The 115,343-nt window shown below is 41.4% G+C and carries 98 protein-coding genes and 3 pseudogenes (1 of these 101 running past the window's edge); 43 read left to right on the forward strand and 58 right to left on the reverse strand.

Translation table 11 applies throughout. The features are described 5' to 3' along the window. Nucleotides 1-332: 332 nt before the first annotated feature. Both V7K84_RS32765 and V7K84_RS32770 read right to left on the reverse strand, forming a co-directional pair. On the reverse strand, nt 333-512 hold the full coding sequence (locus tag V7K84_RS32765; protein ID WP_334844473.1) for a hypothetical protein: 180 nt from the start codon (nt 510-512) through the stop codon (nt 333-335). Between the two features lie 89 nt (nt 513-601). Beyond that, entirely contained in the window at nt 602-1,282 is a 681-nt protein-coding gene (locus tag V7K84_RS32770) for an SDR family oxidoreductase (RefSeq protein WP_334844475.1), read from the reverse strand. A 564-nt stretch (nt 1,283-1,846) separates the two neighbouring features. On the opposite strand from V7K84_RS32770, the gene V7K84_RS32775 reads away from it, so the two are divergent. Further along, nucleotides 1,847-3,436 (forward strand): DUF1565 domain-containing protein, encoded by a 1,590-nt coding sequence (locus tag V7K84_RS32775; protein ID WP_334844477.1) that lies wholly within the window; start codon nt 1,847-1,849, stop codon nt 3,434-3,436. 253 nt (nt 3,437-3,689) lie between these two features. Here the strand turns inward: V7K84_RS32775 and V7K84_RS32780 are convergent, their stop codons facing one another. Beyond that, complete coding sequence (locus V7K84_RS32780) at nt 3,690-3,884, reverse strand: hypothetical protein (protein ID WP_334844479.1); 195 nt, start codon at nt 3,882-3,884, stop codon at nt 3,690-3,692. Between the two features lie 95 nt (nt 3,885-3,979). Between V7K84_RS32780 and argZ the strand changes: the two genes are divergently transcribed. Together argZ and V7K84_RS32790 are read left to right on the forward strand one after the other, a co-directional pair. Then, nucleotides 3,980-6,091 (forward strand): bifunctional arginine dihydrolase/ornithine cyclodeaminase, encoded by a 2,112-nt coding sequence (gene argZ / locus V7K84_RS32785; protein ID WP_334844481.1) that lies wholly within the window; start codon nt 3,980-3,982, stop codon nt 6,089-6,091. A 34-nt stretch (nt 6,092-6,125) separates the two neighbouring features. Further along, complete coding sequence (locus V7K84_RS32790; protein WP_334844482.1) at nt 6,126-6,659, forward strand: DUF2085 domain-containing protein; 534 nt, start codon at nt 6,126-6,128, stop codon at nt 6,657-6,659. A 130-nt stretch (nt 6,660-6,789) separates the two neighbouring features. Here the strand turns inward: V7K84_RS32790 and V7K84_RS32795 are convergent, their stop codons facing one another. The 10 genes from V7K84_RS32795 to V7K84_RS32840 form a co-directional block, all read right to left on the reverse strand. Beyond that, a complete protein-coding gene (locus tag V7K84_RS32795; RefSeq protein ID WP_334844483.1) occupies nt 6,790-7,245 on the reverse strand; it encodes a pentapeptide repeat-containing protein in 456 nt (151 codons plus the stop codon). Between the two features lie 121 nt (nt 7,246-7,366). Further along, nucleotides 7,367-7,744: a type II toxin-antitoxin system VapC family toxin gene (locus tag V7K84_RS32800; protein WP_334844485.1), complete on the reverse strand. Its 378-nt coding sequence runs from the start codon at nt 7,742-7,744 to the stop codon at nt 7,367-7,369. After that, the gene (locus V7K84_RS32805) at nt 7,734-7,958 is read right to left on the reverse strand and encodes a hypothetical protein (protein WP_334844488.1); all 225 of its coding nucleotides are present in this window, start codon (nt 7,956-7,958) and stop codon (nt 7,734-7,736) included. Before V7K84_RS32805 ends, V7K84_RS32800 begins: the two co-directional genes overlap by 11 nt. Nucleotides 7,959-8,084: 126 nt before the next feature. Continuing rightward, nucleotides 8,085-9,362: a glycosyltransferase gene (locus V7K84_RS32810; RefSeq protein ID WP_334844489.1), complete on the reverse strand. Its 1,278-nt coding sequence runs from the start codon at nt 9,360-9,362 to the stop codon at nt 8,085-8,087. A gap of 835 nt (nt 9,363-10,197) precedes the next feature. After that, on the reverse strand, nt 10,198-11,457 hold the full coding sequence (locus V7K84_RS32815) for a glycosyltransferase (RefSeq protein ID WP_334844492.1): 1,260 nt from the start codon (nt 11,455-11,457) through the stop codon (nt 10,198-10,200). Nucleotides 11,458-11,637: 180 nt separating this feature from the next. Beyond that, entirely contained in the window at nt 11,638-12,105 is a 468-nt protein-coding gene (locus V7K84_RS32820; protein WP_099103171.1) for a DUF2141 domain-containing protein, read from the reverse strand. 10 nt (nt 12,106-12,115) lie between these two features. After that, nucleotides 12,116-13,123: a glycosyltransferase family 2 protein gene (locus V7K84_RS32825; RefSeq protein ID WP_334844494.1), complete on the reverse strand. Its 1,008-nt coding sequence runs from the start codon at nt 13,121-13,123 to the stop codon at nt 12,116-12,118. Between the two features lie 321 nt (nt 13,124-13,444). Further along, a complete protein-coding gene (locus tag V7K84_RS32830) occupies nt 13,445-14,449 on the reverse strand; it encodes an NAD-dependent epimerase/dehydratase family protein (RefSeq protein WP_334844496.1) in 1,005 nt (334 codons plus the stop codon). A 157-nt stretch (nt 14,450-14,606) separates the two neighbouring features. Continuing rightward, nucleotides 14,607-15,785, reverse strand: a complete 1,179-nt coding sequence (gene devC / locus V7K84_RS32835) for an ABC transporter permease DevC (RefSeq protein ID WP_334844873.1) — start codon at nt 15,783-15,785, stop codon at nt 14,607-14,609. Between the two features lie 74 nt (nt 15,786-15,859). After that, complete coding sequence (locus V7K84_RS32840) at nt 15,860-17,068, reverse strand: ABC exporter membrane fusion protein (RefSeq protein ID WP_334844498.1); 1,209 nt, start codon at nt 17,066-17,068, stop codon at nt 15,860-15,862. 1,459 nt (nt 17,069-18,527) lie between these two features. Between V7K84_RS32840 and V7K84_RS32845 the strand changes: the two are divergent. The 7 genes and pseudogenes from V7K84_RS32845 to V7K84_RS32875 all read left to right on the forward strand — a co-directional run bounded on the left by V7K84_RS32845 (nt 18,528) and on the right by V7K84_RS32875 (nt 36,268). Further along, nucleotides 18,528-18,805, forward strand: a pseudogene (locus V7K84_RS32845) (hypothetical protein). A gap of 224 nt (nt 18,806-19,029) precedes the next feature. Beyond that, nucleotides 19,030-24,456, forward strand: coding sequence for a beta-ketoacyl synthase N-terminal-like domain-containing protein (locus V7K84_RS32850; protein WP_334844501.1), 5,427 nt, complete (start codon nt 19,030-19,032; stop codon nt 24,454-24,456). A gap of 323 nt (nt 24,457-24,779) precedes the next feature. Next, the gene (locus V7K84_RS32855) at nt 24,780-26,507 is read left to right on the forward strand and encodes an SDR family NAD(P)-dependent oxidoreductase (protein WP_334844503.1); all 1,728 of its coding nucleotides are present in this window, start codon (nt 24,780-24,782) and stop codon (nt 26,505-26,507) included. A gap of 221 nt (nt 26,508-26,728) precedes the next feature. Further along, a complete protein-coding gene (locus V7K84_RS32860; RefSeq protein WP_334844506.1) occupies nt 26,729-31,477 on the forward strand; it encodes a PfaB family protein in 4,749 nt (1,582 codons plus the stop codon). 227 nt (nt 31,478-31,704) lie between these two features. Further along, nucleotides 31,705-33,381, forward strand: coding sequence for a PfaD family polyunsaturated fatty acid/polyketide biosynthesis protein (locus V7K84_RS32865; RefSeq protein ID WP_334844508.1), 1,677 nt, complete (start codon nt 31,705-31,707; stop codon nt 33,379-33,381). A 2-nt stretch (nt 33,382-33,383) separates the two neighbouring features. Beyond that, nucleotides 33,384-34,898, forward strand: coding sequence for a thioester reductase domain-containing protein (locus V7K84_RS32870; protein WP_334844510.1), 1,515 nt, complete (start codon nt 33,384-33,386; stop codon nt 34,896-34,898). Between the two features lie 566 nt (nt 34,899-35,464). Then, nucleotides 35,465-36,268 carry an SDR family NAD(P)-dependent oxidoreductase gene (locus V7K84_RS32875; protein ID WP_334844512.1) on the forward strand — a complete coding sequence of 268 codons (804 nt, stop codon included), beginning with the start codon at nt 35,465-35,467 and terminating at the stop codon, nt 36,266-36,268. 83 nt (nt 36,269-36,351) lie between these two features. Here V7K84_RS32875 and hetI read toward each other — a convergent pair whose 3' ends face one another. Continuing rightward, nucleotides 36,352-37,071, reverse strand: coding sequence for a 4'-phosphopantetheinyl transferase HetI (hetI, locus tag V7K84_RS32880; protein WP_334844515.1), 720 nt, complete (start codon nt 37,069-37,071; stop codon nt 36,352-36,354). A 492-nt stretch (nt 37,072-37,563) separates the two neighbouring features. On the opposite strand from hetI, the gene V7K84_RS32885 reads away from it, so the two are divergent. Next, on the forward strand, nt 37,564-37,731 hold the full coding sequence (locus V7K84_RS32885) for a hypothetical protein (RefSeq protein WP_180277755.1): 168 nt from the start codon (nt 37,564-37,566) through the stop codon (nt 37,729-37,731). Nucleotides 37,732-37,825: 94 nt separating this feature from the next. Here the strand turns inward: V7K84_RS32885 and V7K84_RS32890 are convergent, their stop codons facing one another. Next, nucleotides 37,826-38,890, reverse strand: a complete 1,065-nt coding sequence (locus V7K84_RS32890; protein ID WP_334844517.1) for a YheT family hydrolase — start codon at nt 38,888-38,890, stop codon at nt 37,826-37,828. A 157-nt stretch (nt 38,891-39,047) separates the two neighbouring features. Here V7K84_RS32890 and V7K84_RS32895 point away from each other — a divergent pair, with 157 nt between their 5' ends. Together V7K84_RS32895 and V7K84_RS32900 are read left to right on the forward strand one after the other, a co-directional pair. After that, nucleotides 39,048-39,791 (forward strand): response regulator transcription factor, encoded by a 744-nt coding sequence (locus V7K84_RS32895; protein WP_104905330.1) that lies wholly within the window; start codon nt 39,048-39,050, stop codon nt 39,789-39,791. A 433-nt stretch (nt 39,792-40,224) separates the two neighbouring features. Then, nucleotides 40,225-40,689 carry a hypothetical protein gene (locus V7K84_RS32900; protein ID WP_334844519.1) on the forward strand — a complete coding sequence of 155 codons (465 nt, stop codon included), beginning with the start codon at nt 40,225-40,227 and terminating at the stop codon, nt 40,687-40,689. A 97-nt stretch (nt 40,690-40,786) separates the two neighbouring features. On the opposite strand, the gene V7K84_RS32905 is transcribed toward V7K84_RS32900, so the two are convergent. Beyond that, nucleotides 40,787-41,629, reverse strand: coding sequence for a methyltransferase domain-containing protein (locus V7K84_RS32905; RefSeq protein ID WP_334844521.1), 843 nt, complete (start codon nt 41,627-41,629; stop codon nt 40,787-40,789). A 263-nt stretch (nt 41,630-41,892) separates the two neighbouring features. On the opposite strand from V7K84_RS32905, the gene V7K84_RS32910 reads away from it, so the two are divergent. Next, nucleotides 41,893-43,227, forward strand: a complete 1,335-nt coding sequence (locus tag V7K84_RS32910; RefSeq protein ID WP_334844523.1) for a TrkH family potassium uptake protein — start codon at nt 41,893-41,895, stop codon at nt 43,225-43,227. A gap of 153 nt (nt 43,228-43,380) precedes the next feature. Beyond that, entirely contained in the window at nt 43,381-44,076 is a 696-nt protein-coding gene (locus V7K84_RS32915; RefSeq protein WP_322639626.1) for a potassium channel family protein, read from the forward strand. Between the two features lie 215 nt (nt 44,077-44,291). On the opposite strand, the gene V7K84_RS32920 is transcribed toward V7K84_RS32915, so the two are convergent. Beyond that, nucleotides 44,292-45,386, reverse strand: coding sequence for a tetratricopeptide repeat protein (locus tag V7K84_RS32920; protein WP_334844528.1), 1,095 nt, complete (start codon nt 45,384-45,386; stop codon nt 44,292-44,294). 111 nt (nt 45,387-45,497) lie between these two features. Continuing rightward, the gene (queA, locus tag V7K84_RS32925; protein WP_442941028.1) at nt 45,498-46,712 is read right to left on the reverse strand and encodes a tRNA preQ1(34) S-adenosylmethionine ribosyltransferase-isomerase QueA; all 1,215 of its coding nucleotides are present in this window, start codon (nt 46,710-46,712) and stop codon (nt 45,498-45,500) included. A 272-nt stretch (nt 46,713-46,984) separates the two neighbouring features. On the opposite strand from queA, the gene V7K84_RS32930 reads away from it, so the two are divergent. Next, nucleotides 46,985-47,374, forward strand: coding sequence for a hypothetical protein (locus V7K84_RS32930; RefSeq protein WP_012412259.1), 390 nt, complete (start codon nt 46,985-46,987; stop codon nt 47,372-47,374). A 70-nt stretch (nt 47,375-47,444) separates the two neighbouring features. Here V7K84_RS32930 and V7K84_RS32935 read toward each other — a convergent pair whose 3' ends face one another. After that, nucleotides 47,445-47,942, reverse strand: a complete 498-nt coding sequence (locus tag V7K84_RS32935) for a YraN family protein (protein WP_334844529.1) — start codon at nt 47,940-47,942, stop codon at nt 47,445-47,447. A 23-nt stretch (nt 47,943-47,965) separates the two neighbouring features. On the opposite strand from V7K84_RS32935, the gene V7K84_RS32940 reads away from it, so the two are divergent. Then, entirely contained in the window at nt 47,966-48,562 is a 597-nt protein-coding gene (locus V7K84_RS32940) for a pentapeptide repeat-containing protein (protein WP_442941030.1), read from the forward strand. 78 nt (nt 48,563-48,640) lie between these two features. Here the strand turns inward: V7K84_RS32940 and V7K84_RS32945 are convergent, their stop codons facing one another. Then, on the reverse strand, nt 48,641-49,018 hold the full coding sequence (locus V7K84_RS32945) for a hypothetical protein (protein ID WP_334844530.1): 378 nt from the start codon (nt 49,016-49,018) through the stop codon (nt 48,641-48,643). Between the two features lie 163 nt (nt 49,019-49,181). On the opposite strand from V7K84_RS32945, the gene V7K84_RS32950 reads away from it, so the two are divergent. The 3 genes from V7K84_RS32950 (at nt 49,182) to V7K84_RS32960 (ending at nt 50,612) form a co-directional block, all read left to right on the forward strand. Continuing rightward, nucleotides 49,182-49,961 carry a Uma2 family endonuclease gene (locus V7K84_RS32950; protein ID WP_334844532.1) on the forward strand — a complete coding sequence of 260 codons (780 nt, stop codon included), beginning with the start codon at nt 49,182-49,184 and terminating at the stop codon, nt 49,959-49,961. 211 nt (nt 49,962-50,172) lie between these two features. Next, a complete protein-coding gene (locus V7K84_RS32955) occupies nt 50,173-50,415 on the forward strand; it encodes a DUF1902 domain-containing protein (protein ID WP_322718975.1) in 243 nt (80 codons plus the stop codon). Then, entirely contained in the window at nt 50,415-50,612 is a 198-nt protein-coding gene (locus tag V7K84_RS32960; protein WP_229456128.1) for a type II toxin-antitoxin system HicA family toxin, read from the forward strand. Before V7K84_RS32955 ends, V7K84_RS32960 begins: the two co-directional genes overlap by 1 nt. 3 nt (nt 50,613-50,615) lie before the next feature. On the opposite strand, the pseudogene V7K84_RS32965 reads toward V7K84_RS32960, so the two are convergent. Next, nucleotides 50,616-50,765, reverse strand: a pseudogene (locus V7K84_RS32965) (PucC family protein); the annotation flags it as partial. A 168-nt stretch (nt 50,766-50,933) separates the two neighbouring features. On the opposite strand from V7K84_RS32965, the gene V7K84_RS32970 reads away from it, so the two are divergent. Continuing rightward, the gene (locus V7K84_RS32970) at nt 50,934-51,530 is read left to right on the forward strand and encodes a hypothetical protein (protein ID WP_334844535.1); all 597 of its coding nucleotides are present in this window, start codon (nt 50,934-50,936) and stop codon (nt 51,528-51,530) included. A gap of 92 nt (nt 51,531-51,622) precedes the next feature. On the opposite strand, the gene V7K84_RS32975 is transcribed toward V7K84_RS32970, so the two are convergent. From V7K84_RS32975 to V7K84_RS32985, 3 genes are all read right to left on the reverse strand, one after another. After that, nucleotides 51,623-53,290 (reverse strand): tetratricopeptide repeat protein, encoded by a 1,668-nt coding sequence (locus V7K84_RS32975; RefSeq protein WP_334844537.1) that lies wholly within the window; start codon nt 53,288-53,290, stop codon nt 51,623-51,625. A 296-nt stretch (nt 53,291-53,586) separates the two neighbouring features. Continuing rightward, complete coding sequence (locus tag V7K84_RS32980) at nt 53,587-53,904, reverse strand: helix-turn-helix domain-containing protein (RefSeq protein ID WP_334844539.1); 318 nt, start codon at nt 53,902-53,904, stop codon at nt 53,587-53,589. A gap of 18 nt (nt 53,905-53,922) precedes the next feature. Continuing rightward, nucleotides 53,923-55,677 (reverse strand): N-acetylmuramoyl-L-alanine amidase, encoded by a 1,755-nt coding sequence (locus V7K84_RS32985; RefSeq protein ID WP_334844540.1) that lies wholly within the window; start codon nt 55,675-55,677, stop codon nt 53,923-53,925. An 84-nt stretch (nt 55,678-55,761) separates the two neighbouring features. Between V7K84_RS32985 and V7K84_RS32990 the strand changes: the two genes are divergently transcribed. Both V7K84_RS32990 and V7K84_RS32995 read left to right on the forward strand, forming a co-directional pair. Continuing rightward, nucleotides 55,762-57,399: a CTP synthase gene (locus V7K84_RS32990; protein WP_334844541.1), complete on the forward strand. Its 1,638-nt coding sequence runs from the start codon at nt 55,762-55,764 to the stop codon at nt 57,397-57,399. Nucleotides 57,400-57,537: 138 nt separating this feature from the next. Beyond that, nucleotides 57,538-57,960, forward strand: coding sequence for a hypothetical protein (locus V7K84_RS32995; protein ID WP_334844543.1), 423 nt, complete (start codon nt 57,538-57,540; stop codon nt 57,958-57,960). A gap of 38 nt (nt 57,961-57,998) precedes the next feature. Here the strand turns inward: V7K84_RS32995 and V7K84_RS33000 are convergent, their stop codons facing one another. From V7K84_RS33000 to V7K84_RS33015, 4 genes are all read right to left on the reverse strand, one after another. Further along, complete coding sequence (locus tag V7K84_RS33000; protein WP_334844545.1) at nt 57,999-59,468, reverse strand: sugar ABC transporter substrate-binding protein; 1,470 nt, start codon at nt 59,466-59,468, stop codon at nt 57,999-58,001. A gap of 254 nt (nt 59,469-59,722) precedes the next feature. After that, a complete protein-coding gene (locus tag V7K84_RS33005) occupies nt 59,723-60,643 on the reverse strand; it encodes an ROK family protein (protein ID WP_334844547.1) in 921 nt (306 codons plus the stop codon). A 138-nt stretch (nt 60,644-60,781) separates the two neighbouring features. Further along, a complete protein-coding gene (locus tag V7K84_RS33010; protein WP_442941029.1) occupies nt 60,782-61,018 on the reverse strand; it encodes a hypothetical protein in 237 nt (78 codons plus the stop codon). Nucleotides 61,019-61,049: 31 nt separating this feature from the next. Continuing rightward, complete coding sequence (locus V7K84_RS33015) at nt 61,050-61,946, reverse strand: ABC transporter permease (protein WP_292726601.1); 897 nt, start codon at nt 61,944-61,946, stop codon at nt 61,050-61,052. A 330-nt stretch (nt 61,947-62,276) separates the two neighbouring features. Here V7K84_RS33015 and V7K84_RS33020 point away from each other — a divergent pair, with 330 nt between their 5' ends. Next, a complete protein-coding gene (locus V7K84_RS33020) occupies nt 62,277-62,564 on the forward strand; it encodes a hypothetical protein (RefSeq protein WP_334844549.1) in 288 nt (95 codons plus the stop codon). Between the two features lie 467 nt (nt 62,565-63,031). Here V7K84_RS33020 and tnpA read toward each other — a convergent pair whose 3' ends face one another. Further along, complete coding sequence (gene tnpA, locus V7K84_RS33025; RefSeq protein ID WP_334844550.1) at nt 63,032-63,433, reverse strand: IS200/IS605 family transposase; 402 nt, start codon at nt 63,431-63,433, stop codon at nt 63,032-63,034. 75 nt (nt 63,434-63,508) lie between these two features. Between tnpA and V7K84_RS33030 the strand changes: the two genes are divergently transcribed. Then, the gene (locus V7K84_RS33030) at nt 63,509-64,807 is read left to right on the forward strand and encodes an RNA-guided endonuclease InsQ/TnpB family protein (protein ID WP_334844551.1); all 1,299 of its coding nucleotides are present in this window, start codon (nt 63,509-63,511) and stop codon (nt 64,805-64,807) included. Nucleotides 64,808-64,972: 165 nt separating this feature from the next. On the opposite strand, the gene trxB is transcribed toward V7K84_RS33030, so the two are convergent. Continuing rightward, on the reverse strand, nt 64,973-66,343 hold the full coding sequence (gene trxB / locus V7K84_RS33035) for a thioredoxin-disulfide reductase (RefSeq protein ID WP_334844880.1): 1,371 nt from the start codon (nt 66,341-66,343) through the stop codon (nt 64,973-64,975). Between the two features lie 309 nt (nt 66,344-66,652). Between trxB and V7K84_RS33040 the strand changes: the two genes are divergently transcribed. From V7K84_RS33040 to V7K84_RS33050, 3 genes are all read left to right on the forward strand, one after another. Next, a complete protein-coding gene (locus V7K84_RS33040) occupies nt 66,653-67,102 on the forward strand; it encodes a Uma2 family endonuclease (protein WP_334844882.1) in 450 nt (149 codons plus the stop codon). Between the two features lie 191 nt (nt 67,103-67,293). Next, entirely contained in the window at nt 67,294-67,845 is a 552-nt protein-coding gene (locus tag V7K84_RS33045) for a type IV pilin-like G/H family protein (protein WP_334844553.1), read from the forward strand. A 187-nt stretch (nt 67,846-68,032) separates the two neighbouring features. Next, nucleotides 68,033-70,252, forward strand: a complete 2,220-nt coding sequence (locus tag V7K84_RS33050; RefSeq protein ID WP_334844554.1) for an O-linked N-acetylglucosamine transferase, SPINDLY family protein — start codon at nt 68,033-68,035, stop codon at nt 70,250-70,252. A 133-nt stretch (nt 70,253-70,385) separates the two neighbouring features. On the opposite strand, the gene V7K84_RS33055 is transcribed toward V7K84_RS33050, so the two are convergent. The 12 genes from V7K84_RS33055 to V7K84_RS33110 form a co-directional block, all read right to left on the reverse strand. Beyond that, the gene (locus V7K84_RS33055; RefSeq protein WP_334844556.1) at nt 70,386-71,018 is read right to left on the reverse strand and encodes a transposase; all 633 of its coding nucleotides are present in this window, start codon (nt 71,016-71,018) and stop codon (nt 70,386-70,388) included. A 131-nt stretch (nt 71,019-71,149) separates the two neighbouring features. Then, nucleotides 71,150-77,677 (reverse strand): glycosyltransferase, encoded by a 6,528-nt coding sequence (locus V7K84_RS33060; protein WP_334844557.1) that lies wholly within the window; start codon nt 77,675-77,677, stop codon nt 71,150-71,152. A gap of 105 nt (nt 77,678-77,782) precedes the next feature. Next, a complete protein-coding gene (locus tag V7K84_RS33065; protein WP_334844558.1) occupies nt 77,783-79,921 on the reverse strand; it encodes a phytanoyl-CoA dioxygenase family protein in 2,139 nt (712 codons plus the stop codon). A 17-nt stretch (nt 79,922-79,938) separates the two neighbouring features. Further along, nucleotides 79,939-80,991 carry a pseudaminic acid synthase gene (gene pseI / locus V7K84_RS33070; RefSeq protein ID WP_334844559.1) on the reverse strand — a complete coding sequence of 351 codons (1,053 nt, stop codon included), beginning with the start codon at nt 80,989-80,991 and terminating at the stop codon, nt 79,939-79,941. 20 nt (nt 80,992-81,011) lie between these two features. Next, nucleotides 81,012-82,502, reverse strand: a complete 1,491-nt coding sequence (gene pseG, locus V7K84_RS33075; protein WP_334844560.1) for a UDP-2,4-diacetamido-2,4,6-trideoxy-beta-L-altropyranose hydrolase — start codon at nt 82,500-82,502, stop codon at nt 81,012-81,014. Between the two features lie 112 nt (nt 82,503-82,614). After that, on the reverse strand, nt 82,615-83,373 hold the full coding sequence (gene wbuZ, locus V7K84_RS33080) for a glycosyl amidation-associated protein WbuZ (RefSeq protein ID WP_334844562.1): 759 nt from the start codon (nt 83,371-83,373) through the stop codon (nt 82,615-82,617). An 8-nt stretch (nt 83,374-83,381) separates the two neighbouring features. Beyond that, complete coding sequence (gene hisH / locus V7K84_RS33085; RefSeq protein ID WP_334844565.1) at nt 83,382-83,999, reverse strand: imidazole glycerol phosphate synthase subunit HisH; 618 nt, start codon at nt 83,997-83,999, stop codon at nt 83,382-83,384. Between the two features lie 7 nt (nt 84,000-84,006). Next, nucleotides 84,007-85,221 carry an N-acetyl sugar amidotransferase gene (locus V7K84_RS33090; RefSeq protein WP_334844567.1) on the reverse strand — a complete coding sequence of 405 codons (1,215 nt, stop codon included), beginning with the start codon at nt 85,219-85,221 and terminating at the stop codon, nt 84,007-84,009. A gap of 41 nt (nt 85,222-85,262) precedes the next feature. After that, nucleotides 85,263-86,012 (reverse strand): glycosyltransferase family protein, encoded by a 750-nt coding sequence (locus tag V7K84_RS33095; protein WP_334844568.1) that lies wholly within the window; start codon nt 86,010-86,012, stop codon nt 85,263-85,265. Continuing rightward, a complete protein-coding gene (gene pseC / locus V7K84_RS33100; protein WP_334844569.1) occupies nt 86,009-87,214 on the reverse strand; it encodes a UDP-4-amino-4,6-dideoxy-N-acetyl-beta-L-altrosamine transaminase in 1,206 nt (401 codons plus the stop codon). The genes V7K84_RS33095 and pseC overlap by 4 nt, the downstream gene beginning before the upstream one ends. Continuing rightward, nucleotides 87,172-88,200: a UDP-N-acetylglucosamine 4,6-dehydratase (inverting) gene (pseB, locus tag V7K84_RS33105; RefSeq protein ID WP_334844572.1), complete on the reverse strand. Its 1,029-nt coding sequence runs from the start codon at nt 88,198-88,200 to the stop codon at nt 87,172-87,174. Before pseB ends, pseC begins: the two co-directional genes overlap by 43 nt. Before the next feature lie 19 nt (nt 88,201-88,219). Continuing rightward, on the reverse strand, nt 88,220-88,645 hold the full coding sequence (locus V7K84_RS33110) for a tetratricopeptide repeat protein (RefSeq protein WP_334844573.1): 426 nt from the start codon (nt 88,643-88,645) through the stop codon (nt 88,220-88,222). Nucleotides 88,646-89,552: 907 nt separating this feature from the next. Between V7K84_RS33110 and V7K84_RS33115 the strand changes: the two genes are divergently transcribed. After that, nucleotides 89,553-89,771 (forward strand): DUF4327 family protein, encoded by a 219-nt coding sequence (locus tag V7K84_RS33115; protein WP_012407469.1) that lies wholly within the window; start codon nt 89,553-89,555, stop codon nt 89,769-89,771. Nucleotides 89,772-89,855: 84 nt separating this feature from the next. Here V7K84_RS33115 and V7K84_RS33120 read toward each other — a convergent pair whose 3' ends face one another. The 3 genes from V7K84_RS33120 to V7K84_RS33130 all read right to left on the reverse strand — a co-directional run bounded on the left by V7K84_RS33120 (nt 89,856) and on the right by V7K84_RS33130 (nt 94,450). Beyond that, a complete protein-coding gene (locus V7K84_RS33120; RefSeq protein WP_334844575.1) occupies nt 89,856-91,142 on the reverse strand; it encodes a protein kinase domain-containing protein in 1,287 nt (428 codons plus the stop codon). 179 nt (nt 91,143-91,321) lie between these two features. Then, nucleotides 91,322-93,307: a serine/threonine phosphatase gene (locus V7K84_RS33125; protein ID WP_334844578.1), complete on the reverse strand. Its 1,986-nt coding sequence runs from the start codon at nt 93,305-93,307 to the stop codon at nt 91,322-91,324. 303 nt (nt 93,308-93,610) lie between these two features. Then, the gene (locus tag V7K84_RS33130; protein ID WP_334844580.1) at nt 93,611-94,450 is read right to left on the reverse strand and encodes a basic amino acid ABC transporter substrate-binding protein; all 840 of its coding nucleotides are present in this window, start codon (nt 94,448-94,450) and stop codon (nt 93,611-93,613) included. A gap of 131 nt (nt 94,451-94,581) precedes the next feature. Between V7K84_RS33130 and V7K84_RS33135 the strand changes: the two genes are divergently transcribed. Continuing rightward, entirely contained in the window at nt 94,582-95,784 is a 1,203-nt protein-coding gene (locus V7K84_RS33135) for an aminotransferase-like domain-containing protein (protein WP_334844581.1), read from the forward strand. A 64-nt stretch (nt 95,785-95,848) separates the two neighbouring features. Here the strand turns inward: V7K84_RS33135 and V7K84_RS33140 are convergent, their stop codons facing one another. The 4 genes from V7K84_RS33140 to V7K84_RS33155 all read right to left on the reverse strand — a co-directional run bounded on the left by V7K84_RS33140 (nt 95,849) and on the right by V7K84_RS33155 (nt 98,986). After that, nucleotides 95,849-96,364 (reverse strand): hypothetical protein, encoded by a 516-nt coding sequence (locus V7K84_RS33140; protein ID WP_334844582.1) that lies wholly within the window; start codon nt 96,362-96,364, stop codon nt 95,849-95,851. Between the two features lie 365 nt (nt 96,365-96,729). Then, nucleotides 96,730-97,353 carry a J domain-containing protein gene (locus V7K84_RS33145; protein ID WP_334844583.1) on the reverse strand — a complete coding sequence of 208 codons (624 nt, stop codon included), beginning with the start codon at nt 97,351-97,353 and terminating at the stop codon, nt 96,730-96,732. Between the two features lie 251 nt (nt 97,354-97,604). Beyond that, nucleotides 97,605-98,216 (reverse strand): ATP-dependent Clp protease proteolytic subunit, encoded by a 612-nt coding sequence (locus V7K84_RS33150; protein ID WP_334844584.1) that lies wholly within the window; start codon nt 98,214-98,216, stop codon nt 97,605-97,607. Between the two features lie 107 nt (nt 98,217-98,323). After that, on the reverse strand, nt 98,324-98,986 hold the full coding sequence (locus V7K84_RS33155) for an ATP-dependent Clp protease proteolytic subunit (RefSeq protein WP_334844585.1): 663 nt from the start codon (nt 98,984-98,986) through the stop codon (nt 98,324-98,326). Nucleotides 98,987-99,224: 238 nt separating this feature from the next. Between V7K84_RS33155 and V7K84_RS33160 the strand changes: the two genes are divergently transcribed. From V7K84_RS33160 to V7K84_RS33180, 5 genes are all read left to right on the forward strand, one after another. Then, nucleotides 99,225-100,481 (forward strand): vWA domain-containing protein, encoded by a 1,257-nt coding sequence (locus tag V7K84_RS33160; protein WP_334844587.1) that lies wholly within the window; start codon nt 99,225-99,227, stop codon nt 100,479-100,481. Further along, nucleotides 100,478-101,758 carry a vWA domain-containing protein gene (locus tag V7K84_RS33165; RefSeq protein ID WP_334844589.1) on the forward strand — a complete coding sequence of 427 codons (1,281 nt, stop codon included), beginning with the start codon at nt 100,478-100,480 and terminating at the stop codon, nt 101,756-101,758. The genes V7K84_RS33160 and V7K84_RS33165 overlap by 4 nt, the downstream gene beginning before the upstream one ends. A gap of 144 nt (nt 101,759-101,902) precedes the next feature. Then, entirely contained in the window at nt 101,903-102,127 is a 225-nt protein-coding gene (locus V7K84_RS33170) for a hypothetical protein (protein WP_334844590.1), read from the forward strand. Beyond that, nucleotides 102,124-102,276, forward strand: a complete 153-nt coding sequence (locus tag V7K84_RS33175) for a type II toxin-antitoxin system VapC family toxin (protein ID WP_334844592.1) — start codon at nt 102,124-102,126, stop codon at nt 102,274-102,276. The genes V7K84_RS33170 and V7K84_RS33175 overlap by 4 nt, the downstream gene beginning before the upstream one ends. Before the next feature lie 418 nt (nt 102,277-102,694). Then, complete coding sequence (locus tag V7K84_RS33180) at nt 102,695-103,675, forward strand: hypothetical protein (protein WP_334844593.1); 981 nt, start codon at nt 102,695-102,697, stop codon at nt 103,673-103,675. 153 nt (nt 103,676-103,828) lie between these two features. Here V7K84_RS33180 and V7K84_RS33185 read toward each other — a convergent pair whose 3' ends face one another. The 3 genes from V7K84_RS33185 to V7K84_RS33195 form a co-directional block, all read right to left on the reverse strand. After that, nucleotides 103,829-104,029: a hypothetical protein gene (locus tag V7K84_RS33185; protein ID WP_334844894.1), complete on the reverse strand. Its 201-nt coding sequence runs from the start codon at nt 104,027-104,029 to the stop codon at nt 103,829-103,831. A 90-nt stretch (nt 104,030-104,119) separates the two neighbouring features. Then, nucleotides 104,120-104,761 carry a restriction endonuclease subunit R gene (locus V7K84_RS33190; protein ID WP_334844595.1) on the reverse strand — a complete coding sequence of 214 codons (642 nt, stop codon included), beginning with the start codon at nt 104,759-104,761 and terminating at the stop codon, nt 104,120-104,122. Between the two features lie 215 nt (nt 104,762-104,976). Then, the gene (locus tag V7K84_RS33195; RefSeq protein WP_334844597.1) at nt 104,977-105,198 is read right to left on the reverse strand and encodes a DUF433 domain-containing protein; all 222 of its coding nucleotides are present in this window, start codon (nt 105,196-105,198) and stop codon (nt 104,977-104,979) included. 160 nt (nt 105,199-105,358) lie between these two features. Here V7K84_RS33195 and V7K84_RS33200 point away from each other — a divergent pair, with 160 nt between their 5' ends. The 5 genes from V7K84_RS33200 to gloA2 all read left to right on the forward strand — a co-directional run bounded on the left by V7K84_RS33200 (nt 105,359) and on the right by gloA2 (nt 107,315). Then, a complete protein-coding gene (locus tag V7K84_RS33200) occupies nt 105,359-105,562 on the forward strand; it encodes a hypothetical protein (protein ID WP_334844599.1) in 204 nt (67 codons plus the stop codon). Continuing rightward, nucleotides 105,563-105,754 carry a hypothetical protein gene (locus V7K84_RS33205; RefSeq protein ID WP_334844601.1) on the forward strand — a complete coding sequence of 64 codons (192 nt, stop codon included), beginning with the start codon at nt 105,563-105,565 and terminating at the stop codon, nt 105,752-105,754. A 48-nt stretch (nt 105,755-105,802) separates the two neighbouring features. Next, on the forward strand, nt 105,803-106,048 hold the full coding sequence (locus V7K84_RS33210; protein ID WP_334844603.1) for a type II toxin-antitoxin system RelN family antitoxin: 246 nt from the start codon (nt 105,803-105,805) through the stop codon (nt 106,046-106,048). Next, nucleotides 106,041-106,163: a hypothetical protein gene (locus V7K84_RS33215; protein WP_334844604.1), complete on the forward strand. Its 123-nt coding sequence runs from the start codon at nt 106,041-106,043 to the stop codon at nt 106,161-106,163. The genes V7K84_RS33210 and V7K84_RS33215 overlap by 8 nt, the downstream gene beginning before the upstream one ends. A gap of 765 nt (nt 106,164-106,928) precedes the next feature. Further along, entirely contained in the window at nt 106,929-107,315 is a 387-nt protein-coding gene (gloA2, locus tag V7K84_RS33220; protein WP_334844606.1) for an SMU1112c/YaeR family gloxylase I-like metalloprotein, read from the forward strand. 109 nt (nt 107,316-107,424) lie between these two features. On the opposite strand, the gene V7K84_RS33225 is transcribed toward gloA2, so the two are convergent. Beyond that, nucleotides 107,425-107,919 (reverse strand): hypothetical protein, encoded by a 495-nt coding sequence (locus tag V7K84_RS33225; RefSeq protein WP_334844609.1) that lies wholly within the window; start codon nt 107,917-107,919, stop codon nt 107,425-107,427. A 78-nt stretch (nt 107,920-107,997) separates the two neighbouring features. Further along, a pseudogene (locus V7K84_RS34380) lies at nt 107,998-108,087 on the reverse strand (toxin-antitoxin system HicB family antitoxin); the annotation flags it as partial. Between the two features lie 186 nt (nt 108,088-108,273). On the opposite strand from V7K84_RS34380, the gene bioU reads away from it, so the two are divergent. Continuing rightward, the gene (gene bioU, locus V7K84_RS33230; protein ID WP_334844611.1) at nt 108,274-109,293 is read left to right on the forward strand and encodes a (S)-8-amino-7-oxononanoate synthase BioU; all 1,020 of its coding nucleotides are present in this window, start codon (nt 108,274-108,276) and stop codon (nt 109,291-109,293) included. A gap of 140 nt (nt 109,294-109,433) precedes the next feature. Continuing rightward, a complete protein-coding gene (locus V7K84_RS33235; protein ID WP_334844613.1) occupies nt 109,434-110,387 on the forward strand; it encodes an alpha/beta fold hydrolase in 954 nt (317 codons plus the stop codon). A gap of 45 nt (nt 110,388-110,432) precedes the next feature. Here the strand turns inward: V7K84_RS33235 and V7K84_RS33240 are convergent, their stop codons facing one another. Then, nucleotides 110,433-110,798, reverse strand: coding sequence for a BON domain-containing protein (locus V7K84_RS33240; RefSeq protein ID WP_334844616.1), 366 nt, complete (start codon nt 110,796-110,798; stop codon nt 110,433-110,435). A gap of 270 nt (nt 110,799-111,068) precedes the next feature. Here V7K84_RS33240 and ilvN point away from each other — a divergent pair, with 270 nt between their 5' ends. Further along, entirely contained in the window at nt 111,069-111,587 is a 519-nt protein-coding gene (gene ilvN / locus V7K84_RS33245; RefSeq protein ID WP_069069184.1) for an acetolactate synthase small subunit, read from the forward strand. 107 nt (nt 111,588-111,694) lie between these two features. Here the strand turns inward: ilvN and V7K84_RS33250 are convergent, their stop codons facing one another. The 3 genes in view from V7K84_RS33250 to V7K84_RS33260 are tightly spaced (at most 50 nt apart) and all read right to left on the reverse strand, a layout consistent with a single transcriptional unit that may run on beyond the window. Continuing rightward, on the reverse strand, nt 111,695-112,828 hold the full coding sequence (locus V7K84_RS33250) for a YbjN domain-containing protein (RefSeq protein ID WP_334844618.1): 1,134 nt from the start codon (nt 112,826-112,828) through the stop codon (nt 111,695-111,697). Between the two features lie 50 nt (nt 112,829-112,878). Next, complete coding sequence (locus V7K84_RS33255) at nt 112,879-113,607, reverse strand: hypothetical protein (protein WP_334844621.1); 729 nt, start codon at nt 113,605-113,607, stop codon at nt 112,879-112,881. Continuing rightward, nucleotides 113,604-115,343, reverse strand: the final stretch of a protein-coding gene (locus tag V7K84_RS33260) for an eCIS core domain-containing protein (protein ID WP_334844622.1). It continues 3,663 nt past the right edge of the window; only the last 1,740 of its 5,403 coding nucleotides appear in the window; its start codon lies beyond the right edge, outside the window; its stop codon occupies nt 113,604-113,606. The genes V7K84_RS33255 and V7K84_RS33260 overlap by 4 nt, the downstream gene beginning before the upstream one ends.

Raw genomic sequence — 115,343 nt, forward strand, 5'->3', positions numbered from 1 at the left:
AGGGGGCAGGGGGCAGGGGGCAGGGGGCAGGGGGCAGGGGGCAGGGGGCAGGGGGCAGGGGGCAGGGGGCAGGGGGCAGGGGGCAGGGGGCAGGGGGCAGGGAGGGGGGAATGATTCCTTCCCCCTCTCCCTGCCCAAGAGCCTGTTCCTCGATGACTAGGCGGACAGAACAATACCATCCAACGAAGCTGCTTGTTTGTAAAAGTTAGCTTGCTGTAACCACACAAGAGTTGCTAACAGCCCTTACTGTGGTTGATGTAGCGTGAGTTCGACGAAGCTCTCTCTCCCAGCGCCTCCCTCTCAGAAACGGCTACAGCGTACACACAAGTCTTTTAAAGTTGCTGTGTAACGTAGGATGGGTTAATTTTTGCAGGGCGATGCAATAAAGGTGCAGGGCAATGCATCAAAGGTGCAGGGCAATGCAATAAAGGTGCAGGGCGATGCAACAAAGGTGCAGAGCGATGCAACAAAGGTGCAGGGGGATGCATCAAAGGTGCAGGGCGATGCAACAAAGGTGCAGATCAATAGACTTGTGTGTACACCGTAGCTCCGACACGGAGAGGAACTGGGGGAGAGGTCAAATAGACTTGTCGAACTCACATTAATGTACAGTCAAGGGAATCCCGTTATCTTTGGGTTTCAACTTGAGAATAAATGGCACAGCTTTCAATACCCAATCGGATACAGGTGTATAATTAGCAGCTTCTTCTCCAAAGCTAATAGAGAGCATATCTGTATGAATAATCCCTGGATTGAGGGGTATAGCTGCCATACCAGTCGGCAATTCTTGTGCCAAAGAACGAGTTAATCCTTCTATTGCCCACTTGGAAGCACAGTATGGTGCAACTTGGGCTGAAGTAGAACGTCCCCAGCCAGAACTAAAGTTAACAATAATACCCCGTTTGTTTTTCACCATTGCTGGTACGAAATGGCGAATTATATTCGCTACTCCTTTGATATTGATATCTATTAGATCGGAAAATTCTTCGGATGGTATTTCCCACAAAGGTGCTGGGTAATTAGTAATTGCCGCATTATTAATCACTATATCTGGTGGTTCATATTTGTGAAGTATATGTTCTGCCCATTTTTCTACTTGCTGTTCATTTGCCACGTCTACAGATGTGAAATCGTTGGGCGCACTAAACTTCTGGCTTATTTTCTGGATAGCATCTGATGAACGAGCGCAACCAATAACAGTATGTCCCTCTTGAATAAAACGCTCGGTCATTGCATAACCTAGACCTTTGCTTATGCCTGTAATTAAGATGAGCTTAGTCATATTTTTCTGCTATTAAACGTATCATTTGCAAACTTTTCGTGGGGAGCTATTTTGACCAAATGCCCTGCATATTGTAAACCAATAACAAATGCACAACCCGGCTTTGCGTCTTCTCTTAACCCTACTGCTAGGATCGTTATGCAAATTGCAGCCGTACGTCAATAAGAAGCAAGTGCGATCGCTGCTTCTAACACTTTGCTAATATGACCTGCTGAAATTAGCAATTTTGGGCTAGGGCGTGTTTTAAAAGTCTTAGATCCCCCCAACCCCCCTTAAAAAGGGGGGCTAAAAATCTCTTCAAGTCCCCCTTTTTAAGGGGAGCCAGTGCGGTCTTGGGGGTTTCCCCCATGAGCAACTGGCGTGGATTTAGGGGGATCTAAAAAATTAGAAGGCTAAACGAGTAGTTTGAAAACACGCCCTAGTCGAGTACTAATGAAACTCAAAAGCATTTGGATAATTTTTTAACTTTGCAGTGAGAAGTACTTAAAGTTACTTAATGCATCAAACGCTACCCACTTTCATGGTTAGCGCTAGGATAGCTATGTATTTTATTAAAGTATAAATATGGCTCAAACTTTTTACGTAAATCCAGTATCAGGCAGCAATACTAATCCAGGTACTCAACAAGCCCCCTTCAAAACTATTACGCAAGCCCTGAAGGTAGCTACTGTTGATACCAAGATTCAACTGGCAGATGGTAATTACAATGCGGCTAGCGGTGAAGTCTTTCCGTTAACGATTCCATCTGGCGTAACAGTGGTGGGTAATGAAGCCAATAAAGGCAATGGTATTTTAATTGAAGGAAGTGGTAGTTACCTGAGCCGTACTTTTGCTGGTCAGAATGTCACATTTGTACTGCTGGATAAAGCTGAACTGCGGGGAGTGACTGTAACAAATTTGGCTAGTCGTGGTAGTGGTGTCTGGATTGAATCAACTGCCCCTACTGTTGCTAATAGCACCTTCATCAACAATAAGCGGGAGGGAGTATTTGCTACAGGCGATGCTAACCCAGTGATTCTAGGTAATGCGTTCAGTGAGAATGCAGCTAATGGAATTGCGATCGCTAAAAATTCTAAAGGTCAAATTGAAAATAATACCTACTTCAAAACAGGTTTTGGCATTGCCATTAGTGATACTGCATCACCCATCCTTCGAGATAACAGAATCTATGAAAACCGTTCTGGGATTGTCATCTCTGGTAGTGCCCGTCCCGTATTACGTAATAATGTCAGTGAAAATAATACTGATGATGGGATCACAGTAATTGGAACTGCTCTACCGGATATCGGCAGTATCAATAGTCCAGGGGGCAATACTCTACGCAATAACGGTAAATTTGATTTGCAAAATGTCAGTTCCAATAAGCTGATTTCTCTAGGAAATAAAATAGATGCGTCTAAAGTCGCCGGAAACATAGAGTTTGCAGATAGTTCGGTTCCAACACCGACACCAACGCCAACTCCAACGCCAACTCCAACGCCAACTCCAACGCCGACACCAACACCAACACCAACGCCAACTCCAACTCCAACGCCGACACCAACGCCAACGCCAACACCAACGCCAACACCTACTATTGAATTAACAGATATTGCGAATCATTGGGCAGGTGGGTTTATTCGGGAATTAGTCAAATTGGGGATAGTTAATGGTTTTCCCGATCGCACATTTAAACCCGATGCGACGATGACACGCGCACAATACGCGGCAATACTGGTAAAAGCTTTCAACCCACAACCAAACCGTGCAGCAATCAAATTCAAAGATGTACCAGCAGACTTCTGGGCATCCAAGGTAATTCAGCAGGCATATCAAGGTTCATTTCTCTCTGGTTTTCCCGACAATACCTTTAGTCCCAACAAAAATATTCAGCGCGTGCAAGTGATTGTCTCTCTGGTAAATGGATTGGGGTTATCTAGTGATGGTACGGCAACTATTAAAGTTTTCGATGACCAAGCCAACATTCCTGAATATGCCAAGGATGAGGTAGCAAAAGCTATAGATAAGGAAATTATTGTCAATTACCCAAACCTGAAACAACTTAATCCTACCCGCGATGCTACACGCGCTGAGGTAGCGGCGATCGTGTATCAAGCATTGGTAGATGCTGGGCGTGTAGCAGCGATCAATTCGTCTTATATAGTGACTGCTTGAGGGAGGCAGGAGGCAGGGGGCAGGGGGCAGGGAGCAGAGGAGCAGGGGGGCAGGGGAGCAGAGGAGCAGAGGAGCAGAGGAGCAAATCATTTATAGGACAATGAGTTCAGTTAAGTATTTTTTCCTTCTCTTCCTTTGCGTTCTTCTCTACGAAACCTAATGCGTAGCCTGCTTCTGCGTAGGAGTATGCGTTCTTTGTGTTGGCCTACGGTAGTTTTGCGTCTGCGTTAAAAAAATTGACTTTGATAAAAAGTTAAGCTTTAATCCAAGTGTATTTAGCGATCGCCACCAAATATTGACTGCTTTTAACGGTGTTTTCACCTGCCCCACTTTCCTGGAAACCCAAATTAAATGAGGCTTTCTTAATTTGGAATTTTGAATTGGTATTATTACTATGTTCCAGTAATAGAATTGATAACGAAGGCTTGGTAAAGTCTTCAACTCTCAAAAGATAGAAGCTTTAGTAGCAGATTTTACCTCTAAAAAAACAAAAATCTGTATTCAAAGTAAGCTTGTAGCATATAAAACGCTTGTAAGATTTTTATGACTTCCCGGATTCGCTTTTTAATGTGCCCTCCTGACCACTACGATGTGGACTATGTGATTAATCCTTGGATGGAAGGGAATATTCACAAGTCATCGCGCGATCGCGCCGTGGAACAGTGGCAGGGACTACACCAAATCCTCAAACAACACGCCATTGTAGACTTAGTACCACCTGAAAAAGGCTGGCCTGATTTGGTTTTTACCGCCAATGCGGGCTTAGTTCTGGGCGATAATGTCGTCCTCAGTCGCTTTTTACACAAAGAACGTCAGGGAGAGGAGCCTTTCTTCAAACAATGGTTTGAGGCAAATGGTTATACAGTCAATGAACTTCCCAAAGATTTGCCCTTTGAGGGAGCAGGAGACGCACTACTAGATCGGGAAGGACGCTGGTTATGGGCGGGATACGGTTTCCGTTCGGAATTAGATTCTCACCCTTATCTGGCTAAATGGCTGGATATTGAGGTGCTATCCCTGCGATTAATAGACGAACGTTTCTATCACCTGGATACTTGCTTTTGTCCTTTAACAAATGGCTATTTGCTTTACTATCCCGGTGCTTTTGATTCTTACTCCAATCGCTTAATTGAAATGCGAGTCGCACCAGAAAAGCTAATCGCAATTGAAGAAGCCGATGCAGTCAACTTCGCTTGTAATACGGTGAATGTGGATAGCATCGTCATCATGAACAAGGCGAGTGATGCTTTGAAAACCCGCCTTGCAGATGTAGGTTTCCAAGTGCTGGAAACACCTCTAACGGAATTTCTCAAAGCTGGTGGTGCGGCTAAATGCTTAACTCTGCGGGTTACAGAACCAGTTCGAGATGAAATTCACGCCAATGTCTCAGTAGAAAGCCGCGTCATTCGCATGGAAGGACATTTGCTAGATGCTGGCTTAATCAACCGCGCCTTGGATTTGATTATAGATGCCGGGGGAAGTTTCCAAGTCCTGAATTTCAACTTGGGAGAACAACGGCAAAGTACCTCAGCCGCAGAGGTGAAGGTATCAGCACCATCTCATGAGGTGATGGAAGAAATCATCTCAATGTTGATTGATTTGGGTGCAGTAAATTTACCTCATGATGAGCGAGATGCTATCTTGGAGCCGGTAATCCAAGATGGTGTTGCACCTGATGATTTCTACGTCAGTACAATTTATCCCACCGAAGTGCGAATTAATGGTTACTGGGTGAAGGTAGAAAATCAGCGAATGGATGGCGCGATCGCTATTACTCAAACTCCTACAGGTTTAGTTGCTCGGTGTAAAATACTACGCGATTTAAAAGTTGGCGAACAGGTAATTGTAGACGTTTTAGGTATCCGCACCATCCGCAAAACCGAATCGCGGGAACTCCGCAGCACCCAAGAATTCAGCTTTATGTCGGCGGGAGTTTCCAGCGAACGGCGCGTGGAATTAGTCGTTGAACAAGTGGCTTGGGAATTGCGTAAAATCCGCGATGCTGGTGGTAAAGTAGTTGTCACGGCTGGGCCTGTGGTGATTCACACTGGTGGCGGCGAACACTTGGCGCAACTGGTTCGGGAAGGATATGTACAGGCGTTGCTGGGTGGGAATGCGATCGCAGTTCACGACATCGAGCAAAATATCATGGGCACTTCCTTGGGTGTGGACATGAAGCGGGGTGTCGCCGTTCGTGGTGGACACCGCCATCACCTGAAGGTAATTAATAGTATCCGCCGTTATGGCAGCATTCCCAAAGCTGTGGAGGCGGGAGCAATTAAAAGTGGCGTGATGTATGAGTGCGTCCACAATAATATACCTTTTGTGCTTGCGGGTTCGATTCGGGATGACGGGCCTTTGCCTGATACCCAAATGGATTTGATTCAAGCACAGGAGGAATATGCCAAACACCTAGAAGGCGCGGAGATGATTTTGATGCTGTCATCAATGCTGCACTCAATTGGTGTGGGGAATATGACTCCGGCTGGGGTGAAGATGGTGTGTGTCGATATTAATCCAGCTGTGGTGACTAAGTTAAGCGATCGCGGTTCTGTAGAATCGGTGGGTGTGGTGACAGATGTGGGATTATTCTTGAGTCTGTTGATTCAGCAGTTGGATAAGTTGACAAGTCCTTATGTGAATAAGGTAGGTTAAGAAAACGTAGACGCAAAGACGCAGACAAAGGGAAATGACAAGAGTAGCTTTTAGTGAAGAGTTGCAGATTAATTGGGTCAGTTTTATCGCTGATTTCTTGTTGGTAGGAATGGTTTTTGGCCCGCCTATCGCTCCCTTTTTGGCTGCGTCTGGAGTGTCTTTGCTTCCTGGAATTGCGGACATCATTTATTTCATGGGTAATCATGTATGTCCGCAACCAGATATGGGGTTAGATTTAGCACCACCGTTTATTATGGCTGTGTGTATGCGCTGCTACGGCACTGTCACGGGTTTGCTAATTACTCGTCTACTATATGGGGTGACTGGTGGTAAGGGATTTTACTGGTTAAGTCAGTATGGCTGGAGTGGTGTGGCGTTAGCTAGTGTGCTAATGATGGCTTATCCTTTGGAATTAGCAGCACAAGTTTTTGGTTTGTGGAGTTTCAATAACTATCTGGTTACGCCTTTTGGGTTAATTACGGGTTTGGCGTGGGGATTATTTACCATGCCTATATTGCATGGGTGGCGGGTTGCCAGCCGATGCATTAATAATGAGGCTTCAGCATAACTTTTGCGTAGGCGTAGCCCGTCGTAGACATCGCTTAGTCAGCATTGCCTAAATTGCTGCTTTGACAGTAGTTAGCCGCTTATGATAGGACTGACTTTTTGCGGCCGGGACGCTTGTGTTCTGATTTTTGCTAGTTGAACCGGAAGCTTCCACGTTGCCACAGATCAACATAATCACACCCATTGTTTCGGAAACTACCATCTGGCAGGATAGTATCGCAGAACAAAGTACTATCCAATTTAGTACCATTCATGGAAGAGGCACGCAAACAAGTGCCATGCAAGTTAGCAAAACTCAAATTCGCATTGTCCAAAGTGACGTTTCTGAGTCCGGCCTCAGCAATATTAGCCCCACTGAGGTTAGCTCCAAGAAGATTAGCCCCGTCCAATCCAGCTTGAAACAAATAGCTGTTACTCAAGTCAGCTCCAATCAAGTTGGCACCTTCCAAAATAGTTTGATTGAGGATGGCTCCACTCAAGTTAATTCCACTCAAGTCAGTCAAGCTTAAATCTTCATCAGACAAGTCAACCCCGATGAAATCTCTCTCCCCAGCAGCGTAACGTTGTAACAATTCCTCAGCAGTCATACTTCCTTTTTATTACTCAAAAACATAATCTTTACTCGCAGCAGAGCTGCAATGAGGAGCAATGGATTCCGATAAAATCCCTGTCATGGCTGCGGTGGTGAAGAAGATAAAAGAGCGATCGCTACCAGCCAATAACTGCTAATGTTGATACTTTCGCAAATTCCCGATCCGCCGTTACTAGGTTCGCAATTGCCTGAAGCGCCATCGCTGCGATGATTGCGTCAGGTAGTTTGAGCCGATATTGCTGACGAAGTTGGATAATTTGGTCAATTAACATCGTATCACTAGCCGTTAGACTAACAACTTCGACTCGTTGGATAAATTGCTCAAAAAGTTGGCGATCTCCCTGACTCAACCCAGAAAAAGCTAGAAATTCAATTTTACTAATAATTGAAATCCCGATCCAATCAGCATTTTGTAACAGTTGCAGCAGTTTTGAATTACCTTGTAGCAGTGCTACGATCGCATTTGTATCCAACAAGTAGCGACTACCACTCATCCCGCATCACCTTTTGCATGGTTAATGCATCTCCCTCCCAGACCAATTTCCCTGCAAGATCGGAAAAATCATAATCAGATTTTTGTGTTTTGTCTGATGCAACTGGATTCAGAACAACCACAATATTGACCTGTCCAGGCGCTAGCTGTGTTGGGATATCAATATGCAAATGTCCCGACGCATCAACAATTGTCGTCAGTTGAAAAACTTCCATTATTATCCCTAGCTATTGAACCTGGTTTTATTTTAATGCGATCGCACCCTTTAACTAATAGCCTTAGCCAAAGTCACTAATTAGCGATCGCTAGTATTTACAGTACTAGCGATCTGTTTGTGATTCTTATCGTTTTATACTGCTTGTACCTACTTCCACCTTCTGCGCTCCTTCAACGATTTGGTAAAGTTTGTGTTCAAATTTTTGCATACATGCCGACCAATCAAATTCGAGTATAGAGGGGCGAGCGTGTCTAGTCATATCTGCTTTCAAATCGGGATTTTCCAGAATCGCAATTACCTTTTGGGCGAAATCTGTAGGATTGTTAGGTTGGGCAAGGAAGCCGTTACGACCAGGAAATACCTGTTCTGAGGTTGATGGTGCAACAACAGCAACTAGAGGGGTTCCAGACGCTAATGCTTCGTTATTTGTCGTGCAGAAGTTCTCGGTGACGGAGGGGTTAACAAAAACATCCGCTCTGGCAAACCAACCTAGAAGTTCTGTACCATGAGACTCGCCCCATACAGTAATACCCGATCCAAACTTTTTAGCACGTTCGCGGATCTCTTCATCTAGCGGGCCACTACCAACAATTACCAGATGAACATCAGGAATTTTGGCAGCTATGACTGGAAAGATATCAAGTAATTGGTTGACATTCTTTTCGGGTGTGATGCGTCCGACAAACAACAGAGTTGGTCGGTTATCGTTAGGAATTGGGTTATAACAAATGTTTCGCGGGTGGAATTTTTCGCAATCGATACCTTGATAAGCGACATATTCAGCGCGTTGGCATTTCAGCTCTTCGTATTTAGTCAGTTGCTCTTTAGAAGAGAAGTAATTGAAGTCATAAGACTCACTAAATTGCTTGACTAAAACGGGAACGATGGGACGAACTAAATTGAAGAACCTGTCTCCAAAGTAATATTTGATATACGCAACGATATCTGTATGGAAGAGCGATATTATTGGCGTGCCTGTTCGTTTTGCGTATTGAGTGCCGATAGGGCGACCATAACCTTGCAAGAAAAATGAGTATAAACCTCTCATTTGTGCTGCTTCTTCAACCACGATAATATCGGGTTTGAATTTCTCCAGCAACTTGGTATCGCTCCAATGTCGATAGTTCAACGGTTGAGGAAGAGACTTATAGAATAGCAGTGGTTCTGTGGGGAATGCGTAAGCAGAGAAGTTGGGGAAAGACTGAATTTCCTCTAAACCTACCATAGGGCGATCGCCGACATTTTTGGGGTAGCGATCGTTGATTTGCGGATGGATTAGAAAAACCTCATGTCCCTGCTCTAGCAACCAACGAACTCGTTGGTGAACTGCAACGGAAACACCAGTTAAGAAAGGAGCGTACAATCCTGTAAACAGTGCAATGCGAAGTTTTTGCTTAGTCATAATAAAGGGGAATATTTCACAAAATTGCTGGTTTTTAACTTAGGATTTACGCAGCAAATGTTTGATGAACATCCTGATTATTTGGCTCAGAAATTCCCACTAATACAGTTAGACTAAGGATTTACGCATTGTCAAATAGCTGATATTTTCGATTTTGAAGTGGATGTTTATAGTGCTTCTAGTTTGTGTGCAATAGAGTCCGCTCTCTCTGTTTATAGAAGAGATGCTTTGAGGCACTCCCCTGACAGTAACGCTTTCCTATCTTCTTAGGCTACGGTAACAAGTCCTTCTGACCCACTCTAACTGCCTCGATGTTTTGGGCTACAGTGTACACACAAGTCTGAAAGCTGATTAAGCAGGGTTTTACCCCACCCTAACCCTCCCCTTATAAAGGGGAGGGAACTAGATTTGTTTTTCCCCCCTTTATAAGGGGGGATTAAGGGGGGTAATTCGACTTGTGTGTACAACCGGGGGTAAATTCAGGGTTTGGGCTTCATTACCAAGATGTGTGTACACCGTAGCTTCTTAAGAGAGAGTTAGAGAGAGGTATGGAAAAGGTTGGAGATTAAGTAGACTCAATTGCAAACACGTATATAAACCTGGGTTATAAGCTCTAAAAACATCCAAAATGCTAAGTCAAAATTCCCCTTAATATATTTGTCTAAACCCTTGTAAAAAATGTAAATTCGTTTTGATAATCAACAAGTAAAAACGTATATTTTTACAAGGGTTATAGCTAATATACTTCTACTAAATATAAGATAATATAATTTGAAGACTAGGGAATGTTTAGTGTAATAACTTTCATGCCCTAGTTGATATTTAGCGATTTAATTCAAAGAGAAACCTTGCTATTAATAGGCTGATCCAACCATTGATAAGGGCGATATTCCACTAAGCGGATATTCCAAGGCCCTTTAACGCGATAGCTGACACCGCGCCAGGTAACTGTTGATGTCCACAGGGATGATAGCATCGCTAACCCATAAACCCACTGTGTCAACGGAATCCCAATCAACATTTTAATGATTGTAGCAGCTGATAATTTGGCGATCGCCTGGTCATTAGAGCGAACCACTCGCTGTATCTCTAATTCCAACACCAGCATTATCAAGAGTAATCCAACAGTGTAAACTCCATAGCAGACTAACAACAGAGCCGCAGCTTCCCATTTTGCCTCTAACAGCGACTCTAGAACTAACACACTCAGTAGAGTCGGAAACAAAATGCTAGAAACAGCTTCACTAACAAGAGCTAACCAACGGGGATGATACAGTCGAGAAAAAAGGATAAGGCGCTTGAGATAGTCTATTAAGTTGAATAAATCAGTCTCTTCACGATTGACTATTAACAGTGAAGGCACAAACTTTACCTGAAAACCATGTTTTTTCAGGATGTCGTGCATCATAAAATCTTCGCCTAAAGCTTGTCCCCACTTATCTAGCAGTTCTGTTTGGCGAAGCACTTCTGTTTTCACAGCCAAAGTTCCACCCCAAGGAATCTGGAAGATAAACATTTGCACTACTGTGGAGACATTGCCGACGTACCGCACTAAAGAACCCCAATATCTACCTGTTGGTACGTACCACCGATTGCCGGTTGTTGCTCCGACTTTCGCATCGCCTAGAGGACTGACTAATTCTCTGAGCCAATTCAGATGAACTATAGTATCAGCATCGACTAAAGCAACCACTTTGTAGGAGTCGTCCAACTCTCGGACAGCTTGGATTAAAGAACTGCATTTGAGACTACAATTGTTGCGTACTATTCTCAAAGGGCTGATTTGAACGTTGGTTGCTTCTTGCTCTGTGATGGTTTCACTAGCAATTTTCCAGGCAGGATCTTCGTGACTATCAACGATTAATTTTAAATCATACTGTGGATAGTTTTGATTTAGGAGCGATCGCAAACATCTAGGCAAAAACGGATCGGCTCCGCGTAAGCAAAGAATTACTGCTGTTTTGGGTAGCTGGTCATCTGGTAATAAGTTTTTTTTAGACGAGCGCAGATACCATATAAAGACAAGCGTAAAACACACCTGAATAACCAGCCAACCCATCAAAGACTTAGACAGAAATATTGCCAAATCTTCCATTAAATTTTTAATCTCCGACAGAATGAAGGATTGGGCATTGGGGATTAGGCATGGGGCACAAGAGGCAGAGGGGCAGAGGGGCAGAGGGGCAGAGGGGCAGAGGGGCAGAAGGGCAGAGGGGAAAACTTACTACAACTTCTCCCCTGCTCTTTTGCCTCTTCCCCCAATCTCCAGGCGCTTTTACGAATCAAGCGAATATTTCATGATGATGTTGACTGTTGTATTTTTGTTGACAGCAAAACTGGCATCACGAAACTTTGGTGTACCTGTTTGTATGGACACAGTTGGATTTTTGGAAATCCCAAAACCTTCTTTGGGAATACCGAAAAAGTCTTTATTGAGTTTGCGATCGCCATTTTGATCGTCAACCACAGCGACAGCATAAGTTCCAGGTTTCAAACCGGAGAATTCTTTTTTTACAGAAGTGCCATTAATCTTAGCGCAGCCACTTTGAGCTTCACTAGTACTACTCATCGGAAATCCTTTTTCGTTTGCATAAACTCGGAAGCAAATCTCACCTTTTTGGTGATGTATTCCATTTACTACAACATTAAGTGTTGCAGTTGGCTCTGCGTTCACTGTTTTAGCAAAGCTGATGCTCACTAAAGTAGCAAGCAAAACATGAGATAGTTGAGATAGTTTCAGCATAGTTTTGTAGTCAGAATAGGTGATTTTGATTCGTTAAAAGTGTGGATTGTTGGTTTTTTATTGATGCTTTTTGCCAGCTTTTCCAAAGTCTTGGCAGCACTATTAGCAAATCTTTCAGCAAAAGATATTCTGTCCCTTTTAACTGCTGATGTAGACTTATATGACAACATAGCCGCTCATTCAAACTCAGGCTACTACGCCATATAGAGAGTATATACTCCCAGGTTATTCTCCAATGGGGCAATAAAATTCGTCCTTTCTTTGCTGAATCAAACCATACTGCATACCCATAAAAATCGGGGAGCATACTCAATAATGGTTTTTTGGTTTTGTCAGCAAACACCAAGTAATTTGGAAAGAACATACTCATTGATTGTTGCGGATGACTTCTGATGAAAAACAGGTATTCAGGGATTTCATAAAACCTACCGAGAATACCAAGTCTTAACAAGAGAATTCCATCTGCATTACCATAACCACCCATAGGTGGTATCTTTTTCAAAACACTAGCGCGAATTACCCCGTAACATTGATAACATAAATGCTTGGTTAGCAATTCGTGAAAACGCTCCTGTGGCTTTAGTGCATCGGCCTTGACTTTGATATCGTAATTTTGGATAAAATTCCCCTGTTCATCAATGAAATATGCCTGGGAATGACACAAGATTATAGTAGGATCTTGGTCAAGCACCTCGACACACTTCTTGATAAAATCTGGAGAATGTAGATCGTCATGGGCTGCCCATTTAAAATACTCACCCGAAGACAGTTTCAAGACGCGATTAAAGTTACCAGCACAACCGATATTCGTGTCATTGCGGTAGTAACAAATACGTTGGTCTTGCTCGGCATAAGCTCTACAAATTTCCTCAGTTTTATCTGTCGATGCGTTATCTGAAATAATAAGTTCAAAATCTTCAAAGGTCTGAGCCAAGAGTGAATCTATAGCTTCTTTGATAAATTTTTCACCATTGTATACAGGTAATCCGATGCTCAATCGTGGCTGATTGCTACTCATAGAAAACAAGTATTCGGAAAATCTGTGGATTAGTTTACGCTTAATCGTAGTTAGGTAGATGCAACGTAATAATTCAGAATTCAGGAGTCAGAATCCAGGAGTCAGAATCCAGGATACTTTGATACCAAGCTGAATCATTTCAAGTAAATCAAGAGTCTTCTAGCTTCTTAATTTTGCAATCATTCTGTTAGCGGTAGGGGGGTGTTTAGCCCATTTTGACTCACCTCTCCTGCCGGAGACGCTGCGCGTAGCTTGCTTCCCCGGAGGGGTACGACTGCGCTCGGCGACCACCTGACTCCTGAGTTTTCAAAAATCTATGAACTATTTCATCAAGCTTTGAATATCTGTTTTTTGCAGCCATTCATGTGTTTGCTGCATTCCTAATTCTAGGTCAACTGCTGGTTTGTAATTTAACAGATTTTGGGCTTTAGCAATGGAACAAGCATAAGGACGAGTCATAAAATCTATGGACTCTGGTAAAATATCAACTTTTTTCCGAAAAAGTTTTTGTCCTTGAACGCGTAGCTTTAGAAACAACTTGATTTCATCTTTCGATAATGAAAGGGGTGCTTGCAAATCTTCCATTGCTGCTAAACGCATAAAATACTCTTTCCACGAAGTTTCTTGTCCATCGGTGATATTAAATATTTCACCGTAGATTTCTTTTTCTATCGCGAGAAAGATGCCATCAATCAGGTTATCTATATATACATGATTGATTACTCCTTTAGCATCATTGGCACAAGCAAATAATTTTTGGCGCATCATCAGAATTGGTCTGACTATCCAGGGAATACTTCCTGGGCCGTAAACATCTCCGGCTCGAATAATGATGATCCCAAAATCTGAGGGATTATTAAGTTCTAAAAGTGCTGTTTCGGCTTCTATTTTCGTTAGACAGTAGGGATTATTGTCGCCAGAGAGGGGGCCGGATTCTGTAACACCATCAGGATAGTTAAAACCGTAAACCATCACACTAGATAGATGCACAAATGTTTTGACACCAGCTTGTTTAGCGGCTTTAGCCATGTTGACAGTCCCGCCAACATTCACATCACGAAAATGCTTAATTGCACCAGCTTCTTCGGCAATTTGCTCTGTATGTAAAACGATATCTACTCCCTGACAAGCCTTTTGAGCAATCGCAGAATCGGTGATACTACCAATAATTACTTCTACACCTAAATTCTGTAATTGTTTGTTTTGTTCTGTAGAACTTTGCAGTCCCCGAACCTTCATTCCTTGCGCTATTGCTAACTCGGCTGTACGCAAACCGACAAATTCATTAATTCCGGTAATTAGGAGAGTTTTGTCTTTGAGGTTCATATAGTAAGGGTTATACCAATTTTGGATTTTTGATTAAAAGAAAAGTGCTAGCTTTGATGGTTTGTAGTAAGCACTAAAGTACTTAGAAAATAAGGAATAAAGTCCTTACTACGAACTTGCTTGTCTTTAACAAGTTACTCCGAGCCAGTTATTTTGGTTAGAAAATATCTCCCGGATCTGCGGAGCGGAGTTTATTGATAGCAAGCGCTCCTGATGTGATACACATTAAGACTGTTGAAGTTAAGACAATAACTGCATTATTAGTGGTCATCATTATTGGTAGTTTAGTTGCTTCTGCTGCAAAACTATATAACAAGACAGAAGTAATAAATCCTGGGATATAACCTAAGATTGCCAAAATCAAAGCTTGCTGAAATACCACATTTAATAAATAGCTATTGGCATAACCTATAGCTTTTAAAGTGGCATAAGCAACGAACTGTGTAGCAATATTGCTGTAAAGAATTTGATAAACAATAACCACACCAACGACCGCAGCCATTGTCAACATCAAGTTAAGAATAAAACCAATGGGTGTTCTGACAGCCCAATATTTTTTTTCAAAATCAATGAAGCCTTGGCGGGTAAAAACTTGGACATCATTAGGCAAACTTGCTTGTAAATTTTTCAGTACTGTTTCTGCATTAGTACCAGGTTTGAGGGAAATCAAACCAATATCAATCATATCTGCCGGACGAGTATTGGGATTTATCCTCAAGAAAGTGGAGTCACTAACAAGTAAATTTCCGTCTACACCAAAGGAAGGGCCTAATGTGAATAAGCCACCAATTCTGACTCGATAACCAATTAATGAATTGAAGGGAAATATTTCAATTGTCTGTGCAGTCTCTCCCGCATTAAATTTTTCAGCTATTGGGCCAAACTCTGGACGAGAACCCCGATCGAAAAGCATGACATCAGGAGTTTTGAGTTTATCTAAATTTCTCTCAACTTCCGGGAGATTTATCACAGGTCTACCCGGATCGAAACCAATAACATATATTGAATATTTCTCACCAGTTGCCGGATTTTTCAGTTTGGCAAATTGCAAATACATGGGGCTAACTGACTCTACGCCATCAAACCCCAAAGATTGATATAAACGAGTCCGCGAAAAACTTTGATTTGAGGTCAAAGATTTATATTGCGAACTAACTAAAAATAAATCTCCCTTGAGATTCTGGTGGACTGCGGTTGCACTGGAATAGAGGGCATCTTGAAAACCAAGTTGCACAAACATTAGCAGCACAATAAAACCAATCCCGGCTACAGCTACTAATAAACGAACTTTTTGCTGGGCTAGCTGTAGCCATGCTAAAGGAATTTTGAAAATCATGGATTTATTTATCAATTGTCAATTGTCATTGGTTATTTGTCATTGGTCATTTCTTAATGACCTATGCCCTATGACTAAATATGAATGGCGACATCCACTTGTAAATTAGTTAAACGAGCGACCTTTTCACTATCTGCGGGATTATCGATGGAGATTTTCACTTCCACTATTCTGCGGTCTGTATCTGAACCAGGGTTGAGGCTAAAGATGTTTTGCTTGTCAACTTGCCAACCAATCTCTTTCACAGTTCCTTTTATTGTTCCAGTAAATGCAGTGCTGGTAATTGTGGCTTTTTGTCTTACACGCACTTTTTGAACATCGGTTTGATACACCTCTGCAATCACATACATTTGAGATGTTTTACCTATCTCAGCAAATCCTCTGGTGGTGCTGATAACTTCTCCGGTTTTGGCGTGAATTTTCAAAATTTTGCCATTGATGGGAGATTTGATGTAGCTTAAATCCAAGTCGGCTTTTGCTTGTTGAACAGAAGTTGTTGCACTATTGACTTCGGTTTGTGCGACTTGAACATCTACACCACGCACTTCGCTAATACTGGTGAGTTGCGCTTCTGCTTGCTTGCGTTGTTCTTGGTATGTGTCTTGAGTCCGCTTGAGAGTGGCTTGAGCTTCTGTTAGTTGCTGTTGTGTAGTCTTTAGTTGCAAAGCTTTGGTATCTGCTACAGAAGCCGCGATCGCACCTTGTCTATATAATTGCTGATAGCGATTATTCTCGGCTTGAGCGTTGTCTACTTCTGCCTGGATGCGGTCGATTGTCGCCTGTTGTGTGGCAACGTCTCCTTTATATTGTGGTTCTAACCGGGCAATTACAGCCTTTTGAGCATCAACATCTCCGGTTTTACCTCCAGATTTAACCTGCGCTAATTTGGCTTTGGCAACTTGCAGTTGGTCTAAAGCCTGTTGTAATGCGGTTCTAGAACGACCATAATTTTCGAGATAGGCTAATAATTGCCCTGCTTTAACCGTATCTCCTTCTTTCACCAACAGTCTGTCTACTCGTACCCCATTATTAGAAGTAGGAGCCGTCAAAGTAGTAACTTCGCCTTCTGGCTCCAAACGTCCCAAGGCAGTCACAGCAACTTTCGCAGGCGTGGCAGCTTTTGGAGGGTTGGCTGGCGCTGTCACAACTTTCGGTTTAGACCAATAGGGTGTCAAACTATAGAAAGCGATTAATCCAGCCGCTAAAGTGAGAGAAGCTGCTAAAATTACTTGCGATCGGCCTACGGGTTTTCTGAATAATCGACTTTCTTTATTTACTGCCATATTTTCATTCCAATTCTGCTTTTTTAAGGGATATCCTGGTTATATTTAGTCGATTAGAATAGACCATCCGCAAATTACCAAGAGGGCTTTTCCTCTAGGTTTTCTACCTTAAATTAAGTGGGTGGGTCTAAATTGGTTTTATATGAATTGTTGTACGCTTTTACCGCCCAAACTTACTATTGTGGCGTGAAAATTAATGGCGTGTTACTTCAAAGCTTCCTAAGTTATATCCTAATTTGATATCTAATCCCGTAGCGTAAAATACAATAGCGCTAGTCAGAAAAGTTAACTTTCAAGAGCAACGAAGCGCTAATAAAAATGAACTCAAATTTGGAATAAACTTGTCATTAAGTATGACGTAAAAATTGAATTTTGTCAACCAAATAACTTTGTATAAATCCTGATTCTCTCACTAAAATACTTCCTCACAGTAAGATTAGATGCTTAAAAATTTACTTGTCACTAATCCCTTGTTTAGCAATTGAATACCAACAGATAGTTAGTTATTAAGCAGATTTGATATTACTAACAGATTATGATTAGCAAGGTTGTGTACTATAAGACATTATTATTGCTTTTGATTCTACTAATTCAATGCATGAAGTGATACCTTTGCTGAGTTAAATTAACGTACATCTAAAAATACATGAGTATACTGTGGCAGACGTTAAAAGGGCGGTTATAAAACGCATCTATACAGGCAAAACCCACCTCCGTGGGTTTAAAACACCCAATTTTTCTTAGTCCGCCTCCGCGGACTACCCTGCGGGAAGCCGCAAAGCGTCTATGTTTGTGTAGCCGCGAATTCCATTCGCTTTCTAAACACCATTTTAAATCATGCAATCATGATTATGTTTATCAAGTAACATACTAAAAATTAATATTTGCTTTATAAATAACCGCTTTGCTTTTTAACTTGACTTATATTGAAAAATAACCAAAAGCTTTGATTAAATTATGATGTTTCTCTGAAAAAACATACTTATGGCTATTCAATTTATCGATGTATTGATTGAATTGTGACTTACTAGACAACAGATTTGCATTGTTAACTTAATTCAGGACAAACTTATGGCTAACTCATAGACAACAAAATCTTTCACACATTTATAGAGTGATAAATTATACTTTTCTGGCTAATTTTATTCAAATCAACATCAGTAATTGCGGATGTTTGTTTATGAAATAACTTTAAAGAAATGATTTAGTTTCTGTAAAGTATGCTAGTGTTTTTATTAATTCAATGCTTTAAAGTGGTTATACAAACTAGTTATTCAATTGAAATTTTTAAATTAAAAATAACTAAAGATAACTGCTTTGTCATTACCTTGTAACCGTTTAATTACTTGTTCAAGTTATATAAATTCGGATTAAAGGTGGTGTCTTTTGTGTAACAAGCTTGTCAACTTTCCTGCTTCAAATAGCATAAAATATATTATCCCGGACGTTGAAACTGGCTATGACATTGAACAAGATACAGAACGTTGTCATAAACAACAGCTATGTTGCTGTGGTTAGCCTAGATAATCAAATGCTTTTGGGTGAAAAAACGTTTCTGTTCTCTTAGCTACTCCTCAGTTCCCATCACTCCAGTAGGATACCATTACTCAAAATCTTTACCATTACAAATGGATTAAATTCACTGGTCAAGCAGCTATTACACTCCAAGACTATTTTACCAGTTTTAACAACGTCTTTGACCTATTGCCACAATTTAAAGAGTCTAGCGTTGGATAACATTTTTGTGCGATGTCTACGACGGGCTACGCCTACGCAGTGTGCCAGAGCCGTCTGGAAACATCAGGATTTACCCTGGCAGTATGTGTCGTGTGGTGTCGATTTGGAAACAAGCATTTAGCGGAGATAGGATAGCTAACTGCTTACAAAACGAGAGTTTTTCATTATTTAGTAGGCAACAGAAATTACTGTAGCTACACAATCCACAGTACTCACTATGCCCTATGTCTGCTTATTCAATTGATACTGCCTTAGCGGAGTTAGAAAGCCTTGTCAATAATTGTGAACAGGCTGTGATTAAGTCTATCGAGGGAAAAAAAATGAAATCGGATAAATCAGTGTCTATCAACAAAATTAACAGACAATTACAACACAATCCTATCGCCATTGTTGGAATGGCTTCTTTATTACCTAAAGCTAGAAATTTACGGGAATACTGGCAAAACATTGTAAACAAAATTGACTGTATTACTGATGTTCCTTCCACTCATTGGAGTGTCGAAGATTATTACGATCCTAATCCCAGAACTACTGAAGATAAAACCTATTGTAAAAGAGGCGGGTTTATTCCAGAGGTAGATTTCAACCCGATGGAATTCGGTATTCCGCCCAGCATTTTGGAAGTTACAGATGTATCGCAACTATTAAGTTTAGTGGTTGCGAAAGAGGCGATGGAAGATGCTGGTTATGGCGAAAAACGTGAGTTTAACCGCGAGATGGTTGGGGTAATCTTAGGTGTGGCGATGGCCAAGCAATTAGGAATGCCACTTTCTGCTAGATTGGAATATCCAATTTGGGAAAAAGCACTCAAAAGCAGTGGTTTATCTGACGAAGATACCCAAAAAATCGTTGATAAAATCAAAAGCGCTTATGTAAAGTGGGATGAGAACGCTTTCCCTGGAATGTTAGCTAACGTAGTCGCGGGTAGAATTGCCAATCGCCTAAATTTTGGTGGGATGAATTGTGTAGTTGACGCGGCTTGTGCTAGTTCCTTTGGTGCTTTAAAAATGGCAATCAGCGAACTAGTTGAGCATCGTTCTGACATGATGCTGACTGGTGGTGTTGATACCGATAACACCATCATGGCTTACATCTCATTTAGCAAAACACCGGCGGTTACTCCCAGTGAAAATGTCAAACCTTTCGATGCTAAATCTGATGGGATGATGCTGGGTGAAGGTATTGGGATGATTGTCCTCAAACGGTTAGAAGATGCTGAACGGGACAACGATAAAATATATGCCGTAATTAAAGGTATTGGTACTTCCAGCGATGGGCGTTACAAGAGCATTTATGCTCCTCGCAAAGAAGGTCAAGTCAAAGCTTTAGAACGCGCTTATGAAGATGCTGGCTTCTCTCCCGCTACTGTTGGTTTGATGGAAGCACATGGCACCGGCACAATGGCTGGAGATCCGACAGAATTCGGTTCTTTAAAAGACTTCTTTGATGTGCATGATGACAAAAAGCAGCACATCGCTTTGGGTAGTGTGAAATCACAAATCGGACACACAAAAGCGGCTGCGGGTGCGGCGAGTTTGATTAAAACTGCTTTGGCTTTACATCACAAAGTATTACCGCCGACAATTAACATTACCGAACCAAACCCCAAACTCAACATTAAAAATTCGTCATTCTATCTAAATACTGAAACCAGACCTTGGATTCGTCCAGAAGGCGAAGCGCCAAGACGCGCAGGTGTGAGTTCTTTCGGCTTTGGCGGCACCAACTATCACGTTGTTTTGGAAGAATATGAAGCTGACCAAAACGCCGCTTACCGCTTACACAGTGATGCTAGTGAAGTGCTGTTGTTTGCTCCTACAGTAGAGCAATTGTTGAGCAAATCGGAAGATATTTTAGGTAAGTTGCGATCGCCAGATGCACCCAGACACTACTCACAATTAGTCAATGAGTGCAAATCACAACAAATTCCCCTCTCTGCTCCCCGATTTGGGTTTGTAGCTGAGAATCTCGAAGAAGCTTGCAAGTTTGTGCAAACTAGCATTGACTGGCTGAAACTCAAAGGGTCAGCAGCATCTTGGGAACATCCCCAAGGGATTTATTACCGTTCCTCTGGTATGGAGTTGGGCGGAAAAGTTGTTTCTCTATTTTCTGGCCAAGGTTCGCAATACTTGGAGATGGGACGCGAACTGGTAATGAATTTTCCTTTGATGCGCCGTCTTCATGGCTATATGGATAGCCTGTTGCTCAAAGATAATTTGCAGCCGCTTTCAGAAATCGTTTTCCCTCATCCTGTGTTTGGAGAGGTAGAAAAAAATGTCCAAATTGCTGCCTTACAACGCACAGAATACGCTCAACCAGCCATCGGGGTGTTGAGTGCAGGGATGTATAGCATACTGCAACAAGCTGGATTTAAGTCAGATTTTGTTGCCGGTCACAGCTTTGGTGAATTAACAGCGCTATGGGCTGCGGGTGTTTTGAGTACAGAAGATTACTTGTTCTTAGTGAAAGCTAGGGGGCAAGCAATGGCTGCACCCGAAGATCCGGATCATGATGCGGGAAGTATGCTGGCTGTCAAAGAAGATATCAGCAAAGTAGAAGCAGTGCTGAGACATTTTCCCCAAGTTGCGATCGCTAATCAAAATTCTCCAACTCAATTTGTCTTGGCTGGGCCTACCGCAGAAATAGCGAGAATCAAAGACGCTTTACACGAGAAAGGATATACGGCTGTATTGCTACCTGTTTCAGCAGCGTTCCATACACCGTTAATTGCCTTTGCTCAGAAATCCTTTGCGATCGCCACCAAGTCTGTCAAATTCCAAAGTCCCAAAATCCCTGTTTACAGCAACGTTACCAGTAAGCAGTATCCCAAAGAAGCCCAAGGTATTCAAAAAATCCTCGAAAGCCACCTTTCCAACTCGGTGCTGTTTAAGCAGGAAATTGAAAATATCTATGCGGCGGGTGGTACTTGCTTTGTGGAATTTGGGCCGAGAAGAATTCTCACCAACTTAGTCAAAGATATCCTTGGCGATCGCCCTCACATCACCGTATCTTTGAACCCTAGCGTTCAAAAGAATAGCGATCGCTCTTTGCGAGAAGCAGTTGTGCAGTTGCGGGTAATTGGTATGGCTTTGAATAACCTCGATCCTTACCAACTTCCCCAAACTATCCCCCCAATTGAGACGAAGAAGACATTAAATGTCCGTTTAAACGGCATAAACTACAGATCCGAAAAAACGAAAAATGCCTTTGCTCTAGCTTTACAAGATGGGCATAAAGTTACATTACCCGCGCCCGAATATTCTGAAGCGGCTCCTTTATTTAGCAGCCCAGGTGTAACTCCACCTGTAGCAGTGATAGAAACTAACGGACATAAAAAACTTACCCCAGCAATGAACGGTGTGACTGCTAGTATCATCACCCAGCCAGAGCAACAGATGAATCCTGTTACCCTGTCACAACCAGTCCAGGAATCTAAGATGCAACCAACACCAGAAAAACTCACAAATTACGAACAACTTTTAGCAAGTTTAGAATATCTCCTGACACAGTTTCAGGAAAATCAAGCCGAGAATTTACAAGTTCACGGTACTTATCTCAACCATCAAATGGAATACGCTAAAGCGTTTTTCCAACTGATGCAGCAGCAGAATTCATTGTTGAGTGAAAGTAAATCAACAGCCGAAACTGCCAAAATCAAGTTAGTTGTCATGGAAAGCTTAGAGCGTAGCATGATGCAGTTTCATTCCCAACAAGGTGAAACTCTACGCATCCATGAGCAATATCTTCAAGAGCAGTTGGAATATACTAAGAGCTTTTTCCAACTCATTCAGCAAGAGTATTCTCTAGTCATCTCAGGTGAGGGAGCAACCCAACTAACAGAAAAACTCAGCAATTTCACTCCGTTCACTATAGAAACAACTGTTAGTGATGCACCCGTACCCGCTACTACCAAGATAGTAGAAAGCCAGCCTTTGCCTGTAACTGAGCCTGTAGCTAAAAATGGCTTAAATGTTACCCAAGCACCTCTCCCGGCTGCTGTAGAGGCTGTAGCTGAAACTCCTGTATCCTCAGAGACACGAGCGATCGCGTCTCTACTACCCACACCGCATTTCGCCACTGTCGAGACAGTAGAGCCTGTAGTCGCGCCACCTGTCCCAGTAGTAGAAGAACCTCAAGCCGAGGTTGTAGTCAAAATTAGCTCACCTCCAGTCAAGGAAGTTGTTGCAGAACCAGCACCTACAACTGCTGCACCTGTATCTGGCGCAACCATCGATATTGTTGACTTGGATAAAAATCTCTTAGCCATCACTAGCGACAAGACAGGCTACCCAGTCGAGATGCTGGAAATGGACATGGATATGGAGGCAGATTTAGGAATTGACTCCATCAAACGGGTAGAAATCTTAGGGGCGCTACAAGAAATGTACCCCAGCCTACCCAAGCCTAACTTAGAAGAACTGTCAGAAAAACGCACCATCGGTCAGGTTGTAGAGTATCTGCAATCCCACGCTTCCCAAAGTGTTTTGGTAGAAATTGCAGTTCACGAAGTACAACAAGCAACCGAGACTCCAGTAGAGGCTGCACCAGTAGTTGAGGTAGTTACTACATCAGAAGTAAGCGTAGTTGTCGCATTCACCCCAGAACCAGAAGCTGCTCCCGCTACAAGTGATGAATTTGCAAACTTAGGCGAAACCCTGTTAGCCATCACCAGCGATAAAACTGGTTATCCAGTCGAGATGCTGGAACTGGAAATGGACATGGAAGCCGACTTGGGTATTGATTCCATCAAACGGGTAGAAATCTTAGGGGCGATGCAAGAAACGTACCCCAACTTACCCAAACCAAATATCGAAGAACTCGGCGATCTCCGCACCATCGGTCAAATAGTTGATTACCTACAGCAGTTGGCTGGAGGTGAAAAAAAAAAGTCTGAACCTGAGTTTGTCCAACAGCAGCCACCGGAACTAGAGCATAATATCCAGCGCCATCTCGTCAAACTCAGAAGTCTACCACAGCCCGATTACTTGGATTTTACGTTACCAGAGGGACACATCGGTTTAATCACTGATGATGGTTCCCTCACCACTTACAAATTAGCTGAATCCCTAATCGAGAAAGGCTGGAAAGTAGTAGTTATCAGCTTCCCCCAATCGCTCATTGCTCAACAAGCGCCCTTACCCACAGGAGTAACCCGCGTCACCTTAGCAAACTTGAGTGAAGAACATCTTCAACAACAATTGCAAGCGATCGCATCTCACTGCGGAGCGATTGGGGCCTTCATCCATCTCCATCCGATGTTTGTAGGAAATCACACCGGGAGTATTTCTTATAACGAATCGGAAAAGGCGATCGTCAAGCACGTATTTTTGATGGCGAAACACCTTAAACCTTCCCTCAACGAAGCCGCAAAACATGGACGTAGTTGTTTCTGCACAGTAGCTCACCTCGATGGAGCCTTCGGTTTAGAGTACAAAGTTAATTTTGGTGCGATCGGCGCTGGTTTATTTGGATTAACCAAAACTCTGAGATGGGAATGGCCAAAGGTGTTTACTCGTGCGATCGACCTAAGCCCCAGACTTGATGCTAAACAATCAGTACAAAACATCATCGCCGAACTTCACGATCCCAACCTTTATATAAGTGAAGTTGGCTACGGCTCACAAGGACGAGTCACCATTATCGCCGATTAAAAAGTTGATTAACGCCGTGTGCAACTTTCTCTCAAACCTAACCCCCAACCCCTTCCCTACAAGGGAAGGGGAGTAAGAATCAAAGCCTCGGTGTACACACAAGTCGAATTACCCCCCTTAATCCCCCCTTATAAAGGGGGGAAACAAGGAATCTAGTTCCCTCCCCTTTATAAGGGGAGGGTTAGGGTGGGGTAAAACCCTGGTTAATCAGCTACTTTAGACTTGCGTGTAAACCGTAGCTCTGTGGGGGAGAGGAATGGAAGTGGGGTTTCAAAAATAAGTTACACATCAAACCCAATTTATGCAGGTATTCACGAGGATTTATGACACAAACAGCCCAGCTTAGTCCATCATCTGTCTTTGTCGTGAGCGGCGGTGCAAAAGGGATTACGGCTGAGTGTACTATCAGATTAGCCCAACAGCAACCCTGCAAATTCATCCTCCTCGGTCGTTCCGAACTATTAGAAACCGAGCCAGATTTTGCTCAAAATTCTGATGAATCAGCATTGAAAAAATGCATCATGGAAAATCTTCTTTCTCAAGGAGAGAAGCCTACACCCATGAATGTACAAAAAATATATAACAAAATAACCTCCAGCCGTGAAATTAAAAAGACTCTAGCAGCAATTGAAAAAACAGGAGCTAAAGCAGAATATATCAGCGTTGATGTCACAGATACGCCAGCTTTACAAGAAAAACTTGCCACTGCTGTGCAACATCTCGGCCCAATTACAGGAATCATCCACGGCGCGGGAAACTTAGCTGATAAGTTAATTGAAAAGAAAACAGAAGAGGATTTTGAAAAAGTTTACACCGCCAAAGTTCAAGGTTTAGAAAACCTGCTAACTTGCGTCAACCCTAATCAACTTCAGCATTTAGTTTTGTTTTCTTCTGTGACAGGCTTTTACGGAAATCCTGGACAATCTGATTATGCGATCGCAAATGAAATTCTGAACAAATCAGCCCATATATTTAAGCAAACTTATCCCTCGTGTCATGTAGTCGCTATCAATTGGGGCGCTTGGGATAGTGGGATGGTGACAGCAGAATTAAAGAAGATTTTTCAAGAGCGAAAAATTGATATAATTCCCATTGCAGTTGGGGCGCAAATGCTCGTTAAAGAAATGGATAATACCAATCATGCAACCGCACAAGTTGTTATTGGTAGCCCATTAGTTCCAATGGCTACAGAGTTAGATTCAGAATTACGAACATATCGTATTCGTCGCCAAATGACATTGGAGGCTAATCCATTTTTGCACGATCATACGATTGCTGGTTCTCCAGTTTTACCAGCAACTTGTGCAATGACCTGGATTATTAATGCTTGTGAACAATTATATCCCGGTTATAGATTGTTTAATTACCAAGATTTCAAAGTTTTGAAGGGGATTACTTTCAATGAGACATTAGCAAAGGAACATCTTTTAGAAATTGAAGAGATTTCCAAGGTTAATCTTGAAAGAATCGAACTTAAAGCCAAAATTTCGAGTAAAAACCCACAAGGTAGAATCCAGTTTCATTTTAGCGCTCAACTCAATCTCCAGCGAGAAATCCCAGATGTACCCACTTATGAATCTCTCAATCTCGAAGAAGATAATATCATCACCGCTACAGGAAAAGATTTTTACCAAAATGGTGGGGCTACATTATTTCACGGCCCCGCTTTTCAAGAAATCAAAAGAGTCTTAAACATCAGCCCTGAAAAAATTACTACAGAATGTTTGTGGCCAGAACTCAGCCCCCAACAACAAGGACAATTCCCTGTGCAATGGGTAAATCCTTACACAACAGACTTGAGTATGCACGCCTTATGGGTTTGGACACAACACTTTCATGAAGAAGGTTGTTTACCTGGGAAAGTAGAAAAATTTGAACAATTTGCGATGATACCACATAACGAAACATTTTACGTTTCTTGTGAAGTACTATCTAAGACACCAAGTAGTGCGATCGCAAACTTTATCATACACGACCGCCAAGGTAAAATCTATTCACGAATGCTCGGCGCTCATGCCATTATTTGGTCAATGAAAATGCTCAGAAGCTAATAATCTTCCTTTACCACTCAACACCTATAGCATTCCTAAAATCTCTGTAAAATTCTTTCTTTTCTTCGCGCCCTTCGCGCCTTTGCGGTTCGTTAAAAAAAAGTAATTTTCACAACTCAAATAGGATTGCTATAACTTGCCACTTCAAAGTTTGGGGAACAGCGTAAATCCTGCCTTTTAATTATCTCTTGCTAAATACCCAAACTCGGAGCATATAAATCGTGGAAAAAATAGCCATCATCGCATTATCATGCCTATTCCCCGATGCAAAGAATCCTGAAGAATACTGGCAAAACATCGTTAATCAAAAAGATTCGACATCCTCTGCAACCGTCGAAGAAATCGGAGTAGATCCGACAATATTTCACAACCCAGTCAAAGGTACACCAGACAAAACTTATTCCCTTAAAGGCGGGTACATCCGCAATTTCCAGTTTAATCCATCTGAATACAATCTACCATCAGAATTTGTTGCTGGCTTAGATAACACCTTCAAATGGTCATTATATGCCGCTAAACAAGCAATTGAACAAAGTGGTTATTGGGGTAATCAAACTGTTCTAGCAAAATGCGGCGTAATTTTAGGTAATTTGTCATTCCCGACAAAACTATCTAATCAATTATTCTCTCCAATTTACCAGCAAGCTATTAACCCTGCTGTCAGAGAACTTTTGCAGCATGAAGACTTTGATTTAGCTGTCCCAAGTGCAACTAAAGCATCTTTATACAATGCGATGATATCTGGCTTACCAGCATCTATTGTTGCTCAAGCATTATCTCTATCCCAGATTAATTTATGTCTGGATGCTGCTTGTTCATCATCATTTTATGCGATTAAATTAGCATCTCATTACTTATGGTCACACAAAGCTGATGTAATGTTAGCTGGAGCCATAAGTTGTGCAGATTCCTTATTCGTGCGGATGTTATTTTCCGGTGTTCAAGGATATGCAGAAAACGGTATCAGCCGCCCCTTAGATAAATCCTCTAGAGGGCTAATTCCCGCCGATGGTGTTGGGATGGTGATGCTGAAGAGATATTCTGATGCCGTTAGAGATGGTGATAATATTCTCGCCACTATCTGTGGTAATGGACTATCGAATGATGGTAAAGGTAAGCACTTACTCAGCCCTAATCCTAAAGGACAAACCTTAGCTTTTGAACGAGCCTACAATGAGGCGAATTTTAGTCCAAAAAGCATCGATTATCTAGAGTGTCACGCCACCGGCACATTACTAGGAGATACAACCGAATTCAATTCCATCGAAACATTTTTTGGTCAACATCAAGCCGCGCCTCTGGTGGGTTCTGCTAAGGCAAATACTGGTCACTTGTTAACGGCTGCTGGCATGGTTGGCTTGACTAAAGTGATTTTGAGTATGTCTCATGGTGTAATTCCAGCAACCATGAATGTTTCTGAACCTTTAACATCAGAAAAAGGTACAATTTCAGCCGACAAAATTGTTAGAACAGCTACGACATGGCCTAATAATAACGCACCAATTAAACGGGCAGCTATTAGCGCTTTTGGTTTTGGCGGCACTAATTCTCATCTGATTTTAGAACAAGGAAATACAACACAATCAGTTGAATCAACTCCGCCTGTTCCACCTACCAAAGTCGCCATTATTGGCATGGATGCCTTTTTTGGTAACTGCAATGGTTTAGATGCTTTTGAACGCAGTATTTATGATGGAACACAGCATTTTACTTCCCTACCGCCTCAAAGATGGCATGGTATAGAAAAACAAGAAAGTGTCCTGAAAGAGTACGGTTTAGCAGATGGAAAAGCACCAGTAGGGGCATATATCAAAGATTTTGAAATCGATACTTTATCGTGCAAAATCCCACCCAATGAGATAGAGAAATTAAATCCACAACAATTGTTGCTTCTGAAAGTTAGCGATCGCGCCGTAAAAGATGCGAAACTACAGGAAGGCGGCAATGTAGCGGTTATAGTCGCCGCCGAGACAGAATTCTCTGTGCATCAGCTACAGCAAAGATGGAATCTATCTTGGCAAGTTAAGGATGGCTTACTCAACCAAGGAATTTCTCTACCTGCTGAACAACTGGCGCAACTGGAAACCATTGTTAAAGATAGCATTCACCAACCAGTAGAAATCGGCGAATATGTGAGTCACATCGCCAACATCATGGCAAGTCGAATTTCTGCTTTGTGGAATTTCACTGGCCCTGCATTCACCGTCAGCGCTGGCGAAAATTCCGCCCTCAAAGCGTTGGAAGTTGCCCAAATGCTACTCGCTACTGGAGAAGTAGACGCGGTGGTTGTTGGTGCGGTAGATTTAGCAGGTGGTGTAGAAAATGTTTTATTCCGCAGCCAATTTGCCCCAATTAATACGGGTGTCAATACCTTGGGTTATGACCAGCAAGCTAATGGCTGGACAGTTGGCGAAGGTGCGGGTGCTGTCGTCCTCAAGCGCTACGAAGCCGCTAAAGAAGATAATGAACGCATCTATGCAGTAATTGATGCCATGAGTTTTGCACAAGGTAATTCTACTTTGAGTGATACTCAGGTAAAACCTGATGCTTCAGCTATCAGCAATGTCTGCAAACAAGCTTTCGAGATGGCGGAGATTCAACCCACAGAAGTTAACTATGTGGAAGTCTTCGGTAGCGGCGTTCCCCAAGAGGATGAAGCCGAAATCACAGGTTTACTGCAAGCTTATCCCAAAGTGGGCAACGGTTTGCATTGTGCGTTAGGTAGCGTTAAATCCAATATCGGTCACACCTATACAGCATCAGGAATTGCTAGCTTAATCAAAACTGCTCTCTGTCTTTATTACAGGTATATTCCCGCCACACCAAAATGGTCTGGTGTCAAAACACCGCAAGTATGGGAAGGTAGCCCTTTCTATGTGGCGATGGAATCAAGACCTTGGTTTGTCGATAAAGGCGGCACACGCAGAATAGCAGCAATTAATAGTATGGGTATAGATGGCAGTTACGCCCATTTAATCTTATCGGAGGAACCCAGCCAAGAGGAGCGCGATAACAGATATTTGCAGCAAATGCCTTTTCATCTGTTTCCCATCGCAGTTAGCGATCGCTCCACTATACCCGATATCCTAAACCATCTCCAGAAATCCATCGAAGCTAGTTCTTCTTTATCAGCTACTGCCAGCGAGACATTTGCTACCTTTGAGCAGCAATCTGATGCAAAATATGTCTTATCAATCGCAGGACGTAACACAAAAGAACTACTCAAAGAAATTGAATCTGCCCGCAAAGGTGTAAATAATGCCTTTGAGAAAGGGACAGATTGGCAAACACCAATAGGAAGTTATTTCACCGCGAAACCATTGGGTAAAACTGGAGCAGTTGCTTATGTTTATCCCGCAGCCGTCAATTCTTATATTGGCATTGGCCGCACCGTCTTCCGCTTATTTCCTAAAGTCTTCGAGGATTTAAAAAGTAACAATCTCTACAATCGGGCTGCCGATGTCGAAAAACTAGTTTATCCCAGAAGTTTACCTAAATTGACAACAAGGCAACTAGAAACTCTCGAAAAGCAATTGTTAGATGATTCACTGGCAATGTTTGAAAGTGAAATCGCCTTTGCTAGATACATGACGGCAATTTTCCGAGATGATTTTAAAGTCAAGCCGCAATCTGTATTTGGGTATAGCTTGGGTGAAACTAGTATGATGGTTGCCCAAGGGGTTTGGAGCGATTTTGAAGGCGGAAGTAACACCTTAAACTCGTCACCTCTATTTGGCGATAAGTTATCTGGGCCAAAAAATGCGGTGCGTGAATATTGGGGATTAACAGATTCACCAAACAACAATTTTTGGAATACCTATGTTCTTATGGCTACTCCATCTCAAGTGAGAGAATGCCTGAAACATGAGAATCACGTCTACTTAACTCAAATCAACACACCAGAAGAAGTATTAATTGCTGGCGAGGATGCAGCTTGTAAGCGAGTGATTACAACTCTAGGTTGTAATTCTTTCCCCGCTCCCTTCGACCATGTAATACATTGTGAAGCGATGCGATCGCAGTTCGAGGAAATCAAGAAGGTAAACAAATTACCGTCGCAAAGTCTCCCCGGTATCGTGTTTTATTCTGCCGCCGACTATCAACCGATTGTACTTGAAAGTGATGCGATCGCGCATAACATCGCCAAAGGATTGTGCCAAGAACTTGATTTTCCCCAATTGGTTAATCGTGTCTACGGCGATGGTGTCAAAATATTTTTAGAAGCAGGTGCTGGTAGTGTCTGTTCGCGATGGATTGATAAAATTCTTGGCAGCAAAGAACATATCACAGTTTCTCTAAATCGTAGAGGGATGGATGACCATGCTTCGATGGTTAAAGCATTAGCAAAATTACTCAGTCATCAGGTGAACGTGGATTTATCACCACTGTATAGCAAAGCCCAAGACACTGCTAATTCAAACAAAGCAACATTGAGAACAGTTACCTTGGGTGGGAAAGCGATCGCAGCTACAATTTTGAGTGATGAAAATCGCAAACTGGTTGAAAATTTGGTTGAGGATATTAAGTGCGATCGCTTCAAGATACAGCATCCAGATATACCTAATATCCAACAATCTGAAATCACAGATTCTCTTAACACTTCCAACCAAATAACCCAAGAAGAAAATTACTCCCCTAACATCTTGCCTCAGCCAGAAGAAGTAAAACCGAAAAATATCATTGATAACGTTTTTGAACCGAGAGAACAATTACAATCTTCTGAGTCAAGCGCAATAAGACAGCCAATCCCTGTTTCTTTCGCACCCGTCAGAACTCAAAAAATTAGTAGCATCATCAGCATGTTCGATTTAAATAAGACCCAGTATCAAAAGCTCAATGCTAATAATTCAAAGATAACTAAAGCACATACAGCCTTCTTACAAGCTAGACAAGATTACAGTCAGCAAATGAGCGAAATCATTCAATTGCAACTAGCTTGCGCCCAAAACTTGCTTAACGAAGAATCTTAATATCTCATACCAATTCTCTCTCAACTTGCACCGCTTAATTCTTAACTTATCTCTTCCTTCGCGCCCTTTGCGTCCTTCGCGGTTCGTTTAAAAATTATTACGTGCATCTCCCAGAGAATTGGTATTACTCTCTTACTCTGTGCCCTCTGCGCCTCTGCGGTTCGTTAACAGAGTCTACACCCTTCAACTTTAATCATCCATTGCTTGTAATCCGAGGGATAACTGCCGTGACAACCGTAGATACGGTACTAAGTAAACACGATAATGGCCTTAATTTCTCTTCTTGGTCTCATAACAAAAACCAGGTTTGGAAAGGTTCTTTAGAAACTGTATCTTTCGAGAAACAAACCATCAAACATAAATTGATGGTATTAAATAAACCCTGTTACATCGTGAAAGTTGCCGGAAAAATCGGTGTCACTAATGAGGGGTATTTATCCCCTGGTGATAATGGCACAACAGCACAAGTAGAACTGCTAACATTTGCAGCCCCAATTCGCATTCAACAATTTGGAGATCCGAATTTCCTCTCCTCTCATGGAGTGAAATATGCTTACGTTACTGGCGCAATGGCTGGCGGAATTGCTTCCGAAGAAATGGTCATTGCACTCGGAAAAGAGCAAATTTTGAGTTCTTTTGGTGCAGGTGGTTTAACTCCAGAACGTTTGGAAGCAGCCATAAATCGCATTCAACAAGCTTTACCTCAAGGGCCCTACGCATTTAATTTAATCCACAGCCCCAACGAACCTGCAATTGAACGCCGCGCTGTAGATTTATATCTCAAATATCAAGTGAGAACAGTAGAAGCATCTGCATTTCTCGACTTGACCCCCAACATTGTTTATTACCGTGTTGCTGGATTGGGATTGAATAGCGCCAATCAAATTGAAATCAAAAATAAAATCATTGCCAAAATTTCTCGCCGAGAAGTTGCGACTAAATTTCTGCAACCAGCACCAGCCAGAATACTTAAAGAACTTCTTGAACAAGGGCTAATTACCGAGTTACAAGCAACCCTTGCAGCTAAAGTTCCGATGGCTGATGATATTACCGTCGAGGCTGATTCTGGAGGTCATACAGATAACCGTCCCTTGGTTTGTGTGTTACCTTCTATTATTGCCTTGCGGGATGAAATTCAAGCACAATATCATTACCAAACACCCATTAGAATTGGCGTAGCAGGAGGAATTGGAACACCACAATCAGCATTAGCAGCCTTTATGATGGGTGCTGCTTATATAATGACTGGCTCAATCAATCAGTCATGTGTTGAATCTGGGGCTTGTGAACATACCAAAAAGTTATTAGCCCAAGCTGAAATGGCTGATATGATAATGGCCCCAGCAGCCGATATGTTTGAAATGGGAGTCAAATTGCAAGTTCTCAAACGGGGTACAATGTTCCCCATGCGAGCGCAGAAATTATTTGAACTCTACCGCGCTTATGATTCCATTGAAGAGATTCCTTTGGCAGAAAGACAGAAGTTAGAAAAGCAAGTCTTTCGCAAAACTATTGCTGAAGTATGGGAAGGAACTGCGGCTTATTTATCCCAAAAGAATCCTGAGAAACTTGGGAAAGCAGTCAATAATCCTAAACTGAAAATGGCGTTGATTTTCCGTTGGTATCTAGGATTATCTTCTCGCTGGTCTAGTTCTGGTGAAAAAGGTAGAGAAGTCGATTATCAAATTTGGTGTGGCCCGGCAATGGGCGGTTTCAATGACTGGGTACGCGGTTCTTACCTGTCTGAACCAAATAATCGGCAGGTAGTTGATGTTGCTAATCAAATTATGACTGGTGCAGCCTTTTTGTATCGTGTTCAAAATTTGAAAATTCAAGGGCTGCAAGCTTCCGATTATTACAGTCAGTATCACCCTGTTCGTTCTACATCATTGTTGGAGATTTAAAAATGACTATAAAACAGTCTTTCACAGCAGACGATATTCAAATATTTTTGGTATCTAACTTAGCTAAGTTGCTAGGAGTAGCAACTGATGAAATAGATGTCAAAGAACATTTAGAAAACTATGGTTTGGATTCAGCCCAAGCAATGATTCTAGTAAGTAACTTAGAAAAGTTGCTCGGATTTCAACCCTCTCCATTGCTGCTGTGGCATTACCCAAATATTGAAGCTCTTTCACAGCGTTTAGCTGAAGAAGTGCAAGAAGGTTCACCAGTTCAAGATACAAAGGTAGTAGCCTCTAATGCCAACGCTGCACCCTCTGTTCTAGATTTAGGTGCTGAGGCTGTTCTTGACCCCACCATCCATCCCGGTGCCGCATCTAATCTGCTTGTGGGTGAACCCAAGAACATCTTTTTAACTGGAGGAACAGGCTTTTTAGGAGCTTTTATCATCCGGGAATTGCTACAAGAAACCAATGCGGATATCTATTGTTTAGTACGTGCTGCTAATGCCGAAGAAGGCAAAAGCAAACTCCAAAAGAATCTGGAACAGTACGCAATTTGGCAAGAAGAATTTAACTCCAGAATTATTCCGATTGTCGGCGACTTATCTCAGCCATTGTTAGGTATTGGTTCGGAACAGTTTCAAATTTTAGCTGGCAATATTGATACTATCTATCATAGTGCTGCCTTGTTGAATTATGTTTTCCCATACTCTGCACTGAAAGCAGCCAATGTTTTAGGAACACAAGAAGTTTTGAGATTAGCTTGTCAAGTTAAAGTCAAACCTGTACATTACGTTTCTAGTGTTGCTGTTTTTGAATCGACTGCTTATGCTGGCAAGGTTGTTAAAGAACAGGATGAATTCAATCATTGGGAAGGTATTTATCTTGGTTACTCTCAAACAAAATGGGTAGCTGAAAAGTTAGTAAAAATTGCTCGTGACCGTGGACTGCCTGTAACTATCCACAGACCCCCACTGATTTCAGGTGATAGCAAGACAGGTATTTGTAACACACATGACTTTATCAATTTGATGACCAAGGGCTGTCTACAAATGGGATATTTCCCTGATGTAGATTATATGTTGGATATGTCACCTGTAGACTATGTAAGTAAAGCGATCGTTTATCTATCACGCCAAAAAGAATCCATAGGTAAAGCTTTCAATTTACAACATCCCCAACCTGCTGCTTTAAAAATGCTAGTTGAGTGGATACGCTCTTTTGGTTATTCAGTTGAGATGATTCCCTATGAAAAATGGCAATCAGAGTTAATCAATAATGTGACTTCTGCTGACAATCCTTTGTATACTCTGCGACCATTTTTACTAGAGCGCTGGTCTGATGAACAACTGACTATTCCTGATTTGTACTTGCAAGCTAGAAGACCTCATATTAGCTGCCAAGATACTCTCCATGCACTAGCAGGTAGTTCTATTGCTTGTCCTCCAATTGACTCTCAATTGTTTATGACCTATACCGCCTACTTGATTCAAAGCGGCTTCTTGAATCTCGCTTAGTAATTCAAAAATTGCGTAGGATGTGTTAGAAGCGTAACGCACCGTCCCGGATACTTTCGGTGCGTTACGAAAGCTGTAACACAGCCTACAAAATAATTTTATTTAGTCCATGTTTTTTAAAACTCAGTACTACTGAACAGCTAATATTTCAGATGCCAGCAACAACTTATACACTAACAGCGGCAATCTAATTGCCCTGTTTTTTTATGCTCAATCATGTAACTTTTTAGTATTCACCCCTTGACAGAAGCAATTGAGGATAGAATGGTTAATGTCGGGCATAAAAGTTTGATTTTACCCGCTGGCTTGCTTTTGTGAGCGATCAAAAGCCAAATGCTAGCAGTCTGAAATAACCGAACTCCTTTAAGGCCTAACTTCTTCGATGCATAAGTCCTAAATTTGCGTTTGGACTGCTACATGTATCCAATGCATCACATAAGCATTTGAAAGGGTAATAACTCAAGATATTTCTTGTAGTTTGAGATATTACGCGTACTTAATTGTAGAGCGAGAATCACTGTAAATGCAACGCAGCTTCATCAAGTTGAATTCACCAATATTCTTAAATGAACACAACACATCAAAGACAGAGCAAACAAACTGCTCTTATTACCGGGGCAGCCGGTGGAATTGGCTACGAATTAGCATGTATTTTTGCTGCTCATGATTACAATTTGGTATTAGTAGACAGAAACGGGCCAAAGCTAGTAGAAATTGCAGTTCAATTCCAAAAAAAATTTGGAATTTTTGTCAAAACTATTGTTAAGGATTTATCTATATCAACGGCTCCTGAAGAAATTTTTACAGAGTTACAACTCGCCGATATTAATGTTGATGTGCTGGTAAATAATGCCGGATTTGGTATCTATGGATTATTTCACGAAACAGACTTAGCTGCTGAATTGGAAATGCTACAGGTAAATTTGGTGTGTCTCACCCATTTAACCAAGCTATTCGTGAAGCACATGGTCAAGCAAGGTGAAGGTAAGATATTAAACGTCTCCTCGGCTGCTGCTTTTCAACCTGGGCCTTTGATGGCGGTTTATTTTGCTACTAAAGCTTATATCTTATCGTTTTCAGAAGCGATCGCTAATGAATTAGAAGGTACAGGTGTCACTGTGACAGTTCTTTGCCCAGGCTCAACCGCATCCGCTTTTCATGAAAGAACCGGAATGGCTGACTCTAAGTTGCTCAAGGGTAAGAGAATGATGGATGCACGAACAGTAGCTGAAGTTGGTTTTCGTGCCTTAATGAAGGGTCAAACTATTGTCATTCCTGGTTTACTCAATGCAATACTTGCAAAAAGCGTCAGATTTGTACCTAGAAACCTGGTGACAAAAATTGTGCGAAATATGCAGGAAGATAAGTAAGCAGGTTGTCATTTGTCATTGGTCATTGGTCATTTGTCTGCAATATCTCTCTTGTTTCAGCCAAGAGATGAGCTTAATCAACATCAATACTGCCAACACTTTAAGTTCCAGCCAAAATTCTCTACAGCAACGGCAGCAACATAATTGTTTGCAGGTACTAGTTCAAAAAGACTCCAGTCTTCTAATATCTGTAACTTGGCTGGTTCTGTAGGAGTCAACGACACTTCAACTTGTTCTAACTGGGATAGTCCGTCTCCAGTTGCTTTTAAATAAGCTTCCTTACAAGTCCAGTAACGGAAAAATACTTCTTGCTGTTGGTTGGGAGATAGCGATCGCAACATCTCATATTCTCTCGGTAAAAAGAACCGTTTGGCAAGAGCTTCAATATCAGACATCGGGCGAATATATTCTAGGTCTACACCAATTGGGTGGGTACAATTCACCGCACACAAACCCAAACCTTGGGAGTGAGACAAGTTAAACGCCAGTCCACTATCGGCAAATGTATCTGCTAATACTGGTTTGCCACGCTGCTGATAATTAAACTGCACTTGTAAAGGCTGGATATCCAAATAGCGACCTAATATAGTTCGCAGACTACCGCGACCAGCAATGAAACGCTGTCGATGCTCCTGAAAATAGAACCGTTCAGCACGAGCCGTTTCGTCACTGGAAAGGATTGTTGCCAAATGTTGCAGCTGTGGTTCCGGTTGGTCAAGGTCTATGCGCCAGATATGAATTTCATCCGGTAGCAAAGTTAAATCCGTGGGTGCAGGTAGCCAAATATGATTAGAAGCGGTCATTGAGTCAAAAAGTCAAGGGAGTTGTACTTTAATAGTTTGTTTAATTACGACGATTATTATGGGTGGATCTGGTTTAACGCTTTAGCATTACTATATACAACTGCACGTGTTTTTCCTAGAATCTGCCATAGGTGTTGTTAGATGTTAAGTCTAGCTGTAAACATAAATAAAGGTAGCCGCGATCGCTTTTGCCAGCTAAATATTATAATTTATTACTCTAAATGTACGCTCCTCAACTCCACGTTAAATCCCCTGAGAGAGATACTTTAAAAGTATTGACAGAGAATAGCAAATTTTATTTTGGTTACAACATTAGCTATTACAGCATTACTCAAAGGAACTAGGACTAATATCTGCAAGTGTTCTGAAGTAGATATCTCTTCAGTAATAAATAATTTTTCTCAGAAAGTGTTAACTCTGGAACAAAAAACCCTTGCCAAAGCTTGTTAAAAACCTATTACAACTACTTTTTGTAGAACATAGTGAGGATGAATGATTATTAATTTGGAGTACTTTGCCTTTTTTATACTGCTACTAGCAGCGCTGCTATTAGCAATTAGGCAAATGAGCGTTGCTTTGGATGAGTTAGATATTGCGCGTTTTACTCTCTGGACAGGTATTGCTTCTGTTCTTGCTGGTTTACCAATGATATTGTGGTAACTTCTGGGTCAATGCCATCCTTTCTATTTTGAGCTTCCAAGCAATACGACTCCATCTGTCGAGTATCCTAGCAACTAGAATATCGTCTGGCCTATTACTCTGTTCGTTGTTGCTCCAACCATTGTAAAACCCGATTCCATGCCCACCAAAGATCGGGGTCTTGTACTTGACGCTGGCACTCTTTACTACTCAAATAGCCAACATGACCGCCGTATTGAGTGAGCAATAAATCTATTGCGGAATTGCGATCGCACGCTTCTTTTAATTCCGGTATGATACTTGGGTCAAAAAGTGGGTCATCGGCAGCATATAAAATCAAAGTCGGTTTCGAGATTTGCGGCAATATTTGTAAAGCACTACTAGCTTGGTAATATGCTTCCACGGAAGGAAAACCAAGTCGCTTAATTACCAGTTCATTGTCAAAACCCCAAATACTGTTCGCCCGTTCAATCGCTTCTGGATCAAGGCTTCCAGGATGGGCATCATGAATCCGCCACGCCAGTTTTTTTAAATTTTGGGCAATCCCTGCTTCCAAATATCTGCCGAAGGGCTTTGTAACCAGATAAGATAGCGATCGCTCCGAATCCAAACTTGGACAAATCACCATACCACCGCCAATATCGCTATCTTCTAGCCCTAAATCTCCATAGTCCCTAATCACCTCACTAGCCACCTTCAGCGCCCATAGCGCCAATTGCCCCCCTAAAGAAAACCCTGTAAACCAAAATTTCCCCGGACATCCCATTGCCTTCGCAGCGGCGGCAATGCGAACAAAATCTTCCCCCTCATACAAACCATCAGAGGTGAGAGTCGGGGATAATTCGGCAGTTTTGCCGTGGGCACGCCAATCAAATAACACCACAGCGTAGCCTTGAGCATAGGCTTTACGTCCTAACACTCTCAAAAACCATTCTGTTTTTAATTCTCCGGTAATGCCATAAGTCCCGATAATCGTGCTGTGAGCATTTTCCGGGATGGCAACCAAGCCAAAAATTGGCACACCTTGGCCACCAATGAAGATTTTTTCGTGATAAGACGGTTCTGGGTCTTTAGTAGTACTTTGCCAGTTACGTTTTCCCCACAAAGCGGTGTATACAGTCATCATCACACCGTTTTGTAAAAACCAAGACGGATTGTAGGGGGGAGTATAACACATCATAGACTATAAGATTTCGTGTAATTGAGTCTTGATTTCACAGTCATTTAATCTTAATATTTATGTAAGATTTAAAAACTTTTTCATCATTGATTCAAAAATCTTTGTATCTATCAAAGGTTGTTAATTATCCTTAATAAGTAGTAATAATTTTTTAAGAATGCCGAGGATTCTTGTCATAGACGATGACCCAGCGATTTCAGAACTAGTTGCCGTCAACTTGGAAATGGCTGGCTACGATGTTAGTCAAGCTGAAGACGGCATCAAAGGTCAAGCGCTGGCTCTCCAGCTACAACCAGACTTGATCATGCTCGATTTAATGTTGCCCAGAGTAGATGGGTTCACCGTTTGCCAACGCCTGCGCCGCGACGATCGCACCTCTGAGATTCCCGTGTTAATGTTGACGGCTTTGAGCCAAACTCAGGACAAGGTGGAAGGCTTTAATGCTGGCGCAGATGACTACCTCACCAAACCTTTTGAAGTTGAAGAATTGCTGGCGCGGGTGCGGGCACTTTTGCGGCGTACTGACCGGATTCCTCAAGCCGCAAAGCATAGTGAGATTCTCAACTATGGCTCATTAACCCTCGTTCCCGAAAGATTTGAGGCAATATGGTTCAATGAGACGGTGAAATTGACTCACTTGGAATTTGAGCTACTTCACTGCTTGCTGCAACGCCACGGTCAAACAGTTTCTCCCAGCGAAATCCTCAGAGAAGTTTGGGGTTACGATCCTGATGATGACATAGAAACGATTCGAGTGCATATTCGCCACTTGCGAACCAAGCTAGAACCAGATCCCCGCCATCCCCGCTATATCAAGACAGTGTATGGTGCTGGATACTGTCTTGAATTACCCGGTATACCTCCATCCAATGAAGGGGCTTCGGTAACAGTCGTTGAATGAAATTCACTCTAAATTCCCTTCTCTAAGCTATCACTTAGGCAAGAACTCTCTGTAACTCTTATTCCTTACCTCTTAGTTAAGGTTATTAGTGGGATTTAGTAGTATGTAGAGATGTTGCAATACAACGTCTCTACAAGTGCATCCGCGACTTTCTAATAAAAAGCGTTTTTTGTCAATGAGTTAAAATACTCAAAGTAAGCTTAGTGAAAATGATAATCGTGTGATGGAGAGGAAGAGGATGTGATTTTCGGTCACACTCCTCTGCCTCTTTTTGATTATCATTATTTCCAAAGTCTTTGACAGCTTAAATATTATATGAAAAAGTTATGAAAAAGTATTGTAACGACAGAATAACTTTGTCAAAAACGTGCTTAATTCTTAGGTAAATTCAATTATGAAACTGAAATAAGTTACAAAATTGGAGTTAATAATAATGCGCTTTTTTATAAAAGGTTATTTAGTGAGTATGTTGGCTGGTGTCATAAGCTTAGTGGCGAATCAAGCTTTGGCAGTAACGGGGCCAGGAGCTACTATGAAGAATTCCTTTCCCCAGGACAATTCATGTTTAAGCACTTCGAGTTTTGGGGGAATTATCAATAACTGCACTTACAGTGTTCAAGTAGTAGGAACCCTGCAACTGTCACCAGGTTCTCACCCAACGTCAGTCAGACTTTATGGGAGTAATAGCTGGTGTCAAACAGTTTCGATTAATGGTGTTGGAAACGGTGCTTCGATTGGTTCTCAAGTTTATACTACTTCTGGGCCAAAAGATTGGCAAACCCTGAATCTAGGCAACCTTTATGTATATGATGGGCCTGATGGGAATAGCGAAACAGGTACACTTTTTAGGTGTTCGCTCGAGGCTGGTGGCATTATAGGCAATTTCACAGCAAAGTAAGGTTTCTGAAGGTAGATATTAGCCGTCATTGAATTTCTTAAATTGTAGTGCGATCGCGCTGTGGTAAAACAGCGCGGTTTTCTCTCAAATAACGTTTCTACTTATTTCCGCACAATAAACCAAACCGAACTAACCCGCGCTCATAACCGCGACGCATCAACCCCAGTGATAACGCCCCTTGAATGGTAGTCCAACCGGCATTGAGTAAGCCCCAAAGTGCTTGGGGAGTGAACGCCGAATCAATGACTACATTCCAAAAGGGGGCGACGGCGGTTGACCAATCGGCGGTGCGAATATTGTTTAATGGAAGTTGACGTGCGATCGCTTCATACTCTGGTAAAGAAATCACATAAGGCAAACAATACACCCGATAAATATCCTGCAAATGCTTTTCTTCATCCGGCGTCAGTGGTAACTTATCGGTCGGTCGATGACACCAAGTCACCATAATTAACTTGCCACCAGGTTTCAATACCCGATAACACTCCTGGAGAAACTTAGTTTTATCTGGCATGTGTTCGCCGCTTTCCAGCGACCAAACCAAGTCAAAAGAATTGTCAGCAAAGGGCATTGCTTGAGCATTGGCCACCTGAAACTGAGTTTTCAGACTCAAATTCGCCTCGATTGCGCGTTCAGTTGCTCTGGCAGCTTGCACAGGACTCAAAGTAATTCCTGTAGCCCTAGCATTAAATTTTTCTGCCAGATATAAAGAACTGCCACCAATGCCACAACCCACATCGAGGATATTTTCTGCTGTTTGTACCCCCGCCCAATTGAGCAGTTCCTCGATTAAATCAATTTGAGCTTGACGACGGTCTTTTTTCTGGCTGCCATCAGCCCCGTAGTAGCCGTGGTGCATGTGTTCGCCCCAAATCTGTTCCCACAGACCAGAGGAAGCATCGTAGAACTGCTGAATTTGCTGGTAAAGTGTTGCACTCATGAAAAAAGTAGTATTGAGACGAAGTAGAATTCAAAAAAAACATACAGGTAGGCTACCATGTATGTTTTTAATTAAATAAGGGTATTTTTACTTCCAGGGAAAGTAAACCGAGATTTATCCTCCTGGGAAAAATTTCTCAGTTTTATCTTAATAAACTTTACTGAGTCGAATTTATGCCAATTATCCCAAATAGGGCTACAGCTTAAAGCATCTGGCAACCCATTTTAAATCTGACTTTTTGAATTTTGAATTTTGAATTAATTATGACTGTCGCTCGCACAATTTGTTTGGGGTTTCTGGCTGTCATTGCTGTTGGCACTATCCTGTTGATGATGCCTTTCTCAACTAGCGATGGTACATGGAATAACCTGATTGTGGCACTATTTACCTCCACATCCGCAGTTTGTGTCACAGGTTTATCAGTAGTCGATCCTGGTACTTATTTTTCCTTTTGGGGTCAGTTATTTATTGCCCTATTAGCTCAGATTGGCGGATTGGGCTACATGACAACTACCACATTTCTGATTTTGCTTATTGGTCGTAAGTTTGATATGCAGCAGAAAATCGCCATTCAACAAGCTTTAGACCGACCAGGGATGAGTGGTAGCTCCCAAGTTATTCGTTCAATTATTGCCACAACTTTAATTTTTGAAATTACCGGAGTCTTCTTACTTTTACCAGCTTTTGTTCCAGAGTATGGGTGGAGTCAAGGACTTTGGTTAGCGATTTTTCATAGCATCAATGCTTGGAACAATGCTGGGTTTAGTTTATTTAAAGATAACTTAATTGGCTATCAGTCATCCTTCTTAGTCGTCTTCACCATATCTATGTTGATTATCTTTGGGGGAATTGGCTATCAGGTAATTTTGGAAATGTATCTTTGGTTGCGCGATCGCATCCACAAAAAAACTCAAACCCAAGTCTTTACCCTAGATTTCAAAGTTGCAACCAGTACAACCATTATATTATTAGTCATCGGAATAATAGCCTTTTTCTGTATAGAAATTAGAAACCCTGAAACATTTGGCTCTCTAAATTTACGCGACCAAATATTAGTAGCTTGGTTTCAATCAGTTACTCCCAGAACTGCGGGCTTTAACACTATCGATATTAGCAAAATGACTACTGCTGGTCTATTTATTACGATTGCACTAATGTTTATTGGCGCAAGTCCAGGTGGTACAGGGGGAGGTATGAAAACAACAACTTTGAGAGTTCTAACCAGTTGTACAAAAACGATTCTTCGGGGGAAAGAAGAAGTTTTGTTATACGATCGCAAGATAGCAATAACTTTAATTTTGAAAGCAGTAGGTGTATTAGTAGGATCGGTAGCGACCGTGATTTTCGCCACCATTTTAATTAGCCTCACAGATCCAACATTAGATTTTATTCAAATTTTGTTTGAAGTCGTATCAGCCTTCGCCACCGTTGGGCTTTCTACAGGCATTACAGGAACTATCTCTACAGCGGCAAAGCTGATCTTAATTGTCACGATGTATGTTGGAAGAGTAGGTGTTTTGCTACTGATGTCTGCCGTACTAGGAGATCCCCGTCCTACTAGAATTCACTATCCTGAAGAAAATTTACTTGTGGGATAGTTAGAGGAGAGGGCATACAGAGTGCGATAGAAAAAATAACCAATGCCCAAACTGATAAAATATACATTCTAAGGCAAAAAATAAAATTTTTAATTCAAGCGATATAACCGTTTTTTGCCCTAAATACAGGGAGCCATAATAAGGATAAAAAGGGTGAATCTGTCATCATTAAGTTTTTTTCGCAGTTTACGTAAAGATAACCAGCAATTTGCTGTAGTTGGGTTAGGTCGTTTTGGTAGGTCTGTCTGTTCCACACTGCACAATTTTGGTTATCAAGTGCTAGCAACAGATATTGATGAAAAACGAGTTTCAGAAGCATTAACTGAGGGAATAGTTGGTCATGCTTTGCAACTAGATTCTACAGAACCAGCCGCACTCAAAGAAGCTGGAATTTTTGAATTTGATACTGTAATTGTCGCGATTGGCAACTACGTTCAAGAAAGCATCATAACCACCCTAAATGTGAAAGAGGCTGGTGTCCCTCATGTAGTTGCCAAAGCTTCTAGTGAAGTTCATCGTAAACTGTTGCGGCGAGTAGGAGCAGATCATGTTGTTTTTCCTGAGTATGAAGCGGGTTGTGCCCTAGCGCGTACTCTTACAAAACCAGCAATTCTAGATCGGTTTGACCTCGACCCAGATAATAGTATTGTAGAGTTGATTGTGCCTGATGAATTTCACGGCAAGACCATCACTGAACTGCAACTTCGTAACCGCTACGGTTTAAATTTGCTAGCAGTAAGCCAGGATGGAAAATTTCAAATTAATCCTGATGCTACCAAGCGTTTAGAGCGTGGTTCAGCAATGGTTGTTATTGGTTGCAATAAAGATATTAATCGTTTGCCGATTTAAAAAAGTTAGGAGTTAGGAGTTATGCAGTGTGCAACTTTTACTCAAACCGAACCTCCAGTAGAGAATAGACTTATTGCATGAATCAATGAGCTTTCACCCTAAATCCCTCTCCCAAGCTTGGGAGAGGGACTTTGAAATTCGCTCCCCTTCTCCCAAAATTGGGAGAGGGGGTTGGGGGATGAGGGCAAATCGCCTTAACTCTGAGTTTTTTATTGTCAGGGACTTGTTGAAGTGGATTGTGGTTCAACTGAGACAGGCACATCGCCAGGGTTAGCGGGCGTTTCTGGTTGATTTGGCGTCTGTGGCTCAGGTGTTTGTACTGTAGAATCTGAACTCTGAGAAGGAGTAGCTGTTTGACTGGCTTGAGGTTGCTGTTGCCCAGTTTTCTGAGCAATTTGCTGCATTAACTGCTCAATTTTCTGGGCTTGTTCAATGTTGCCTTGCTCGCGATATTCATTGTGAGCGCGTTTCAAGACTCCACTGGCTTTTTTGAACTCGCCCTGATTATATAAAGTTACTCCCAAGTTATAGTAAGCTGAGGCACTTTTTGGATTTAGGCGAATCGCTTGCCGATAAACAGAAATAGCCTCAGGAGCTTGACCATGCATTGCTAGCAAATTTGCCATATTGCTGTAGGCTGCGGCATTTTTAGGATCTAGCTTCAAAGCTTGGCGATAAGTGGCGATCGCAGGCTCGATTTGACCTTGTTGTTGCAAGGCGATCGCTAAGTTAAGATAAGCATTAGCATTGCTGCCATCTAAATTAATTGCTTGCTGGTATGCAGCGATCGCTTCCTCTAACTTTCCTTGTTCGTACAGCAACAAACCCAGATTATACAGTGCTGCCACCCTTGTGGAATCTATCACCAAGCTCTGGCGATAAGCGGTAATTGCTGCATCTTTTTCTCCTTGTCGGTGCAACACTAACCCTAAGTTGTAATAAGCTTCGCTAGAATTGGGATTAACTTTTATCGCCTCTGTAAATTCTTGTAAAGCTACATCCAGGCGATTTTGCTCTATCAATATATTACCGAGATAATTTCGTGCTGCTCCAAGGTTAGGATCTCGCCGCAACGCTTGGCGAAAGGCATATTCTGCACCTTGTAAGTCTTGGCGGTTATAGCGCGTAACTCCTTGTTGGAAAAAGCTAGCTGCTTCAAGATCCTGAGAAATTGCAGTTTCTGCCAGCAGCTTGCTAACTGGGAAATTAGTAATTGTCGGTGCAGCCAAGAGCAAAAATGCAGAACAGCCACCGAGTGTTACCTGACAAAATAAATTTAACCAATGAGAAAATAGGTATTTTTCAGACATTAATAGCAGACCTGTACTTATTTTTAACCTCTTATAAGTCAGAGTACCCACCACGAAAGAAAAAATTCCCAATTATCCAACTTTTAACTCCTAACTCTTGTACAGACGCGATTAATCGCGTCTCTCCCCACTCCCCGCTCCCGTAGCTGACGGCAAAATTAGCATGGCATCACCGAATGAATAAAAGCGATATCCAAAAGCGATCGCTTCGTTGTATATATTCAATAATCGTTGTCTGCCAATTAGGGCACTTACCAACATCAACAAACTAGAACGCGGTAAGTGAAAATTCGTAATCAAACCATCTACCACCTGCCATTCGTAGCCGGGATAAATAAACAAGTCTGTTTTTCCGCAAAATGGTTGTAAATTACCAGATTGAGCCGCCCCTTCTAAAGCCCGTACTGCCGTTGTTCCCACAGCAATAATTCGACCGCCAGCAGCTTTCGTAGCGCGGATTTGCTCTACTGTAGCTGCGGGAACTTCAATCCATTCCTCATGCATCTGATGGGTAGTTACATCTTCTACTTCCACAGGGCGAAAAGTGCCGACACCAACGTGTAGCGTCACAAAAGCTCGATCGATTTTGCGATCGCACAACTTTTGTAATAATTCTGGGGTAAAGTGTAATCCTGCCGTTGGAGCTGCGATCGCTCCTGGCTGTTTAGCATAAACTGTCTGATACTGCTCATCAGCAGCTTCTGAGGTAGTGATATATGGTGGTAACGGTACTTCACCAAATACCTCTAACAGTTGCACCAAAGTCTTACCCTCTGGTACATCAAATTGCAACAAACGCCCCCCGGTTGCTGCATCTGTTTCTAGAACCGTAGCGGTGAGTTGGGGACTGGGGACTGGGGACTGGGGACTAGGGACTGGGGACTGGGGACTGGGGATTGGCGAAAAATCTTTATAATCCCGAATCCCTAATTGCCTTGGTTCAAAGATAATCTTCGCTCCCCGTTTGAAGCTTTTTCCTGGCTTAACTAAAGCTAACCAACAGTTATGCTGCCGTTCTTCCAACAGCAACACCTGGATTTTCGCACCAGTGGATTTATGACCATAAAGCCGCGCTGGAATGACTCTTGTATTGTTCATAACCAACAAATCACCAGAACGCAGCAGTGCAGGCAATTCATGGAAAATATGGTGTAGAGGTGCTGCTTCGATGCCTGTAGTCGGAGAGTCAACTACCAGTAACCGCGAACTATCTCTAGGAACTGCTGGATTTTGGGCAATGAGTTCTGGAGGTAGTGTGTAGTCATAGCCAGCTACCGAGCAATCTAATTCAAAATCTTTTGCTTGTGGACGAGATGTATCTTTCAAATTGGCTTGTACTAGTTTTTGGTTTATTTAGTATTTATACTCTCTTAAAAAGGCTGAGTTAAGTTTTCCCTTCTAAAGGAACTTTAAGGCATCTTTACTCAGTTTTGCCGCTAGGCTATAAGATTGTTACTATTAAGTAACACGGAAAAATTAACATAAAAATTGGGTAAACCTCCCCATCTAAAAACGGGGGCTTTTACCCTACCGGGAACAGGCACTGATTGACGAATATAGATATGTAGGATTGGCTTTGATCCCAAGCACCAACAAACATGGAATACTTGTACTATCTGGCAAATGCCAGTCTAACCCTGAGGGTCGTTCAACACCTCCACGCTAGACCCCAGACACCAGTTTCGTTCGTCACCGTAATTCATCAAATTGATGGCTGGGTGGTTAGGATCAAACTCAAAGGTCAAGTCTCGCCCCAAGAAGATGGCGACTTTCGCGCTTTTCTAAATGAATTAGGAATTAGCTACGAACCGCCAATGAGGGTGCAAATGGCACTTTGGAGTTTGGAAGCTGGACAGTGCCCTGTGGATGTGATGCGTCGTTATCAGGTAGCGATCGTTTCTCACGGTAGCCCAGAAAGAGACGAAATTGAAGCGTTCCGGCAGCAGTTTGTCCGGGGCTTAGGTTACTGTCCAGAAACTCTGGCCTGAGACTATTTGGTTGTAACGCTACTACAAAATTATTGGTCATTGGTAATTAAGATATTTTATCGATTACCAATTAACCATTATCAATTGAAGAGTCAAAAGCTGCCAGAATATATTCTTGCAGCTTAAACTTATATCCGGGTACTGATGAAGTAGCTAGAGCTTCTTGATTTGCTGTAACCCCAGTCAGATTTTTTGATGTCCTTTGACAGTAGACAATAGCAACATCAAATCGACAAGAATAATCTGCCTTCTCAGGATACTGGGCTAAAAATATTCCAGCTGTACGCCAGATTTTTGCCTGCTTTTGTGGGGTGATTGCGCTTCTTCCTCCGGCATCCCAACTACCTGAACTGCGGGTTTTGACTTCAACAAATGCCAATAATGAGTGCTGAGTGCTGAGTTCTCCTACTGCTCCTTTATCATATTCAGCAATAATATCGATTTCTCCCCAGCGGCAAGAGAAGCGACGATGGAGAATTATCCAACCAGTAGATTGCAACCATTGGGCTACTAGGTCTTCTCCTAAATGACCAATATCTGGATAATGAGATGGAGGAAGGTTAGCCATTGACTAAAAATATGATGAATTCTGTGAATTTTAGGTTAAGCGATGCCTGCGGCGGGCTACGCCTACGCACAACGTGTTCTACACTCGACTTATCCCGAATAAAGTTGAGGTTGAAGTATAAAACAGACCATCACATTTGGGCAAGCATACTCAGCTTATTCCTCTGGGGAATAATTGCCATCACCGCAACGGTCGGTTTTGCTCCAACAGCTTTGGCACTCGAATACAATAAGGAAATTTTGGTCGAGGCTGATTTTTCAGGACGTGATTTAACAGACTCTAGCTTTACTAAAGCTAATCTTCGCCAGAGCAACTTCAGTCACGCTAATTTGAACGGTGTCAGTTTTTTTGCAGCCAATTTAGAGTCTGCGAATTTGGAAGGTTCTGATTTAAGAAATGCCACTTTAGACTCGGCTCGTTTAGTCAGAGCAAATTTAACAAATGCACTGCTGGAGGGTGCTTTTGCTGCTAACGCCAGATTTGATGGTGCAGTCATTGACGGGGCAGATTTTACCGATACGCTGCTGCGCCCCGATGAGCAAAAAAAATTGTGTAAACTTGCCAAAGGGACTAATCCGATTACAGGACGAGATACGCGTGACACGTTGTTTTGCCCTTAGTATTTTTTAGCTGGGAATTGGGGATTGGGCATTGGGCATTGCTTATTCCCCATTCCCTACTTATAAAATATTGAGCAACTACCAACCACTAGCACCAATCTTTTGACAAACAATTTGCATTCCTTTGCCTGGTGAAGAATTAGCTACAAAAGGTATTTCTCCTTTTTCTCCATCCTCTTGAAGTAGCTGTCCCTCCGAACCATAAATGGCAATGCGATTCCGAAAAAGCCGCGATTCTTTGCACGAAGCATGGAACGTAGTCTCGAAGATGCCATTGCCATACATTCCGTAAAGCTTGTATGTAGTGCCTTTTATAGTTTCCGTATCCAGAGCTACACTGTTTCCTAATTTATCATGCCCTACAGTGATATATCTTTGTGCATCTTGGGCGATCGCACTACCATTACTTAATAAAATAGCGATCGCTCCTACTATGCTGCCTAACTTAAAATACATACAGTTTCAAAATATAAGATTGCATATATTTCTATCCGCAATCAAAGCGGTTCTGGCAGGGTGAAAGCACTGAAATCAAGACAGAGCAAGATGTTATACTAGTTAGTAACACTTTATGGGAAGCATCAAGTAATAAACAAAGAGCTGCAATACTTTTCAAAGTATGAGTGAAACACTTGCTGATATTGCCATACCGCCCCAGTTTCCCGATCACACTCAACTACCAGAGTCTGATGGTACGTTTGTGAAAAATTTTCAAGAACATCCCCAAACCGTCATTTTGACAGACTCAATTGCTCAAGTTTTGCAACGCTTACATCCAGATGGACAGTATTGCATTGGTCAAGATTGTGGTATTTATTGGCGAGAAACTGAACCACCAGAAAAAGGGGCGGCAGCACCGGATTGGTTTTATGTCCCTGGTGTACCACCAAGGCTAGATGGCAAAAACCGCCGCTCCTATGTTTTGTGGCGAGAATACATACCCCCATTGATTGCTATAGAACTAGCTAGTGGTAATGGCGATGAAGAACGAGATGTCACTCCTTTACCTCTAGCTGGTAGTCGGGAAGGCGCAAAACCGGGTAAATTCTGGGTATATGAGCGAATAATCCGAATTCCCTACTATGCAATTTATGAAATTAGTAATGACAAACTAGAAGTTTATCACCTGGTAGATTTTTCCTACCACAAAATGCAGCCGAATGAGCGAGGCCACTACCCAATTCCTCCTTTAGGAGTGGAACTAGGGTTATGGCAGGGAAGCTACTTGAATAATCCTGAGCAATTTTGGTTGCGCTGGTGGGATTTAGAGGGAAATCTGTTACTGATTGGTCAAGAAGAAGCTGATTTGCAAAGGCAAAGAGCCGAGCAAGCTGAACGAAAAGCTGCACAATTAGCAGAACGGCTCAGAGCAATGGGTATTGATCCAGATGTAGAGTAATATTTACTAAGTTATAGTAAGCCGAAAAACTTAGTAATTACAGGTAAAAGCTTACCACAGACTTCAACTAGCTTTTCATTAGTTAGTAGGCAAATCAGCGATGTCTACGACAGGCTACGCCTACGCATCTGATAACAAGTCAAGATTGCAAAATTTTCAAAGTTCTGAATTAAAATTGTTTACATACGTGCAATAGCTAAAAAAGCGAATTATGAATACTTTTATTGTCAAAGTAAGCGCTTTTTGGGATTCTGAGGTTGATGTGTGGGTAGCTAGCAGTGATAATCTACCTGGGTTGGTTACAGAAGCTTCTACTATTGAGGTGTTAACAGAAAAACTCAAAGCTATGATTCCAGAACTTATTGAATTAAATAGAGTTGAATCTGGCAACAAAGATTACATTGATTTATACTTAACAACCCATCGTCATGAATCAATCAAAGTGGCTGGCTAATGAGTGTTTCCTTTACTCCTGAAGTTAAAAAGCTTTTAACAGAAGCCGGATGTTATTTTAAAAGGCAAGGGAAAGGAGATCATGAAATTTGGTATAGCCCAATTACAGATAATAACTTTGTAGTTGATAGTAAAATAAAATCACGTCATACTGCAAATGGAGTATTGAAACAAGCTGGTTTAGATAAGCATTTTTGAGTTTATTAGGAGAGCGATTGCAAATATTGCTGCTCCCACCCAAACATAAGCTTTACTATGGTAGTCCCACATGGGTTTAGCATCTGATATCTGACCAAACCAGATACGCGAAGGTGAAACAAAAGCTGGTAATGCTAGCACTAACGACACTAGCATTCAAACCCTGTATCAATAACACATTCGATTTCTACACCTGACTGTTCTCTTGGAAGAATAATCACACTTATTCTTTGCTTGAGTTTAAATAGTATTTTTACGTATTACCACGGTTGTTTTATATGTGAGAATAATATGTCATTAAACTAAACTTATCCTATTTTAATGATGACAGTATCAAAATTTGAGCAATTAAAAAATTTAGTCAGTGAAGATTATAAAAATACATATTTATATGTTGATGAAAGTTTTAGATTCATTGAAACTATTTGCAAAAAAATAGCTGAGTATTTAGGGTGCAAACTTAATAACATATCTATCCTTACTTCAGAAAACGATTTAATTCCTATTAATTGTCATTTTCGACATGCAATTAGTATAGAAAAAGAAGGCTTTTTCGGATTTAAATTACTAATTAAGTTAGAAGATGGAGGTTTTAGTATTAACAACTGTGGGCGAAGCTTTGCTGATAACAATTTACTGCCTCCATCAGGAATAGTTCTTCATATATCCATTAAAAAAATAGATGCTAATGTATATAGTGTAGTTACTCCACATTTGGAAAAAGAAGAAATAGGAAGTAAAATATTAACTATAAATACTTGTGAAAATATTTCATATTCAGAATTTCTTGAATCATGCTTTAATGTTATGAAAAAAATTCTTGAAGGCGGTTTAAATGAAAGAAGTAGAAGATTGTCACTAGAGTCTAATTCCGTAAATAAAGTAGCATTTGGATTTCAGTTACCCTTAAGCGAGTAATAATGCTGTGCAATCGCGGTTGCCACAATCTTTAAAAACTTCAAGTTTTTTCTTCGGTCAGTAAGAAACAAAATGTAATAGTCTCTTACTGGCTATTTATATTCTACGAACCACTCACACTGATCGCACCGCCATTTTAGTGCATCTTTTTTAGGCAGATAAGATGAAATTTTAGGGACTTGCAAATATTTACCATCCATTTCGCCATAGTAAGTACGCCGCAAACTAGGAGCAAAACGTACCTGCATTGTCTCCGGGTTAATAGTAATCAGATTAAGGTCAAATAGTGTATGTATATCTGCCCGTAGGAGCAATCCATTTGAGGGGTGATTATTTTCCGTTTCATTGTAAGGAATGATGTGAGCAGCTTCCAAGGCTTCTTGTGCATCATATCCAGTAATGGCACAGCGATAATTGTAGGCTTCGAGCAAACTTTGACGAAACTGAGGTTGTCCTTGCCGTCGAGCAATAGATATAGTAATTCGCTCTCTAGCTTGCTTTATACTTTTTGGATTGAAAAACCCGTCAGCCTCAATAACCGCAGTAAGCTCCTTTATCTCTGCTAATTGATTGTGGTTAATCTTTTCTGAAATCCCTTGACTGTTTTCTTTATTCGTGTCTTCAACACGGTTATTTAAAATCGGTGGGTTAGCAGCAGACTTGTTTGTAGTTTCTACTTCTGTGGGGCTATCATTAACAGTTTCAGGGATTTCCTGAATATCCTCAATAATTGCATCTTTATCAGTAACATTGAAAGACTGAATCAGGTTCAGTGCCTCCTGATAATATTCTACAAATCCTCCGTGCTGATAAAGATCAGCAGCTTTCTCTAAATCCTCAATTGCTCCTAGTTTATCACCTACTTGATAGCGGGCAAGACCGCGATATTCGTATACGTCAGGATATTTATCAGCAATCTTAATCGCATGGTTGTAATCTTCAATAGCTCTTTGATAATTTCCCAATTCATTGTAAGCATTGCCTCGGTTAATGTAATCAACAGCATTGTTATAACCATGTTTATAAAAAGAAATTTCTTTACTGTAATCCTCAATCGCTCCCTCATAATCTCCCAGATTATAGCGAGCATTTCCGCGATTGTTGTAGGTTGAGCAGTATCTAATCCGACTAGGATCTTTTTGAATTGCTGTGTTGTAATCCTTAATGGCTCCTTGATAATCTCCTAAATTAGCGCGTGCATAGCCAAGATCACTGTATAACTCAGCCCAATTGTAATAACCACAAAAATTACTAGGTGTTAGCTGAATTGCCTGTTCGTAATCCTTAATAGCCCCCTCATAATCTCCCAATTCACTACGGGCTTGACCCCGTTGATAGTAAGCAGAGGGATAGTCAGGGTCAAGCTGAATTGATCTATCAGCATCTTCAAATGCTCCTTGGTAATTGCTCTGCTGGTAGTGCAATTCTGCTCGTAAATAATATACAGAAGCATAATTTGGATCTAGTTCAATCGCCTTGTTGTAATCCTCTATTGCTCCTTTGTAATCTCTCAAATTTCTGCGTTCCTGACCTCGCATACAATAAGCACTATCATCATTTGGATTTATGCAAATTGCTTGAGTATAATCCTCTATTGCTCCTTGGTAGTCCGTTAGTAAATTACGAATGCTAGCTCGTTCTTTATAAGCATTAGCATCATTTCTATTTACCCGAATTTCTCTACTCCAATATGTAAAATCGCATTGTAATCTATTCTCATGACTCAAATCGTTTGGCAAAATTTGATTATAATCTTCCATATTTCTTTAAAAACAAAGTTTTAAGATGTTATTTAAAATGGCTTTTTCAACAAAATGCAAATCTGTTGTTTTAACTTAAAAATTACATCCACATGACTAACTGGCTATGTTGTATGAGACGACCCATCTATAGGATTCCCAAAATCTAAGCAACTCTTAACAAGAGTGCTATGGTCATAGTCAAAAAGCTTAAACAAAAACCGATCGCAACATTGAGCAGCAACTAGCTAAAAAATAGTGATGGGCTACGCCCCGGCGGAGGCGGTCGCATCCAGCAAGTACACAGGGTTGACCCCTTAATCAATCAGGGTATTCAATCCCCGTTTCTTAACTAGGTGCAACAGCTTAAGAGCAGTGCCACTGGGACGCTTCTGACCGATTTCCCACTTTTGAACCGTTGATAAACTTGTATTCAAAATCGCAGCAAATACTGCCGGGCTGGCATGAGATGATTCGCGTATTTCCTTAATTTGCTTAGGTTCTAGCGGTTCAATCTCAGACAAACACAGACTGTCGAATTCCTGCAATGTAGTTTGATCCATCAGTCCAGCCTTGTGCAGCCCCGTAGCCGTTTCGTGAACGGCTTCAAGAATCGCTGATTTCTTCTTCGGCATTGCAAATTACCTCCAAATTTATCTCACACTTCTGAACCACTCAGTAATTCCTTGAGCGATCGCTTTTGCCATTTTCTTCTGTTCTTCTGGGTTCACTACCTGCTCAAATTCATCGGGATTGCTCATAAAACCCAATTCCAGTAACACCGATGGCGCAACTGCTGGGCGTGTCAGTGCTAGGTTGTCCCAAAACACACCATAAGAAGGTTTGCCGAGTTTTTTAACAACATACGTCTGTAAAAATATTGCCAGGCTGTGGGCTTGGGGTTGATACCAAAATGCTCCGAATCCCTTGATTTTTTCGGCATCGCCATCATCTGGTAGAGAGTTGTGGTGTATAGAAATAGCGATCGCAGGTTCTTCTTGACTGATAATTGCCTGACGTTCTACTAGCGAAACCTCCTTGTCATCCTCCCGCGTCATCACCACTGTTGCCCCTCGCTTCACCAATTCGTCCCGCAGCAATTTGGAAACTGCCAAATTGACATCTTTTTCTAAATATCCAGTTGGCCCACTGGCACCAGTTTCTTTACCGCCATGCCCTGGATCTAGTACAATCTTGAAATTAGCTAAAGGCTTTCGTCTTGTGTTCCCGATTTTAGGCGGATGACGCAAAGCCAAAACCAGGGTTGTACCGTCGTATCTCAGCTTGTATCCCCACTGTTGAGCTTTTTTGAGGTTAAAGGTGTATTTTACTTGTCCTGGAGCTTCCTGTTGCCAGTCTAGGCGATTAATTAGGGGGTTATCATCCAGGCGAATTATGTCTGTTTGGGCAGTGGTATTGTAGAGAGTGAGAGCGAGAGTTTGCTCACTTTGTTGTACGCTCACGGGTACGGGAACTTGCAAAGGGAAAACTATCTCTGTCGCACTAGGGAGTTGACGGTATCCGACACTGCGAATTATTGTTTGTGGCGGAACTGCACCAGGTAGAATGCGGGTTTCTTTACTATTAATCCAAGCGCCATAATCTAGGCGCAACCATTCACCTTCCCGACCTGTAACTGTTGCGCGTGTGCCTTTGGGCAGTGGTGTGAGTCGAGAATGATCGGTGCTAGGGCCAGTACGAGCAACGCCTGACTCTACTGTAACCTCAGAAACTGGCAGCTGCGCTCTTGAGAGGATTTCAATCTTACCAGATCCTGGTTGAGTTATCGTCTTGCCGTCAAGCGTCAGTTGAAATTGAGGTTTTCCCAGATCGGCGGCTGTTGCCACTGTGGTGCAACCTTGATAGTTGCCTACGCTAGACTGGGCATGAGGCTGATTTTGCCCTGTCAAAGCTGCCAAATTACTTGGTAGTTGTGCTTGTTGAGGTTGTGGTAAAAGGGCAATAGTTTGATTAGCCAGGATTACAGAGACATTAGCGTTAGGGGGTGCGATCGCAGTAAAACAAATTACTTCTCCTGGTAATCTGGCAATGTCAACTGCGGGAGTCAGGGAATCTTTCGCAAAGGCTACCCCCTGTGGTAGTTCAGGGCTAGCGTTAAGCCCGATCACCTTAATTTTAAGTTCTTGATTGTGGTAACGCACAGTAAAAAGATTCTCCCCCAATTGCAAGGGGAAACTAGGAGAAAAATGACCAGCTTTGCTGCGGGTAATTGGCTTACTATTGATCAAAACCTGACCATCTGGTGGTGCAGTGCCCAGAAAGAAGATTTTTTGGGCAATTGTCTGGTAGTTTGTCTGGGGAAAAACGACTATAAGAGATGGCTCTGCCAATGTTACTGAGGAGGTGAGAATACAGCCTAATATTACTAATCCTAAGAGGTTTTTCACAGCAAATCACAGAAAATGACACCACAATAACTGTGGCACAATGACGGGATGTATTTTTAGAAGTTGTTAGAAATTCAAACTACTATGACTAAGTTTATCTTTGTTACTGGAGGCGTAGTTTCCAGTATTGGTAAGGGCATTGTAGCAGCAAGTCTAGGGCGTTTGCTCAAGTCGCGCGAATATTCAGTGTCGATTCTCAAACTCGACCCTTATATCAATATCGATCCTGGTACGATGAGTCCCTTTCAGCATGGGGAAGTATTCGTTACCCAGGATGGGGCGGAGACAGATTTAGACTTGGGGCATTACGAACGCTTTACCGATACCTCAATGTCGCGCTTAAATTGTGTGACTACTGGCTCGATTTACCAGGCAGTCATTAATAAAGAGCGGCGCGGAGACTACAATGGCGGTACTGTACAGGTAATTCCTCATATTACCAATGAAATTAAAGAGCGGATTCTGCGAGTTGCTAAAAGTACAAACCCTTCTGTAGTAATTACAGAAATCGGCGGGACGGTGGGAGATATTGAATCGCTGCCGTTTTTGGAAGCAATTCGCCAGTTCCGTAAAGAGGTGGGACGGCAGAATGTGCTGTATATGCACGTCACGCTGGTGCCGTGGATTGCCTCTGCCGGTGAAATGAAAACTAAGCCGACACAGCATTCAGTTAAGGAACTGAGATCCATTGGCATTCAACCAGATATTTTAGTTTGTCGGAGCGATCGCCCCTTACCCAAGGGATTAAAGCAGAAATTGTCGGGATTTTGCGATGTGCCGGAAGAATGTGTCATTACTTCCCAAGATGCCAAAAGTATCTATGAAGTACCGCTAAATCTAGAACGGGAAGGAATGGCAGAACAAGTGCTGAACTTGCTGCAAATGGAACAACGTAAACCAGATTTGACGCAGTGGCAAACCCTGGTACAACGTTTACATAGTCCCAAGCATGAGGTAGAAATTGCGATCGTTGGTAAATATGTGCAGTTAAGTGATGCCTATCTATCTGTAGTGGAAGCACTAAATCATGCTGCAATCTCCACCTATGGCAAACTGCGCCTGCGTTGGATAAATTCAGAAGATTTGGAAACTGAAGCAGCCGAAAATTCTCTTGAGGGTGTCGATGGCATAGTTGTACCAGGAGGTTTCGGGGTTCGGGGAGTCGATGGCAAAATTGCCGCCATTAAATACGCCCGCGATCGCCAAATTCCCTTTTTGGGATTATGCCTGGGAATGCAATGTTCCGTGATTGAATGGGCTAGGCACGTAGGGGGATTGACAGGTGCCAACAGTGCTGAATTTGACCCTTACACAACCGATCCAGTAATTAATTTATTGCCAGGACAGCAGGAAGTAGTGGATTTAGGGGGTACAATGCGCTTAGGACTATATCCTTGTCGTGTTCTGCCTGATACTTTAGCTTTTAAGCTCTATCAAGAAGATGTGATTTATGAACGACATCGACATCGATATGAGTTCAACAACGATTACCGCGATTTGTTGTTAAAGTCTGGCTATGTAATTAGTGGTACTTCTCCTGATGGACGTTTAGTTGAAATTGTGGAATTACCCAAGCACCCATTCTTTCTTGCTTGCCAATTTCATCCAGAATTTCAATCACGCCCCAGTACCCCTCATCCCTTATTTAAAGGGTTTATTCAAACAGCGATCGCTCTTTCCCTTTCGACATCTAGCACACCAACACCATTGGAGGTGTCATAACAATTCAAAATGACGCTCGCAGACTCGCTAACGCTGCGCTAACAAAATTCAAAATTAATTGCAACATTAACTTAAGACTTCAGTAGATTTGGACATCCAGGGTGCATCATTCGTAAATTTCGGACTTGAGGAGATGTTGTGGCGTACTGGGTGAAAATCCTTTACGAGAGGAAAGAATATGTAGTAAATTTTGAACGTGTCCATGCTTTTTGTTATGAACTGAATGGCAGAGTCACTTTTTGGCTACCCGATAGTGCCATTCCAATAGTAATTAACCCACAAAATAACCTGGAAGATTATCAAAAAATTCTCGATTATTTAGAATGTGTGACAGGATTAGAATTAGATCGTGCCCACTGGGTAAAAATAATTTACGAAAAAAATGAATATGTCATTAATCTCAACTGCATCAGTTCCTTTTGTCATGAACCGAACGGCAGGATAACTTTTTGGTTGCCAGATGGCACTATTCCTATTATCATCAACCCTGTGAGTAATCCTGAATCTTATGAAAAAGTTGTGAAATACGTTCAAAAAGCAACAGGATATTCTTTGTCTTGAAATTCCTGTGTAGCAGAACAAGGTAAAAATAAAATAGCTCACTGCCATTCATCAAAAATTTGTTTTATCCGCTCAATTGCCGTGTCTGCTGCTTCTTCTGGAGATATGCTATTGACAACTATTCCATTGAGAGCCTTACCCCAAACATTCTCTTCTAAAACTAGGCTGTAAGCAGGGTTTTGGACAATATAAAATGGGCGAGTATCTTTAGTTAGTGTTTTAGTTGCAGTGGAAAGATGAGGATCTGCCGGATTTGTCCAAAAGGGGTCTTTCCAAACAGGCTTCATTACTGGTAGATACCGACCTCCGGTAGCTTTGAGATAGTTTCCTATTATTTCAGGTTTAATTAAATACGCGAGAAAGTCTTTGGCTACCTTCTGATTTTTAGACTCGGCAAACAAAACTATTTCATTAATCGAGACTAAGAAGCGCATCGGTTTACCATTAGGTTTGTTCGGAAATTCTAGGATACCAAGCTTGTGACGATAGGTGTTAGAATCTTGGCGGACAGCAGCAGAAATCGAGAGCGAACTGTTAGGCGTCATAACCACGCCACGATTGAGCAAGCTGCGATTATTGTCTGGATTTAACCAGTTTACTGCGTCTGGTGGTACGTAACCCTGCTGGAAAAATTTCGCATACCACTCTAAGCTTTTAACAATACCTTGATATACCTTGGGATCGTTGAGCAGAAGTTGACCCTTGGAGTCTAAAATTTGGACATTGTATGCCTCTAAAATCTGCTCAAATAAGTAGTAGGTATCTGTAGAACCAGTGGAAAAAGGAAAGCCTAATCCGTAAATATTCTGTTTTTGCTGTGCGCGCAAATCATCCTGAACTTGTTTCCAAAACTCCCAGAAAGCATCCCAATCTTTAGGGATATCGCTTTGAGTTCGACCTACTTTCTCTAGTAAGTCTCGCCAGTAGAAGATATGAATTGTTAATTGATTAATTGGGACTGCATAGTAACTCGGTTTTTTATCAACGTTGTTATATAAACGAACTGCTTCCAACACACCTTCAGAATAAATACTTTTGACTGGTTCAATTACATCAGAGACATCTGCCAATTTACCTTCCCAAGCAAGACGTGGATACAGCTCTCTCTCAGCACTGCTATTTATGACGAGATCGGGCGAATTACCTGCCTGAAGTGCCCTTTGAGTCTTTTGTGGCAATTCATCATTAGTATAGAAAGTAAGTTTAATTTTGTTGCCGCTTTGCTGTTCCCAGTTACTAATAATCTTCTGGAGCGCTTCATCCTCTTCCAAAGTGTAACCTTTATCTGACCAAATCTTCAGGACTTTACTGTTAATAGGAGACTCGGTGACTGAAGATTGGCTAGATTTTAAGATGTTAATGCAGGCAAGAATTATCAAGCTGAGTATCAATGCCATGAGTACGTAGCGATGGCTAGCTCTTATTAGCATTACGGTAAAAGTTTGCTTGACTTTTCGCTGATTCTTCAAGCCTTTAGTCATTAGACTGGCTTTGGTTCTGAATAACATACTCATTTTATGATTTTTGCCAGAAAAACATCTTAACTGCATCTTCTGACATTACATAGCGCTTATTCAAGCTTAAATAGTTGCTTTTTACTCACTTTTCACCATCAGTCAGAATTGCTAAGTAAGTGGGCAAGAATAAATTAAACTATGTTACGTAATGTAAAATTAATCAAATTATCTCTTAGTTAGAGCTTAATTTTTCTTCTAATTTGTAAAGACAGATTGTCTCTAGCTGGGGTTGTTTGAACCATAATTTAAAATCTTGAATAGTTTTGCCATGCCAACTTTGCTGCACCTACTATTCCTGCAAAATTGCCTAACTCTGCTGGCAATATTTGTAAACCCTCTCGTGATAAAGGCTGCACTCGCTTCTCAATTTCTGCCTTCACACTTGGTAAAAAAAACTCAAAGCTACCACTGATACCGCCACCAATCACGATCGCTTGTGGTGTGAGTACATAAATCAAACTCGTCAAACCAATTCCCAAATTAACACCATATTCTTGCCAAAAAGTCAATGCTGCGGCATCTCCTTGTTGGGCAAGAAAACCCAATTCGATGGGTTCCTTAAGAGTGCGGCGGCGAATTGCAGTAGCACAGGCATATTGTTCCAAAGAGCCTCGATTGCCACTATTACAAATTGGGCCATCAGGATTTAAGGAAATTAAACCCAATTCCCCGGCAGCTCCTTGATGTCCAATAAATAGTTTGCCATCAAGGATAATTGCGCCACCAACCCCAGTACCTAAAGTTAGCAGAATCAGATTTTGAAAGTGGCGACCGGCTCCCAGCCAAGCTTCTCCTAAAAGAGCGCAATTAGCATCGTTAGCGATCGCAGTCGGTTTGCCAGTTTTAGCTTCTAACCAGTCTGCTAAAGGCACATCGATCCATCCAGGCAAGTTAATGGCGATTTTAGCAATGCGTCCTGCGGCATCGGATGGGCCAGGAGTACCAACACCAATGGCAACAGCTTGATTTTCTGGATCGATTTGAGCGATCGCATCTACCAGCACCGCCAACACCGCTTCCGGCGTTGTTGGTTGAGGAGATACCACAGTCAAAGATAAGAGACAAGTACCATCATCTGCAAAACGCCCCAGCTTAATTGCTGTTCCCCCGACATCAATGCCAATTACTTGAGAACTCACCACTTTAAAATCCTCAGACCAAACCATAGCCACCTAGCAAACCTTTGCGTACCCTTGGCGCTTACCTCTGCGCTCCTTTGCGTTTCAATTTCACCCCTCAATTCGCCATTATTTTCTGTAAATCTATACTTATTAGCATCTTGGCGCGAAAAAATACTCAAATTTTTATTCTATTGAGTGCAAGTTGTTTTCATCACCGATTTTAAGATGCGGGGCTTTCAACTCCGCTCTCTGTAAATTAGCAACAGTTGTGGTACGAAAACTCGATTGTTCCTGCCAAGCAGTAATTGGCGCACCTCTTAAGATACCAGCAAGAGCAACGGAAAGGATAAACCCGCCAGTAGCGGCAGCAATTAACGTTAGATTATCTTTCATACAAATCTCTGTATTGTTATTTGTCATTAGTCATTTGTCCAAAACTAATGACCAGTGATTACTGTCGGATTCTATTTTCTCTCCGTAAACGGGGATTGACAAATTCATTTAACCCCTCACCAAGTAGTGATAACCCTACCACCATGAATGTCATCGTTAAACCAGGGAAAAGCGTAGTCCACCAAATGCCAGTAGGTAGAGCTTCTAAGGCTTGTTTTAAATCATGTCCCCATTCTGCCACTTCTTCGGGAAGTCCTAGCCCCAAAAAGCCCAAACCGCCCAACACCAAAATCGCATCAGCGGCATTGAGTGTAAATAGAACGGGTACGCTTTGAATGACGTTGAAAAACAGATAACGGGAAAGCACAACCCAAGTGGAAGCACCCATTGCTTGAGCAGCTTCGATAAACACTTCAGTTTTCACGCTCACGGTGTGGTTGCGAACAACGCGGTAATATTGAGGAATGTAGGCGATGCTAATAGCGATCGCAGCATTTAATATCCCACGCCCCACCACAAAGGCCAGTGTCACAGACAGCAGTAGCCCCGGTAGAGTGTAGATGCTATCCATAATAAATAGCAGCACCTTATCCAACTTCCCGCCGAGATAACCACTTAGCATCCCCAAAGGCACACCAATAATCATACTCAGCGCCGTTGCCAAAATCACCACCTGCAAAGCAGCTTGAGCGCCGAACAATGTTCGGGAGAACACATCATAGCCGAGGCGACTAGTACCAAACCAATGTTTAGCTGAGGGTGGCTCGTGAATTGGATTAGAGAGAAAATCTTTCGGGTTTTGCAGCCATCCCCAAGCCTGCAATACGGGAGCAAAGAAGGCCAGGAAGATGAAAAATAGGGTAATGGCTAACCCGATGAGCATGAGTTTTTGGGAAAGATTGAGACTTTTGCCAAATTGCAAAAATGTCGGTAGTCGCCGTTTTGTAATGGCCATAAAGCGATCGCCTGGAGCAAAGCTTGATACGCTGACCATTTTACATATTTAGATAGGGGATTGCGTAAACATCCTGAATAAAAGTCCGATTACCTCACGCTGGATACAGAGCTAGACTGAATTAGAGGTGAAATTATGCCTGATTTTTGCCAGAGATTTTAACTACTATTCAGAGTCCTACAATGTTCGCGATCGTCTTTATCAACGAATTAGTCAGCTTGATGATGCAGCCTTTGATTTTTTTGACACACTTTCAGTATTTTAACTGTGGTCTTGGCTGTTAATACTTAATTAATATGTAGCACAATATTTTTTATTATCTTGGTCATTGTGAAACCTCTTCTACAAACTTACTTAGAACAAGAAATCTGGATACTAGTGAGAGATAAGTGGTATTTCGCCACAATCATCGGAGTTTGGGATGATTTATTGTCCTTTAAACATAGAACTTATAACAAAGATACAGAGGAGGATACTTTCTGGGAAATGGTTGTGCAAATCAGTGAAGTAATTGCTATTGATAAAGTTAAGTCTATTATTAGTAGAAAACCAGAAATGCTTATTTCACGGCTACTAGAAACTGAGCAAGATACAAGCGATCGCCATCAAGATAATTAATATTAATTAGCTCTATTTTGGAGTTATACCGTTTCTTTGTGAAGCTGCGCCAAATCTCTTAATTTCTTATTTCTTCTCTTCTCCTGTCGGAGACGCTGCGCGAACGAGACGCTTCTCTTTCAGAGACGCTAAAGCGAACGCGAAGGCGTACTTGGCGCTCTTCTCTAACGAGACGCTGCGCGATGGCGGTTCGTTCTTTATTTCTTGCACTATAAGCGCATCTTCATACAGAATTGGTATTAGACTCATTCTTTGCACCTGTTTCAAGATACAAAGCATGAGCAGTAAAGTTGTCCGCTTTTCCCATTTTTTCTTGTCATCACTAAAACTTGATGTCCCAAGTACACGGCTTCTTGTATGGAGTGGGCAATTAAGGCTATCACAAAAATAACACTGAACGGCACGGAAGCCACTTGGCAATAGATGCGTGGAGGAAGTGCCAACGGCGAATTAATTCGCCGTCAATATTATCCGTTATGTGGATCTTCAATATACCTTTTAATTACGTCTGCTGAAACCTGTCCAGCAGTAGAGTAAAAATAGCTATTAGTCCATAAGCTAGGCAATTTCAATAGCTGGGGAAACTCTTTACGCAACATATAAGATGAACGCCCCTTAAAGGCTTTTACTATCTGATTTATAGCAATATCTGGCTGATGCTCTACAAATAAATGTACATGTTCGGGAGCGACTTCTAACGCTAAAACATCCCAATCTTTCTCCAGAGCTAACTCATTAATTATTTGTCGAAGGCGTTTAGCTACTTCTCCTATCAAGACCATTTTTCTTCGTTTCGGTATCCAAATCAAGTGAACTACGGCATTGCCTTTTGAGTGATTGCCTATCCTATATTCTAATGTTGTTTTCATGTTGAAGGCTATAAGCTATTGACAAATACAGCCTATCTCAGATACAGTAATTGAGTCAATAAAATATTGCAATTAATGCCAATCCAGTATGGTTGTCAGCAAGTCTTAATTAATCCAGATAATCAGTTGAAAGCTATTCTGGAGTATATCTGTTCCGTTGCTAATAGTCTTACAAATTGTGGCATTTATTATAGCCGTCAAATTTATTTCAAAACTGGCAAGTTTCCAAGTAAGGCAGACCTGCACAAACAGCTAGGAACAATTGCGCGAAACAAACACTATCAAGCCTTATATTCAGACACGGCGCAGCAAATACTAACTACTGTGGCTGAGTCTTTTAAGTCTTATACTGGACTACTGAAAGGCATTACAAAGGGAACGGTTAAGCAAAAACCTAAGTTACCTAATTATCGAAAATCAGGAGGTTTAGCACTAGCTACTTTTACTGGACGTTCAATAAAATTCAAAGACGGAATACTTCGTTTTCCAATGGGTTCTATATCAAAGGTTTGGTTTGGAATAGATGCCTTTTATCTGCCAATGCCGTCAAACCTTGACTTCAAGGCTATTCGAGAGATTAGAATCTTACCAAGAAATCGACAATTCTATGCAGAGTTCGTTTACCAAGTCTCATTCATTAGTGCTGATGTTGATAAAACTAAAGTATTAGGAATTGACCACGGATTAGACAACTGGTTGACTTGTGTATCAAATACTGGAACATCTTTTATTATTGACGGATTGCATCTCAAAAGCATTAATCAGTGGTACAACAAGTCAGTTGCCAATATAAAAGAAGGAAAACCCCAAAGCTTTTGGTCAAATCGACTTGCGGCAATTACAGAAAAGCGTAATCGTACAATGCGAGACGCTGTAAATAAAGCTGCAAGAATTGTAATCAACTATTGCTTAGACAATCGAATTGGTACTGTTGTTTTCGGATGGAACGAAGAGCAAAAAAACGGTTCCAGTATGGGCAACAAGAACAACCAAAAATTTGTTCAAATCCCTACAGCTAAACTAAAAAACCGTATCGCCCAGCTATGTGAACAACACGGTATTGATTTTATTGAAACAGAAGAAAGCTACACCAGCAAGACGAGTTTTTTAGATGGTGATTTTCTGCCTACAATCGGTGCAAAACCCGATGGGTGGGAAAGTAGCGGGACTCGGATTACTAGAGGTCAATTTAGAACCTCAACTGGAATCAAAATAAATGCAGACTGTAACGGGGCAGTCAATATAATCAGAAAAGTAGCTGCGATATTTAAGTTTGACTTAAGTGGAGTAGGTAGAGGTGCTTTAAGTGCGCCTAAGAAAGTTCTTTTATGGACTCTTCAGAAATCCCCGCGCATTTATGCCGGGGAAGCTTAATTAAGCGAACTATAGTAATCCGATTTGAGTTTTGAAAAAATTTAAATATACGTAGGGTGCATTACGCTTCACTAACGCATCCTACGTATATTTCAAACATCAAATATCAGGTCTACATAGCAGGTATTGGGCAGAGTCTTCCTCAGTTCCCAATACCTACTTATCTCAAAGATTACTTTCAATCAACTGGCGGTATTCACTCTTTTGCTTTACGCCTTTGACTTCCTTCACCAGCTCCTTATTTTTGAACAATTGAACTGTTGGCGTTCCTGTCACACCAGCATTTTCAGCAATATCTCGGTCTTTGTCGATGTCAATTTCTACAAAATGAATTTTGCTGTCAAATTCATCCACCACTTTATTTAAAATTGGCTTCAGAGTATGACAAGGGCCGCAACCAGGAGAGACGTATTTAACAAGGAGTAAGCGATCGCTTTCATGGAACAATTTCCGTAAAGCATAACCACCCTCATGGCGCGTCCCATCCAAATTAAATCCAGCTTCTTCCTCGGCTTCAGTCTTTTTCGCTGGCTGATGTTCTAATTCATTAACCGCTGTTTCTGGCTGTTGATGGAATTCTTGAATCAAACCAGTAGATGACAACCAACGTTCTGCTAACATCGCCGCCATACAACCAGTACCCGCAGCCGTAATTGCTTGCCGAAACTCATGATCTTGTACGTCGCCAGCAGCAAAAACGCCTTCTACACTGGTTTCTACAGAACCGGGCTTAGTGACAACGTAACCTATCTCATCCAGTTCTAATTGTCCTTTAAATAAAGAGGTATTGGGACTATGACCAACGGCGTAGAATAAACCCTTAGCGTGCAGTTGGCTCTCTTCACCAGTTTTAGTATTGCGGACTTTCACCCCTTCCATGTGACCATTGCCGAAGATATCCACGGCTTCTGTATTCCAATGCACTTGGATTTTCGGGTTGCTCAAAACCCTGTCTTGCATCGCTTTAGAAGCCCGCATTTTATCCGTGCGTACCAACATATTTACCTTAGAGCCGTATTTGGTGAGGTAAATTGACTCTTCCGCCGCCGAGTCGCCAGCACCAATTACAGCCAATTCTGCGCCGTGAAAAATTGGTGTTGCACCATCGCAAATTGCACAAGCGGAAATACCCCGACTCCAGAATTCATGTTCGCTGGGTAAGCCTAAACGCTTTGCTGTTGCACCGGTAGCAATGACGATACTGTTGGTTTTTATTTCCCTTTCTTGCGATCGCACTGTAAAGGGACGCTGACTCAAGTCAACTGAGATAACATCTTCAGTATATAGTTCAGCCCCCCAGCGCTCCGCCTGCGCCTTCATCTCATCCATCAGTTCCGGGCCGGTAATTCCTTTAGGAAATCCCGGAAAATTTTCAACTTCCGTCGTTGTCATTAGTTGCCCACCAGGTAAACCCCCGGCTTGGAAACCTTCAAATACAACGGGTTTCAGGTTAGCGCGTCCAGCATAGATGGCGGCTGTATAGCCTGCTGGGCCAGAACCGATAATTACCAAGTTTTCTACAGTTGGGTTAGTCATGAAAATATATGAACTCATAACGACTACGCTTAATATAGCATAACAAATTATGATTGGCTACCTCAGATGGGAAGCGATGTCTGCGACGGGCTACGCCTACGCCAAATGCCTACGGTGCTATGCGCTCAACACTTGCCAAATATCTTCTTAACCGCTAAAACTTTTCTTGCAGATACTTCCTGATAATATCAACATCTAGTTCTAGCAATTCTGCTATTTCTTGAATGCTCATACCTTTGTCGGTAAGCTTTGGAACTAATTTCAATTTTGTCTTTGTTAAGATACTCTCGTACAATCGAGTATTAGGAAATTGGCACTCGTCTAATTACCTTCTTAAATATCTGGGTCATGTCGCGCCAGCTAGGACGTGTAACTGGTTCTAGCGCTGGGTTTATCTTGCTGAATATAGAAGAGGACGACTCGGAAAAAAGAAATTTGCGATCGCCTGAGGTGTCTTTTGTTCGGGCTGGCCGATTGAAGAAGACCAAGTGCGACTTTGTAGAGTTGGTTCCAGACTTGATGGTTGAGATTAAATCTAAAAGCGATATAATCAAACCGCTTGAAGAGAAAATTCAGCTATTCTTGCAACTTGGGTCTACAATCGGCATATTGATTGACCCTGACAAATTGACATTAACGGTTTATCAACTAAACCAAGCCTCAGTAGTGATGCAAAATGGCGACACACTTACACTACCGGACTTGCTACCAGGTTGGGAACTGGCAATATCAGAACTGTGGCCACCTGAGTTTGAATAAGGCGCTTCCACCTAGTAGCTCTTGGTCAACACCAGGGATTTAGTGATGTTTGTGCATTTGGAATGTAAGGATTTTGGATTGTGTAATTGTACCTCCTCAAACTTTTTTTTCTGAAGGTGATAGGAAAGCGATCGCAGCTGGGTAAGTTACATCTAGAACACCCAAGCACTTCCTACCCCAGGAAAACACTTATGAAAACGGAATTAAAAGCAAAGTTTCTCCAACACATCCTCAACAAAAAGAATGAAAATGAGGGTTTTACACTTATTGAATTACTAGTAGTAATTATCATCATCGGTATTTTGTCTGCGATCGCTCTGCCTTCTTTCTTGAACCAAGCCAACAAAGCCAAACAGTCAGAAGCAAAAACCTACGTGGGTTCGATGAACCGCGCTCAACAAGCTTTTTACTTAGAACAGAACACATTTGCACTTTCCGGTGAAATTGGTAAATTAGGTCTTGGTATTGCAACACAAACATCAAATTACTCCTACACAATTACTGGTACTGCTAGTGCAGTAACCAACCAAGGAGGAGTAATACTTGCGTCTGCACCTCTGAAAAATTATCTTGGTGGTGTGGGTGTAACAACACAAGCTGCTACCAGTGAAGCTACCACCATAGCTCTTTTATGTGAATCTTCACTAACTAGAGTTGGCGGTGCTCCAGCTGTAATTGCCTCCGATTTCACCGCCGCAGGATCACCCACTTGCCCCAGTACCTACGTTAGCTTATCTAAGTAGACACGTCAGTTAATAGTTGAAATATTACTCATCTACACCACTTGAGATAAAAGTTAACTTGTCACTACAGCTTTTATTAAGCTAAATTACGTATTTTCCCAAGTGGGTAGATTCTTCTATCCACTTTATTTCATTTTGTGTTTTATTCACAATCAGATTGCCCATACCTCTTTCTATAAAAATTAAAATGATTACTGATATATATAATTGGCAAAATCAGGCTGAAGAATACTTCATTGAAGAGAACTATTTGCAAGCAGCAAAGTTATACGAGCAAGCAATAGCAATAGAACCAAATACTATCTCTTATTATTGGCATTTAGGGTTACTATTGCTATTACAAGGGCAAGAAGCAGAAGCTCAAATGACTTGGATGTTGCCAATAACAGAGGCAGATGAGGAACAATTACCAATTTGGATAAATGAACTATTTCAATTTTTACAAGTAGAAGCTGAAAGGCGTGAAACACTGGCAGAATATTCTCTGGCTTGGTTAATTCGCCAGCATATACGAGAAATTAATCCTAGTTATATAAATAATTTGCTTCAAATACTTATACTTTCTATAAAATTGGAAAACTTTGAAGAAATTGATAATGTGAATGAGTGGGGATTAATTGAAAGCTTAAAAGCAAAAGAAGATATAGAAATAAATACCGAATTACTAATCCAAGTTTTAAAAGAATTTTTAAATACTATTCCCTTACATCCAATTAATCTAAATTTAATAGAAGCTAGTCTGCCTTATTTCTCTGATACTCATCAATGCTTCTCTATACTGCTTCCTGCTGCTCTGAAAATTGGTCATACTTTGCGGCAGCCTTTACTAGCAGCATCTCTACTAGAATTGCATTTACAATTGGAGCCAAATAATGTAGAAATTTTGCGGCACTTAGCGATTTTTTACCAAGACGCTCGTAATTATTCTCAAGGAATAGAGACAGCTAGGTTATGTTATTCCTTATCAGAAAGCTTGGCTGATAAAATTTTTGCACTTCATTTGCTGTTAAGGGGTCTAATGACAGCAGGAGGATATTGGCAAGAGATATGTACAACTTGTCAAGAATTGCAAACTGTGTTTCAACAGTTTATTAAAGCTGAACGAATTCCTTTAGAAGAAGGAAGAATCTTACGGTTGCTGACGCCATCTTTTGCGATACCTCATATTAAAGATGCTCCTGCAGATTTTCGAGGTATTCATAATCAGGTAGCTGAAATTTTTAACTTTTATATTAAAGCTTTTGGTCAATCAGAAGGAAAAAATTATTGTCATAAAATTATCAATAAGCAAGATTTGTCTTTACCTACTAAAAAATTAAAAATTGGTTATGTATCTTACGCTTTAAGGAATCATTCTGTTGGTTGGCTAGCTCGATGGTTATTTCAACATCACGATCGAGATAAATTTGATATTCATACTTATTTTGTGAACTATCAATTAGTCAATGACTATCTCCAAGAGTGGTATCTCAGTCAGGCAGGAAAACTTCGTCAATTAGGCATGAATGGTCTAGAAATTGCTGACCAGATATATCAAGATGAAATTGATATTTTAATTGACCTTGACAGTATCACTCTAGATATTACCAGTGAAGTGATGGCACTCAAGCCAGCACCAATTCAAGTTACTTGGCTGGGATGGGATGCATCAGGCATACCTGCAATTGATTACTTTATCGCAGATCCTTATGTACTGCCAAATGATGCCCAAAATTACTATACAGAAAAAATCTGGCGGCTACCCCAAACTTATATAGCAGTAGATGGTTTTGAAGTTGGTGTACCAACTCTCCGCCGCGATGACTTGGATATTCCTATGGATGCCGTTGTCTATCTCAGCGCCCAAAGAGGATATAAACGCCATCCAGAAACGACAAAGTGGCAAATGCAAATTATTAAACAAGTACCTAACAGCTACTTTTTGATTAAAGGGCCTGCTGAGGAGGAAACAATTAAACGCTTCTTTTACCAAATTGCCGAAGAAGAAGGTGTAGATTGTTCTCGGTTACGATTTTTACCACAAGTTTATTTAGAGTCAGTTCATCGTGCTAATTTAGGCATTGCTGATATTGTATTAGATACATTTCCCTACAACGGAGCGACAACAACCTTAGAAACATTGTGGATGGGTATCCCTTTAGTGACAAGAGTTGGTGAACAATTTGCAGCGCGTAACAGCTACACCATGATGATGAATGCGGGTATCACAGAAGGTATTGCCTGGACTGATGAAGAGTATATAGAATGGGGTGTGCGCTTAGGGAAAGATGAGGCTTTACGTCAGCAAGTCGCTCTGAAGTTGAAAGCATCGCGGCAAACAGCCCCATTGTGGAATGGCAAACAGTTTACCCGTGAGATGGAAAAGGCTTACGAACAGATGTGGCAAAGGTATATTGATGGCAAATAAGCTCGTAGTGAGGGTTAAAACCCTCAAATTCAATATTAATAAGAGCTAGTACAATGTCTAAGCTAGTAATGAAAAGTTTGTAGTAAGCACTTCAGTGCTTAGAAAATAAGGACTAAAGTCCTTACTACCAACATTAAAAATTATCCCAATCTTTGCCATAATCTTGAACTGGATACTGAGTCCAACAATCACGCAGCCATTGCCGTCCACAAGCTTGTAAATACCAGTGAACACTACTTTCAACCCAGTCGTAAGGAGATTTTACTAAACCGTGTTTAACTGGATTGTAATGAATATAGTTAACAGTTGTATAGTAATGTCTTTCCGAACGAATAGCGCGATCGCTCCAACGATACCAAATTTTTCTTTTAGTTACATTGTCTTCTATATTCCACTGGCGAGAAACCGCACCATGTATTCTGCGAAATAAATCACCTAATACATCAAAATTTTCCGCGTAAACCAGTAAATGATAGTGATTAGGCAAAACAACCCAAGCACATATTCTTAAATTTGTAGTGAGCGCTTCAGCGCTCTTCTCTTCATTTGCACTCACACCAAACCTATCAAAAATCATATCTAGCAGTTGCTGACGACGAGATTCAGTGTGTATATGACACTGATGCTCGTAACAAGCTGCTGTTAAGAGATAAAATTGCTTATCTTGTACAGGATGTGGTGGAGAGTGGGGTGGATAACCTTGGCTTAAGCGATATTTAACTAGTTCAGCTTTTTGTTCTGTTGTGAGTTTGCGATACTCATACATATATTTTTAAGCGCTGAAGTGCTTACTACAAACAATTCAAAAGTTCGTAGTGGGGACTTTAGTCCTCCTCCTTTGAAATGATAAATTTAAGCACTGAAGTGCTTACTACAAACTTATTTATAAAAGGCTTCTTAAGATGCGCTCAAGCTATCTACATCGCAGAATGGGAGATTTTCTGCTTTCGCTTGTGCGATCGCATATTGATTATCTGTTGTTAAAGCAATTCGAGTATCAATTCTAGGCAAAAGAGTTTTCCATTGTGCATCACTTAACTTACCTAGCAAAGAAATTTCTGGCCCCTCAGTTATATCTACATCATCTTCCATGAGCAAATTCATGGTCAAAGACGATAAAAGCATATCGGCTTCCTCCTCAGAAATATTTTGAGTATCTATGAGAAGAGTTATGTGACTTTTATCTGGGTGAGTCGTGAGGGTAGAAATGACACTCGCTAAATCTTGATATAGTAGGTCTTCTGGTTGTGACCAGTCTGGGAAAATAATTAGGTTGATATCTCCTAAGCGGAAATTTTGACTTAGGGTATCTGCAAGGTATTTACTAAATAGTTCTTGGAAGAGGCTGCCTATTTTAGCTGAGTAAGAGCGACTATCTAGAAAACTAGGATTATTTTGCATTTTTTCTTTGATTTGGGCGCTCTTTTGTTGGCGTAATTCACGGTCAGTTCCAAGTGCGATCGCTAACTTAATATAATCCATCTCGTTGTTTGTTATTAAGTCTGGTATTTGGATTTCTCGTAAGTAGGCAGCTGCATGTCTCGACCTGAGAGCATCACCTTCCAAAACTACAGTTGTTAATCCTACCTCTAAAGCATCTACAAGGGAATGACCGCCTGAATGTCGGTAGGAATCTAAATATATATCAGCTAGCTTTAGAACTTCTCTAACATCGGCACGACTAGGTAGCGCATCAAGAACAATGAGACGGCTTTTCTCAACATTGTACCTAGCTAAAACTGCATACATTTGGTTAAGGAAAGAATTAGCCGGATAAGAATCGCTCCAGCTAGGAGCAAATGGATACAAAACGAGAATTGAATCAGGTACAGCAGCAAGAATTTTTGCCCAAGTTTCTCTCAGTTCTGGAATGATCTTGTAGCAATTAGCACCCGAAGTAAATACAACAGTTTTTTCAGTCGCACCCCAGTTTTCTCGATTGGGTTTAATTTTAAGGATCTCTAGTTCACAAGGGTAATCAAAACAGTAACCTACTCCATCAAGAGTTACTAACTTTTCCCTATAATGTTCTTGTCCGCCCGATACAGGTTCTGATAAACTGCCAGAAATAAAATAGTCAATGTTTCGTATGCCTGTTGTGGCAGGGCAAGAGCCAAAGGTCAACTGTATCCTTGCCAGTCGATGCAAGGCAAGTAATGTAATCTGATTTGTGACTGCTGTAACGTTCGTCGCAATTAAGAGAAGATCAATATCTCCATCACGAATCGTTTGTACCTGACCTTGTAGGTCTGGAGGTAGAGTAACTAAAGCATCTACATGACCTGTACAATAACGCTCTAAACGACTGTTATTTGCAGTTAGGGTATAGAGAATAATTTCAAAATTATTCCAATCTAAATGTTTGTATGCTGGCAGTGTATGGAAGGTTTCTGTACTTGATTGAAAATGACCAGCAAGAACTCCTAGACGAATTTTTTTGCGTTCTGGCGATCGCTCTGAAAAGTCGTAGTCGATTTCGTAGCCTTGAGTTTTCAAGGTATATTCCATGATATCAGCGCGTTTGCTATAAATCCCTATTAAGTTTTCTGTAGTGAAATATAGAGGGATGAAATTGGCAGTTTGAAGGAAAAATTGGGCTATATACTGCCATAGTGCCGATTCTTGATTAATAGATAGATTCTCTATTAAATAATCTAGCCATTGTTCTAAATAATAATAGTAATTATTTGCCTCTCCCTTCTTTTGAAATAGGCGCGGAAATTCAAAGATAAATTTCAGATAATCAGCTAGCAACCATTGGGGAATATGAGTTAGATCGTGTTGCAGGGGTAGCTGGTCAGCACGGCGGTACAACATTCCTGCTAACAGGTATTGGATAGCTTGTGCTTCGCCGAAACCTTTAGCAATATGATCTGATAGAGTATTAACAAAATTCTGCTCTTCATCTGTCAGAGATTCATGTTTAATACCGCTATTTAGCAAATTTTGATGTGTATTACCTAGATATGCAGAGTAATCAACAATTAATTGTTCTGCTGAGATAGTGAGTAATTTTTCTGTCAATCTCTGGCGAGCTTGGCAGAGGTTCCCTATTGCTGAGTTACTGCTTGGTTGTTGCTGATACTGATTAACGCAACTATTTATTTGAAATAAAAGCTCTTTTAACTCATTGCTGAGTTCATTTGACTTTTTAATCAACCCAAATGAAAGCAACAAATTTTCTGATTCTTTGATTATTGTTGGGTTAAAAATCTCAGAGTTGTAGGCAACGATTAAGGCAAACTTATTATGATGTTGGGTAAAAGCTCGATTTCCAGTCGAATCAATACTTCTGCGGTAATATATTACGATTTCTCTTAAACCGTAGAAGTTGATTTTATGTTTTAAGCAATTAAGCCAAAATTCCCAATCCTCATAACCAATTAAAGCAACATCCTCTTTGTAACCGTTAACTAAATCCCATGCTTTCCTCGAATAAAGTGAAGAGTTATGAAGCATATTAAATCGCTTCATATTTTCTTTAGAGAACAAGTCAGCGCTGATAATAAGTTTATTTTCTACTCCAAACATTTGGTAAGAACCAAATGCCACACAAGGAGAATCTTGATTTAATGCCACACTTAGCAGACTCTCAATTCCTGTTGAGCTTAACTTGTCATCAGCATCCAATGAAAGTATATATTCACCTTTGGATGCTCTGATACCAGCATTTCTAGCACTAGCAGGCCCACCGTTTGGTTTCTCAACAAGTCGTATCTTTTTATTAAAATACGTTGATATCAACTGTTGCGCGACTTCACTGGTATTATCTTTACTCCCATCATTGACAATAATGATTTCCCATTTCTCGTATGTCTGAGCAATGACGCTGGCCACTGTTTCTGGTAAAAACTGAGCTAGGTTGTAACAGGCAATAATCACAGATACAAGTGGCATATTTGACAAAGCAGGTAAAACTTGATTTCTTAGTGGCAAGAGTGCGCGTTCTACTACTGCTACTGTGTTTGTCAGCATCAGTTCTTGCCTAAACATTGCTTCTGCACGTTGCTTGCCAGATTGACCTTGTTTGTAGCGATATTCTGGTTTAATAGCCCAAGCATGAATTGTATTCACTAATTCTCGTACAGTGGCTTGCGGATCAATTTTAGGGTCGGGTAACAATTTACCCGTATCACCCAACTCTTCGGGAATACCACTGACTGCGGTCGCAATGATCGGTAATCCTTTTGCCATTGCTTCCATTATGGATAATGGCATTCCTTCTAATTCTGAAGGTAAAACAAAAATATCAACAGCATCAAGCCAATCTGTAATATCAGAACGTTCTCCAATTAACTTGACTTGTTTAGTGGCTCCAAGTTGCTCTAGTTCAGCTTTTAATTGGGTTTCTAAAGTTCCAGTACCAGCCCAAATAAAGTAAAGTTGAGACCAAATTCCACTTTGCTTGAGTTGTTGAATTGCTTCTAGTTGATACTGAAAACCTTTGACAGGCTCCAAACGACCAGCTGTAAAGCAAACTATAGCATCGGCGGGTATTTCTAAATCTTGACGCAGGCGATCGCGAACAGATGGTGTAGGAGGAGCAAAATAATGTTCTGGTCGCCCGTAATAAATCACCTGTCCTTTGTTTTTTGGAAGTCTGAAGAGCTGGTGTAATAAATTCAAATTCTCGGTTGACACAGCAATAACTGCTCTTGCTTGAGCATAAATTTGCTCTAATTCTTCCAAGTATGAGACAAATCGATCTGCCAAATAGGGAGCGACAAATCCCTCGACGATAATATATGGTATCCCCCTCTGATTAGCAATTTTTTTAGCAGCTAGATTGGATAAGGGACAGCAATCACTAAAAATCACAAGGTCAGGCTTAACACTAGCTAAAATCTTTTGAGCATCGGATATACTCGTTAAGGTACGTGAAAATTCTTGAAGAGTATTGTAGTCAAGCCACAAATGTTGAATGCCCAACTGCTGGCGCTGTTTAATAAACTGATTAGATACTTGGCTCTGTACACAAGTTACCTGATAGCCTAATTTCGCTAATTCACAAAGAAGTGTGTGGTTGTATTGCCCAACTCCATAAATGCTTGGATCGTCTGTATATAGTAATATCTGTTGATTTTGATTCATTGAACCATCAGTATCTAATTGTTCTGATGGTAAATAATTGGATTTAGGAGATTGATTTTCTGGTTGAATATCTTGATTTAACTCAGTATCTAACTGGTGAATAATTAACATTGGTAGTTCTACCCTGTGGATAGCTGGCTGCTTGAGAAGACTAAACATACTTGCAGCAAATTCACTCAAAGTGGACACAGAATTAACATCTGTCAAAAACTGTAACAAGAAATCCTTGCGAATTAGCCCAAAAGAAAGCAGGTTTTGAGGTAATGTTAGTAATGGTAAAATCTGAACAGCTTCTAAATAAGTTTTTGCAGGTACACGTTCAGTAAAAATTTGTTGATTGATTCTATTAGAAGATGCAATCCAAGCTCCAAATATAACTCCAGCAGTTTGTTTGTGTTCTTCTGCCAAAAGTATATCTAAAGCCGATGAAAGGAAAGACTCGTCATACTGAATATAATCATTCGTAATCAGAACATATTCTTCTTCAACAATGGAAATAACATTAATAATTGACTCTATGATGCTTTGGTAGTCATGCAAATCTAAATTATTACAATCATAAACAATCAGATTTTCATGGCGAGATTGATTTTTCCAGCTTGGTAAAAGTTGGTTGTCAGTTTTTTGAATGTTTGTATAATTGAGATGAATTATAGCTACTGAGGGTTTGGCAGATAAATCGTCACTTTCTAAAGTTTGAGACTTAATTTGTTGACGATATTCTTCTATCTCTTGCAACTCGCTGTTAAAGAAATTCAACTCCTCAAAATTTGAGCTATTTTTACGCTCATCTGTTGGTAAATCGTAGATAGAACTGTTATGTGTGATTCTATTGCAAATTCTATCTAAAGCTGGATCAATACCAGGCTTCAATTCATCTAAAGTTTTAATCCTTATATCAGGGTAATGATAGTCCTTTATGCCAATTGAGCGGAACTTAGTAGAAAACTTAAAGAAATAAGCATTAGTGAAGCGATATAACCTGAGCAAGTCCTTGACAGTTGGCTGAGAAGAGACAGAAAGTAGCTTATCGACTAATTCTCCCAAAGATTTTTTAGTGGTGTCTTGAAAAGCATGTCGTACTGCTCCCCGATATGGAGATAGTTCAAATGTTGCTGTTGGTACACCTCTAGCCAATGCCTCAAGTGCTACAGTACTAAAGAAAGCGATCGCTGCATCAGAATGCCATAAAATTGCATATGAAGTTAACTGTTCATAGGGCATGACAATCCGCACATTTTTAGGAGCAGAAAGTACTTGCTGATAAGCTCTTGACAAAAATTCATATGCTACAGCATGTGGGAATGTCTTACTTCCTATACCTGCGATAAAGGGATGATGACGAATTACTAAATATTCATCTCTATCCTTAAATATTTCCATCAAGCTTTCAATCATATCTAGTTGGCTTGTAATGCACTTATAATCATCAGACATTGCAAGCTCATCTTCGCTTGAGGTGAAAACAGTGATTATTTTTACATCTAATGGGATTCTTAATTGTTGACGAATATTTATATGATTTGAATGGAAATCATAAAAAGATGGCCAACTAAGATTTTGACCATTTTCCCGCTCCATGAAATAATTTTTTACTTGCAAAATTTCTTGCTTGTTTAAAGTAGTATCTTCCCAACTCTTGACACAATCAATTGGTGTTTTAGGACTTAAACAATTAGAATTATCAAAGAAACAAAAACTATCAGCAATAAATCCCCTTTCATGGGTGATAACATCAATTTCTCGCTGCCTTGCTACCTCAAATGCTACACTGTAAGGTGCAAAGCGAGCATTGAATAAAAATAAATTTGTTGGATTATAAGTATCTAGTAATCTGGAAATAGCTTTATAAGTTATTAATCCATCAATTAAATATTGTCTGTGAACTTTTCTCACATCTGGTCTGGACAGTTCTTTATCAGAAGATATTCTAAAATACGTATAAATAGATGAGGTCACCCATTTACCAATTGGTAATTCAAAATAGACAGCATTTTTATAATCTTGTTGTCCAAGATTTTCTACCCATTGATTAGCAATATTGTAGTCATTGTCAGTGATAGAATCGCGCAATTGTAGATAAGGTAAATTAAAAGATGAGGCCAAGAGCTGTTTACTAGTTTGTGAACAAGCTTGACAAGCATCAGCATATTCGTAACCAACCTGAGTTGCGAAATGTGCAACATTGCAATTTTTATATACTCCATCACAACCAACTACAAAAATCTCACAATTCCGCAACCTCAATGCCGAAGCAACTACTGCATCGACTTGACTATGGACTGACCACCATGCATAGGGTGCGAAAAACATGATTTTTTTGAGTTCAGTCATTGCTCTAATCCTTTGTTTACAATTTTCAATAGCGGACAATAAATGTTGCCTCTGTTGGCTAGCTAAGTAAAGGAATTATACTTAGTAAATAGCCTATTCCTTGTGTTAAGTTCGTGGTCTGATTTGCTGAGATACTAAAAATCTCTGGTATGTGTAAGGAAAAGTTTCAATTGCATATTGCAGATTATAAGTTGGGCTTTCAGGCAATGCAATCAGATTGTATGGAGCGCCAAAAAGACAAGTTGACATCGTAATTTGTAATATTAGTCTATGCCCAGATTGAACTGGCTTACCTTTATGAAAACCACTAGTATCTGCGACAATAATCGTACCTTTTGAACCAGTTATTTCTACTATTTGGTCTTGATTATAGTATTTTTCTATTTCCTCATCTAAAAAGCGTCCATCTCTCTGTAAAGCGTTAGGCTTATTTTGGTGAGAACCTTGTACATAACAATGTGGCCCACTATTAATGTCTACATCTGTTAAGTAGATAAAAAATTTCAAAAATTTAATTTGATCTGCATCCCAATGATATAGTTGAGCATCTGGCGATGAAGCTTGACCATTTAAGAAATTTGTACTCCACCACATACCGATATGGGCATTTGTAACACTGGAACCACAGTAAGATTGAGTAACTTCTAGAATGCAGCGATCGGATATGATGTTTTGAATAATAAAGTTTTCAATTAATTGCTTTTCTTCAATATGGTATGTAGTTGCCTTTGGTTGTTCTATATGATCTTGATAGATTGCATATTCTGGTTGGGAACCATCATGTATATTGATATTACATAGTGTGGAAGATGCAAAATCTAGTAAGCGATCGCAAATATCGCTTGAAACTTTCTCTTCAAAAACATAGTAACCTTGAGCTTGAATTTCCTTAGCAATACTTTCAGCCTTAGATTTGTTACAAGGTATTAAGAACTCTTTTACTGTATTTAAATCATAAGGTAAATAAAACAAGCTATATAAGGATGCCCAAAAATTGTTAAATGCTCCATCTGTTAAAAAATATAGTAACCGCATAGCCTGAAAAGATTCAGGAGGAGTTTGGGAATTTTTTATAAAATGCTCATAGCCTCTATTGAAAATATCTAAGATGTTTAAAAACTGCTCTTGCTTCACGAAGATTGGTATTTCTTCATTAATAGCCCAGTCTCTAAGAATTTCTGCAAATTCTTCTTCAAAATAAGTATTTTTGCTTGCTTTTTTTTCTGCATCGAGCAAGTCAGATTGCTCAATATTGTCTAGTTTTAAGGAAAGATGCAGTAAATTTAAACAATATTGTTCATAACCTGTATTTTGCTCTCCTTCATCATTCAATAATTCTATTCGATCCGGTTCATTGGTTAGTTGAGAGTTGTTCTGAATTGCTATGTCATTTGATTGCTTTGTTGACTGGCATTTTTTTTTGGAAATGGAGAATATAACTGCTAACTCAGTTTGTTTATCATCGCCAACAACAGATTTAATATCGTGACTGTAATAAATTGTATCTACATACTCACCAAAATAACCTAATATCTCATCAACTGAATTACTACGTGAGCCACCTGGCGCATAACCATATATCTCTTTAATTTGCTCATCACTAAGAGGGTTATATTCAACTCCAATAGCAACTAGGCATCCGTTTTTTGCTAATCTAATTACTTCACTAGCTACTTGCTTGGGATCGTTGCTATAGTTAAGTACCCATCCTAAAATTAGAGCATCCCATGAATTGTCTTCATAAGGCATAGAATGCATATCGCCTATATCTACCCAGGGAGAATAGGAGATTAAATCTAAGCCCCGAATATTTTTTATTTCAAAACCATGTCCAATTAGGCAAAGTAAATCATCTTCTGAACGAGGTCCGATCACTAATATTTTTGAATTTGAGTTTAATATTTGTAATACAGCAAGTGGATTTATCAACATTAAAATTCTTGGCAAGATTACAAAATTTTGTAGTCCTTTTAGGTTATGGGGAATAGTTAAATTTCCAATATATTTATCTTCCCCTTCATATATTGCCATTGATTTTTTGATTGCCACATAATAAATATACCTCGCTATTACAACCAACGACCTAATTGACGAAACCATGAGTAGTTCGTTAAAAAACTGCCTACCAAATAATTGATTGAATTGTTTAAAAATATAGATAAATAATTTTCTATAATATTCAAAGAAGTTTTCATTTTGCAAGAAGAAATTTATACCTTTATAAACTAATTTAAATGAATACATAAATACTCCACTATTGTTTACAAAATAATATCCCATGTTACTGGCTGACCAGCATTAACATCGTATTTAACTGAGTTTCCTAGTAGTAGCTCGTAATATTTAGGTGATAGACCAAGCCCTGGACGTATGGCTCTCAAATTTTCTGATGTGAATATATCTCCTGCTTTCATATCTTGGGCAACATAAAGCGATCGCCTAAAGTTTAATGATGCTTTTTCAGCTTCTGTCGCACCGTAATTTATATTACCCATTGCTTGCCAAGCTTTCTCAGTTTCCAGAACCAGTTGCTGCATTTCTTCTGGTTCCATTGAAAAAGCGGAATCAACGCCACCATCAGCCCGACGGAGGGTAAAGTGTTTCTCAATAAATGTCGCCCCTAAAGCAACACTCGCAACAGCAACACCAATCCCCATCGAGTGATCTGATAACCCCACCTGTACATTGAACAAATCACGCAGATGAGGAATAGTTAACAAGTTACTATCCTTTGGTGTTGCTGGATAAGTACTTGTGCATTTGAGTAGTATCAAATCCTGACAACCCGATTCGCGCGCCGTCCGCACTGTTTCGTCTAACTCCGAAACTGTCGCCATACCAGTAGAGATAATCATCGGTTTACCAGTACTGGCAACTTTACGGATTAGAGGTAAATCAGTATTTTCAAAAGAGGCAATTTTGTAGCAAGGTACGTCTAAGAATTCTAGAAAATCTACAGCAGTAGCATCAAAAGGAGTACTAAAACAGATGATTCCTCGTTCCTTGCAACGGTCAAAAATCGGTTTATGCCATTCCCAAGGAGTATAAGCCTGTTGGTAAAGCTGATACAACGATTTACCATGCCAAAGACTATTGGGCGTATCAATATAAAAATCACCCTCATGGATATCCAAGGTCATAGTATCTGCTGTATAGGTCTGGAGTTTGAGGGCGTGTGCCCCAACCTTGGCTACTGCGTCAACTATTTCTAGAGCTACTTCTAATGATTGGTTATGATTGCCAGACATTTCAGCAACCACAAACGGTAGATGGTTAGCACCTATTTTTTTACCTGCAATGTTAATTTCTATCATTTAATTTTTTCACAGAAGTTTTATTTTTTTCTGACTAAATGAACTGCCTCATGTTTTCCTAATTTAGTTTTTTCCATATTTTTAAAATCTGCTTTGTAAAAAGCTTTAATTGATACTTGATTATGAGATTTTATATAGGCATGAATTATATTAACGTTAGAATCAGAAAATATGTTTTTACATCCTAAATTAATCAGGTTACAGCCATAACCTTGATAACGAAACTTTCTATCGATACTTATAGAAATAATGGCTTCATATCCTTCTATGTCATAGCGAATTTGACCAATAGGCACATTATTTCTATTAACACCAATGTAGAAAATACAATTCGGAGAGTGCAGTCGTGATTGGAACCATTGAAAATGCTCTTCCCAAGGTATAGTTTCTATGGAAAAGGAAACAGCCCTTACGTCTGGGTCATTTGACCATTCCCATAACAACCGACCATCTTCTGGGCAAGCACAGCGTAATTTTAACAACTTGGCTTCTAGATGTCTCAATACGCGCTTACTTCCTTCGCCATCTACTAACTCTTGACCGCGTCTAGTCATTTCTACTCGTGTATGTGCAGTTATTAGTAAATCAGCAACCGCCGACCCTATTTCAGCAGCAGACACATCCTCATGCCAACCAAGATAGATAGATACCCTCATCTCATCTAATTTTTGCGCGCTGGCTCTTTGATTTTCAGCCAGAGTCACTATTAGGCTAGGCAAGCCCATAAAAGCTAGTTCCCAACAGGTACTACCACCTGCTGTTATTGCCACATCAGCCCAAGCCATCAACTTAGGCATATTTGTCACATTCTTTTCTAGACGAATAGGAAATAGCGAATTCTGTGATGCTAATAGTAATTGCTCATAGTAAGGATTGCTTCCTCCTACTACAACGACTGCTTCCATTGCATCTATATCCAGCATATTTAAAGCTTGAATGATTTTTAGAGTAACATTATCAGGATCGGCACCTCCCATTGTGATCAGTAATTTGCTGGCTACAAGTGGGTGAGAGCGTTGCCATCCTTGCCACTGCAAAAACTCCCGTCGCAACAATACATAATCAGTTCCCAGTAATATCTGAGTGTAAAGCTCGCGCTTTGAGTACAAGTCTTTATCGGCAGAGATGTTCTGATTCAAAACTAGATCTGCATAGTAGTGATCTGCGTGTCCATAATCATCAATAAATAAAAGATTTAGTCCAGAATTTTTAATAATTTGTTGGTATTCAGAGCCAAAGTAGTAGCCATCAACTACAACCCACATAGCATCAAGCTGCTGTGCAAGACGAGAGGTTTCTCTTGCATCCTCAGAGCTATGCAAATGCATTGGTAGATGAAATATTTTCAGATTTTCTGATTTTAACCGTGCCTCTAAAGCCGCAGCATCAGTAGCCATAACAAAAATAGCTTCTCCTACTATTCCTTGCCATACATGAGCCAAAGCAAGACAGCGCATTAAGTGACCTGTCCCAATTTGACTAGAAGCATCTGTACGAATGATTACTTTCACTGGAGTGTTTTATCCTCTCCTCTTTTAGAGTCGGTCTCAGTAACTGAAATTCCTTGACTACTCAAAATCAAGCTAGAAATTTAATTTTGAAATTAATTAAGTCATTTCTGAGTTATTGCCGTACATTTATACCGCGCTCTTTGAGAAAACGCTTGGCCTGTAAAGGAGTTTGCTCAGTAAAGTGAAATATACTAGCTGCCGCGATCGCAGATGCTCCTCCTTCAATTAATACCGAAGCCATATGTTCGTAATTCCCGGCCCCCCCAGATGCAATTACAGGAATCGAAACTGCTAGGGTTACTCTTCTGACTAGTTCGATATCGTAACCTTTCATCGTGCCATCAGCGTCAATAGATGTCAGTAATATTTCACCTGCACCTAGTTCCTCCACTTGCTGAGCAAATGTCACAGGGTCTTTTCCTGTAGCCTGTGTTCCACCATGAGTAAATACTTCGTAGTTTCCAGTGTGGAGTTTTTTGGCATCAATTGAAACTACTACACATTGGGAGCCAAATTGCTGGGCGGCTGATTGAATTAGTTCTGGTGTAAATACAGCAGCAGTGTTGATAGCTACTTTATCAGCACCAACCTGCAACAATCGCTTTACATCTGCAACTGTTTGTACGCCACCGCCTACAGTTAAAGGCATATGGCACTCATCGGCAAGCTCATCGACGGTTTCAAAGTCAGGGGCACGCCCCTCACTACTAGCACTAATATCCAGAAAAATTAACTCATCGACTTCGCGCATATTATAAACTTTAACGGCTTGCATGGCGCTACCAACCCGCCGCCAACTGTTAAATTGGATACCTTTAACTAAGCCGAAGTTTTTAAATAACAAAGTTGGCATGACACGGACTTTCAACATAGCGCCTGCTAAAGAGAGAGAAAATTTTTCATAACTTGTAATCCTAGCCGTTGGCTTTTTTCTGGATGAAACTGGACACCCAAAATGTTATTTCTACCGACTACCGAGACGAAACCTCCACAATAAGGTGTATGAGCAATTTCGTCCTGGGGATGATGGCATGAGAAGTGGTAGCTGTGAACAAAGTAGAAATCTTTGCCAGAGGGAATGTTTTGAAATACAAATGAAGGTTGATTGAAGATAACTTCATTCCACCCCACATGAGGGATACGGATATCAGAGCTATCAGGTAAAAGTCGCTTTATTTCTCCTTCAATCCAACCCAGCCCTTCTGTTTCTCCTCCTTCCCATCCCTTAGTAGCTAGCAGTTGCATACCCAAACAAATCCCCAAAAAAGGGACACCTTTTCCCAAGACTTGTTCTCGTAGCACTACCTCTAAACCGTGGCTACGGATATTTTTCATCCCAGCTTGAAAAGCACCCACTCCAGGTAGGATGATGTAATTTGCGACTTCAAAATCAGCAGTTTCGGAAGTAATAACTGGTTCGCCGCCACAGTGTTGAACTGCACGCGCGACAGAATCCACATTTCCCATACCATAGTCAACAATCGCGACTTTTTTCATTGGTATCCTATAAGACTGTGGTGTGATTGACGGTTAATTGCCAGTCTAATTCTGAAGTAGGAATGATATTGTCATAGTTAATTTTGCTGAGATTTCCCTGTTTGTCTTTTACCAAGTTGCCTCTGCTATCACAGAGAAATAGCTTTTTGTTGGTGAAGCGATCGCAGATATGGATAAACTCTTCCACGGTCATATCGATATCTTTAAGAATCTCCTCTAAAGGACATCCTAAGTAAATCCAAGGGAATTTACCATCGTGCATCTTCACTAGTTTGATAGCTTCTTCTCTTCCCAATCGTCCACGCCGGATGTGCAAACAAGCAAGGTCTGTAGCTCTCCCGAAACCGTACTTGAGGAATTTAAAGTAGTCGTGTATTCCCGTCTGATAGTTGTCTAAGTTTTCGTAGTTTACTAAAGAACCTTCAATACTCTTGTGGTAAGTTTCAAAGCCGTGAGCTTGCGCATAAAGGGCGTTCTGATAGCCATCCCAAGGCAGATAGTAACCCAAGAAAAGCCCTGTTACCCCAACCCTTTGTAAGTCTTCATCAGAGGGATAGGTGTATTGAATGAGATGTTGCGGTTCAATCCCTTCTTGCCCAATTAAATCAGTGACTCTCAACCCTAACAGTCCGCCAAACTCCTCTAACCATCGTCGGGTCAAGGAATTGTTGTTTCCAGCAGCAGCAGGACCACCATACTCATTCTGTGGGTTTTCTCCCCAAATAATTAATGGTATGTTGAGTTGTACGGCTAACCTAACAGGTATAGTAAATATAGTTACATGCTCTGGCCAAGAAATATCCCCAATTTCAGTTAACGCTAGACGATTGATATTACTACGCACTAAGGGATTGGTGGTCACTTCTATGTAGTCTAAACCAAGGTTTTTGAGATTTTCAATATTACGTCGTCCAATATCAGACAGTTTATCGGTCGTAGCTGTCACGCACAAAGGATTCATTCCCATTTCTAATATTTTGAGTACTTGAAAGTGGCTATCTTTACCACCACTAACCGGAATAATACAGTCATAATTACTGCTGTTCTTAGAACGGTAACGCTTTAAGATGTCAAGCAGTTCCTTTTTCCGTGCTGGCCAGTCAACTTCTTGCCGCTTTTCAAGATTGCGACAGGCACTACAAACTCCTTGCTCGTCAATATATAAATCCGGTTTAGTTTCTGGCATAACACAATGAGTGCAGTACTGAATGTATTTAGTCATAGTAAATGCTCCTTAAGGCATAAAGTGTTAAGTAACTTTTTCTAGCAAAAACCAAGTTGTTTCTGCTTCACATGAATATTGAGTTTAACCAATTCTGGTTTTGCTCTTAAAAGAGCTATTACTTCATCAGTTGTAAAAATTTCTTCATTCTGATATATATCTGTATAGATTGCTTCTATTAATTTCCAATCGTCTTCGGTATCCAAAGTCCACCGATAATTAGTTAGATCTTCATCGTTTGTATGGTTATGTAAAGCAAATATTTCGGGATGCTCGTAGATATAAGGTGTAACGTGTTCTCTTTCATATGGATTGTGTGCTTCTTTAAATGCTTTCTCTAAAACATTAAAGGTGAAAATCTCTGCATCTAATCCACGGGGATAGCTGCGATTCAAGCAATTGCTGAGGTAGTCTATTTGTAAGCCTTCAAGTGTTTCATTTTTGAAATCTTCCAACATTTGTGAGAGTACTTCAGGGTCAAATATTGGACAGTCAGAAGTCACTCTTACAACTACATCAGCATTAGATTCTTTAGCCGCCAAATAATAACGTTCTAAAACATCTTCTTCACTTCCTCGAAACCACTTTGAACCACATTTTTCTGCTTCTGCCACAATCACATCATCTGTTTTTGATCTAGTTGTTGCCACAACCACTTCATCAATTAACAGACAAGCTTGAACTCGAAATACTACATGTGCCAAAACAGTTTTTCCACAAAGTTCTTTCATCACCTTTCCAGGTAGACGGGTAGACCCCATACGAGCTTGAATGATTGCAACAGTTTTCATAGCAAAATCCTTTGCAGTGTCGTTACTACCCTGTCTTGGTCTTCTTGGGTAAAGCTGTAGTACAAAGGAAGCGAAATAGCTTCCTTGTAATACTTCTCAACTTGGGGAAAGTCACCCCATCTAAAGCCTAATTGCTGATAATAAGGTTGGGTATGAACTGGAATGTAGTGTAAATTAATCCCTATCTTTTCTGGACTAAGTTCTTCAAATACCTGCCGATGAGTTTTATTAATCTTATCTAGCTTGAGTCGAATTACATAAAGATGCCAGCTAGACTCGGAATCTGGATGTTGCCACGGCAGTATTAATGGTAAATCTTGCAGTAGTTGATTATAGCGGTTGGCTAAAAACCAGCGACGTTCTACAAACTCATCCAACCGTTGCATCTGACTAGTACCCAATGCTGCTTGGATATCTGTCATTCGATAGTTGAAGCCTAATTCTAGTTGCTGATAATACCAAAGACCATGAGATTCTCCTTGCATTAAATCTGGATTACGAGTTATGCCATGACTTCTTAATCTAATCAACCTCTGATATAAATCCTCCTGATTTGTTAAGACCATACCACCTTCACCAGTTGTAATAATTTTTACCGGATGAAAGCTAAAAACCGCCATATCGGAAAATTTGCAGCAACCAATAGGTTGTGTCTGATAGCTTCCGCCAATTGCATGAGAAGCATCTTCGATAATTTTGAAACCATAACGCTGTGATAAAGCAGCAATTTGTTCCATTTCACAAGATTGCCCTGCAAAATGCACGGGTATTAATACTGTAGGCAAACAACCCTGTTTTTCTGCCCAAGTCAACTTACGTTCTAATTCATCTATGCTCAAATTGTAAGTATTTGGGTCAATATCAACAAAGTCAACTTTTGCACCGCAGTAAAGTCCACAATTAGCTGAAGCAACAAAGGTATTTGGTGATGTCCAAAGAATATCTCCTTGCTCCAAACCAGCAGCAAGACAAGCAATATGTAATGCAGCTGTAGCACTAGAAACCGCTACGGCATATTTCGCTCCACAGTAGTTGGCAACAGCTTGCTCAAATCTCTCTATAGCTGGACCTTGAGTAATCCAGTCTGAGCGTAAAACTTCAACTACAGCATCAATATCTTCTTGATTAATATCTTGCCTTCCATAAGGAATGTAGCCACTCATTGCTTTAACATATCTAGTAGTTGGAAACCTTTTAGCCATTCTGTATTGATCTCAGAACTATACTCAAAACCTTCTGGAACAGGGATTCCTTTTTCACTTAAAGCGTTGCAAGCGTAATCCACAGAATGAGCATATTCAATAGTTGGTTTAATCACATAATGGTCAGCAAATTCCAAAGCTAAATGTGAAACTTCAGAAGAAAACATGGCTTCATGTAATTTTTCTCCAGGTCTAATACCAATAACTTTAATTGTAACTCCCGGTGCAAGTGTTTCCGCTAAATCGGTAATTTTCATGGAAGGGATTTTCGGAACAAATATTTCTCCGCCATGCATTCTTTCAAAACTATTAATTACTAAATCTACACACTGTTGGAGCGTAATCCAAAAACGGGTCATACGTTCATCTGTAATAGGAATCTCCGTAGCTTTTTCTTGAATCAATTTTTGAAAAAAAGGTACTACTGAGCCTCTTGAACCGACAACATTGCCGTAGCGAACTACAGCAAACCGGGTTTTCATTGTCCCGACAATGTTATTAGCTGCAACAAAAAGTTTATCCGCAGCTAGCTTGGTTGCGCCATAGAGATTAATTGGATTAACTGCCTTATCGGTTGATAGAGCAATCACTTTTTCTACTTCTTGTTCAATGGCAACATCAATAACATTATTTGCACCGTAAATATTAGTTTTAATACATTCCATTGGGTTGTATTCAGCAGCAGGAATATGCTTGAGTGCCGCAGCATGAATAACATAATCTACACCTCTCATTGCCATATGCAAACGATCGCGATCGCGTACATCTCCAATAAAATAGCGCATCGCAGGTGCATTAAACTCCTGCGCCATCTCATACTGCTTCAGTTCATCACGTGAATAAACTATGACTTTCTGAGGCTGATATCGGCTGAGAACCGTTTTCACAAATTGTTTGCCGAAGGAGCCTGTACCACCAGTGATTAAAATCGATTTGCCATTAAACATCTTGTATTTATTTGAAATCTCAAAATTATTATTTTCCAAAAATATTTAAGTGAAATTGCTACTTAGATTTTGGCTGTTTATCTATGCTGCGATCGCTATTTCCCTCTTGCTTCTTAATCTTCTCTAATACAACTTTGTAATCTTGCCGCTCAGGGTGTAACTTCACCAGCTTCTCCAAAGGTTCCATCGCACCTTTTGTATCCTTCAATTGCAACCGCAGCACAGACAGTTTCTCTAAAGCAAGTTGGTTTTCTGGTTCCCGTTGTAAAACCAACTCGTAGCCCTGCGCCTGTTGCTGTAATCCTGACTCAGGAGAAGCAGACGCAGTTGCTGGCTTAGGTTGAGTAGCCTGTTGGATTGCCGGAATAACTGCAAATACCGTAGAACCAAAAAACGAGAACATCGACACGATCGTGACAATCTTTTGTCGCCGCTGAATCTGCTTTTTGCGGGTAATTAGGTATTCTTCGTCTGAACCAGCCATGCCTCACATACTTGCTGCGGTAAACACTTAAGTATCAGCAAGCCTCCGTTCTGAGGATACCCATCTGCTCAACAGAAACTAACATCCTCGCTAAAAATTTTTTACACAAACTTCAAATGCTGACTCTGAAGACGAGAGAACCTTATGGTAAGCCTATGCTGTACTGCCAATTTTGCCATGCGTAGTTTACCGCTGTTGGCATCGCTCCTATACCTCAAACCAAAACCCTACCCTGTGCCCTAACAAGTCTTATTCTCTGAGCAAAACATAAAAATTATATAAAGATTTGCAATTATTTCGCCTAAAGCCAGATGTTTGCGATAGTGTAAATAACATTTAAATCGACAATTGAGTAGACATTTCTACTCAATTGCAAATTTTTCTGTCAGTCAAAAACTTTCAAACTAGCTCGTATCCTATAGCTTCTTCAACCAACAAGCATATTTTCCCTAATTTAAACAAACAGAATTTTCCCAGTAATGCTCAATCACACTACTTAGTGGAACTTCCCTGAGGACTAATTATTCTGCTCGGCGTCCACAATAGATATCTTACGAAAGGTAGTGTTGCACTGTTGCGAAAAAAAGGTACAGGTAAAGAGGAAAAATAAAAGGAGCAAAGGTTAAAGAAAAAAGGGGAAAGATAAACATCCTTTACTCCTTCTCCCAAAACTTTTGTCTGGCTTCTGCAAAAAGTTTAAGGACTGCTTGGTAAATTGGGATTTTCTGGTGGTAATTACCGTACAAAACCGAATTTACCAGTAACTTAGTAGAGTTTCTTATGGTATAGTTAGAAAGTTAAGACTAGCTTTACCAAATTACACCACTCTACGGGCCGGCAACAATTGCAGAATGGAAAGCAGTTTTAATTAAGCATTTACCCACAAAATCAGAATTCAATCGAGGTTATGACTCAGCAAGTGATTCACCCAATGGTGAAATTGCAGCGCAACGTGCAATCACTCATAGAATCGAATATTATCAAGCCAAGCGATAGCATCTGGAAAATCGCTCTGCTCTATGGTAATGAATGGCAGCACTGGAAACAAGAACTGCTTGACTTTGGCTTTAGTATGCAAGACCCAGTTAGTGAATTACTAGCTGTAGAAACTTGGGATGAGGAGTAGGGAATAGGGAATAGGGGATGGAAATTTTTAATATTCACCACTCCCTAGACGCGATTAATCGCGTCTCTACACACTCCCGACTCTCTAAACTTTGCAAGCAGCTAAAGCCGCAGCCAATTCCTTTGCATTTTGATAGCGATCGCGTGGCAATGGTTCTGTAACGCGATCGATCGCATCTCTTAATTGGGAACTAATGGTGGGAACTTTTGCCACATCAAACCTGAAGTTTCGCCCTCGTTGGCGGTAATACTTGAACGGGTTTTCGCCTGTGAGCAGAAAAATCAGCGTTGGCCCAATTGCATACAAATCAGATTGAGTCAAAGGTTGTCCTCGTTCTTGTTCAGGGGCGCAGTAACCTTCTGCACCAATTCGAGTACCAGGCGCTGTGCCAATTTCTTTAACTGCGCCAAAATCTAGCACCACGATGCGATTTTCTGAACTTCGCACCATTAAATTGGCGGGTTTGATATCGCGGTGAATCAGTGGAGGCTCTTGGCTATGAAGATAGTCTAAAATATCGCAGGTTTGGATCATCCAAGCGATCGCTTGGTTTGGTGTCACTGGGCCGGTGGTATAGACGCGTTTCTCCAAATCTTGTCCGTGAATTAGTTCCATTGCCAAGTATTTTTTTCCGCCTTCTACAAAGAAGTCATAATACTTGGGAATTCCAGGATGGTTAAGGGATTTGAGAGTGTGCGCCTCTCGCTCAAATAACTCTTGAGCTTTGACAATTTTCAACATATCAGCATTCATTTGCTTCAACACCAGCAGTTGTGGCATACCCGCAATCAGACCAGCCTCGTCCCAAGCCAGATAGGTAGTACCCATACCTCCTTGTCCGAGAGTTCGCAACACCTGATAATGGCGAATTCTCTGTTGGACTGAGAGAGGTTGACCGCAGTGGATGCAAAACAGATTGTTTGGAGAGTTGCCTTCGTGCGTGCAAGTGGAGGATGAATTTGCCAGATTTCTTGCTGAGTAAAGTGTCTCAGCGGCGTTTTCTGCTGTCCCTTGTATTTGTTGCTGCGATCGCAAACCAGTTTCCAGTACTGTTACCTCCTGAATTTGGAATTGCAGTATTGGGCCTCCCTGTGCCAATTGCAAAAGGGAATTATCTGGTAACGGACTCTGAATTACAAGGATACCGTTGAGAAAAGTCCCATTTGTACCCTGACTAATCAGCTGCCAAGCATCGCCATTGCTAGCGTTACCGACTTTTCTCAGTTCTAGATGATGCCGCGAAACTAAACTATCAGTTAAAACAACGTGATTATCTGCCGCTCGACCAATCCGAATTATGGAGGAGTTCTCAAAGCTCCACTGCTGGAGGGGCGTTTTCTGTTGCGGTTCTAACAGGGTCAGACTAACCACAATACAACCTACAAGGTAAATGGATTAGGGAATAGGGAATGGGGCATTGGGCATTGGGCATTGGGTATAAGAGGCAGAGGTAGCAAAGGGGAAAAATTTACTGCAACTTCTCCTCTGCTCCCCTGCTCCCCTGCTCCTTTGCTTCTTCCCCATGCCCCATTCCCTATGCCCATTTATGATTAACTTTCTAGATTTGGGCGTACTTTTGCCCGAATAAGTATACCAGTAATATTGTCGTGACCGTTGTATTGATTTGCCAAATCAATTAAATCTGTCACACCCCGTTCTAAGTTAGCACCAGAACTAAGTAAGGGTTCTAAGTGAGTCTGCCAATGGGTTTCTAGTAAATCATTATCTGATAGACCGTCCGATGCCAACAGCAGAAGAGTATCTTCGTTGATGTCGAAAAAGCCTACGTCGGGATTAATCGAGTTTTCATCACGAGGCCCCAAGGCTTGGGTAAGTTGGTAGGCATCTGGACGGGCGTAAGCTATACTTGCTTCCACTCCTCGGTTAATCTCTCGTTGCCCAACTTCGTGATCTACTGTGACTTGTTCTAGTCCCTGCTTACGCGTCAGGCGATAGAGACGGCTATCTCCCACATGAGCAACTGCTGCTTGAGTATCTTGAATTAAAAGCATTACTAAAGTTGTACCCATACGACCAACTCCAGAACGGGCATCTTGTTGATTGAGCTTGTAAATCGCCTCATTAGCTAAATACACTGCCTCACGAATGCTATCTTCTGTTGGCAGCTGGTTGGCAATCCAGTGTTCTTGAAAGTATTGCCGTAGGGTATTGACTGCTAAATCGCTAGCTATCTCGCCGCCAGCGTGTCCACCCATACCATCACAAAGAATATACAAACCATGCCCTTCTAAAACTCGACTTTTAGGGAACTCCAGTTTCTGAATTTTGGTTTCGATGCCAAAGCAGTCCTCGTTATGATGACGTTGACGCCCCACATCTGTGCGTCCTGCATCTTCTAAGCTGCTTAACTGCATCGCCAGCACAACAGTTGGCATATCATCAGTTTTACTAATGATATCTTCTAACTCATCTGATTGCGGGATAGTGGACACAGCTGTATTATTCTCCTTTATTGGGGGTAAAGTTGCGGTTCCTAGTGCTTCCAGTTCAATAGAAATTTCCTCCAAACGCGATCGCAATTGGGCGATCGTGTGAATCTTACCTACCTCTAAATCCCCCAACATTTGGACTACAGAGCCAAATTGAGTTCGTTGCGACTGTCTAAATAGTGCTTGCCAAACTCTTCCCAAAGCTTGGATAGTTAATGGCTCCTCTGGAATAGCAGATGTTTGGCTTTGGCTATCTTCTGGCGACTCCGTGGGGGGCTGAGAATTCGATGATTCCACATACAACCTTTGTAGTGCCAATGTTTGGTCTTCATCCAATCGCAAATTCGACAAATCTAAAAGGCTTTGACGACAATTTACTGGTTCCAATACTGCCCAAAGTTGGGCCATTTCATAACACCAGTGTAAAATTTTTAACGAACTGGTTGTTTCTTCTTGCCAGAGGTCGAGTAAATGCTGCCAATCCGAGCGGTTTTCGATTATTAATACCTGTATATCACCTTGCTGCCATGCGTCGTGAATCGACGGTATCCCCCGCTCACCTTGGGATTGTAAAGCAATATAAAGTTTAGCAAGGCGAGGAATCTCACTCGCTTCCACTGATGGCGTTAGCAAATCTGATTCCTGACTTTCTAGGATTGCCTCAATTGGTGATATTTGATACGGCTGGCAGTCTAGAACTCTCACACCCACATCAGTAATAATGGCAGTTTCCGTCTGAGCAGGTAGCACATCTAATAATTGATAGCGCTCTTGGGAGTCTAAATAGGAGCCTAATGTAATTTGAGAGCTAGGCGATAAAGGAGATGAGGAGGGTATTACTTCCTCACCTCCCACATCTCCGACATCCCCTTCTACTCTCAAAGCTTCCCCAGTTGTTTCTTTAGCAATAATTGCCCAAAACACTGTTCCACATTCTGCGTCACAGTTATGACAACGTAGTGCATTCACAGGTACATCATCTGTACCGCATTCAGGACAAACCTTGTGAGTCAGGGACGTGCCACAGTTTTGACAGAATTTGTTGCTATTGGGGTTTTCAAATTTACACTGAGGGCAAATCAGCATAGTGGAAGTTCCTTTATTCCCATTCGTTCCAAGGTGCTTCTAGCCACTAACATTCAAGGTGCCACAATTGGCTGTCCCTGACTACAGTAGATTGTAGTTTATCAATGAATTTTGGTGGCAGTATTAATTGTGACGCATATTAGATAAATATTTCATATATTGGCAGGCAATTCATTAGAAATGGGGAATGGAAGAAGCAGGGGAGCAGGGGAGCAGGGGAGAAGTTGCAGTAAGTTTTTCAGTTTTTCCCCTCTGCCCCTCCGCTCCTTTGCACCTCTGCCTCTTGTGCCCAATGCCCAATTATCAAGAGTCTGGCAATTGTGGAGGTTCAACTTTAAACCATTTTTGATAAATTTGCTTGTAAGTGCCATTGGATAACAAAGTTGCTATACCTTTGTTAATTGCATCCAAATGGGGTGAATCCTTGGGCATAGCAATCCCGTAGTATTCTTGGGTAAGGAAATCCGCAACAACTCTGATGCCTTTAAGTTTGCCATTTTTAATGGCATACAAAGTCGCGAAAGCATCGCTAATCACAGCATCAACGTTGCCATTAAGCAAGTCTTGGAAAAATTCTGGCCCAGAATTAAAAGTACTAATTTTAGCGTTGGGGATGGTTTTGGCAAAATCTGCCCCAGTGGAACCAATTTGGACAGCAATTTTTTTGCCTTTGAGACTATTGAAGTCTTGAATATTTTGATTGTCTTCGCGGACAGCGATCGCAAGTCCGGCTTTAAAATAAGGTCGTGAAAAAGCAATTGTTTTCAGGCGTTCGGCGGTAATCGTGATTCCGCTAATTGCTGCATCGACTCTTTTGGCTTGCAAGGTAGAGATCGTGCCATCAAAGGGCAGACTTTCAAACTGGACTGCAAAACCTGCTACTTTAGCGATGCCCTTCGACAGGCTCAGGGTAAGACCTGCGGCGGGCGACGCCAACGCATTCATTAAATCAATATCAAAACCTTCTAACTTACCATCAGCTGTTTGAAATTCAAAAGGGACAAAGGTGGGATCTGTGGCTACCTTGAGAGGTTTAGCGTCTGGGTCAGTAGTGGGATATAAACTTTGACAGGCAATAATTAGTAGTAGGCAGCCTAAGCTGAGAATTAGCTGCTGCCACTTGAAGTTAATTAATTTCACCATAGTAATTTTGTTCTAGTAATCAATTTTTACGATACTTGTCATGATGTTATAAGAAAGAATACATACGTATGACTTTTTGCTAATTGCCTTTGTGTGTGTTCTATATTCTGACTCCCAATTTTTAATCGCTTATGGCTTCTACCACTTCTGCTTACCAAATTGCTGATTTGTTCGCCGAAAGAGCTAGAAATCTGACACCACCAACTTACGGCACTGAGTTAACCAAAATCATCACCGTCAGCTTTGCCTATGGTCTAGCTGACCCAATTCTCTTTCCCCATGCTGACTTGTCTGCTGCAAGTGCTGCTGTACTGGCAGAAGAAGCTCCGATCGCTCTCAATTACGGACCACCTTCAGCCCAACTTTATGAACAAATAATTCTCCGCTTGCAAGCCCAAGGAATACCCGCCGATCGCGATCGCGTGATTATTGGCTACGGTTCCGGTCAGATTTTGGGCTTGCTACCAGATGTGTTTCTCGAACCTGGTGATGTGGTAATTGTGGAAGGGCCAACTTTCTTGGGAGTAGTTAATAGATTTGTCCAGGCTGGCGCCCGCCTGATTACTATTCCTGTAGATGAGATGGGAATGGATGTAGATGCGTTAGAAGAAACTTTAAGCGACTTGAAAAAACGGGGGATTCGACCCAGGTTTATTTACACTATCCCTACTTTTCATAATCCCACAGGCTCTACTATGCCGTTATCTCGTCGCCAAAAAATGGTAGCGTTAGCGGCTGAGTATGGCGTGTTGGTGGTGGAAGACGATGCCTACAGCGATTTGCGCTTCCAAGGCGAAGCTGTGCCATCTTTGGCAAGCCTTGACAAGGAGGGGTGGGTGTTATATGTGAATACCTTCTCAAAAATTATTGCGCCTGGCATCCGACTAGGCTGGGCTTGTGGCGATCCAGCAATTATTGAGCGGTTGGCAATGTTCAAAAGTGAAGGGCCTGTGGGGCCGTTTGTCAGCCATGTGGTTGGTCGCTACTGTGCTACAGGTAAACTAGATCGTCACATTCAGGAGCTAATCGCCTGCTACAAACATAAGTGTAATTTGTTGTTAGAAGCGATCGCTCAAGAGTTTCCCAGTGATGTAGTTGCTTTGCGACCAGGTGGTGGCTTTTTTGTATGGTGTAAATTACCGCCAGACATCAGCGCCAAAGCACTCCTAACTGCTGCCAATGAACATGGCATCAGCTTTCTCCCAGGAACTCGCTGCTACGCCAATGGACAGGGAGATGATGCCATCAGGTTAGCTTTTAGCTTTCAACCAACTAAGAAGATTGTCGAGGGAATCGCTACCTTGGGAGCAGTGCTGAGGGGATGGCAGCGATGATCGTACCAATTTTCGATTTAGTGGAAAGTCCGATCTAAGGAAATCTCTGGTCAGACTTTCCAACTTACGAGCCGTAGCAATTAGCGAACCGCTCTTCCTTTTCCACATCCCGCAAAAAGTCACGCTTAGTACCAGTTAGTGGGGTTACGACGGTTCCGGTGCCGCAGACTAGCGCCGCGCGGGAGAGGCGGCCACTGAGGTTATTGCCGACCTTCGTGTAGGCAAAGTTAATGCCCGGATCGACGGTCTCACCAACGTAGTCCCAGCTGCTGGGGTTGGGGTTACTGCTCCGGGTGCGATCGAGGTAGACTTTGCAGTAAGGCGGCGCGTTGTCGATTCGCGCGAATGAACCGCATTGGCCGCTGTAGAAGTACTTCAGCGTTATCTTGCTTCCAGCCCAGGTTGCGCTCTTACTCTGCTGGAGGTTGTAACGGCAGGGCGTAGACTCCGGGTATTTCCCTTCGTAGGTATAGTTTGGATAGCCCGGACTGTTGAACGGCGCAGCCTGAGCGGCGGTCGCAAATGCTAGCGGCGCGGAGATGAATAGGCCGAAAACCCTGGTGATTGTTCCGATCCCCATGAGTGGTTTCCAAATTCAATTTTATATTTATTTACTAGATTAACTATTTATAGAAAGTAGGCAGAAAAATTTCTAAGTATGTAACAAAAATCTAAAGTAATTAACCCTCGTTAATCACTCTGAAAAAAGAAAAATAAGAGCTTATTTTTCAACTGTAAATAAAGCGATAATTGAAGCGTTTATTTTCTAACAGAATCCGAAAATCAAGCTTTTGGGTAAAATTTTTATACTCAGAACCAGCCCTTTCAAGTTGAATCAGCATTTTTTGGGAATTTACTTAACTGCATTAGTCGCAGATAACACAAAAATAAGAAGAATTCTTCTCCAAAAATTTTATCAGTCTTGAAAGGGCTAATTTTGAATCTTTAAAAAATTTGCTCCAAGCGCTGGAAATCGCGCTGGACTTCGTACCAGAGACTTTTATTATGGGGGTCTGTCTTCAGAGCTTTTTTGAGATAAATTCTGGCTTTGAGTAGTTGTTTTTCGGAAATTAGCGCCCGTCCCCAAATTTGATAAGCGATCGCTAGCCATTGACGGACTTCTGCATCTGTTGACAAACGATCTGCTAGAGCTTCCGCCAGGGCGATCGCTTGCGGAAATCGTCTTTCTTGCAAAAATCGCTGCAATTGCTCATAAGTCTTCCACTTCAGCCGTTCTTCTATTTCCAACAGATTCGGCGGCTTTGGTTTCTCTGATTGTTGGCTTGTCACCGTCGTTACTGGTGTTTTCTGCCGCTGCGTTGCCTTGGCGTCGTCACGTTCAGACGTTGACACATGACTTGAATGTACGCCAATTTCCTCTGGTAGTACTACCGTCAGCAGGAGTTTGTAAGCCTCTGTCAAGGCAATAAATTTATCTTTGGCTTTGTTGTCATCTGGGTTGATATCGGGATGATATTGCTGCGCCAGTCGTCGGTAAGACGCTTTGATGTCAGCAAAAGAAGCTCCCGATCTTAAACCTAGCAAACGGTAGCAATCTCCAAGATCCATCTTGAGCTATCAGCTATCGAATATTTAGCTATCGGCTATTATCTGTCAGTATCAGCTTCAAGCCCGGACTATTAATGATAAGGGCTAATTTTCTATTTTAAAGTTCAATGTTGACAGTTTGTTTAAAGAAGAGGATTGAGCATAGAGAAGAGACAAGGTAGACAAGGAAGAGGAGGGAGACAAGGGAGAGACTTGTTTAATAATTCCTCCTTGTCCCCTTGTCTCCTCTGCTCCCCTGCTCCTCTGCCCCTCTACTGGTCTGCTACTATAGAGGTTCGTTCTTCAATCACACGGTCAATTAAGCCGTATTCTTTTGCTTCTTCGGCAGACATGAAAAAGTCACGATCCATATCTTTTTCAATCTTTTCTATGGTCTGACCTGTTTTATCGGCATAAATGCCATTGAGCTGGTGACGAATCCGCAGAATCTCTCTAGCTTCAATTTCGATATCGGTTGCTTGTCCGCGGGTGCCACCTGAAGGCTGGTGAATCATAATCCGTGAGTGAGGCAATGCTAGCCGTTTGCCTTTGGTGCCAGCTGCCAGCAGGAAAGACCCCATTGAAGCAGCTAATCCCACGCAAATAGTCACTACATCTGATTTGATATGTTGCATGGTGTCAAAAATAGCCATGCCAGATGTAACCATTCCACCGGGGGAGTTGATGTATAAATAAATATCTTTACCTGGATCGTCTGAGTCCAGATACAGCATTACAGCGATAATTTGATTGGCAATTTCATCATCAATATCTCGCCCCAAGAATATAATCCGTTCCCGGTAAAGGCGATCGTAGATGCTAATCCAATCTGTATATTGTCCACCGGGCATCCGGTAAGGAACTTTAGGAACGCCTATAGGCATAATTTACTCCGTTTTTAATAATTTGGGGGCGGTGGGAGAGTTAGAAATAACTCATAACTCCTGCACAGACGCGATTAATCGCGTCTCTACTCAGCACTCAACACTCACTAAAGAACACTGGCAGGGAGTGGGGGATTTGCGAGTTCTTCTTTCTCAAAAACTCGGTCAATCAGTCCGTATTCCTTCGCTTCATAAGGTGTCAGATACAACAGCCGATCCATGTCTTTAGTAATTTTTTCTGGGGCCTGTCCAGTGGTGCGATGTAAGATATCAACTAACGCCCCTTTATTTACCAAAACTTCCCTGGCGCGAATTTGAATATCCGTTGCTTGACCTTGGGCGTAGCTCTTAGGCTGATGCAGGATAATCGAGGAGTGAGGCAAACTAGCGCGGCAACCTTTTGTACCAGCACTGAGAAGCATCGCTGCCATACCCATCGCCGAACCGACGCAGATGGTGTGGATAGGAGGTTTGATATATTTCATGGTGTCATAGATGGCGAAGGCTTCGGTTTCAAAGCCAATGGGTTCGCCACTGTAACCGGAAGTGCCGGTGGAGTTGATATAGATTTTAATCGGTTTGTCGGGGTCGTCGGATTGCAAAAACAGCAATTCGGCCACGATTAATTCCGTGACAGCAGGCACCAGTGGCATCCCAATATAGACGATTCGCTCCTTCAATAAGAGGGAAGGTAAATCTGGCGGTGGTGTCCGGTAAGAGCTATCGCCGTAATATGGGGCTTGAACAGCTTTGATTGGGGAAATGTCCATAGCAACTGATCGCCTGAAACTATGCCGTTAACTGTAATACATCCTAGCGCGATGCCACCCTTCCTCAAGGTGCGGATTTCTCCCTAATGCTGAAGGTGGCTTCGCATCTGCCAATGCTTGGCTTCTAAGATATTCTGATTATATTAGTGTATTTATGTTGGATAGGTTTTCCGTAGAGCTAAAGTAGTGCTTTGAAGTTATTTTTTAATATGTATATCCTGAATAGGGACTCTGAGTTATGAAGGTTAATTTGCAGCCTGCCTTGAATGATGGTAATTTGGACGCAAATCAACTGAACAGTCAACGTCAGTTGGGAATTTCGATTTCAGCGATCGCAGAGACTCAAGACCGCCATGTACCCTTGAATTTATGCTTAATTCTCGATCATAGTGGTTCGATGAATGGGCGATCGCTAGAAACGGTGAAAAAAGCAGCGAATCGTCTGGTGGATAGACTCAACCCTGGCGATCGCCTCAGTGTTGTAGTTTTCGATCACCGTGCCAAAGTCTTAGTATCTAGTCAAAGTGTTGAAAATCCAGAGAAAATCAAACAGCAAATCAATCGCCTAGCCGCCGATGGTGGAACTGCGATTGATGAAGGACTGCGCTTGGGGATTGAGGAGTTGGCGAAGGGTAAAAAAGATACTGTTTCTCAAGCCTTTTTGTTAACCGACGGGGAAAATGAACACGGTGATAACAATCGCTGTTTGAAATTTGCCCAATTGGCTGCTAGCTATAATTTGACTTTAAATACTTTGGGATTTGGTGACAACTGGAACCAAGATGTTTTAGAAAAAATTGCTGATGCTGGCTTAGGTACTTTATCTTATATTCAAAAACCCGAACAGGCTGTGGAAGAGTTTAATCGCCTGTTCAGCCGTATTCAAACTGTGGGATTGACTAATGCTTATCTGTTATTCTCCCTGATGCCGAATGTCCGGCTAGCGGAACTCAAACCTATCGCCCAAGTTTCCCCAGACACAATTGAGTTACCACTGCAACAAGAAGCTGATGGACGTTTCGCTGTGCGGTTGGGAGATTTAATGAAAGATGCGGAACGGGTAATCTTAGCTAATATTTATTTGGGACAACTGCCAACAGGTGAACAAGCGATCGCTAATGTGCAAGTCCGCTACGACGATCCAGCCGCCAACAAAGTAGGTTTAGTTACACCAAATATCCCAGTTTATGCCCATGTAGTGAAAAATTACCAAGCAGACCCGAATCCCCAGGTACAGCATTCTATTTTAGCATTAGCTAAGTATCGTCAAACCCAGCTAGCCGAGACGAAATTACAACAGGGCGATCGCAGTGGTGCAGCGACGATGTTACAAACGGCTGCGAAAACTGCTTTGCAAATGGGGGATACTGGAGCGGCGACGGTGTTGCAAACTTCTGCCACCCAGCTACAATCTGGTGGAGATTTATCTGAAAGCGATCGCAAGAAAACCAGAATTGTCTCTAAAACAGTTTTGCAAGATACCCCTCCGCAATGAAAGTTAAATTGCTCTCGGCGTTAAATGACAATAATGTTGATGTGGCTCAAACAAGTAGCCAACGTCAACTAGCAATGACGATTTTTGCGATTGCTGGTGAGTCCGATCGAAATCTCCCCCTTAATCTCTGCTTGATTTTGGATAAAAGTGGTTCCATGCATGGACAACCAATTAAAACGGTAATCCAGGCGGTGGAAGGATTAATCGATCGGTTGAAAGTAGGCGATCGCATTTCAGTTGTGGCTTTTTCCGGCACTGCGGAAGTCATTATCCCTAACCAAGCGATTGAAGATCCCGAAAGCATCAAATCTCAAATAAAAAGCAAACTGACTGCTAGCGGCGGCACTGCGATCGCTGATGGTTTGGAATTGGGAATTACAGAATTGATGAAGGGTACAAGAGGCGCTGTTTCCCAGGCATTCCTGCTGACGGATGGACATGGTGAAAGCGGTTTGCGAATTTGGAAGTGGGATATTGGGCGAGATGACAATAAGCGCTGTCTGAAACTGGCGCAAAAGGCTGCCAAGCTGAACCTAACTATCAACACTTTCGGGTTTGGTAATAGCTGGAATCAGGATTTGTTGGAAAAAATTGCCGATGTTGGTGGTGGGACTTTAGCCCATATTGAACGTCCCGAACAAGCGGTGGATCAGTTTAGCCGGCTGTTTGGGCGGATTCAATCAATTGGGCTAACTAATGCTTACTTGCTGTTATCTCTAGTGCCCAATGTCCGATTAGCAGAATTGAAACCTATTGCCCAAGTTGCCCCAGACACAATCGAGTTACCAGTGGAACCGGAAGCTGATGGTAGCTTTGCTGTCCGTTTGGGAGATTTGATGCAGGATGTAGAACGGGTAGTTTTGGCAAACATTTATCTGGGACAATTGCCAGAAGGGAAACAAGCGATCGCTCATCTGCAAATCCGTTATGATGACCCATTGGTTAACGAAGAAGGTTTACTTTCGCCCTTGATGCCAGTGTATGCAGATGTAGTGCAGGCGTATCAACCGACATCTAATCCCCAGGTGCAGAAGTCTATTTTAGCATTAGCGAAGTATCGGCAAACCCAGTTAGCTGAGGCGAAATTGCAACAAGGCGATCGCACTGGTGCAGCCACGATGCTACAAACGGCTGCTAAAACTGCATTACAAATTGGAGATAAAGGTGCAGCGACAGTGTTGCAAACTTCCGCTACTCGCTTGCAAGCTGGAGAACAACTTTCGGAAGCAGACCTCAAGAAAACGAGGATTGTATCAAAGACTGTTTTACAGGAATAGTAAAAATTCTGCGTTGCTGATTAGCGGTATGAAAGTTTCGGGACAAAACGCAAAGCGAGAAAAAATATTTTATTCCTCAATTGAGCAACAAAGTAGTCGCATATTCCTAACTTATTGATTAACAACCACCGAAGAGTTTGACTTATGCTGATCCAGAAGATTGTCCAAGAATTGCAAGACATCCCTGAAGACAAACTAGCAGAACTGTATGACCTAATTCACTACTTTCGACTAGGTTTAAGTCAAGAACGTACACAACCTTTTGCGGTGAGCGAAGTCGAACCGCGCACCCCTGGTTTATTAAAAGGACAACTCGGCAATGCTTTCTTTGAACCACTGCCAGAAGATGAACTCCAGCAATGGGAATGAGCTACCTCATCGACACCTATATCCTGCTATGGTGGCTCTTTGACGACCCAAAACTCCACACTGACTGCCGAGACATCATTCGCAACCCAGATCATCGCATTATTGTCAGTAGTGCTTCTGCTTGGGAAATTGCCACTGACCCAAGTTGAGTAGGAGGTGAAATCAAGCCTCTTACCGTAATCCCAAATTTGTAGATAGCGATACACCAAAATAAATGCGTGAATTACTTAAATAAACAAGCCAATTTAGTAAGTCAAACCTCTGATGAAACTTAACAGCACTGCTTTTGGTTGCCCTTCTTGGACTAAGGCGATCGCTTCTCGCTTAGAGGATGTTTGAAAAGTCATCCAACGTCCGCTAGGACACTCTAAAAGGTTGTATTGTGCCAAATGAAACACTATTCAGGGATATTACCCTGCAAAAATCTTGTTATTGTACTTATTGGTTACTTTATCTGACAATTTATGAAATATTCATCTTATATAAGTATTTATCCTGTAATCTGTAAGATATAAATACTTATGCTACAGTGAGTAAAAACAGCGAGTTCTGAACGACACTACTAAGATGAAATTCAAGGACAGAAACTTGCGCGCGATAGCGGAAATGGTAATAGGCGATTCCCAATATTTCCCGTATCGCTCTAGTAGTTACATCACTCAGTTTTTTGAAGAATGCGATTTGGACTTTGTTCATGATGGTTCAACTCGCTGGTCCTGGACTGTAGAAAGGCTATCGGAATTGCTGCAAGAACCACAACCGATTGCTAACGCCTTACCAGAGTGCTTTGTGCATGTATTACGAATATTGATGCAGAAATCCGATGCAGAGGAAGACGATCCAGATCGTTCACTTGCGCTTGAGAAGCTGAATAAACCTCTGTCGCGAGAGGGGTATGAAGCCTTCTACGGGGAGGATGATGTATTGTACATACGTCATATCGGGACAAAAACGATATCGACGGCTCCTAATCCTCATCGACCGTTCACGCCGAAGGAAGTTAAAAAAAGAGAACAACTTATTGATTATTTGGATAAATGTTCTGAAGATGAACTAATTGAAGAAGTCTTGCTTCCGCTGTTTCGACAGTTAGGCTATCATCGGATTACGGCAGCGGGTCACAAAGATAAAGCACTTGAGTACGGTAAGGATATATGGATGAAATTTATCCTCCCAACACAACACGTTCTCTACTTTGGTCTCCAAGCGAAAAAAGGGAAGCTCGATTCTTCAGGCATTACCAAATCTGGTAATACAAATGTAGCTGAGATTCACAACCAAGTCATGATGATGCTAGGGCATGAAATTTTCGATCCTGAAATTGGAAAACGAGTTCTTGTGGATCATGCCTTTATTGTTGCTGGTGGAGAAATTACTAAAGCTGCGCGGAACTGGCTTGGGAATATGCTTGATGCCTCGAAACGTAGTCAAATCCTCTTCATGGATAGAGAGGACATGCTGAATCTTTATGTCGTCACAAACTTACCACTTCCAAAGGGAGTGATTTCTGAAGCTCCTGCTGCCGAGGATAATGAATTGCCTTTTTAGGTACTCTTGCGTAACAGCTTAATAATGAAACGCATAACAACTCTGGTGCAGATAATTAAACTAAGCTACTTGAATTTGACCAGAAGCGTTAGACCGTGAAATCACAGAATCGTGAATCTTGAGGCTAATATCAACCAATTCTCATCCTTATTTCTAGCTCTCCAGAATTTCCTTCGCATTTAAAAGTCCTTGATATTGTTCTTCGCTGACCTTTGGATACTTGAGATTCAGTTCCTTTAACTGAGTGTAAATGATACCCGCCACAACCAGACGAGTAAACCATTTGCGATCGCAATCATTACTCCCCTGAGTAGCCGATCTTGTAGGGTTTGTTAATGCAATGTAACGCACCAAATTGATTGTTATTCACCGTAATTATCTGATTTTTAGGTTTTTTATTAATGCGATCGCCTAAAAATTTCGACTCACAGAAATAGCGATCGCCTAACTCCTAAAATCGCCAATATAAGCCCCAATTTGTTTAAGTCCCTGCAAAACTTGGATACGTTCTGATGTATTTTCAAGTAACCGATAAGTATTGGATCTAGTATATTGAGGGACATTTTGGTGGCGATCGCATTTCAAAAACAATACTTCTCTTCCGTTTGTAACCATTGCATAACAACTTGACTGTAAGTTGGGAGCGCTCAACAAATAAGTAAGTGCTTGGGGAATTCCCGCCGTAACGTCTAGTCTTGCAGGCTTTGACTCGATTACCAAAATCCAAAAACTATCTTGAATCACCAAAATATCAATCCTGCCTTGAACTGCAATAGCATTAGCTTCGTCTGCAACTTCGATATTGGTACTTACTTCTGCTTTTACCAAAAAAGGAAACTGATAGAAACCTGCTAAATCTAGCAATGGTGATATAACTATAAGCTTAACAATTTCTTCGAGAGGTGGTTCTTCTTGACTGAGATAGGTATAGTTTCGAGTGAGGCGATCTAGTCCTTGTAGTTCCGCTTCGGTTAGAGTCGGCGCATTATTTAACCATTCATCAAAAAAGCGATCGCTAGAGTCTAGTCTCAAGCCAAAAGTTTGACGGAGAGCGCCAAGGGTAAGGCTACTAGCATTTGTAATCACGGTTAAATTCTTGTAGTAATTACATGAACTTTAAAAGTCTAGACATTTGATCTAGGCTCCAATACCTAATATACGATATATATAAAAGCAAAAGAGCGATCGCCTAGAAATCACGACTCACAGGAATAGCGATCGCCTTTAAAAGATAGATTGTTGATGCGATCGCATACTGCAAAGCCTTTAGCAGATAGATAATTGAGGCGATCGCCTAGAAATCACGACTCACAGGAATAGCGATCGCTCAAGTAAGACGATGCAAAAATTAAAGCTTGCTGAATATCTTCATCTTCTAATTCGGGAAACTCCTGGCGCAGTTCTTCACGATTAGGGTAGGTAACTAATAACTCAATCACTCGACGAACGGTAAGCCGAAGATTACGAATAGATGGCTGTCCATTCATGCGATTGGGATTGCTGGTAATGCGATCTAATTTCATGGAAGTAACCCTAGCTCCTGATTAAAATCATCCTCAATATATATTGCTTCATGCCAAGTTAATGAGAAACGATTGTACTCCAAGCAAAATTTTATAGCAAGGAACAGGAAATAAGGCTTCTGCCACTAAAATAGAAAAATCATTCACGAGCGTTGTATTTATGGGTAATGAAGTTGAACTACTTGAACACTGGCGACAACTCACACCCCAAAAGCAACAAAAAGTTTTGGAGTTTGTTGAGCTACTTAAATCTGAGCCAGAAACAACACCTGCCGAATCTGAATTTTGTGCCACAAACACCCTTAGCCAAAAAATTATGGTCGATCCGACAACGAGCGATCGCTGCTGGATTGCAACTTCGTAAGTGTTGACGAAATTGAACTTGAACTTGCTGCACGTCGCGGTGGATTTTGTGAGTCGTAAAAAGACGTACATAGACTCTGGTATACTCATTACCGCTTTCTGTGGCATTCAGTCAGTCAGCATCAGAGGGAATCAAATTCTTAACGATGAAAATCTGGAGTTTGCCTCAAGTCGCAACGTTTCAGTTAGCTGATGTGATGTAGAAAAATCCCCTTTATATCCCATATCTTTTGGAATCCCCATGAAAGCAATTAAAGTTATGGCAACCATTGATGAGCATGGGCAACTTACTTTAGATCATCCCTTAATGACTGATAAGAACAGTCGTGTTGAAGTAATTGTCCCGATCGCAGAAGCAGCAGAAATTGATGAAGATGAGCCATCTAAAAAAGTGATTGTAGAAGATTTTCGTCAAGCTTGGCATGAAGCTATGACCGGACAAACAATTCCCGTGGCTCAACTTTGGGAAGGACTTGAAGATGTCTGAGCAATCGTTTATTCAAGTTGAAACCGCGCCAACGTTCAACCGAAATATACGCACCCTCGCCAAGAAATATCGGAGTATTCGTAATGATATACAACCCGTAATTGAACAACTTTAACGGGGAGAGTTACCTGGAGATCAAATATCTAAGATTGGTTATGCAGTTTTTAAGCTACGAGTCCGAAATAGCGATGTTCAAAAAGGTAAAAGTGGTGGCTACCGTCTGATTTATTACATTAAAACAGCAATGGGGATTATTCTGCTCACTATTTATACTAAATCCGAACAAGCTGATATGGCAGCAGATGACATTAGGAGCATTATTACTGAGTATGAACAAAGCGCAGTTGAAGACCAATAAAATTTATAGAACAATACCTCATAGAATATAGGCGGATACCATCGGCTAACTTAGTTTAGCTTTTATAAATTCCAAATCTTTGTCGATTGCTGGTAATCCCTGATTAAACAACAGTTTCATAGCTGTTAGGTAGTTCAATGATGCGATGGCTCAAGTAGAACGATGCAAAAATTAAGGCTTGCTGAATATCTTCATCTTCTAATTCAGGAAACTTATGGTGCAGTAGTTTTGTAGGTTGGGTGCAGCGATAGCGTAACCCAACATAAATAAGCTGGTAATGTTGGGTTGCGTTTCACTCCACCCAACCTACATAAATATATCTTTTAAAAAACTCTAGGTTTCAACATAGATGAGGTTCAAATATGAAGTTTTGAGAAAGTAATATGCCTTTTTGCTGATTAAATATGAATTTTAGTTAAATATGCGAAAGGTTAGACATCGGGCAAAACTTCAACCACAGTGTAGTAGTAAAATTCTGGTAAAAGTGCTATGGGTAAATGATTAGTAGCTTGAAAAATACACATGAAAACCACTGGCATTCATCATGTAGCGATTATTTGCTCTGACTACGATCGCTCCAAAGCATTTTATGTCGAAACTTTAGGATTTTCGATTATTCAAGAGACTTTTCGCGCCGCCAGAAATTCTTATAAATTAGATTTAAAAGTTGCAGAAAATACTCAAATCGAACTATTCTCTTTCCCAAATCCTCCAGAACGACCTAGTAAACCAGAGTCTTGTGGTTTAAGACATCTTGCTTTTCAAGTTGATGATGTAGAGGAAACTGTTTTTTATTTAAAATCAAAAGGGTTAGAGGTAGAAGATATCAGAGTTGATGAAATTACAGGTAAAAAATATACTTTCTTTAAAGACCCAGATAATTTACCATTAGAAATTTATGAGCGTTAAAATTACTGCTAAAAAGTGAACTTGTTATCACTATAGATAATGAAGCGATTGCACCACTGTAATTGTCAATCTACTGAAATCAAGTTATTTTGATTCTCAGTCAACTTTACTACATAAAATTTATCTGGTTATTTGGAGGACAGTAAATACTTCTACCAAAAGAATCGCCAGTTTCAGCATCCGTTAATTCCACAAGTTTAGCGTTATCAGTACAAACACTTCTACCTTTAGCTATTCTCAACTCACCTTGGACAAAACCAGTAACTATCCAGACCATTCGGTTGTTAGAAATCGATGATTTGTACTCTCCTGTTTTAGCTGCAAATTCCTCATATCTTGTAAGTTTTGCTTCGGTGATTCGCATCTTACTAGACTTTTTGATAACACTTTCAATCGTCATCAAACGGCTTGCTGGTAAGCTATTATTTGCAGGATATATTCGTACTCTTGAGTTGAATGGTATTGGTTGATTGACTGGGTTTTTTGTCTGTACTGGTTTAGCTGTGACTGTCTGCACTAGCAATAAATTAGTGGTGGTAGCAAATATAAAAGCAGATAATGAAGTTATTGTAAAAATCTCAACTGTAGTGCAAATGCGCTTCATAATGCTCAGAATGATAACAACTTCGTACCACTTTAAGCGATCGCCTCCGTGAGTGTTTGCATCATCGCGCCAGAAACTCTATTGTGTCAGAGCATCAAGTTTAGCCAGTATTTTTAAGCCCTCTTCTGGGTTGCCAGTTGCGGCCATTGGTTTAAATCTGGTATATTCCCAGTCAAAAAACTCAAAAGCGATCGCTAGTAGATAAATATCTGCAATATCAGGCCAAAGAACCCAGGATAATGAATCATAATTAATCTCTATAGCTTTGAGTTATCAGCCATCAGCCACCAGTTAGAAGCCGGAAGCTGAGACGCCGAATACTCAAGGCTTTTGATTCAACTTAACGAATTAACTATGAATTCTGAACAAATCAAAAATTCTCTAAATATTTCGCCAGCGATACGTGTGGGAGTACTGGGTTTCGGCGGACTCGGACAAGCAGCCGCCAAGGTAGTTGCTGGCAAACAAGAAATGATTTTAGTCGCAGCAGCAGATCAAAAAGGCTACGCTTATGCTGCTGACGGTTTAAATACTGAAAAATCTGTTGCAACCTATCAGTCCCAAGGTTCGGTGGGTTATTTAGAGCCAATTGGTACATTAACAAATCAAAGTATTCAGGATTTAATCGAAATAGCTCAAGTAGATGGTTATTTTTTAGCTTTACCTAACCTACCTAATGACTTTATTCCCAATGTCGCCAAGGAATTTATCAAATCTGGTTGGCGTGGGGTACTAGTAGATGCAATTAAACGCACCACTGCTGTAGAACAACTCCTAGCGATGAAGGAGGAACTGCAAGCCGCCGGAATTACCTACATGACAGGATGTGGTGCTACCCCTGGACTATTAACAGCAGCCGCAGCTTTAGCCGCCCAAAGTTACGCCGAAATTCATCAAGTTGAAATTACCTTTGGGGTGGGAATTGCTAACTGGGAAGCTTACCGCGCCACTGTTCGGGAAGATATAGGTCACATGCCTGGTTACACAGTGGAAATTGCGAGGGCGATGACTGACGCAGAAGTAGAAGCACTACTAGATAAAACTAATGGCGTGCTTACCTTGACAAATATGGAACACGCTGATGATGTGATGTTAGAAGTAGCCGGGATAGTGGGACGCGATCGCGTTACAGTTGGTGGTGTAGTCGATACCCGCAATCCCAAAAAGCCTCTTAGCACCAATGTGAAGGTAACAGGACGTACCTTTGAAGGAAAGATTTCTACCCATACCTTTACTTTGGGAGATGAAACCAGCATGGCAGCAAATGTCTGTGGCCCTGCTTTCGGCTATCTCAAAGCTGGTAGACAATTGCACCAACGCGGCATCTATGGAATATTCACCGCTGCTGAAATTATGCCCCAATTTGTTAGGTAAATAGGGAATAGGGTAGGGGAGCAGGGGAGCAGGGGAGCAGGGGAGAAGTTGCAGTAAATTTTTCCCCTCTGCCCCTCTTCCCCATACCCAATCCCCAATTCTTATAATGGGATTTCAACGTTGATAAATCGGAGGTAAGTGTGACCACTACGCTACACTGGCAGGAACGGGTTGGTAATCAAAGAGATTGGATTTGGCGTGGTTGGCAAACTCGCTACACTTACATTCGCCCTAGCCAAAATCACCACAATACAACACCCATAATTCTGTTACATGGCTTTGGTGCTTCTATTGGTCATTGGCGACATAATTTAGAAGTGTTGGGTGAGCATCACACAGTTTACGCCATAGATATGTTGGGTTTTGGCGCTTCTGAAAAAGCCGCAGCTAATTACAGCATCGAACTCTGGGTTGAGCAAGTTTACGATTTCTGGAAAACATTTATCCGTCAACCAGCAATATTAATAGGCAATTCCAACGGTTCACTAATATCTATGGCCGCCGCTGCCGCCCATCCCGATATGGTGCTGGGGATGGTGATGATGAGTTTACCCGACCCGTCATTAGAACAAGAAGCAATTCCTCCTCTGCTGCGCCCACTCGTCACAGCAATTAAAAATGTTGTCGCTTCGCCGTTGATACTTAAACCTGTATTTAACTTCGTGCGCCGTCCTGGGGTGCTGCGTCGCTGGGCTAGTCTCGCCTACGCTAACCCAGAGGCGATTACCGATGAACTGATCGAAATTTTAGCAGGGCCTCCCCAAGACCGCGGTTCTGCAAGGGCGTTTAGTGCTTTGTTTAAAGCTGCGATCGGAATTAATTTTAGTCCTAGTGTCAAGACAGTATTACCAACCTTAACAATTCCCATGCTTTTAATTTGGGGACAAAAAGATCGGTTTGTGCCGCCAGCCCTGGCTAGCCAATTTGCCCAATATAACGAGAAGTTAGAACTGCTGAATCTGGAGGATGTAGGGCATTGTCCCCATGATGAATGTCCAGAACAAGTTAACCAAGCGATTTTAGATTGGATTGAGAGATGGGTTGGCGTAGGCGAAGCCCGCCGCAGGCATCGCCAACCATTGATTGTTCCCTAAATATTATGCAATGGTATGCAATGGGAGCGATCGCATCAGCAGTAACTAGCCAATCGTCGCCTGGTTAGTGTCAACATCTGTAGCACCACTTACAGAACTCGCCACAGAAATCATTTTGTTGAGAATTTCTTGACTGGGGACTTTACCTTTCAACACTACAGTGCTACCCGTCTGAGCAACCCAAAGGGTATTAACATCGTCGAGTTGCGGATCTTCATCAAATGCTAACGCTACCCGCTTTGCTAAACCACTTTGGTCATATTCTCCGCTTAATCCTAGACGTTCTGGAGGTATTGATTGCGTAGCAGCAGCGACATCACTACTAGGAGCTTGCTGTATAGCCTGTGGAGCCGGATTTACTTCTGCATTTTGAGGTTTTTCCATGCCAAACAATCTTTGTAACCAACCCATAAAAACTTGTCTCCGATTAGAGGCTTATCAAATCTGAGTATAAAAGGTTTACAACAAATGCTGCATCTGCCAATGAAAAGATATACATTCAATGAAATTTTTGCTTGCAGTCGGATTTCTAAACAATTTATCGATTGAGAATGCAATGAGTGCAACGCTTAAGTTTACAATAAGAGGTCGCACTGAAAATTTAGTGCGGTAGTAGTTCTAGCGTTGCCTTTTGCTAGTGTCTGCATTACTCAATTCCTGCTCTAGCCTCTGTTGGCGAAGATGAAACATACCCTTTCAGTTCTCGTAGAAGATGAGGCGGGTGTTCTTTCCCGCATATCTGGTTTATTTGCGCGTCGTGGCTTCAATATTGAAAGCCTTGCTGTTGGCCCTGCTGAACAAGGAGGAGTCTCCCGAATTACAATGGTTGTCCCTGGTGACGATCGCGTCATCGAGCAACTCACCAAGCAACTGTACAAGTTAGTCAATGTCCTAAAAGTCCAGGACATTACCGAAACCCCTTGTGTCGAGCGAGAATTGATGCTTTTAAAGGTGAATGCTAGTAGCAGCAATCGCTCAGAAGTGATCGAATTGTCTCAGATTTTCCGGGCGCGAGTCGTGGATGTGGCAGAAGATTCTCTCACCTTAGAAGTTGTGGGAGATCCAGGTAAAATGGTAGCGATCGTGCAAGTATTACAAAAATTTGGTTTGAAAGAAATCGCCCGCACTGGCAAAATTGCCCTGACTCGTGAATCAGGTGTGAATACCGAGTTACTCAAATCTTTGGAAGCAAAGGTTTAGTTGGGAATTTAAATCAAGACTCAGAAATATTCAACCGCAGCAGAAGTCATAGTGGCAATTGTTACTATGACTTCTGCTTAGGGACTAACAAAAAAACAAATATCCAACTACCCTTCAATTTTAGCGATCGCTTCTTCTGGTGAGACATTACCATAAATCACAGACATAATCCCTGGCAGGTATTCATCCATCATCGTCACATTGGCGTAAACCACTCGTTGAATGAGTGCAAAACTAAGTCTGTCACCTTCGACATCAATGCTGGTTTTGTAACTAATCTCGCCGTCAGTAAAATCTAGTTCAAAATTGCCGATCATCATGCCACAATTAGCTCTAGTTAAAAACTCTGCTACAGCCAGCCGCTTATTTTCTGGTGCGTTGACTGGACAAATTGAGTAAAAAACGAATTGATTTTGTTCACTTCTTGTTCTAGCGTAACAATTCCATTTGCCATTTTCGCCTTGGAACGATATTTGTAAAGCTGGCTGTCCTAGAAGTTGTACAAAGGGCCAATCATCAGCTTGGAAAAAATTAATTATTTCTTCAAAAAGACTACTATCTGTAGAAGATGAGGGCAAAGTTGCCTCTAGTTTTTGTGTTATTTCATCTGTGTTAATATCAGCTAATTCTGTCAAACATTTATCGATTCCTTCCAGCATTTTGGCAGATGCTTTCTGAGTTTTTACAGATAAATTAGCCTCAGTCCAATCTTTAAAAAAGTTGACAATACCTTCAGCAATTCCTTCACCAGAAGCGCTTGTTTGAGCCAGATTTTCTGGACTAATATAAGACCAAAGAGTACGATAGCCGATTTCGCCTGATTCTTGTTGCTGTTTAACAGATAAACCCAACCAACTTTCGGTGAAGAGGATTTGGTTATCGGGTTGTTCTTGGCTTAAATTCAGGATATATTTTGCAGTTTCATCAATGTTGATGGCGTGTTCTGCTAGTAGTGGTAATAAATCGGGTTTCAGGCTGGTTTCGATTGTAATGTCTAGTTCGCTGAGGAATTTACCAGATGATAGAGTATTACGCGCATCTGGTTTGAGATTGAATAAAGCGGCGGTATCGATGCGTTGGTAGAGTTGTGGGTTGACTTGGAAGGTGAGGCGACACTCAATGAGTTCGTTGTTTTGTTTGGTGAGGGATAGGGCGATCGCGCGAACGGTTAGGGGAGATTGGGAGGAGTCGTGTAGGGTTAGTTCGGTGTTCAGGAGATAATGTTCAGTGTTGATGGTCATCTAGAATTCTCCCCATCCTGGCCAACTTCATAAGCTGGATGTAAATTTGCTCAATGCCATTCGCTGAAAGTCCAGTCTGCCAGAAAATCATCTATGTGAATACGTAAGCTTTCCGCCATAGTTTCTTCCCAACGCATCACGTCTACAATATAGTCATCCCAAGAAGACGTGCCTACCTGTCGACTGAAGCTAGGAACAATCTCACCCACAACATCAGCAATCCCTAAACATTCCAGTACCCTTCCTTCTTGCCAACGATCTCGTCTAGCAGGATAAAATTTGGGTGCATGAACCAGCTTTTGCTGTTGTGGTTGAAGTGAAACAATAAAAGTGCTGTCACGCCGTTGAACAAAACCATGTGTTAACCATAGAGTTCGCATTGAAGCAGGTAGGGTTCCGATCTGCGCTTCAAACTTGGTGATATCCTCCTCTGGCGTAGGAAGACCAGTCATCATAAACCCATTTTCGTATTCGTTAATATCCACTTCTCGCCAGTCTTTCAGAAAATACACTAAGAGGTATCCAATTTCACTTTCTGCAACTCTGGCTTCCAGAATAGAGTTTGTCAAATAATCTATGAATCGCGGCAGACTGTCTGCGGTCTTTGCCCAGACCTTTTGAATTGTGACTGCACAAGGGTTAGCTATCAAGTCAATCCAACACTGTGGTATCTGCTCACTAAGGGCTTGTGTTTCTTCCAAGTCTAACCATCGGGAGATCCACCCTCCCCAGGAGTGGGCATAGCTCATCCATAAAGATTCTCTCTCAAATGATTTCATTTTGCTGCCTTTTCCAATTCTGCGATTAAATCGTTGCAAAATGCATCCACTTTTCCTGAAGCTACAATTTGAGTATTAATATCGCTAATAAGTGGACGATCCTTAGTTCCAGGTTTTTGGTTTAAAAGCTTTTTAATCTGGTCTACAACGGTCTGAATCTTATCGTGAGTAAACTGCTCTAACTGAGCAGAGGTAGCGTGTTGAAACTGATTTCCTAGAGGAGTGCTACTGAGTGCTTTGCCAGAAGCGCGTTGCATTAAAGTCCAAGCACCTTGAGCATCTTCACATACAGCGCACTGTTTGTCTTCAGTAACAGCAGAACCATCGGGACTATTGCCAGCAGCAATCAGCTTCTTCGCCCAGAGATCCAGATTTTTGACACTATAATTTTTTAATACAGTCTCGATAGTGTTTCGGAACACTGAGGCCGATACAACATTATGTGGCTTGCGTTCACCAGGTCGTCCATTAAATGTGCCACCGCTACCAATTTCCCCACTGAGAGTGCCACAAGCCGGACAAACATTGTCACTATATATTTGGGAAATCTCTGTTGAGAACTTCTGATGAGTCGTCAAATGTTCAAATTCAACCTTAATATGTGCGGGTGGCCTTTTAACCTCAATAAAATCTACCTGTGCATCATATCGTTTTGCTGCCTCTCTACAAATCGATATAAAGTATTCTTTTTGTGGATGTTGGCTATTTGCTGATTTTTCAATATCCTTGATTAATGGCTCAAGTGAAGCTGCATCTGCTGGAACTGTATACTCAGCCAAACCGTAGACAGTTGGGTTAATACTTCCATCAAGCCGAGCAACACCATTATGTTTGCTCAGTGTGATCTTAGACACACCAGTTTGTTCTGCTACCTCTGTTGCTGCCTCATGCAGTGATTTTGCCTGGGTAAGAGATGATGCTTTCAAAGGTGGCAGAATTAAAGTACCACTGTTTTGATCAAACTTTGCGTCATGGTGCTGACTTAATAGACGCTGCGTGACTTGTTTAGGTTCACCACCTTTATTATACAGAACCGTCCCACTCTTGATTTGTAAGATATCCTTGGCAAGTTCAAGCTCAGGGCGCTGTACTGTGACTGAGTTACTTTCGACCAGAGTTTTAGGTGTTGTTTGATTTTCCTTGTCGTTTACCTTTTTACTTTCTTTATTCTTGAATTTATTACCAAACTTGTCTTTCACCGCTCCCTTCTCATCTTCAACGCAATTCTTAGCTGCTGCTTTTTTATCATTAATCCATTTCTTTCCGGCTTCCTTTTTATCCTCAGCCCACTGCTTACCGGCTTTATATTTTTCCTTCGCTGAATCTTTCAGTTCTCCAGCCTTCTTACCAAACTTGCTATTCTTGACCTTGTTACCAACTTTCTTAAACGCCTTTGCACCTTTATCAATTACCCAATCAACTGCTTTTTCCATCGGTTTCCGCAACTTCTGGAATATTCCTTGAATCTTACCGGCAATTCCATCTAAGCCCAAAAGACTTGCTAGGAAACTGATGACGACTGGTAAAGATTTTGCTAGGGCATTTTCAACACTTTTGATTGCTTGATCGATCGCACCACTAGCGATCGCACCAATGGCATCCAGTATCGCATTAATTAAATCGGCAATCTGCTGGGCGCGTTCAATAAAGAATTTGACAATTTCATAAATCGCTTTAGCAGCTTTGATGAATGCTGAAGCCGGGGTCAACAGGCTGAGAATCCACTCAATCCCTGC

The sequence above is a fragment of the Nostoc sp. genome (assembly GCF_036917315.1).
GTDB lineage: Bacteria > Cyanobacteriota > Cyanobacteriia > Cyanobacteriales > Nostocaceae > Nostoc.

Excerpts from the sequence above, each read along its gene's own strand:
- V7K84_RS32950 (WP_334844532.1), top strand. The coding sequence starts at position 49,182 with ATGAGTGAAACACTTGCTGATATTGCCATACCGCCCCAGTTTCCCGAT.
- tnpA (WP_334844550.1), bottom strand. The coding sequence starts at position 63,433 with ATGAAAACAACATTAGAATATAGGATAGGCAATCACTCAAAAGGCAAT.
- hetI (WP_334844515.1), bottom strand. The coding sequence starts at position 37,071 with ATGACCGCTTCTAATCATATTTGGCTACCTGCACCCACGGATTTAACT.
- V7K84_RS33180 (WP_334844593.1), top strand. The coding sequence starts at position 102,695 with ATGAAATTCAAGGACAGAAACTTGCGCGCGATAGCGGAAATGGTAATA.
- V7K84_RS32960 (WP_229456128.1), top strand. The coding sequence starts at position 50,415 with ATGAGTGTTTCCTTTACTCCTGAAGTTAAAAAGCTTTTAACAGAAGCC.
- V7K84_RS33060 (WP_334844557.1), bottom strand. The coding sequence starts at position 77,677 with ATGACTGAACTCAAAAAAATCATGTTTTTCGCACCCTATGCATGGTGG.
- V7K84_RS32840 (WP_334844498.1), bottom strand. The coding sequence starts at position 17,068 with ATGGCAGTAAATAAAGAAAGTCGATTATTCAGAAAACCCGTAGGCCGA.
- V7K84_RS32795 (WP_334844483.1), bottom strand. The coding sequence starts at position 7,245 with ATGACTGCTGAGGAATTGTTACAACGTTACGCTGCTGGGGAGAGAGAT.
- V7K84_RS33255 (WP_334844621.1), bottom strand. The coding sequence starts at position 113,607 with ATGAAATCATTTGAGAGAGAATCTTTATGGATGAGCTATGCCCACTCC.
- V7K84_RS32850 (WP_334844501.1), top strand. The coding sequence starts at position 19,030 with ATGTCTGCTTATTCAATTGATACTGCCTTAGCGGAGTTAGAAAGCCTT.
- V7K84_RS32830 (WP_334844496.1), bottom strand. The coding sequence starts at position 14,449 with ATGAACCTCAAAGACAAAACTCTCCTAATTACCGGAATTAATGAATTT.
- V7K84_RS33170 (WP_334844590.1), top strand. The coding sequence starts at position 101,903 with ATGCTGATCCAGAAGATTGTCCAAGAATTGCAAGACATCCCTGAAGAC.
- V7K84_RS32885 (WP_180277755.1), top strand. The coding sequence starts at position 37,564 with ATGATTATTAATTTGGAGTACTTTGCCTTTTTTATACTGCTACTAGCA.
- V7K84_RS32775 (WP_334844477.1), top strand. The coding sequence starts at position 1,847 with ATGGCTCAAACTTTTTACGTAAATCCAGTATCAGGCAGCAATACTAAT.
- bioU (WP_334844611.1), top strand. The coding sequence starts at position 108,274 with ATGAATTCTGAACAAATCAAAAATTCTCTAAATATTTCGCCAGCGATA.
- V7K84_RS32970 (WP_334844535.1), top strand. The coding sequence starts at position 50,934 with ATGATGACAGTATCAAAATTTGAGCAATTAAAAAATTTAGTCAGTGAA.
- V7K84_RS33115 (WP_012407469.1), top strand. The coding sequence starts at position 89,553 with ATGACTCAGCAAGTGATTCACCCAATGGTGAAATTGCAGCGCAACGTG.
- V7K84_RS33160 (WP_334844587.1), top strand. The coding sequence starts at position 99,225 with ATGAAGGTTAATTTGCAGCCTGCCTTGAATGATGGTAATTTGGACGCA.
- V7K84_RS33010 (WP_442941029.1), bottom strand. The coding sequence starts at position 61,018 with ATGACAAATAACAATACAGAGATTTGTATGAAAGATAATCTAACGTTA.
- V7K84_RS33090 (WP_334844567.1), bottom strand. The coding sequence starts at position 85,221 with ATGACTAAATACATTCAGTACTGCACTCATTGTGTTATGCCAGAAACT.
- ilvN (WP_069069184.1), top strand. The coding sequence starts at position 111,069 with ATGAAACATACCCTTTCAGTTCTCGTAGAAGATGAGGCGGGTGTTCTT.
- V7K84_RS33130 (WP_334844580.1), bottom strand. The coding sequence starts at position 94,450 with ATGGTGAAATTAATTAACTTCAAGTGGCAGCAGCTAATTCTCAGCTTA.
- V7K84_RS32790 (WP_334844482.1), top strand. The coding sequence starts at position 6,126 with ATGACAAGAGTAGCTTTTAGTGAAGAGTTGCAGATTAATTGGGTCAGT.
- V7K84_RS33250 (WP_334844618.1), bottom strand. The coding sequence starts at position 112,828 with ATGACCATCAACACTGAACATTATCTCCTGAACACCGAACTAACCCTA.
- V7K84_RS33095 (WP_334844568.1), bottom strand. The coding sequence starts at position 86,012 with ATGAAAACTGTTGCAATCATTCAAGCTCGTATGGGGTCTACCCGTCTA.
- V7K84_RS32855 (WP_334844503.1), top strand. The coding sequence starts at position 24,780 with ATGACACAAACAGCCCAGCTTAGTCCATCATCTGTCTTTGTCGTGAGC.
- V7K84_RS32800 (WP_334844485.1), bottom strand. The coding sequence starts at position 7,744 with ATGAGTGGTAGTCGCTACTTGTTGGATACAAATGCGATCGTAGCACTG.
- V7K84_RS32870 (WP_334844510.1), top strand. The coding sequence starts at position 33,384 with ATGACTATAAAACAGTCTTTCACAGCAGACGATATTCAAATATTTTTG.
- V7K84_RS33055 (WP_334844556.1), bottom strand. The coding sequence starts at position 71,018 with ATGTATGAGTATCGCAAACTCACAACAGAACAAAAAGCTGAACTAGTT.
- V7K84_RS33225 (WP_334844609.1), bottom strand. The coding sequence starts at position 107,919 with ATGAAGCGCATTTGCACTACAGTTGAGATTTTTACAATAACTTCATTA.
- V7K84_RS33140 (WP_334844582.1), bottom strand. The coding sequence starts at position 96,364 with ATGGGGATCGGAACAATCACCAGGGTTTTCGGCCTATTCATCTCCGCG.
- V7K84_RS32930 (WP_012412259.1), top strand. The coding sequence starts at position 46,985 with ATGGAATACTTGTACTATCTGGCAAATGCCAGTCTAACCCTGAGGGTC.
- V7K84_RS33215 (WP_334844604.1), top strand. The coding sequence starts at position 106,041 with ATGTCTGAGCAATCGTTTATTCAAGTTGAAACCGCGCCAACGTTCAAC.
- V7K84_RS32955 (WP_322718975.1), top strand. The coding sequence starts at position 50,173 with ATGAATACTTTTATTGTCAAAGTAAGCGCTTTTTGGGATTCTGAGGTT.
- V7K84_RS32805 (WP_334844488.1), bottom strand. The coding sequence starts at position 7,958 with ATGGAAGTTTTTCAACTGACGACAATTGTTGATGCGTCGGGACATTTG.
- hisH (WP_334844565.1), bottom strand. The coding sequence starts at position 83,999 with ATGAAAAAAGTCGCGATTGTTGACTATGGTATGGGAAATGTGGATTCT.
- V7K84_RS33145 (WP_334844583.1), bottom strand. The coding sequence starts at position 97,353 with ATGGATCTTGGAGATTGCTACCGTTTGCTAGGTTTAAGATCGGGAGCT.
- pseC (WP_334844569.1), bottom strand. The coding sequence starts at position 87,214 with ATGGCTAAAAGGTTTCCAACTACTAGATATGTTAAAGCAATGAGTGGC.
- V7K84_RS32945 (WP_334844530.1), bottom strand. The coding sequence starts at position 49,018 with ATGTATTTTAAGTTAGGCAGCATAGTAGGAGCGATCGCTATTTTATTA.
- V7K84_RS33065 (WP_334844558.1), bottom strand. The coding sequence starts at position 79,921 with ATGTATTCATTTAAATTAGTTTATAAAGGTATAAATTTCTTCTTGCAA.
- V7K84_RS33165 (WP_334844589.1), top strand. The coding sequence starts at position 100,478 with ATGAAAGTTAAATTGCTCTCGGCGTTAAATGACAATAATGTTGATGTG.
- V7K84_RS32770 (WP_334844475.1), bottom strand. The coding sequence starts at position 1,282 with ATGACTAAGCTCATCTTAATTACAGGCATAAGCAAAGGTCTAGGTTAT.
- V7K84_RS32910 (WP_334844523.1), top strand. The coding sequence starts at position 41,893 with ATGACTGTCGCTCGCACAATTTGTTTGGGGTTTCTGGCTGTCATTGCT.
- V7K84_RS33030 (WP_334844551.1), top strand. The coding sequence starts at position 63,509 with ATGCCAATCCAGTATGGTTGTCAGCAAGTCTTAATTAATCCAGATAAT.
- V7K84_RS32875 (WP_334844512.1), top strand. The coding sequence starts at position 35,465 with ATGAACACAACACATCAAAGACAGAGCAAACAAACTGCTCTTATTACC.
- V7K84_RS32900 (WP_334844519.1), top strand. The coding sequence starts at position 40,225 with ATGCGCTTTTTTATAAAAGGTTATTTAGTGAGTATGTTGGCTGGTGTC.
- pseI (WP_334844559.1), bottom strand. The coding sequence starts at position 80,991 with ATGATAGAAATTAACATTGCAGGTAAAAAAATAGGTGCTAACCATCTA.
- V7K84_RS33150 (WP_334844584.1), bottom strand. The coding sequence starts at position 98,216 with ATGCCTATAGGCGTTCCTAAAGTTCCTTACCGGATGCCCGGTGGACAA.
- V7K84_RS32980 (WP_334844539.1), bottom strand. The coding sequence starts at position 53,904 with ATGCCGAAGAAGAAATCAGCGATTCTTGAAGCCGTTCACGAAACGGCT.
- V7K84_RS32825 (WP_334844494.1), bottom strand. The coding sequence starts at position 13,123 with ATGAGTAGCAATCAGCCACGATTGAGCATCGGATTACCTGTATACAAT.
- devC (WP_334844873.1), bottom strand. The coding sequence starts at position 15,785 with ATGATTTTCAAAATTCCTTTAGCATGGCTACAGCTAGCCCAGCAAAAA.
- V7K84_RS33045 (WP_334844553.1), top strand. The coding sequence starts at position 67,294 with ATGAAAACGGAATTAAAAGCAAAGTTTCTCCAACACATCCTCAACAAA.
- V7K84_RS33175 (WP_334844592.1), top strand. The coding sequence starts at position 102,124 with ATGAGCTACCTCATCGACACCTATATCCTGCTATGGTGGCTCTTTGAC.
- trxB (WP_334844880.1), bottom strand. The coding sequence starts at position 66,343 with ATGACTAACCCAACTGTAGAAAACTTGGTAATTATCGGTTCTGGCCCA.
- V7K84_RS32810 (WP_334844489.1), bottom strand. The coding sequence starts at position 9,362 with ATGACTAAGCAAAAACTTCGCATTGCACTGTTTACAGGATTGTACGCT.
- V7K84_RS32990 (WP_334844541.1), top strand. The coding sequence starts at position 55,762 with ATGACTAAGTTTATCTTTGTTACTGGAGGCGTAGTTTCCAGTATTGGT.
- V7K84_RS32975 (WP_334844537.1), bottom strand. The coding sequence starts at position 53,290 with ATGGAAGATTATAATCAAATTTTGCCAAACGATTTGAGTCATGAGAAT.
- V7K84_RS33050 (WP_334844554.1), top strand. The coding sequence starts at position 68,033 with ATGATTACTGATATATATAATTGGCAAAATCAGGCTGAAGAATACTTC.
- argZ (WP_334844481.1), top strand. The coding sequence starts at position 3,980 with ATGACTTCCCGGATTCGCTTTTTAATGTGCCCTCCTGACCACTACGAT.
- V7K84_RS33200 (WP_334844599.1), top strand. The coding sequence starts at position 105,359 with ATGGGTAATGAAGTTGAACTACTTGAACACTGGCGACAACTCACACCC.
- V7K84_RS32920 (WP_334844528.1), bottom strand. The coding sequence starts at position 45,386 with ATGTCTGAAAAATACCTATTTTCTCATTGGTTAAATTTATTTTGTCAG.
- gloA2 (WP_334844606.1), top strand. The coding sequence starts at position 106,929 with ATGAAAACCACTGGCATTCATCATGTAGCGATTATTTGCTCTGACTAC.
- V7K84_RS33155 (WP_334844585.1), bottom strand. The coding sequence starts at position 98,986 with ATGGACATTTCCCCAATCAAAGCTGTTCAAGCCCCATATTACGGCGAT.
- V7K84_RS32890 (WP_334844517.1), bottom strand. The coding sequence starts at position 38,890 with ATGATGTGTTATACTCCCCCCTACAATCCGTCTTGGTTTTTACAAAAC.
- V7K84_RS33195 (WP_334844597.1), bottom strand. The coding sequence starts at position 105,198 with ATGAAATTAGATCGCATTACCAGCAATCCCAATCGCATGAATGGACAG.
- V7K84_RS32815 (WP_334844492.1), bottom strand. The coding sequence starts at position 11,457 with ATGGAAGATTTGGCAATATTTCTGTCTAAGTCTTTGATGGGTTGGCTG.
- wbuZ (WP_334844562.1), bottom strand. The coding sequence starts at position 83,373 with ATGTTGAAAGTCCGTGTCATGCCAACTTTGTTATTTAAAAACTTCGGC.
- V7K84_RS33210 (WP_334844603.1), top strand. The coding sequence starts at position 105,803 with ATGAAAGCAATTAAAGTTATGGCAACCATTGATGAGCATGGGCAACTT.
- V7K84_RS33005 (WP_334844547.1), bottom strand. The coding sequence starts at position 60,643 with ATGGTTTGGTCTGAGGATTTTAAAGTGGTGAGTTCTCAAGTAATTGGC.
- V7K84_RS32905 (WP_334844521.1), bottom strand. The coding sequence starts at position 41,629 with ATGAGTGCAACACTTTACCAGCAAATTCAGCAGTTCTACGATGCTTCC.
- V7K84_RS33110 (WP_334844573.1), bottom strand. The coding sequence starts at position 88,645 with ATGGCTGGTTCAGACGAAGAATACCTAATTACCCGCAAAAAGCAGATT.
- V7K84_RS33015 (WP_292726601.1), bottom strand. The coding sequence starts at position 61,946 with ATGGCCATTACAAAACGGCGACTACCGACATTTTTGCAATTTGGCAAA.
- V7K84_RS32935 (WP_334844529.1), bottom strand. The coding sequence starts at position 47,942 with ATGGCTAACCTTCCTCCATCTCATTATCCAGATATTGGTCATTTAGGA.
- V7K84_RS33125 (WP_334844578.1), bottom strand. The coding sequence starts at position 93,307 with ATGCTGATTTGCCCTCAGTGTAAATTTGAAAACCCCAATAGCAACAAA.
- V7K84_RS33135 (WP_334844581.1), top strand. The coding sequence starts at position 94,582 with ATGGCTTCTACCACTTCTGCTTACCAAATTGCTGATTTGTTCGCCGAA.
- V7K84_RS33240 (WP_334844616.1), bottom strand. The coding sequence starts at position 110,798 with ATGGGTTGGTTACAAAGATTGTTTGGCATGGAAAAACCTCAAAATGCA.
- V7K84_RS33000 (WP_334844545.1), bottom strand. The coding sequence starts at position 59,468 with ATGTTATTCAGAACCAAAGCCAGTCTAATGACTAAAGGCTTGAAGAAT.
- V7K84_RS32820 (WP_099103171.1), bottom strand. The coding sequence starts at position 12,105 with ATGCTGAAACTATCTCAACTATCTCATGTTTTGCTTGCTACTTTAGTG.
- V7K84_RS32895 (WP_104905330.1), top strand. The coding sequence starts at position 39,048 with ATGCCGAGGATTCTTGTCATAGACGATGACCCAGCGATTTCAGAACTA.